This is a genomic window from Kitasatospora sp. NA04385 (genome assembly GCF_013364235.1).
GTDB lineage: Bacteria > Actinomycetota > Actinomycetes > Streptomycetales > Streptomycetaceae > Kitasatospora.
In genome coordinates this window covers 2120109-2235451 of record NZ_CP054919.1, presented here as the reverse complement: position 1 = coordinate 2235451, position 115343 = coordinate 2120109, and the positions used below count along the sequence as shown (strand labels likewise).

98 protein-coding genes, 4 pseudogenes and 3 riboswitches (2 of these 105 cut by a window edge) are annotated in these 115343 nt (G+C 74.0%); of the genes and pseudogenes, 48 read left to right on the top strand and 54 right to left on the bottom strand.

The features are described 5' to 3' along the window. Window positions 1-335 carry the 5' portion of an FBP domain-containing protein gene (locus tag HUT16_RS09695; protein WP_176187391.1) on the bottom strand. Its footprint begins 172 nt before the window's first position, so 335 of the gene's 507 nt are visible here — the first part of the coding sequence; its start codon is at window positions 333-335; its stop codon lies off the left edge, out of view. A 736-nt stretch (window positions 336-1071) separates the two neighbouring features. On the opposite strand from HUT16_RS09695, the gene HUT16_RS09690 reads away from it, so the two are divergent. Further along, complete coding sequence (locus HUT16_RS09690) at window positions 1072-2349, top strand: hypothetical protein (RefSeq protein ID WP_217712046.1); 1278 nt, start codon at window positions 1072-1074, stop codon at window positions 2347-2349. Window positions 2350-2479: 130 nt separating this feature from the next. Continuing rightward, window positions 2480-4693 carry a tetratricopeptide repeat protein gene (locus tag HUT16_RS09685; protein WP_176187389.1) on the top strand — a complete coding sequence of 738 codons (2214 nt, stop codon included), beginning with the start codon at window positions 2480-2482 and terminating at the stop codon, window positions 4691-4693. Between the two features lie 94 nt (window positions 4694-4787). Here the strand turns inward: HUT16_RS09685 and HUT16_RS09680 are convergent, their stop codons facing one another. Next, window positions 4788-4979, bottom strand: a complete 192-nt coding sequence (locus HUT16_RS09680) for a hypothetical protein (protein ID WP_217712045.1) — start codon at window positions 4977-4979, stop codon at window positions 4788-4790. A gap of 39 nt (window positions 4980-5018) precedes the next feature. Continuing rightward, on the bottom strand, window positions 5019-6206 hold the full coding sequence (locus tag HUT16_RS09675; protein WP_254897734.1) for a hypothetical protein: 1188 nt from the start codon (window positions 6204-6206) through the stop codon (window positions 5019-5021). Between the two features lie 424 nt (window positions 6207-6630). Between HUT16_RS09675 and HUT16_RS09670 the strand changes: the two genes are divergently transcribed. Beyond that, entirely contained in the window at window positions 6631-7593 is a 963-nt protein-coding gene (locus tag HUT16_RS09670) for a hypothetical protein (protein WP_176187383.1), read from the top strand. A 51-nt stretch (window positions 7594-7644) separates the two neighbouring features. Here HUT16_RS09670 and HUT16_RS09665 read toward each other — a convergent pair whose 3' ends face one another. After that, window positions 7645-9843: an MMPL family transporter gene (locus HUT16_RS09665; protein ID WP_176187381.1), complete on the bottom strand. Its 2199-nt coding sequence runs from the start codon at window positions 9841-9843 to the stop codon at window positions 7645-7647. Window positions 9844-10137: 294 nt separating this feature from the next. On the opposite strand from HUT16_RS09665, the gene HUT16_RS09660 reads away from it, so the two are divergent. From HUT16_RS09660 to HUT16_RS09650, 3 genes are all read left to right on the top strand, one after another. Then, complete coding sequence (locus HUT16_RS09660) at window positions 10138-11679, top strand: histidine kinase (protein ID WP_176187379.1); 1542 nt, start codon at window positions 10138-10140, stop codon at window positions 11677-11679. Next, entirely contained in the window at window positions 11676-12356 is a 681-nt protein-coding gene (locus HUT16_RS09655; RefSeq protein WP_176187377.1) for a response regulator transcription factor, read from the top strand. Before HUT16_RS09660 ends, HUT16_RS09655 begins: the two co-directional genes overlap by 4 nt. A gap of 146 nt (window positions 12357-12502) precedes the next feature. After that, window positions 12503-12961: a DoxX family protein gene (locus HUT16_RS09650; protein WP_176187375.1), complete on the top strand. Its 459-nt coding sequence runs from the start codon at window positions 12503-12505 to the stop codon at window positions 12959-12961. Between the two features lie 307 nt (window positions 12962-13268). On the opposite strand, the gene HUT16_RS09645 is transcribed toward HUT16_RS09650, so the two are convergent. Both HUT16_RS09645 and HUT16_RS09640 read right to left on the bottom strand, forming a co-directional pair. Next, window positions 13269-13946: a response regulator transcription factor gene (locus HUT16_RS09645; protein WP_176187373.1), complete on the bottom strand. Its 678-nt coding sequence runs from the start codon at window positions 13944-13946 to the stop codon at window positions 13269-13271. A 45-nt stretch (window positions 13947-13991) separates the two neighbouring features. Further along, window positions 13992-15233 (bottom strand): sensor histidine kinase, encoded by a 1242-nt coding sequence (locus HUT16_RS09640; RefSeq protein ID WP_176187371.1) that lies wholly within the window; start codon window positions 15231-15233, stop codon window positions 13992-13994. A gap of 202 nt (window positions 15234-15435) precedes the next feature. Here HUT16_RS09640 and HUT16_RS09635 point away from each other — a divergent pair, with 202 nt between their 5' ends. Together HUT16_RS09635 and HUT16_RS09630 are read left to right on the top strand one after the other, a co-directional pair. Next, window positions 15436-15735, top strand: coding sequence for a hypothetical protein (locus tag HUT16_RS09635; RefSeq protein WP_176187369.1), 300 nt, complete (start codon window positions 15436-15438; stop codon window positions 15733-15735). A 31-nt stretch (window positions 15736-15766) separates the two neighbouring features. Continuing rightward, on the top strand, window positions 15767-16888 hold the full coding sequence (locus tag HUT16_RS09630; RefSeq protein WP_176187367.1) for a hypothetical protein: 1122 nt from the start codon (window positions 15767-15769) through the stop codon (window positions 16886-16888). A 72-nt stretch (window positions 16889-16960) separates the two neighbouring features. Here the strand turns inward: HUT16_RS09630 and glnA are convergent, their stop codons facing one another. Beyond that, complete coding sequence (gene glnA, locus HUT16_RS09625; RefSeq protein WP_176187365.1) at window positions 16961-18373, bottom strand: type I glutamate--ammonia ligase; 1413 nt, start codon at window positions 18371-18373, stop codon at window positions 16961-16963. Window positions 18374-18696: 323 nt separating this feature from the next. On the opposite strand from glnA, the gene HUT16_RS09620 reads away from it, so the two are divergent. Next, window positions 18697-19164 carry an RDD family protein gene (locus HUT16_RS09620; protein WP_176187363.1) on the top strand — a complete coding sequence of 156 codons (468 nt, stop codon included), beginning with the start codon at window positions 18697-18699 and terminating at the stop codon, window positions 19162-19164. Between the two features lie 173 nt (window positions 19165-19337). Here the strand turns inward: HUT16_RS09620 and HUT16_RS09615 are convergent, their stop codons facing one another. The 7 genes and pseudogenes from HUT16_RS09615 to HUT16_RS09585 all read right to left on the bottom strand — a co-directional run bounded on the left by HUT16_RS09615 (window position 19338) and on the right by HUT16_RS09585 (window position 26687). Further along, entirely contained in the window at window positions 19338-20024 is a 687-nt protein-coding gene (locus HUT16_RS09615) for a DUF4191 domain-containing protein (protein ID WP_176187361.1), read from the bottom strand. Window positions 20025-20133: 109 nt separating this feature from the next. Continuing rightward, a complete protein-coding gene (locus HUT16_RS09610; protein WP_176187359.1) occupies window positions 20134-20286 on the bottom strand; it encodes a hypothetical protein in 153 nt (50 codons plus the stop codon). 269 nt (window positions 20287-20555) lie between these two features. Continuing rightward, complete coding sequence (lipA, locus tag HUT16_RS09605) at window positions 20556-21512, bottom strand: lipoyl synthase (protein WP_176187357.1); 957 nt, start codon at window positions 21510-21512, stop codon at window positions 20556-20558. Window positions 21513-21630: 118 nt separating this feature from the next. Further along, a complete protein-coding gene (lipB, locus tag HUT16_RS09600; RefSeq protein ID WP_176187355.1) occupies window positions 21631-22434 on the bottom strand; it encodes a lipoyl(octanoyl) transferase LipB in 804 nt (267 codons plus the stop codon). A 73-nt stretch (window positions 22435-22507) separates the two neighbouring features. Beyond that, window positions 22508-24399: pseudogene (locus HUT16_RS09595) on the bottom strand (helix-turn-helix domain-containing protein). A 115-nt stretch (window positions 24400-24514) separates the two neighbouring features. Next, window positions 24515-25870, bottom strand: coding sequence for an MFS transporter (locus HUT16_RS09590; RefSeq protein WP_176187353.1), 1356 nt, complete (start codon window positions 25868-25870; stop codon window positions 24515-24517). A gap of 43 nt (window positions 25871-25913) precedes the next feature. Then, on the bottom strand, window positions 25914-26687 hold the full coding sequence (locus tag HUT16_RS09585; protein WP_176187351.1) for a 3-hydroxybutyrate dehydrogenase: 774 nt from the start codon (window positions 26685-26687) through the stop codon (window positions 25914-25916). 297 nt (window positions 26688-26984) lie between these two features. On the opposite strand from HUT16_RS09585, the gene HUT16_RS09580 reads away from it, so the two are divergent. Further along, window positions 26985-28589 carry a regulator gene (locus tag HUT16_RS09580; RefSeq protein ID WP_254897733.1) on the top strand — a complete coding sequence of 535 codons (1605 nt, stop codon included), beginning with the start codon at window positions 26985-26987 and terminating at the stop codon, window positions 28587-28589. Between the two features lie 73 nt (window positions 28590-28662). On the opposite strand, the gene HUT16_RS09575 is transcribed toward HUT16_RS09580, so the two are convergent. Next, window positions 28663-32715, bottom strand: coding sequence for a VCBS repeat-containing protein (locus HUT16_RS09575; protein WP_176187349.1), 4053 nt, complete (start codon window positions 32713-32715; stop codon window positions 28663-28665). A 317-nt stretch (window positions 32716-33032) separates the two neighbouring features. Between HUT16_RS09575 and HUT16_RS09570 the strand changes: the two genes are divergently transcribed. Beyond that, a complete protein-coding gene (locus HUT16_RS09570; protein WP_176187347.1) occupies window positions 33033-39389 on the top strand; it encodes an RHS repeat-associated core domain-containing protein in 6357 nt (2118 codons plus the stop codon). A gap of 69 nt (window positions 39390-39458) precedes the next feature. Here HUT16_RS09570 and HUT16_RS09565 read toward each other — a convergent pair whose 3' ends face one another. Next, window positions 39459-40781: an FAD-dependent oxidoreductase gene (locus HUT16_RS09565; RefSeq protein ID WP_176187345.1), complete on the bottom strand. Its 1323-nt coding sequence runs from the start codon at window positions 40779-40781 to the stop codon at window positions 39459-39461. Between the two features lie 433 nt (window positions 40782-41214). Beyond that, entirely contained in the window at window positions 41215-42129 is a 915-nt protein-coding gene (locus HUT16_RS09560) for a TIGR01777 family oxidoreductase (RefSeq protein ID WP_176187343.1), read from the bottom strand. Window positions 42130-42205: 76 nt separating this feature from the next. Between HUT16_RS09560 and HUT16_RS09555 the strand changes: the two genes are divergently transcribed. Then, window positions 42206-42709, top strand: a complete 504-nt coding sequence (locus HUT16_RS09555) for a GNAT family N-acetyltransferase (RefSeq protein WP_176187341.1) — start codon at window positions 42206-42208, stop codon at window positions 42707-42709. Window positions 42710-42776: 67 nt separating this feature from the next. Here HUT16_RS09555 and HUT16_RS09550 read toward each other — a convergent pair whose 3' ends face one another. The 7 genes and pseudogenes from HUT16_RS09550 to cobU form a co-directional block, all read right to left on the bottom strand. Continuing rightward, the gene (locus HUT16_RS09550; protein ID WP_176187339.1) at window positions 42777-43292 is read right to left on the bottom strand and encodes a DUF4240 domain-containing protein; all 516 of its coding nucleotides are present in this window, start codon (window positions 43290-43292) and stop codon (window positions 42777-42779) included. Window positions 43293-43428: 136 nt separating this feature from the next. After that, window positions 43429-45217, bottom strand: a pseudogene (sucB, locus tag HUT16_RS09545) (2-oxoglutarate dehydrogenase, E2 component, dihydrolipoamide succinyltransferase). A 58-nt stretch (window positions 45218-45275) separates the two neighbouring features. Then, on the bottom strand, window positions 45276-46664 hold the full coding sequence (lpdA, locus tag HUT16_RS09540; protein WP_176187337.1) for a dihydrolipoyl dehydrogenase: 1389 nt from the start codon (window positions 46662-46664) through the stop codon (window positions 45276-45278). 385 nt (window positions 46665-47049) lie between these two features. Continuing rightward, window positions 47050-48546 (bottom strand): leucyl aminopeptidase, encoded by a 1497-nt coding sequence (locus tag HUT16_RS09535; RefSeq protein WP_176187335.1) that lies wholly within the window; start codon window positions 48544-48546, stop codon window positions 47050-47052. Between the two features lie 224 nt (window positions 48547-48770). Further along, window positions 48771-49552, bottom strand: a pseudogene (locus HUT16_RS09530) (adenosylcobinamide-GDP ribazoletransferase). A 119-nt stretch (window positions 49553-49671) separates the two neighbouring features. After that, window positions 49672-50790: a nicotinate-nucleotide--dimethylbenzimidazole phosphoribosyltransferase gene (locus HUT16_RS09525; protein WP_176187333.1), complete on the bottom strand. Its 1119-nt coding sequence runs from the start codon at window positions 50788-50790 to the stop codon at window positions 49672-49674. Between the two features lie 11 nt (window positions 50791-50801). Next, window positions 50802-51350, bottom strand: a pseudogene (gene cobU, locus HUT16_RS09520) (bifunctional adenosylcobinamide kinase/adenosylcobinamide-phosphate guanylyltransferase); the annotation flags it as partial. Between the two features lie 104 nt (window positions 51351-51454). On the opposite strand from cobU, the gene HUT16_RS09515 reads away from it, so the two are divergent. Beyond that, window positions 51455-51655: a hypothetical protein gene (locus tag HUT16_RS09515; RefSeq protein ID WP_176192588.1), complete on the top strand. Its 201-nt coding sequence runs from the start codon at window positions 51455-51457 to the stop codon at window positions 51653-51655. A 21-nt stretch (window positions 51656-51676) separates the two neighbouring features. Here HUT16_RS09515 and HUT16_RS09510 read toward each other — a convergent pair whose 3' ends face one another. Both HUT16_RS09510 and HUT16_RS09505 read right to left on the bottom strand, forming a co-directional pair. Beyond that, a complete protein-coding gene (locus HUT16_RS09510; RefSeq protein WP_176192587.1) occupies window positions 51677-52372 on the bottom strand; it encodes a bifunctional 2-polyprenyl-6-hydroxyphenol methylase/3-demethylubiquinol 3-O-methyltransferase UbiG in 696 nt (231 codons plus the stop codon). Window positions 52373-52587: 215 nt separating this feature from the next. Continuing rightward, window positions 52588-53139, bottom strand: coding sequence for a DUF3043 domain-containing protein (locus tag HUT16_RS09505; protein ID WP_254897731.1), 552 nt, complete (start codon window positions 53137-53139; stop codon window positions 52588-52590). A 255-nt stretch (window positions 53140-53394) separates the two neighbouring features. Here HUT16_RS09505 and HUT16_RS09500 point away from each other — a divergent pair, with 255 nt between their 5' ends. Continuing rightward, window positions 53395-54186 (top strand): PspA/IM30 family protein, encoded by a 792-nt coding sequence (locus HUT16_RS09500; RefSeq protein WP_176187327.1) that lies wholly within the window; start codon window positions 53395-53397, stop codon window positions 54184-54186. A gap of 25 nt (window positions 54187-54211) precedes the next feature. Beyond that, window positions 54212-54505 (top strand): hypothetical protein, encoded by a 294-nt coding sequence (locus HUT16_RS09495; protein ID WP_176187325.1) that lies wholly within the window; start codon window positions 54212-54214, stop codon window positions 54503-54505. A gap of 74 nt (window positions 54506-54579) precedes the next feature. Here HUT16_RS09495 and nadA read toward each other — a convergent pair whose 3' ends face one another. Then, window positions 54580-55761 (bottom strand): quinolinate synthase NadA, encoded by a 1182-nt coding sequence (nadA, locus tag HUT16_RS09490; protein WP_176187323.1) that lies wholly within the window; start codon window positions 55759-55761, stop codon window positions 54580-54582. Between the two features lie 181 nt (window positions 55762-55942). On the opposite strand from nadA, the gene HUT16_RS09485 reads away from it, so the two are divergent. From HUT16_RS09485 to HUT16_RS09475, 3 genes are all read left to right on the top strand, one after another. Then, window positions 55943-56869: an NADP-dependent oxidoreductase gene (locus HUT16_RS09485; protein ID WP_176187321.1), complete on the top strand. Its 927-nt coding sequence runs from the start codon at window positions 55943-55945 to the stop codon at window positions 56867-56869. A gap of 90 nt (window positions 56870-56959) precedes the next feature. After that, a complete protein-coding gene (locus HUT16_RS09480; protein ID WP_176187319.1) occupies window positions 56960-57436 on the top strand; it encodes an Lrp/AsnC family transcriptional regulator in 477 nt (158 codons plus the stop codon). Between the two features lie 136 nt (window positions 57437-57572). Beyond that, a complete protein-coding gene (locus HUT16_RS09475) occupies window positions 57573-58955 on the top strand; it encodes a pyridoxal-dependent decarboxylase (protein WP_254897729.1) in 1383 nt (460 codons plus the stop codon). A 16-nt stretch (window positions 58956-58971) separates the two neighbouring features. Here HUT16_RS09475 and HUT16_RS09470 read toward each other — a convergent pair whose 3' ends face one another. After that, on the bottom strand, window positions 58972-59853 hold the full coding sequence (locus HUT16_RS09470) for a GNAT family N-acetyltransferase (RefSeq protein ID WP_176187317.1): 882 nt from the start codon (window positions 59851-59853) through the stop codon (window positions 58972-58974). 205 nt (window positions 59854-60058) lie between these two features. Here HUT16_RS09470 and erpA point away from each other — a divergent pair, with 205 nt between their 5' ends. Then, entirely contained in the window at window positions 60059-60412 is a 354-nt protein-coding gene (gene erpA / locus HUT16_RS09465) for an iron-sulfur cluster insertion protein ErpA (protein WP_111553090.1), read from the top strand. Window positions 60413-60476: 64 nt separating this feature from the next. Here the strand turns inward: erpA and HUT16_RS09460 are convergent, their stop codons facing one another. Together HUT16_RS09460 and HUT16_RS09455 are read right to left on the bottom strand one after the other, a co-directional pair. Further along, the gene (locus HUT16_RS09460) at window positions 60477-61094 is read right to left on the bottom strand and encodes a hypothetical protein (RefSeq protein ID WP_176187315.1); all 618 of its coding nucleotides are present in this window, start codon (window positions 61092-61094) and stop codon (window positions 60477-60479) included. An 85-nt stretch (window positions 61095-61179) separates the two neighbouring features. Beyond that, window positions 61180-61398 (bottom strand): hypothetical protein, encoded by a 219-nt coding sequence (locus HUT16_RS09455; RefSeq protein WP_176187313.1) that lies wholly within the window; start codon window positions 61396-61398, stop codon window positions 61180-61182. A gap of 205 nt (window positions 61399-61603) precedes the next feature. On the opposite strand from HUT16_RS09455, the gene HUT16_RS09450 reads away from it, so the two are divergent. After that, window positions 61604-62581 carry a carbohydrate kinase family protein gene (locus tag HUT16_RS09450; protein WP_176187311.1) on the top strand — a complete coding sequence of 326 codons (978 nt, stop codon included), beginning with the start codon at window positions 61604-61606 and terminating at the stop codon, window positions 62579-62581. Between the two features lie 66 nt (window positions 62582-62647). Here the strand turns inward: HUT16_RS09450 and HUT16_RS09445 are convergent, their stop codons facing one another. Next, window positions 62648-64045, bottom strand: a complete 1398-nt coding sequence (locus tag HUT16_RS09445; protein ID WP_176187309.1) for a cysteine desulfurase/sulfurtransferase TusA family protein — start codon at window positions 64043-64045, stop codon at window positions 62648-62650. 362 nt (window positions 64046-64407) lie between these two features. On the opposite strand from HUT16_RS09445, the gene coxB reads away from it, so the two are divergent. The 4 genes from coxB (at window position 64408) to HUT16_RS09425 (ending at window position 68920) form a co-directional block, all read left to right on the top strand. Next, on the top strand, window positions 64408-65268 hold the full coding sequence (gene coxB / locus HUT16_RS09440; RefSeq protein WP_176187307.1) for a cytochrome c oxidase subunit II: 861 nt from the start codon (window positions 64408-64410) through the stop codon (window positions 65266-65268). Window positions 65269-65333: 65 nt separating this feature from the next. Then, window positions 65334-67043, top strand: coding sequence for a cytochrome c oxidase subunit I (ctaD, locus tag HUT16_RS09435; protein ID WP_254898275.1), 1710 nt, complete (start codon window positions 65334-65336; stop codon window positions 67041-67043). Beyond that, window positions 67040-67456, top strand: a complete 417-nt coding sequence (locus HUT16_RS09430; RefSeq protein WP_176187303.1) for a cytochrome c oxidase subunit 4 — start codon at window positions 67040-67042, stop codon at window positions 67454-67456. Before ctaD ends, HUT16_RS09430 begins: the two co-directional genes overlap by 4 nt. Before the next feature lie 222 nt (window positions 67457-67678). Further along, window positions 67679-68920, top strand: coding sequence for an Ig-like domain-containing protein (locus HUT16_RS09425; RefSeq protein WP_176187301.1), 1242 nt, complete (start codon window positions 67679-67681; stop codon window positions 68918-68920). Between the two features lie 87 nt (window positions 68921-69007). On the opposite strand, the gene HUT16_RS09420 is transcribed toward HUT16_RS09425, so the two are convergent. The 5 genes from HUT16_RS09420 to HUT16_RS09400 form a co-directional block, all read right to left on the bottom strand. Then, window positions 69008-69373 carry a GntR family transcriptional regulator gene (locus HUT16_RS09420; RefSeq protein ID WP_176187299.1) on the bottom strand — a complete coding sequence of 122 codons (366 nt, stop codon included), beginning with the start codon at window positions 69371-69373 and terminating at the stop codon, window positions 69008-69010. 105 nt (window positions 69374-69478) lie between these two features. Beyond that, window positions 69479-71140, bottom strand: coding sequence for a cytochrome bc complex cytochrome b subunit (locus HUT16_RS09415; RefSeq protein ID WP_176187297.1), 1662 nt, complete (start codon window positions 71138-71140; stop codon window positions 69479-69481). Then, window positions 71137-72192, bottom strand: coding sequence for a ubiquinol-cytochrome c reductase iron-sulfur subunit (locus HUT16_RS09410; protein WP_254897728.1), 1056 nt, complete (start codon window positions 72190-72192; stop codon window positions 71137-71139). Before HUT16_RS09410 ends, HUT16_RS09415 begins: the two co-directional genes overlap by 4 nt. 8 nt (window positions 72193-72200) lie before the next feature. Beyond that, a complete protein-coding gene (locus HUT16_RS09405) occupies window positions 72201-73022 on the bottom strand; it encodes a c-type cytochrome (protein ID WP_176187293.1) in 822 nt (273 codons plus the stop codon). 91 nt (window positions 73023-73113) lie between these two features. Then, window positions 73114-73734, bottom strand: a complete 621-nt coding sequence (locus HUT16_RS09400) for a heme-copper oxidase subunit III (RefSeq protein ID WP_030460978.1) — start codon at window positions 73732-73734, stop codon at window positions 73114-73116. 304 nt (window positions 73735-74038) lie between these two features. Here HUT16_RS09400 and HUT16_RS09395 point away from each other — a divergent pair, with 304 nt between their 5' ends. The 3 genes from HUT16_RS09395 (at window position 74039) to HUT16_RS09385 (ending at window position 77306) form a co-directional block, all read left to right on the top strand. Continuing rightward, window positions 74039-74464, top strand: a complete 426-nt coding sequence (locus HUT16_RS09395) for a hypothetical protein (protein ID WP_176187291.1) — start codon at window positions 74039-74041, stop codon at window positions 74462-74464. 130 nt (window positions 74465-74594) lie between these two features. Beyond that, entirely contained in the window at window positions 74595-75668 is a 1074-nt protein-coding gene (gene trpD, locus HUT16_RS09390; RefSeq protein ID WP_176187289.1) for an anthranilate phosphoribosyltransferase, read from the top strand. A 108-nt stretch (window positions 75669-75776) separates the two neighbouring features. Then, window positions 75777-75894: riboswitch (SAM riboswitch) on the top strand. Window positions 75895-75941: 47 nt separating this feature from the next. Then, complete coding sequence (locus HUT16_RS09385; RefSeq protein ID WP_176187287.1) at window positions 75942-77306, top strand: aminotransferase class V-fold PLP-dependent enzyme; 1365 nt, start codon at window positions 75942-75944, stop codon at window positions 77304-77306. 24 nt (window positions 77307-77330) lie between these two features. On the opposite strand, the gene HUT16_RS09380 is transcribed toward HUT16_RS09385, so the two are convergent. Beyond that, complete coding sequence (locus tag HUT16_RS09380) at window positions 77331-77612, bottom strand: Lrp/AsnC ligand binding domain-containing protein (protein WP_176187285.1); 282 nt, start codon at window positions 77610-77612, stop codon at window positions 77331-77333. Further along, window positions 77609-78412, bottom strand: coding sequence for a rhomboid family intramembrane serine protease (locus tag HUT16_RS09375; protein ID WP_254897727.1), 804 nt, complete (start codon window positions 78410-78412; stop codon window positions 77609-77611). Before HUT16_RS09375 ends, HUT16_RS09380 begins: the two co-directional genes overlap by 4 nt. Before the next feature lie 149 nt (window positions 78413-78561). On the opposite strand from HUT16_RS09375, the gene HUT16_RS09370 reads away from it, so the two are divergent. The 6 genes from HUT16_RS09370 (at window position 78562) to HUT16_RS09345 (ending at window position 85783) form a co-directional block, all read left to right on the top strand. Continuing rightward, window positions 78562-78828: a hypothetical protein gene (locus HUT16_RS09370; protein WP_176187283.1), complete on the top strand. Its 267-nt coding sequence runs from the start codon at window positions 78562-78564 to the stop codon at window positions 78826-78828. Between the two features lie 181 nt (window positions 78829-79009). After that, window positions 79010-80395, top strand: coding sequence for an NYN domain-containing protein (locus HUT16_RS09365; protein ID WP_176187281.1), 1386 nt, complete (start codon window positions 79010-79012; stop codon window positions 80393-80395). 185 nt (window positions 80396-80580) lie between these two features. Then, window positions 80581-81618, top strand: coding sequence for a C40 family peptidase (locus HUT16_RS09360; protein WP_176187279.1), 1038 nt, complete (start codon window positions 80581-80583; stop codon window positions 81616-81618). Between the two features lie 362 nt (window positions 81619-81980). Then, window positions 81981-82137: riboswitch (cyclic di-AMP (ydaO/yuaA leader) on the top strand. Window positions 82138-82147: 10 nt separating this feature from the next. Next, the gene (locus HUT16_RS09355) at window positions 82148-83224 is read left to right on the top strand and encodes a C40 family peptidase (RefSeq protein WP_176187277.1); all 1077 of its coding nucleotides are present in this window, start codon (window positions 82148-82150) and stop codon (window positions 83222-83224) included. 208 nt (window positions 83225-83432) lie between these two features. Beyond that, entirely contained in the window at window positions 83433-84494 is a 1062-nt protein-coding gene (locus HUT16_RS09350) for a C40 family peptidase (protein WP_176187275.1), read from the top strand. Window positions 84495-84688: 194 nt separating this feature from the next. Continuing rightward, the gene (locus HUT16_RS09345) at window positions 84689-85783 is read left to right on the top strand and encodes a hypothetical protein (RefSeq protein WP_176187273.1); all 1095 of its coding nucleotides are present in this window, start codon (window positions 84689-84691) and stop codon (window positions 85781-85783) included. Window positions 85784-85861: 78 nt separating this feature from the next. On the opposite strand, the gene HUT16_RS09340 is transcribed toward HUT16_RS09345, so the two are convergent. Continuing rightward, window positions 85862-86764 carry a carbohydrate kinase family protein gene (locus HUT16_RS09340; protein ID WP_176187271.1) on the bottom strand — a complete coding sequence of 301 codons (903 nt, stop codon included), beginning with the start codon at window positions 86762-86764 and terminating at the stop codon, window positions 85862-85864. 82 nt (window positions 86765-86846) lie between these two features. Then, window positions 86847-88205: a glycosyltransferase 87 family protein gene (locus HUT16_RS09335; protein ID WP_176187269.1), complete on the bottom strand. Its 1359-nt coding sequence runs from the start codon at window positions 88203-88205 to the stop codon at window positions 86847-86849. Window positions 88206-88464: 259 nt separating this feature from the next. Here HUT16_RS09335 and HUT16_RS09330 point away from each other — a divergent pair, with 259 nt between their 5' ends. Beyond that, window positions 88465-89607: a glycosyltransferase family 4 protein gene (locus HUT16_RS09330; RefSeq protein WP_176187267.1), complete on the top strand. Its 1143-nt coding sequence runs from the start codon at window positions 88465-88467 to the stop codon at window positions 89605-89607. A gap of 50 nt (window positions 89608-89657) precedes the next feature. On the opposite strand, the gene HUT16_RS09325 is transcribed toward HUT16_RS09330, so the two are convergent. Beyond that, window positions 89658-91454, bottom strand: coding sequence for a long-chain fatty acid--CoA ligase (locus HUT16_RS09325; RefSeq protein ID WP_176187265.1), 1797 nt, complete (start codon window positions 91452-91454; stop codon window positions 89658-89660). Window positions 91455-91702: 248 nt separating this feature from the next. On the opposite strand from HUT16_RS09325, the gene HUT16_RS09320 reads away from it, so the two are divergent. The 5 genes from HUT16_RS09320 (at window position 91703) to HUT16_RS09300 (ending at window position 95824) form a co-directional block, all read left to right on the top strand. After that, entirely contained in the window at window positions 91703-92134 is a 432-nt protein-coding gene (locus tag HUT16_RS09320) for an SRPBCC family protein (RefSeq protein ID WP_176187263.1), read from the top strand. Between the two features lie 8 nt (window positions 92135-92142). Next, window positions 92143-93309 carry an ArsA family ATPase gene (locus tag HUT16_RS09315; RefSeq protein WP_176187261.1) on the top strand — a complete coding sequence of 389 codons (1167 nt, stop codon included), beginning with the start codon at window positions 92143-92145 and terminating at the stop codon, window positions 93307-93309. Window positions 93310-93382: 73 nt separating this feature from the next. Continuing rightward, window positions 93383-93739, top strand: a complete 357-nt coding sequence (locus HUT16_RS39700) for a DUF5304 family protein (RefSeq protein ID WP_368662677.1) — start codon at window positions 93383-93385, stop codon at window positions 93737-93739. 196 nt (window positions 93740-93935) lie between these two features. After that, window positions 93936-94877: an ROK family glucokinase gene (locus tag HUT16_RS09305; RefSeq protein ID WP_176187256.1), complete on the top strand. Its 942-nt coding sequence runs from the start codon at window positions 93936-93938 to the stop codon at window positions 94875-94877. Between the two features lie 170 nt (window positions 94878-95047). Then, entirely contained in the window at window positions 95048-95824 is a 777-nt protein-coding gene (locus HUT16_RS09300; RefSeq protein WP_176187254.1) for an endonuclease/exonuclease/phosphatase family protein, read from the top strand. A gap of 61 nt (window positions 95825-95885) precedes the next feature. On the opposite strand, the gene HUT16_RS09295 is transcribed toward HUT16_RS09300, so the two are convergent. Both HUT16_RS09295 and HUT16_RS09290 read right to left on the bottom strand, forming a co-directional pair. After that, entirely contained in the window at window positions 95886-96512 is a 627-nt protein-coding gene (locus tag HUT16_RS09295) for a hypothetical protein (RefSeq protein ID WP_254897726.1), read from the bottom strand. A 10-nt stretch (window positions 96513-96522) separates the two neighbouring features. Then, on the bottom strand, window positions 96523-97302 hold the full coding sequence (locus tag HUT16_RS09290) for a carboxylesterase (RefSeq protein ID WP_176187252.1): 780 nt from the start codon (window positions 97300-97302) through the stop codon (window positions 96523-96525). A gap of 176 nt (window positions 97303-97478) precedes the next feature. On the opposite strand from HUT16_RS09290, the gene HUT16_RS09285 reads away from it, so the two are divergent. The 3 genes from HUT16_RS09285 (at window position 97479) to HUT16_RS09275 (ending at window position 100250) form a co-directional block, all read left to right on the top strand. After that, on the top strand, window positions 97479-98324 hold the full coding sequence (locus HUT16_RS09285) for a 1-acyl-sn-glycerol-3-phosphate acyltransferase (RefSeq protein ID WP_176192583.1): 846 nt from the start codon (window positions 97479-97481) through the stop codon (window positions 98322-98324). Window positions 98325-98476: 152 nt separating this feature from the next. Continuing rightward, window positions 98477-99589: a MacS family sensor histidine kinase gene (gene macS, locus HUT16_RS09280; protein ID WP_176192582.1), complete on the top strand. Its 1113-nt coding sequence runs from the start codon at window positions 98477-98479 to the stop codon at window positions 99587-99589. Continuing rightward, on the top strand, window positions 99579-100250 hold the full coding sequence (locus HUT16_RS09275; protein ID WP_176187250.1) for a response regulator transcription factor: 672 nt from the start codon (window positions 99579-99581) through the stop codon (window positions 100248-100250). Before macS ends, HUT16_RS09275 begins: the two co-directional genes overlap by 11 nt. Before the next feature lie 13 nt (window positions 100251-100263). Here HUT16_RS09275 and HUT16_RS09270 read toward each other — a convergent pair whose 3' ends face one another. The 6 genes from HUT16_RS09270 to HUT16_RS09245 all read right to left on the bottom strand — a co-directional run bounded on the left by HUT16_RS09270 (window position 100264) and on the right by HUT16_RS09245 (window position 105458). After that, window positions 100264-101145, bottom strand: coding sequence for a transporter substrate-binding domain-containing protein (locus HUT16_RS09270; RefSeq protein ID WP_176187248.1), 882 nt, complete (start codon window positions 101143-101145; stop codon window positions 100264-100266). 9 nt (window positions 101146-101154) lie between these two features. Next, window positions 101155-102147 (bottom strand): hypothetical protein, encoded by a 993-nt coding sequence (locus tag HUT16_RS09265; RefSeq protein ID WP_176187246.1) that lies wholly within the window; start codon window positions 102145-102147, stop codon window positions 101155-101157. A gap of 2 nt (window positions 102148-102149) precedes the next feature. Beyond that, window positions 102150-102734, bottom strand: coding sequence for a hypothetical protein (locus tag HUT16_RS09260; protein WP_176187244.1), 585 nt, complete (start codon window positions 102732-102734; stop codon window positions 102150-102152). Beyond that, a complete protein-coding gene (locus tag HUT16_RS09255; RefSeq protein ID WP_176187242.1) occupies window positions 102731-103057 on the bottom strand; it encodes a hypothetical protein in 327 nt (108 codons plus the stop codon). The genes HUT16_RS09260 and HUT16_RS09255 overlap by 4 nt, the downstream gene beginning before the upstream one ends. Then, complete coding sequence (locus HUT16_RS09250) at window positions 103054-103404, bottom strand: CU044_2847 family protein (RefSeq protein ID WP_176187240.1); 351 nt, start codon at window positions 103402-103404, stop codon at window positions 103054-103056. Before HUT16_RS09250 ends, HUT16_RS09255 begins: the two co-directional genes overlap by 4 nt. Before the next feature lie 116 nt (window positions 103405-103520). After that, entirely contained in the window at window positions 103521-105458 is a 1938-nt protein-coding gene (locus HUT16_RS09245; RefSeq protein ID WP_176187238.1) for an anthranilate synthase family protein, read from the bottom strand. Window positions 105459-105763: 305 nt separating this feature from the next. Here HUT16_RS09245 and HUT16_RS09240 point away from each other — a divergent pair, with 305 nt between their 5' ends. Further along, complete coding sequence (locus HUT16_RS09240; protein WP_176187236.1) at window positions 105764-107095, top strand: class II 3-deoxy-7-phosphoheptulonate synthase; 1332 nt, start codon at window positions 105764-105766, stop codon at window positions 107093-107095. A gap of 141 nt (window positions 107096-107236) precedes the next feature. Then, on the top strand, window positions 107237-107485 hold the full coding sequence (locus tag HUT16_RS09235) for a bacterioferritin-associated ferredoxin (RefSeq protein WP_176187234.1): 249 nt from the start codon (window positions 107237-107239) through the stop codon (window positions 107483-107485). 40 nt (window positions 107486-107525) lie between these two features. On the opposite strand, the gene bfr is transcribed toward HUT16_RS09235, so the two are convergent. Then, window positions 107526-108005 carry a bacterioferritin gene (gene bfr, locus HUT16_RS09230; RefSeq protein WP_176187232.1) on the bottom strand — a complete coding sequence of 160 codons (480 nt, stop codon included), beginning with the start codon at window positions 108003-108005 and terminating at the stop codon, window positions 107526-107528. 290 nt (window positions 108006-108295) lie between these two features. On the opposite strand from bfr, the gene HUT16_RS09225 reads away from it, so the two are divergent. Then, complete coding sequence (locus HUT16_RS09225; RefSeq protein ID WP_176187230.1) at window positions 108296-108934, top strand: sulfite oxidase-like oxidoreductase; 639 nt, start codon at window positions 108296-108298, stop codon at window positions 108932-108934. Window positions 108935-108951: 17 nt separating this feature from the next. Here HUT16_RS09225 and pknB read toward each other — a convergent pair whose 3' ends face one another. The 4 genes from pknB to thiO all read right to left on the bottom strand — a co-directional run bounded on the left by pknB (window position 108952) and on the right by thiO (window position 112977). Continuing rightward, window positions 108952-110688, bottom strand: coding sequence for a Stk1 family PASTA domain-containing Ser/Thr kinase (pknB, locus tag HUT16_RS09220; RefSeq protein ID WP_254898274.1), 1737 nt, complete (start codon window positions 110686-110688; stop codon window positions 108952-108954). 133 nt (window positions 110689-110821) lie between these two features. Further along, window positions 110822-111613, bottom strand: a complete 792-nt coding sequence (locus HUT16_RS09215; RefSeq protein WP_176187226.1) for a thiazole synthase — start codon at window positions 111611-111613, stop codon at window positions 110822-110824. A 3-nt stretch (window positions 111614-111616) separates the two neighbouring features. Continuing rightward, window positions 111617-111826, bottom strand: a complete 210-nt coding sequence (thiS, locus tag HUT16_RS09210) for a sulfur carrier protein ThiS (protein WP_014135290.1) — start codon at window positions 111824-111826, stop codon at window positions 111617-111619. Further along, on the bottom strand, window positions 111823-112977 hold the full coding sequence (gene thiO, locus HUT16_RS09205) for a glycine oxidase ThiO (protein ID WP_254897725.1): 1155 nt from the start codon (window positions 112975-112977) through the stop codon (window positions 111823-111825). The genes thiS and thiO overlap by 4 nt, the downstream gene beginning before the upstream one ends. Continuing rightward, window positions 112972-113085, bottom strand: a riboswitch (TPP riboswitch). It overlaps the preceding gene by 6 nt. Before the next feature lie 76 nt (window positions 113086-113161). Here thiO and HUT16_RS09200 point away from each other — a divergent pair. The 3 genes in view from HUT16_RS09200 to thiE are tightly spaced (at most 16 nt apart) and all read left to right on the top strand, a layout consistent with a single transcriptional unit that may run on beyond the window. Further along, window positions 113162-114367 (top strand): NAD(P)/FAD-dependent oxidoreductase, encoded by a 1206-nt coding sequence (locus HUT16_RS09200; RefSeq protein ID WP_176187222.1) that lies wholly within the window; start codon window positions 113162-113164, stop codon window positions 114365-114367. 16 nt (window positions 114368-114383) lie between these two features. After that, window positions 114384-114749: an Rv2175c family DNA-binding protein gene (locus HUT16_RS09195; protein ID WP_033216844.1), complete on the top strand. Its 366-nt coding sequence runs from the start codon at window positions 114384-114386 to the stop codon at window positions 114747-114749. Further along, on the top strand, window positions 114746-115343 hold the 5' portion of the coding sequence (gene thiE / locus HUT16_RS09190; RefSeq protein ID WP_176187220.1) for a thiamine phosphate synthase. It continues 50 nt past the right edge of the window; 598 of the gene's 648 nt are visible here — the first part of the coding sequence; it begins with the start codon at window positions 114746-114748; its stop codon lies beyond the right edge, outside the window. Before HUT16_RS09195 ends, thiE begins: the two co-directional genes overlap by 4 nt.

Here is a 115343-nt window from a genome sequence, read left to right as displayed (position 1 = left end):
GCGTACTCCTCGCCGGAGCCCCGCCCCGCCTTGCGCGCCGTCAGCAGCGCCACCCCGGACGCCGCGTGCACCGTCAGGCAGATCGAGCACATCGCCCCCTGCCGCGCCCCCGCCCCGGCCCGCTGCGCCCGCCGCAGCGCGACCCCGACCAGCCGCCCCCCGTGCTCGGCCACCAGGTAGCCCCGGTCGGGCGCGCCCTGGTCCCGCCAGCCGAGGAAGTCCAGCTCCTCCCACGGCAGTTCGGCCAGGTGTCGGGGCAGCGCGAGCCGGTTCGCCTCGCCCTTGGTGCAGTTGACGAACGATGCCCGGATCGCCGGTTCGGTCAACGCCTTCATGGTCCCTCTCGCCTCCACTCCAGCCTAGGGCTCCTAGGCTTTGGCCAAGATAGCCTAGGCGCCCTGCCCGGCCAAGCCGGTTTCCGGCTCCCACCCGCCCCGGGAGTCGCCGCGGAACCACCGGATTCGCACCCGTCACTCCCCTTCCGGCCGGGCGCCGCACAATCCCCGGGAAAGCGTATTGACGCGCTCGCGACACGGGTGGGAATCTTCGATGGCCCGCGTTCCGGTGAATGCGCGGAGTCTGCGCTCCCGGCGTTTTTCGGGCCGTTTCGAGAGTGACGCGGCCGAGTCGGTCGAGCCGACCTCGCCACACCCTGCCGTCGCCATTTCGGCGGACGGAGCCTCGTGCTGCCCTTTTCTCGGAGTCGCCACATCCTTGCAGCTCAGAGCCTTTTCCATTGATCGAAAAGGTCGATTTCGGCGATCCTGAAAGTGTCGTTTCATCCTGTTGACACGCCTGTAACACGCAATTCATGATGGGACCGCCGCGAGCGGACGGAAGCGATTCCTCCGCTCCGGTCGGGGCATCCGCCGGATTTCCCGAACGAATCGAAGGAGGGACAGATCATGAAGAAGATCGTCATCCGCAAGGCCGGCTCGGTTCGTCTGACCAGCGCGGCCCAGACCATGTACGGCTGTAACTGTGCCGCTGCCTGAGGTCTGACCGCCTGGTAGCGGGGCCGGCCGCCGTAGCGCGGCCGGCCCCGTCCCCGCTTCCACCCTGGGAGGACAGATGCACCCCTCGTCCGGCGGCAGCCCGGCCCCCGTCGGCACGGACCCGGACCGCCCCGTCGCACTGCACCCCCTGGTCTACCTGGAGGAGGGCGACGAGGTGACGGTGGGCCGGGTCGACACGGACTCGTACGCGGTCCTCCCCGCCGACGGCGCCCGGCTGGTCCGCTGGCTCGCCGACGGGCTGACGCCGCGCCAGGCCGCCCGGGCGTACGAGCGGGAGTACGGCGAGGGCGTCGACGTCGCCGACCTGCTCGCCGGGCTCGACGAACTCGGCTTCGTCCGCACCGCCGCCGAACCCGAGCCCCCGCGGCCGCCCGTGCGCTGGCAGCGGCTCGGCCGGCTCGCCTTCGGCCCGCCCGCCTGGGCCTGCTACCTGCTGGTCGTCGCACTCGCCGTGGCCGCGACGGTCCGCACGCCGGACCTCGCGCCCCGCCCGGCCAACGTGTTCTTCAGCCCGTACTTCACCGTGGTCGCCCTGGTGCTGTTCGTCGGCCAGTTCCCGCTGATCCTGGTCCACGAGGGCTTCCACGCCCTCGCCGGCCGCCGGCTCGGACTGCCCACCCGGCTGCGGATCGGCCACCGCCTGATCTTCATCGTGCTGGAGACCTCGCTGGACGGCCTGGTCGCCGTCCCCCGCCGCCGCCGCTACCTGCCGATCCTCGCCGGGATGCTCGCCGACACCGTGCTGATCGCCGCCCTCACCCTGGTCGCCGCCGCCACCCGGCAGCCCGACGGGGCCCTCGGCGGCGCCGGGAAGCTCTGCCTCGCCTTCGCCTACGCCACCCTGCTGCGCCTCGCCTGGCAGGCGTTCCTGCACCTGCGCACCGACCTGTACGTGCTGCTCGGCACCGTCCTCGGCTGCCAGGACCTGCACGCCACCGCCCAGGGCGTGCTGCGCAACGCGCTGCGCCGCCGCACCGGGCGCCCGCTGCTCGACGAGTCCGGCCGGCACCCCGCCGACCGCCGGGCGGCCCGCTGGTACGCCTGGCTGATCGTCGGCGGCTACGCGTTCTCGCTGGCCGTCTTCGCCGCCGGCGTGCTCCCGGCCGCCTCCCGCTTCGTCACCGGCACCCTGGACCGGCTCGACGGCCGGGCCCCGACCGGCGAGTTCCTCGACTCCGCGGTCTTCTTCGGCCTGACGGTCCTCCAACTCGGCGCCGTCGCCCACCTGGCCCTCCGCGACCGGCGCCGCCGCCGGGCGGCCTCGACCGCTGCCGACACCGCCACCGCCGACACCGCCACCGACGGCGGCACCCGGACCCCGGCCCTCGGCTGAGCCCCGTCGCCCCGTCGCCCCCGTCGCCCTCGCCGCTCCGCCGCCACTCCCGCCGCCCCGCCGCACGCCCGCACCCGGACCACCCGCACCCGGACCACCCGCCCGCACCCGGACGAAAGGCACCACCGCCATGGCCGACCACCGCCACCACTGGGTGCGGGCACCGCACCGCGCCGCCCGCACCCAGGCCCGCGCCGAGCTGCCGCTGCCCCCCGTCCTGGCCGTCGTCGGCGCGGACCGGCGCCTGCGCGGCCCGTACACCGCCGTCGGCACGCTGCTGCGCGCACTCGTGCCGGACGCGCTGACCCGCTGCCCCGAGGCCGTCCGCCGGCACGACGTGGAGATCCTGACCACCGCGCCGGAACTGCGCGGCGTCGTCCCCGCCACCCGGGAGACGCTGACCTCGCTCGCCGTCCCCAAGGAGCGCACCCGCTACTACTCGCGGCTGCGCACCCTGCGGATCGCGCACGGCCTGGCCGAGTTCCTCACCGAGTACGTCCGCGCCCTCGGCCCGGGCCCGCGCACCCTGGTCGTCGAGGACGCGCACCGCGCCGACCCGACCGACGGCGAGTTCGTCGCCGTCCTGCTGCGCCGGATGGACCCGGCCCTGCTGACCGTCGTGGTCGGCACCGACGACGGGCCGCTGGACGCCGCGAGCAGCCCCGCCGAACCGCTCGGACCCGCCCTCGCCGCGCACTGCGCCCGGACCGACGCCGGCGGCCCGCCCGAGCCCGCCCCCGAACGCGGCGCCGACCTCGCCGCCCGCTACGTCCGCGAGGACGGCACCACCGACGACCCGCGCGCGGCCCTCGCGCACGCCGAACTCCCCGCCCCGCAGCGCCGGGCCCTGCACGACGCCCGGCGCCGCGAACTGGAGGCCCTGGACGAGCCGTCCCTGCGGCTCGGCGCCCTGATCTGGCACGCCGAACGGGGCAGCGACCCGGCCGGCCCCGCCGCGGACCTGCTGCGCGAGGCCGCCAACCTCTGCTGCGACCTGGGCTTCTACCACGCCGTGCTGGACTACGGGGAGCGCGGCGCCGCCCTGGTCGACCACGAGACCCACCCCGTCCACTGGTGGACGTTCATCGCCAAGCCGACCACCGCGCTCGCCGCCCTCGAACGCACCGACGGGATCCTCCCGTACTACGAGGAGGCCCGCGCCACCAGCACCGACCCCGACATCCACCTGCAGTGCGCGTACGGCACGGCGATGCTCTACACCCGCTTCCTGACCGGCGAGCGCCGCGACTACCGGCTCGCCCGCGGCTGGATCAACACCGCGATCGCCCTCGCCGGCCAGCACCCCGACCCCGCGGAACGGGCCTTCCGCACCGCCTTCAACCGCAACGGCCTGGCCCTGATCGAGGTCCGCGAGGGCCGCCCCGAGGCCGCTCTCGCCCTGCTGGACGCCTGCATCGCCCACCTCGACGAGGTCCTCGCCCCGGGCAGCCACGCCCTGCACCGCTCGGTCCTGGTCCACAACCGGGCCCAGGTGCACGCCGGACTCGGCCGCCACGAGGACGCCGTCGCCGACTACAGCGCCGTGATCGCCGTCGACCCCAACTACGCCGAGTACCACTTCGACCGGGGCATCGTGCTGCGCCGCACCGGCCGCCTGGACGAGGCGCTGGCCGACTTCGAGGCGGCCGTCCGGCTCTCCCCGCCGTTCCCCGAGGCCTACTACAACCGGGCCGACGTGCGGGCCGAACTCGGCGACGTGAAGGGCGCGGTGGACGACTTCGGGTACGTGCTCGAACTCGACCCGGCGTTCGTCGACGCCCGGCTCAACCGGGCCAGCCTGCTCGCCGAACTGGACGAGACCGCCGCCGCCCGGCAGGACGTCGAAGCGGGCCTCGCGGTCGCCCCCGACCACCCCGAACTGCTCGCCCTGAAGGCCCAGTTGCTCGCCGCCGAAGGAGAGGACGAACAGGCCGCGGCCGCCTGCTCGGCGGCCCTGACGGCCGACCCGGAGTTCGCCCCCGCCTGGGCCCTGCGCGGCCAACTCTCCTACGCGGCGGGCGACCCGGCCGCCGCCGCGGCCGACCTGGAACGGGCCGTCGCCCTCGACGACGACCCCGGCATGCGCTTCAACCTGGCCGTCGCCTACCAGGACTGCGACCGCGACGCCGAGGCTGTCACCCTGCTCGACGCCGTGATCGCCGAGACCGGCGACCACGCCGCCCACCTCCAGCGCGCCAAGTCGCTGTCCCGCCTGGCCCGGGCCGCCAACGCCGAGACCGGCCTGCTCCTCGCCGCCGTCACCGACCTGGTCCTCGCCGCCGGCGCGGAGGACCCCGAACTCGCCGACGAGGCCGGCCGGTTGCTCGCCGACCTGCGCAACTGACCCCCGAACGGCCCGGGCCCGGACCGCACGGCCCGGGCCCGGACCGCACGGCGCGGTCCGGGCCCTGGTCCAGTCGCCGCGGCGCGGCTTCCGGTCAGTCCCCGGCCTCTCCCGGCGCCGCCGGTGCGGGCGGGTCGTCAGCCGGGCGGCCGGGACCGCCCCGGCGCAACTCGTTCCGCACCCGCCGCCAGGCGCGGATGATCGGCGGCACCTTCGAGAGCACCTCGCCGATCTGCGTCAGCAGCAAGGTCAGGCAGCCGAAGAAGGCGAGGACGAACAGGGTCACCCGGTCCCAACTCACCGTGCCACCCCCGTCCGCGGGCCGTCAGCCGAGCAGGGCACGGCGGGCCAGCCATCCGAGTGCGTCCGTCCCCAGTCGGTCCGGCGCCCGGAGCAGCGCGGCCTCCACCGCGGGGAGGTCGGCGAGTTCCGGCGGCAGGGCGGACCGGTCCATCGCGGCGAGGCGTTCCACCGCGGTGCCGACCAGGGCGGGCCAGCCGGGCATGCCGAAGTGGTGGGACGCTTTGAAGACGGCGGTGAACGCCCGGTGCAGGAGCGCGTCGCGCCAGCCCTGCCTGCGCATCAACTCCTGTGTGATCCACACCTGTCGGTCGATGTGCTCGACGAGGTCGGCCACCGGCCCGGACGCGGTCCGCAGGGTGAAGCGGGAGCCGCCGGCCCAGGGGAGGTCCAGGTCCGAGGCGACGATCGTGAACGCGCGCAGGCGTTCGGGCCCGCCCTCCCGGGCGGCGAGGAGGGCCTTGCGGGACCGGCGGTACAGGTCGACGCCCTGGGCGAGGACCTCACCGGCGTCCGGTCCGCCGGACGCCGCGCGGACCGCGTCGAACGGTTCGTTCTGCAGGACTTCGGCGGCCAGCCCCGCGGCCGCCGCGCTCAGCAGGACCTCCGGGTCGTCGGGATCGACGCCGAGGTGGAGGAGCGCGGCCGCGGCCTGCTCCGGCAGTTCCGGGAACGAGGGGGACGGTTCCTCGGGCCGCGACCCGAAGAGCGCGGCGAGCTCCGGTGACAGGGGAGCCGGACCGGGCTCCTCGATGGTGACGCCGTGCTCCAGGAGGTCCTCGAAGACGGTGTCCGGCCCGCAGTCGATGTGCGAGGAGTCGTGCCGCCCGGAGCAGCCCTCGGGGCACTCGAACTCCTCGCACATCTCCGGTTCTTCGGGCTGCGCCTCGTTGATCAGGTGGTAGGCGAGCCGGTCGGCCACGGCTTCGCGGGCCGTGATCATGGCGCTGCCCGTCATCAGCTTCGCCTCCATCAGCCCGTGGTCGCCCGGGTCGACCGAAGCGGGGGGCACCGGGGTTTCGGGGAGCCAGTCGTGGGCCGACTCCAACGACACCGAGAGCCAGGCGACCCGCAGCGGCGGGATCTCGTCGTTCCCGGCGAGTTCGGCCACCTTCTCCGCGGCCCGCCGAACGGCGTCGAGTCGAGCCGCGTAGTGGTCACGGACCGACTCCCACCGCTCGGAGTCCCGGCGGACCTGCTCAGCCGTCCGCACCAGTGCGGTGTCCCTGCTCTCCCGAGCCAGGGTGATCAGTCGCCGCAGGCACGGACCGCACCCGGACAGGCCCTCTTCCGGAGTGGGACCGAGCGGCATCGCACCGAGTTCCGGGCCGAACGGGGCGCCACACACACAGCAGTCCAGGCTCGCCATCTGCCGGCCCGTCGGTACGCCGGGTAGGGCGGCACGGATCGCGCCGTACGCGTAGACAGGGATGTGCACGGGTGAACTCCTCGGGGTCGTGCTCCGCCGGTGTTCCCACCATGCTCACCGGGGTGCGCGGCCGTTAGTCACCAACCGGAGGCCCGGAAGCCAGACTTGACGAAACTTGACGAAAGCCACCTGTCCAGCGTGCCGCGGCGGTAGAACTTGACACCCGGCCGGAGCCCGTTTCCCGGCCCCGACGCACAGGAGGATCGAAGTGGCGGACGCCCCGGGTGGGTCCCGGCCGGAGAGCCGGCCCCAGGAACTGGTCGACGCGCTCCACGAGTTGCACCGGGCGGCGGGCCGGTTGAGCCCCCGCAAACTGAGCACGCTGATCCGCGAGCGGGAGGACGCGCTGTCCGCCGCCAGCCACGAGACCGTGCGGTCCGCGCTCAACGGGAAGCGGATGCCGCGCTGGGAGACGCTGCACGACCTCGTCCGGGTGCTGGCGAGCCTGTGCAGTCCCCCCAGGGACGAGGAAGCCGAGTCCGGGAGGTTCCTCCTGCTGTGGCGGGCTGCCCGCGAGGGCGAGAAGGGCGGCCGGAAGTCCTTCCAGGAACTGGCCAACAGCGGCTGGGGCGGAGAGGACGGCAAGTGGACGCCCGAGATGGTCATGGGCATCCTGGTCAACCCGTTCAGCGCGATCCAGATCGCTCCCGGGCTCGCGGTCCCGCACGAACCCATCATCTCCGAGGACACCTGGATCCGGGCGATGGAGAAGCTCATCGAGGAGGACGGGGCCGAGCACGCGCTCCGGGTCCTGCTGCACACGCTCAAGGGCGACTACATCGGAGCCGTCGAAGGTTCGCCGTACGGCTACCAGAACATGGACCGGGAGGCGGCGGACGCGTTCGCGGCCTTCCGGTACGGCTGCCGGGAAGTGCGCCGCCGCCTGCGGACGGAGCCCAACCTCCTCGCGGAGTCGATCCGCGCGATGCGGGCCGACGGGACGATGGACCGGGACGACCGGGCCGAGATGCTGGAGAACGAGTCGGACCTGAGCCTGATGCGCGAGGTCATGACCGTGACCCCGGACACCTGGGACGAGGTGTCCGAGGACGCGCACCACATGGTCTTCGGCTACCTGATCAAGCAGATCGGTCCGCCCGGCCCGCCCGGCCTGCCGGACGCGGAGCGCTTCCCGATCCTCTGGCGCGTTCCCGAACCCGGCACGGACTGACCCCGGACATCCGGGGGCCCGGCCCACGGGCCGGCCGGGCCCCCGGTTCGCTCACCGGGCCGACTCCCGGGCCCGGACGTCCGCGGTCCCGGCCGAAGCCGAAGGCACCCGCTCCGGCGCCGGCCGCAGCGGCCACCACAGGGCGCGGCCGAGCAGTGCGGCCACCGCCGGGACCACCACCAGCGACAGCAGCAGCGCGGAGAGCAGGATGCCGAGCGCCAGCGCGAAGGCGGTCTGCTCGCCGCCCGGCGTGGTCGCCAGGGTGGCGAACGAACCGCCCAGCACCAGGCCGGCGGTGGCGACGGCGGGCGCGGTGTGCCGGACGGCGCGGGCCACGGCGGCCCGGGCCGGGCCGGGGCGGCGCATCTCCTCGCGGATCCGGTCGGTGATCAGGATGTTGTAGTCGGTGCCGAGCGCCACCACGAACAGGAACAGCACCAGCGGCAGGGTGAAGGCCACGCCGGGCCGGTCCAGCAGGTGCTGGAACACCAGGGCGGCGCTGCCCAGGGTGGCGGCGAACCCCAGCCCGACCGAGAGCAGCAGCGCCGCCGGGGCGAGCAGGCTGCGCAGGAGCAGCAGCAGGATCAGTGCGATCAGCGCCGCCGCGACCGGGAACACCACCAGCAGGTCGTGGTCGACCGCGTCCGACACGTCGGCGTACACCGCCGCGGTGCCGCCGACGTGGGCGCTCGTCCCGGCGGGGGAGTGGGCGGCGACGGCGGCCCGCAGCGGTCCGGACACCAGGGCCCGGGCCTGCGCGCCCTGCGGGTCGGCCACGGGGTAGACGTCGATCCGGACGGCCCGGCCGTCCGGGCTGCCCACCGGGTCGGCGACCTGCCCGACGCCCGCGACCCCGCCGAGCGCGCGGGCCAGGTCGGCGAAGGCCGCCGGGTCGACGGCGCCGCCCCCGTCGGCGGTGGCGTACACGCTGGCCGGGTCGGACACCCCGGCCGGGAGCGAGCGGGAGATCTCGGCGGCGGTGGCGGACGCGGGCGTCCCCGAACCACCGCCGAGGCCGTAGTCCATCCGGATCCCGACCGTGCCCGCGGCCAGCGCGCTCAGCAGCGCGACGGAGGCCAGCAGCGCCGTCCCGGGCCGGCGGGCCACCAGGTCGCCCAGCCGGGCGGCGACGCCCGGACGCGGCTCCCGGCGCAGCGCGCGCGACGGCCAGAACATGCCGCGCCCGCAGGCGGCGAGCAGCGCGGGCATCAGGGTCAGGCTGCCCAGCAGCATCACCAGCACGGCGACGGCGATCGCCGGGCCGAGCGAGCGGAACTGGCCGAACTCCGCCACGCCCAGGGTGGCGAACGCGGCGATGATGGTCAGCGCGGCCGAGGTGATCGCGGTGCCGACCCGGCCGGACACCTCGGCGGCGACCAGGCGGGCGGGCGCGTCCGGCCTGGCCCGCAGCACCTCGCGGTAGCGGAACAGCAGGAACAGCAGGTAGTCGACGCCGATGCCGAGCAGGACCACCGAGATCAGGCCCGGGGTGGAGGCGTCCAGCCGCAGGCCGGTGAGCCAGGCCGCGCCCGCCACCGCGCCGCCCGCCACGCCGCCGACCAGCGCCACCGCGAGCAGCGGCAGTACGGCGGCCAGCACGCTGCGGAACACCAGCACGTTGAGCAGCACGATCAGCCCGAGGACCAGGGCGTTGCCGACGGCGGCCGCCGTCCGGTTCGCGTCGGCGCCGTCGGCGGTCTCGGCCAGGTTGCCGGTGAAGCCGGTGCGCAGCCCGGCCGCGGCGAACCGCTCCCGGGCCGCGTCCCGGAACGCCCGGTAGACGCCCTGCACGCCCTCGTCGGCGGCGTTGCCGGCCAGTTCGACGGCCAGCAGTTCGAAGCCGCCGTCCGGGGCGACCATCGCGGGCGCCACCTTCGGCGTCTGCGAGCGGTCGGTCACCAGGAAGGCCGGCATGTCGTCCTCGCGCGGCATCACCACCCGCCGTCGGCCGAGTTCGGCCGCCTCGGCGTCGATCCGCCGCCGGTCGGCGTCGGTCAGCGCGCCGCCGTCGGTGCGGGCCACCAGCACCGTGACGGTGGTGGCGTCGGGCCGCAGCCCGAAGTGCTCCTCGGCGACCCGCAGCGCCGCCGCCGAGTCGTAGCGGGCCGGCAGGAAGTCCGCGGTGCTGCTCCCGGTGACCCGGGCGAACAGCACCGGCGCCACCCCGGCCAGCGCGACCCCGAGGACCGCCCACACGGCGATCACCTTCCAGGCGTGTCTGGTGGAGAATCCGGTCAGTGCGCGGATCACGTCGCCCTCCGTCTGCGTGGCTGCTGGTCGGGCGGCGGTCGCCGCCCGATGACAGACCATCAGCCGGAGCACCCCCGCGGCGTCGGGGCGGCGGACGATCCGCACCGGGGCCCGCGGGCCCCCACCGCCCCCGCGCCTGGGAGCCGGCTCCCAGGACCGCCCGCCCTCCAAGGCGACGTCCACCCCGTCGGGCCGGTGCCAGAATGAGGGCATCGGGCCTGGTCAGCGGCAACGCGACCGGGAACGGACGCGAACGGGACGCCGGTGGGACGCCGGTGGGACAGGGGGACGGACATGGCACGACCGCAGCAGCACCCGGACACCGCGGCGGCGCGGGACGGCGCGGCGGCGCGGGACGGCGTGCCGTGGACCCGGACCGACGCCCTGGTGGCGGTGGCGGCGGGCCTGGCCGACGCGGTCTCCACCCTGCTGTTCACCGCGGCGGACGGTCGACAGGGGTCCGGCCTGCCCGGGTTCCTGCTCGGACTGCTGGCCGCCCTGCCGCTGCTCTTCCGGCACAGCCGCCCGCTCCCGGCGCTCGCCGTGTCGACGGTGCTGGTCGCCGCCGCCGACCTGTGCGGCCCCGGGCAGCCGCACTTCGGGGTGGTCCTGGCGATCGCGGTGTACTCGGTGGCCCGGGTGAGCAGCCCCGCCAGGACCGCCGCGGCCGTCCTGGCCACCTCGGTGACCATCGTCCTCGGCCAGGGCCACTTCCGGGTGCCGCCCTGGGACGTGGCGGTGTCCGCCCCGGCCTCCGCGCTGCTGGTCGCCGTCGGCGGTCTCGCGGTGGCCCGCTGGCAGCGCGAGGTGACGGCCAACCGGCAGCTGCTCGCCGACCGCGCGGTGGCCGAGGAGCGCCGCCGGATCGCCCGGGAGCTGCACGACGTGGTCGCCCACCACATCACCACCATGCAGCTGATGGCCGGTGGCGCCCGCGCCAACCTCGCCGACCCCGAGGTGGTCCGGGACGCCCTGGTCACCCTGGAGTCCTCCGGCCGCCTCGCGCTGCGCGAGATGCGCCAACTCCTGGACGTGCTGCGGGCCGGCGACGAACCGGACGCCGTCCCGCCCGCCCCGCAGCCCGGCACCGACGACCTGCCCCGACTGCTCGCGGAGTCCCGGCTGGCCGGCCTGCCCGCCGAACTCACCGTGCACGGCGAGGTCCGCCCGCTGCCGCCCGCCCTCGGCCTGACGGTGTTCCGGATCGTCCAGGAAGCCCTGACCAACACCCGCAAGCACGCCGGCCCGACCCGCGCCACCGTCCGCCTGACCTACCGCCCCGACCTGCTCACCGTCCACGTCCGCGACCACGGCCCCACCGCCGCCCACCCCCCGGCCGAACGCGGCGGACACGGCCTGATCGGCATGCGCGAACGCACCGCCCTCCACGGCGGCACCCTCACCGCCACCCCCCACCCCGACGGCGGCTTCGCCGTCCACGCCGAACTGCCCCTGCCCACCGAGGAACCGCCCACCGCACCCGCCGAACTCCCTTCCCTCACAGGCGGATCCGCCGATTCGGTCGCCGAACTCCCTTCTGCCGCCAGCGAGTCCGCTGCCCCTCCCACCGAATTCCCCTCTCCCCTCGGTGAGTCCACCGCTCCACCCACCGAACTCGCTTCCTCCACCGGCGAGTCGGCCGCTCTTGTCGCCGAACTCCCCTTCTCTGCCAGTGGATTTGAATCCCTTCTCGCCGATCCACCCCATGGGAGCGGTGAGCCGCTTGCCCGGCCCGCCGAACTCCCTTTCCCGGCGGCCGAATCCGCTGCTCTGCCCATCGAACTCCCTTCCCCCGCCCGCGAGTCCGCCACACTCCCCACGGAGGCCCTCCGATGACCCCGATCCGGATTCTGGTCGCCGACGACCAGCCGCTGGTGCGCCGCGGGCTCTGCCTCATCCTCTCGCCCGACCCGGCCTTCGAGGTGGTCGGCGAGGCCGAGAACGGCGCCGACGCGGTCGAGCTCGCCCGCCGGCTGCGCCCCGACGTGGTGGTGATGGACATCCGGATGCCCGTCCTCGACGGCGTCGACGCGACCCGCGAGCTGGCCCGGGTGCTCCCCGACTGCCGGGTCCTCGCGCTCAGCACCTTCGACCTCGACGAGTACGTGGTCGCCGCGCTCCGGGCCGGGGCCTGCGGCTTCCTCCCCAAGGACGTCTCGCCGGAGGAGCTCGCCGCCGCGATCCGCACCGTCCGCACCGGCGAGGCGGTGGTCGCCCCGCGCCTGCTCACCCGCCTGATCTCGGCCTACGTCCGCACCCCCACCGCTCCGGCCCCCGCCGTCGCGCGTCCCGCCGGGGCCGAGCTGACCCCCCGGGAGACCGAGGTGTGGCGGCTGATCGCCACCGGTCTCGACAACGACGTCATCGCCGGGGCCCTCGACCTCAGCCGTTCCACCGTCAAGAACCACATCACCTCGCTCTTCGCGAAGCTCGACGTCCGCGACCGGGCCCAGGCCGTCATCGCCGCCTACGAATCCGGCCTGGTGGCCGCCGGGAGCCCGGGTGGTGCGTGAACGTCGCGTGCGCAGCGCGTGAGCGGCGGATCGCCGTCCGCTTGCGGAGACTCCGTGATGAAGGTTGCATCTTCAACGAAAGGTAGGTGAGGCTAACCTCAGTTTCTGTTGTGAACGCGCCGACTTCGCTGCCCTGGAGGCCTTCCATGTCCCCGTCCGCCGCCCACCGCACGGTCGAAACGGCCCGCCCCTACCTCCTCGGCCTGACCCGGGCGGTCACCGGCCTGCTCTTCGCCTGCCACGGCGCGGCCTCGCTGTTCGGGGTGCTCGGCGGCGCCAAGGGCGGCGGCACGGTGGAGGCCCTGTCCTGGCCGGGCTGGTACGCGGCCGTCATCCAGCTGGTCGGCGGCACCCTGGTCCTGCTCGGCCTCGGCACCCGCACCGCGGCCGTGGTCTGCTCCGGCTCGATGGCCTACGCGTACTTCTCCGTCCACCAGGAGGGCGGCCTGCTCCCGATCCAGAACGGCGGTGAGAGCGCCGCCCTCTTCGCCTGGACCTTCCTCCTGCTCGCCGTCACCGGCCCCGGCGCCCTCGCCCTCGACGCCCTCCTCCCGGCCCGTCGCCGCCCGGCCCCGGCCCCGGCCCCCGCCACCGCCACCGCCTGACCCTCCCACCGCCTAGCCCGGCGCCTCCCCGCCCGAAGCCCCGTCAGACTCGCGCCCGGCCTCCCGCCCGGCCGGCCACCGCTACCGCGGCGGGATGACCCGGCGGCCGCCCCCTCCACCCCGTGAGGTAGCGCGGATCAACCCGCCGCGGGTCGAGCGGGCGGCGGTCCGGGGCCTAGGTTCGTTGCACAGCCGTAGCGCCGGCCTGACGGCGCGGCGGCCCGGCGGTGGTCGTCGCGCCCGCGCCCGCACGGGGGCGAGAACGGGGGAGGGCGCGGCGCGGCGACCGCGGCGTCCCCGGGGGCTGCTACCCGGGGGCGTCGCCGCGTCCGGGGACGACCAGGCCGTTCTCGTAGCCGAAGACCACGGCCTGGGCGCGGCTGGAGAGCCCCAACTTGGCCATCGCCCGGTTGAGGTGGGTCTTGACGGTGGCCTCGCTCAGGAACAGCCCGGCGGCGATCTCGGCGTTGGACAGCCCCCGGGCGACCTGCCGCAGCACCTCCCGCTCCCGGTTGGTGACGTTCGGCAGGGCCGCCGGGTCCTCCCGTTCGGGCCGCGGCGCGGGCACGTACGCCTCGACCAGGCGCCGGGTGACGGACGGGGCGAACAGCATGTCCCCGGCGGCCACCGTGTGGATCGCGGCGATCAGCCGCTCGGGCGGGGTCTCCTTCAGCAGGAAGCCGCTCGCGCCCGCCCGCAGCGCCCCGTAGACGTACTCGTCGAGGTCGAAGGTGGTGAGCACGATGATCCGCGGCGGCGGGACGTTCGGCAGGGCGAGGATCCGCTCGGTGGCGCGGATGCCGTCGGTGCCGGGCATCCGGATGTCCATCAGCACCACGTCGGGGCGGGCGGCCGCGGCCTGCGCGACGGCGTCCTCCCCGTCGCAGGCCTCGCCCACCACCTCCAGCCCGGGGGCCGCCCGCAGCAGCGCCCCCAGTCCGGCGCGCACGAGCACGTGGTCGTCCGCGATCAGCACTGCGGGCATCGGCATCCTCACCGGGTACGGCCGCGGCCGGACGACGGCTCGCGGCTACGGGTGCGGGCGGCCGACCGGCTCGCCACCCGCGGCGTGCGGGGCCGGCAGGCGCAGCTCCACCTCGAAGCCGCCCCCGGCCCGGGGCCCGGCGCTCACCGTCCCCCGGTAGATCTTGGCGCGCTCATGCATACCGATCAAGCCGTGTCCGCCGGTTGACGGCGAGTCAGCCGGGGCGGAGCGGTTGCCGTCGTCGGTGATCCGTACCGTCAGCGTCCGCGCCGCGTAGCGGACCAGGACCACGGCGGCGGCGGGCCCGGCGTGCCGCAGCACGTTGGTCAGCGCCTCCTGGACCACCCGGTACGCGCACAGGTCCATCCCCGGCGGGAGCCGGAACGGGGTTCCCTCCCGGCGCAGTTCGGTCGGCACGCCCGCCGCCCGGACCCGCCGCACCAGCTCCTCCAGCCGGTCCAGCCCGGGGGCGGGCGCGTACGGGGCCGCCTCCCCGGCCCCCTCCGGTTCTCCCTCCGGGCCCACCCGCAGCAGGGCCAGCAGCCGCCGCAGCTCCTCCAGCGCCTCCCGGCTGGTGGTCGCGATCGCCTCCAGCGCGCCCTTCGCGGTGACCGGGTCGACCTCCACCACGTAGGACGCCATCCCCGCCTGCAGCGAGACCACCGACATGTGGTGCGCCACCACGTCGTGCAACTCCCGTGCGATCCGGACGCGTTCCTCGGTCACCGCGCGCTCCGCCCGCAGCTCCTGCTCGGCCCGCAGCCGGTCCGTCAGCACCGCCAGCCGGCGGCTGCGCTCGGCGGAGACCCCGGCGCCCCGTCCGAGGAAGGCGACCACCCCGGGGAAGGCCACCGCCTGCACGGCCACCGCCGGGAGCGGGGTGTACCGCCCGCCCAGCAGCCCGGCCACCACCCAGGTCACGCCGACCGCCGCCGCGCACACCGCGGCGGTCCGGGTCCGGTGCGCGGCGGCGACGGTGTACAGCGCCAGCAGCACGGCGGGGGAGTTGACCACCGGCCAGTAGCCGCAGCCGATGTAGCCGAGCCACAGCGCGATCACCGCCGCCAGCACCGGCACCGGGGCGACCCGCCGCACCGTCAGCGCCGCGCTCACCAGCAGGATCAGCACCCGGCCGAGCGCGTCCATCGGCTGCCAGGGGGCGGCCGGCGTCTCCTGGCCGAGGACCAGGCTGCCCGCCGCGTAGAGCGCCGCGAGCGACGAGTCCACCACCAGCGGCCGGCGCCCGCCCTCCGCCAGTCGGCCGAGCAGCCCCTCTCCCGTTCGCATCGGCGCAGCCTACGCCTCGCGCGGACGCCTTCCAACAGCCTTCCGCGGTAGTCCGGGTACCGCGGAAGTCGCAGTTCCGGGGGTTTCGGCGGGGCCGGGTTCAAACCCCCGGTTGACGCGGCACCGGACCGGCGCCTGGGAGTCTCGACCCCACCCGCCGGACGTCCGGCGCGGGCAGCGGATCCGACCCAGGAGCGACCCCATGACCGTTTCGGTGACCCCCGACTGGCTCCGGCAGCGGGGCGGCGACTGCGACCGGCTGACCGAGCGGTGGACCGCGCAGCGCTCCCCGGGCCTGGCGGCCTGCGACGCGCTCGAATCGGCGTCCCAGGGCTGGGAGTTCCGCGGCAGCCTGGACCAACTCGCCGACCGGTGGCGGGCGCTGAGCGAGCTGGTGGAGCGGCGGACCTCCGAGGTGGGCGACAAGTTCCGTGACACCGCCGGGAACTGGGACCACCACGAGCACGGGATCAGGGACTTCTTCCACGGCCTGTTCAACTGACACGACGCGATCCGACGGGGGAGAGCCGTACATGGTGGACTTCGACACGTTGGCCCGGTTCGACGCGGGCTGCCTGGACCGGTTCCTGGACGCGTGGACGCGGGTGCTGGCCGAACTCACCGCGGTCGACCAGGACTTCGAGGCGGGCGTCAACGTCCCGCTCAGGTCCGGCGAGTGGACCGGCAAGGACGCGGACGCCGCGCGCGGCCACTGCGGCCGGGTCTCCGTCGACCTGGGGGCGGTGGGCAAGGAGGTCGCGGGGCTGGTCGAGTTCGCGGGCAAGATGGCCGGCGGCGGCGAGGAAGGCTTCCGGGGGCTCCGGGCCCTCTCCGACCGGGCCAGGGAGCTCCGGGCCCGGGCCGCCGAACTCCAGACGGCCATCGGGCCGGACGGCTCGGTGGACTCGACGGACCCGCGACCGGCCGACCCCCACCCCGACGCGGCGGAGAACGCGCGCCTGAACGACCGGCTGCGCGAGGTCTCCGCGATCCAGGCCGAGGCCCAGCAGCTCCTGCAGGAGGCCCGGAAGAGCGACCGGTGGTTCGCCGACGGCCTGAAGGTGGCCTTCGGCACCGAGGACAACTTCGAGACCGAGGACCGCGACTTCCGCGGCGTCGGCCCCGACCTCGGCGACCGCAAGACCGAACTGACGCTCAAGGCCGCCGAGGAGTGGCTGCGCCACAAGAACGGCTACCCGGACGCCGCCGACCTGCTCAAGCACTGGCTCGGCGCCAGCGGCACCCCGTACCAGGTCGACCCGGCCAAGATGCTGAAGGACATGCCCAGCACCTTCGGCAAGGACGTCGACCTCACCCTCGACGAACTCCGCAAGCACCCGGACGGCCCGATCAGCACCGAGTGGAAGTCCTCGGAGCCGGACGCCGCCAAGGACCCGCGCGCGGCCAACTGGTACTTCGGCCTCAACCACTTCCAGTACCGGCTGGTCGGCCGGAAGCACGGCGGCACCATCGACTACCAGGTCGAAGTCCGCAAGCGCTACGACTGGGGCGTCCCCAGCGAACACCGCAGCAACCTGCACCAGACCAGATTCGTCAACCTCGAACAGGCCGACATCGCCCACCTCAACACCACCGGCCAGGCCCGCGACTTCGACGTCACCGGCTCCACCGGCCCCCTCACCTCCCCGACCTGACCACCCCACCCCGAAGGCCGCCGCCCCGACCCCGGGAACGGCGGCCTCCGCGTACAACCAGGACCGGCGGGCCTACAGGTCGTAGTAGAGCTCGAACTCGTGCGGGTGCGGGCGCAGGGCGATCGGGGCGATCTCGTGGGTGCGCTTGTAGTCGATCCAGGTCTCGATCAGGTCGGCGGTGAAGACGCCGCCGGCCAGCAGGTACTCGTGGTCGGCCTCCAGGGCGTCGAGGACGGCGCCGAGGGAGGCGGGGACCTGGGGGACGGCGGCGTGCTCGTCGGGGGCGAGCTCGTAGAGGTCCTTGTCGACGGGCTCCAGCGGCTCGATCTTGTTCTTGATGCCGTCGAGGCCGGCCATCAGCATGGCGGAGAAGGCCAGGTAGGGGTTGGAGGCCGGGTCGGGGGCGCGGAACTCGATGCGCTTGGCCTTGGCGTTGGAGCCGGTGATCGGGATGCGGATCGCGGCCGAGCGGTTGCGCTGCGAGTAGACCAGGTTGACCGGGGCCTCGAAGCCGGGCACCAGGCGGTGGTAGGAGTTCACCGAGGGGTTGGTGAAGGCCAGCAGCGAGGGGGCGTGCTTGAGGATGCCGCCGATGTAGTAGCGGGCGGTGTCGGACAGGCCCGCGTAGCCCTGCTCGTCGTAGAAGAGCGGGGAGCCGCCGGTCCACAGCGACTGGTGGACGTGCATGCCGGAGCCGTTGTCGCCGAAGATCGGCTTGGGCATGAAGGTGGCGGTCTTGCCGGCCCGCCAGGCGACGTTCTTGATGATGTACTTGAACAGCATCAGGTCGTCGGCGGCGTGCAGCAGGGTGTTGAACTTGTAGTTGATCTCGGCCTGCCCGGCGGTGCCCACCTCGTGGTGCTGGCGCTCGACCTCCAGCCCGGCCTTGGCGAGTTCGAGGGACATCTCGGCGCGCAGGTCGGCGAAGTGGTCGACCGGCGGGACGGGGAAGTAGCCGCCCTTGTACTTGACCTTGTAGCCGCGCGCGTCGCCCTCGGCGGAGCCGCTGTTCCAGGCGCCCGCGACCGAGTCGATGTGGTAGTAGGAGGCGTTCGCGGAGGTCTCGAAGCGCACCGAGTCGAAGACGTAGAACTCGGCCTCGGGCCCGAAGTAGGCGGTCTCGGCGATGCCGGAGGAGGCCAGGTACGCCTCGGCCTTGCGGGCGACGTTGCGCGGGTCGCGGCTGTAGGCCTCGCCGGTGATCGGGTCCTGGATGAAGAAGTTGATGTTGAGGTGCTTCTCGGTGCGGAACGGGTCCAGCCGGGCGGTGGCCAGGTCGGGCACCAGGGCCATGTCGGACTCGTGGATGGCCTGGAAGCCGCGGATCGAGGAGCCGTCGAACATCAGGGTCTCGGACGGGTCGAAGGTGGCGGCCGGGACCGAGAAGTGCTGCAGCACGCCCGGCAGGTCGCAGAACCGGACATCGACGAACTTGACGTCGTTGTCCGCGATGTACTGCTTCACCTCGTCGGCGTTGGTGAACATCCGTACTCCTCCTCGGCGTGCACGGTCTGAGTCTCCGTCAGGGACGACAGGAGCCCCGGTGCAGGGGGCTCACGATAGGAACGGCCCGTTTCCGGTTCGTGACTCGCTTGTTTCCCACATGTTAACCAGGCCGTTCGAGCGGCTGGCAAAGCGGGACGGTTCCGGGCAAACTCCCTTCCCCGTCGCGCCACTGTTCATTCATAGGTCTAGACCATTCGTGGCAGTCGGGCGAACCGGGTTCACCCCGACGGGAAACCCCCGTGGCGCGCCGCCCCCCGGGGGCCGCCCCCGGCCCGGGCCGTAAGCCCGGTTAGGGTGGATTCGTGGACACCAGAGAAGCACTCGGATCGTGGATCGACGGCCCGAAGGCGGCCGCCGAGAAGATGGGCGCCGACTTCGGCCACCGCGGCGAGCGCCTCGGCCTCCCGCCGACCGGCCCCGGTTCGATGGCCGGCCCCGGCCGCCGGATCGGCGCGCTGCTCGTGGACGGCTGGCTGGTCAGCCTGGTCGCCTACGGCCTGATCGCGCACGGTGACCGCGGCGTCGCCAACCTGTGGACCACCCCGCTGTTCTACGTCGTGACGGTGCTGCTCATGGCCACCACCGGCACCACCGTCGGCAAGCGTCTGTTCGGCCTGCGGGTGGTCCGGCTGGACGGTACCCGGGCCGGCATCCCGCAGGTGCTGCTGCGCACCCTGCTGCTGTGCCTGATCGTCCCGGCCGCCGTCTGGGACCGCGACACCCGCGGCCTGCACGACAAGGCCGTCGGCACCGTCGAGGTCCGGATCTGATCCGCGGGCCCGGCCCGCGCACGCCGACCCCGCAGGCACGGGCCCCGCAGTCACCGGCCCCGCAGACGCAGAACCGGGAACGTCGAACGGCCCCGCAACGTCGAACGGCCCCGCTCGCCGAGGGAGGAACCTCGGGAGCGGGGCCGTGGTGTTGAACGGGGGAGTGGGGCCGGTCAGCGCATGCCGCCCTTGGGCATCCGGGCGCCCTTCGGCATCGGGCCCTTGGGGATCGGCGCCTTGGAGAGCAGGTCGCCGAGCGCGCGCAGCCGGTCGTTGGTCTCGGTGACCTGGGCGCCGCTGATCGCCCGGGGCAGGCGCATCAGGTGGATCTGCAGCTTCTTGAGCGGGATCTCGCCCTCGCCGTTGCCGACCATGATGTCGTGCACCGGGATGTCGCCGACCACCCGGGCCATCTTCTTCTTCTCGGACGCCAGCAGCGGCCGGACCCGGTTCGGGTTGCCCTCGCCGATCAGCGCGATGCCGGCCCGGCCGACCGCCCGGTAGACCGCGTCCTGGTTGCGGGTGACCGCCACCGGGGTCTGGTTCGAGCTCCAGCCGCGCCGGATGTTGCCCAGCACCGCCGCGACCGCGCCCGGCTGGCCCTCCATCTGCCCGAACGCGGCCCGCTCGGCCCGCCGGCCGAACACGATCGCGACCGCCAGCACCGCCACCACGAAACCGAGGATGCCCAGGTAGATCGGGTGGTCCAGTGCGAAGCCGATGGCGAGGAACACGCCGAAGGTCAGCAGGCCGACGCCGGCGATGATCAGGCCGATCTTGGTGTCGACCTGCTTGGTCATGACATATGCCTGGCGGATCTGTGCGAGCCGCCCAGGGGTATCGGATTTTTGCCTCGCCATACCGCTCATGGTACGTGGCGGCACACGCGATCATCCAAGGCGGTGCCGGTTCGTGACCCTGGTCTTCCCCTGAGCGGACCCCGCCGCGGCCCCGGTCCCCACCAGGGGTTCAGGCGCTGCGCCCGAACACCCCCACGGCCTGCTCGCGTTCGCCCGCCAGCCGCCGGTTCTCGCACACCGCCGCCCACGCGTTGCGGCGCGCGCCGCGGATCAACAGCAACTGCTCGGCCCGCCGCAGCGCGGTCCGGATTCCGGTACGCATCAACACCCACTCCTCGACCCGGGTACCGCTCCAGCATCCCGGACGCCCGTTACCGTACGGTGACCCGGCCGTCAATGCCACGTGAAACGTCGGCGATTCGTCCGGACGGCCCCAAGGCCCGCCAGCCCGCCAAGGCCCCCCAAGGCCCGCCAGCCCCCCCAAGGCCCTCAAGGCCCCCAAGGCTGCCAGGCCGCCCCCGGACGTACCGGAGGGGCGGGCCCGGACGGGTCCGCCCCTCGGTGGGGACGACGGCGGCGGCCGCCGCGGTTTCAGACCGCGGCCGCCCGCTCGCGGTGCTCCAGCGCCTGCCGGTACAGCCGCCCGGCCCGGTACGAGGAGCGGACCAGCGGGCCGGACATCACCCCGGCGAAGCCCAGTTCCTCGGCCTCCTGCTGGAGCTCGACGAACTCCTGCGGCTTCACCCAGCGCTCCACCGGGTGGTGGCGCAGCGAGGGCCGCAGGTACTGGGTGATGGTGATCAGCTCGCAGCCGGCGTCCACCAGGTCGGACAGCGCCTCGCTGACCTCCTCGCGGGTCTCGCCCATGCCCAGGATCAGGTTGGACTTGGTGACCAGCCCGGCCGCCCGGGCCTGGGTGATCACGTCCAGCGAGCGCTCGTAGCGGAACGCGGGGCGGATCCGCTTGAAGATCCGCGGCACCGTCTCCACGTTGTGCGCCAGCACCTCGGGGCGGGAGGAGAAGACCTCGGCCAGCTGCTCCGGGACGGCGTTGAAGTCCGGGATCAGCAGCTCGACGCCCGTCCGCCCGGCCTCGCGGGCGGCGGTCATCGCGTGCACCTGCCGGACGGTCTCGGCGTACAGCCACGCGCCGCCGTCCGCCAGGTCGTCACGGGCGACACCGGTGATGGTGGCGTAGTTCAGGTCCATCGTGACGATGGACTCGGCGACCCGGCGCGGCTCGTCCCGGTCGAACTCGGCGGGCTTGCCGGTGTCGATCTGGCAGAAGTCGCAGCGGCGGGTGCACTGGTCGCCGCCGATCAGGAAGGTCGCCTCGCGGTCCTCCCAGCACTCGAAGATGTTGGGACAGCCGGCCTCCTGGCAGACCGTGTGCAGCCCCTCCTTCTTCACCAGGGACTGCAGGGCGTTGTACTCCGGCCCCATCTTCGCCCTGGTCTTGATCCACTCGGGCTTCCGCTCGATGGGGGTCTCGCTGTTGCGGACCTCCAGCCGGAGGAGCTTCCTGCCGTCGGGTGCGACAGCGGACACGTGCGACTCCTAGAACTAGACGGGGTACCCCTCAGGGTACGCCTGCACTTCGATGGCCTGCGCCCGGCCCCGGGCCTGCCTTCGAAAGGCAACGTCCGGCGTGGCGCAACGAATTCCGTCAGCCGCCCGCGACCGCCGGTTCGGGCAGCTCGGCGAACACCTCGGCCAGCTTCCGTTCCACCACGTCCACCGCGGCCCCCACCGGGAACGGCCGGGCCAGCTCGCCGCTCAGCGAGGCCACCCCGGCGTCCCGGATGCCGCACGGGACGATCTTGTCGAAGTACGTCATGTCCGGGTCGCAGTTCAGCGCGAAGCCGTGCATGGTCACGCCGCGGGCCACCCGCACGCCGATCGCCGCCAGCTTGCGGTCGTCGCCGCGCTGGCCCGCGTTGGACGGCGCGTACTCGGGGCCGGCCAGCCGCGGGTCGATGCCCAGCGGCAGGCCCATCCGCAGGGTCAGCTTGCCGATCTCCACCACCTGCGCGGGGTCGACCACCGCGCCGGGGATCTCCGCGCCCAGCTTCCACACCCCGCTGCGGCCCTCGATCCGGGTGGTCCCCACCCCGAACTCGGTGCAGGCCCGGATCAGCGCCTCCTCCAGCCGCCGCACGTACGCCACCACGTCGATCGGGTCCGGCAGCTTCACGATCGGGTAGCCGACCAGCTGGCCGGGGCCGTGCCAGGTGATCTCGCCGCCCCGGTTGACCTCCACCACGGGGGTGCCGTCCAGCGGCAGGTCCTCCGGGTTGGTGCGCTTGCCCATCGTGTACACCGGGTCGTGCTCCAGCAGCAGCACGGTGTCCGGGATCTCGTCCGCGACCCGCAGCGCGTGCAGCCGCTGCTGCTCCGCCCATGCCTCCTGGTAGGGGACGGTCCGCTCGCCGATCCCCATCCGCACGAACCGCACGTTCTCGCTCACCACAGCACTCCCAGCCGGCCGACCAGCCCAACCTCGCCACTGTACGCCGACCGGCCGGAGCACCCGGAACCCCGCCTCAGCCCCCCGCCAACAGCTGGAGCCGCAGGGCCAGTTGGAGTTCCAGCGCCCGCTCCGGCTGGTTCCAGTCCCGGCCCAGCAGCACCTCCACCCGGTCCAGGCGCTGCACCACCGTGTTCACGTGCACGTGCAGCAGGTCCTTGGCCCGGGTCAGGCCGCCGCCGCAGTCGAAGTAGGCGCGCAGGGTCCGCACCAGCTCGGTGCCGCGCTTGGCGTCGTAGTCGAGCAGCGGGCCGAGCGTGGCCCGGACGAAGCCGTCCACGTCGTGCCCGTCGCCCAGCAGGACGCCCAGGAAGCCCAGGTCGGCGGCGCACGCCCCGTCCCCCTCCCGGCCCAGCACCCGCAGCGCCCGCACGCAGCGCACCCCCTCCGCGTACGCGGCGGCCAGCGCGACCGGGCCGGCCGCGGGGCGCCCGGCGCCGACCGTGACGGGGAGCCCGCCAGCCGGGCCAGCCGCTCCGCCGCGAGCGCGGCCACCGCGCCGTCGCCGCCGCCCTCGTGCGGCACCAGCAGCACCACGCCCGCGCCGAACTCGGCGCTGATCCCGCGCGAGCCGAACAGGTAGCGGGCCGCCGCACCGGCCAGCCGGCCCTGAGCCGCGGCGTCCTCGGCGACCGCGACCAGCGCCAGGTGCGGCCGGTTCAGGTCGACGCCCAGGCGGCGGCCGCGCGCGGTCAGCCCGGCCGGGTCGCGGCCGGGCGCGGTCAGCAGGTCGGCCAGCAGCTCGCCGCGGACCCGGTTCTCGGTCTCGGCGACCGAGCGGCGCAGCAGGAGCAGCAGCGCCGTGACGATGCTCGCCCGTTCGAACACCCGCCGGTCGGCGTCGTCCAGCTCGGGCCGCCCGTGCAGCACCAGCGCGCCCAGCAGCTCCTGCCCGGCGAGCACCGCGCACACCCACTCGGTGCCGTGCCGCACCGCGTGGCCCCCGCTGCGGGAGGCGGCGACCGCCTCGGCCAGGCCGTCGGGGGCGGCGCCGGGGCCGGTCAGCGGGGCGCCCTCGGCGTCGTGCACGGAGGCCCCGCCGTCCAGCAGCGCGGCCACCTCGGCGGCCACGTCGGCGACCTCCGCGCCGCGCAGCACCAGGTCGGTGAGCCGGTCGTGGGCCTGCTCGGCGCGCTGCACGGCGGCCGCGTGCGCGCCGATCACGGCGTTGGCGCCGGCCAGCTCGGCCAGCGCGGCCCGGGTGTCGGCCAGCGACTTGGCGGTGTCCAGGGCGATCGCGGCGTGCGCGGCCAGCGTGCACAGCAGCGCGACCTCGTCGGGGGAGAAGGCGCGCGGCGAGCGGTCGGCGGCGAACAGCACCCCGATCACGCTGCCGCCCAGCAGCAGCGGCACCCCGATGATCGCCACCAGGCCCTCGTCCAGCACGCCCGCGTCGATCTGCCCGGTGTGCCGGAACCGCTCGTCGACCCGGTAGTCGTGGGTGGCGTAGGGCCGGGCGGTCTGCGCGACCAGGCCGCCCAGGCCGTCGCCCAGGCTGAGCCGCAGGGTCTGGAAGAGCGGCGAGACCGAGCCGTCGGTGACCCGCATGTACGTGTCCCCGGCCCGCTCGTCCGGCAGCGTCAGGTACGCGGTGTCGGTGCCCAGCAGCATCCGGGCCCGCCGGACGATGGCCTGCAGCACCGCGTCCAGGTCCCGGGAGGCGGCCAGGTCGCCCGCGGTGTCGAACAGCGCGGTCAGCTCGGCCTCGCGCCGGCGGTGCTGGCGCATCGTCCGGTGCACCCGCAGCGCCTGCCAGGTGGCGTCGTCGATCTCGGTCAGCACCTCGGCGGGCGCGCCCCGGCGGCGGGCCTCGGCGAGCACCTCGCCGAAGTCCTCGGTGGCGGCGCCGGTGGCCAGCAGGTCGAGGAGTCTGCGCAGCGCCGGCGCGGCGGTGGTGTGGCGGTCCATTCGGTCTTCCCTGTCGCTAGTGCCCCCGTGCCCCCGGCCCGCCGCACGAACGGGCCGGGGCCGCGCCGCCGGGGAGAACGCCCCGGTGACGCGGCCCTGATCCTGCCGGAAGTGCTCAGGCGGTGGTGGCGGCCTTCACCGAGTCCACCCGAGCGGCGGCCCCGGCGTCCTCCAGATCGGTGCCGCGGGTCTCCCGGGCGCACAGGACGGCCACCACGGTGACCGCGGCGGCGATCGCCACGTACACGGCGATCGGGGTGGCGCTGCCGTAGTCCTTCAGCAGCGCGGTGGCGATCAGCGGGGCGGGCGCCCCGGCCGCGACGGAGGAGAACTGGGCGCCGATCGAGGCCCCCGAGTAGCGGGTGCGGGTGGCGAACAGCTCGGAGAAGAACGCGGCCTGCGGGGCGTACATCATGCTGTGGAAGAACAGGCCGACGGTGACGGCGGCGGTCAGTTGGACGAAGCTCCCGGTGTCGGCCATCGGGAAGAACACGAACGCCCAGACGCCGACCCCGACCGCGCCGACCAGGTAGACCGGCTTGCGGCCGACCCGGTCGGAGAGCGCCCCGAAGGCCGGGATCAGCGCGAACTGCACCGCCGAGCCGATCAGCACCGCGTTCAGCGCGGTCTGCTTGGGCAGGTGGGTCTGGGTGACGGCGTACGCCAGCACGAAGGTGGTCAGCACGTAGTACGAGATGTTCTCCGCCATCCGGGCGCCCATCGCGACCAGCACGTCCCGCCAGTGGTCGCGCAGCACCGCCACCAGCGGCGGCTTCTCCCGCTCGGTGCTCCGCTCGGCGGCCGCCAGCGCGGCCTTGAACAGCGGCGACTCGTCCACCGCGAGCCGGATCCACAGGCCGACCATCACCAGCACCGCGGAGAGCAGGAACGGCACCCGCCAGCCCCAGGACAGGAACGCCGCGTCCGACTGGACGGCCGTCATCAGCGACAGCACGCCCGCGGCCAGCAGGTTCCCGGCCGGGGCGCCGCCCTGCGGCCAGGACGCCCAGAAGCCGCGCCGCCCGCGGTCGCCGTGCTCGGAGACCAGCAGCACCGCCCCGCCCCACTCGCCGCCCAGCGCGAAGCCCTGCACCAGCCGCAGGCCGGTCAGCATCACCGGCGCCGCGACGCCGACCTGGTCGTAGGTCGGCAGGCAGCCGATCAGCGTGGTCGCGCCGCCCATCAGCAGCAGGCTCAGCACCAGCAGCTTCTTGCGGCCGATCCGGTCGCCGAAGTGCCCGAACACCAGGGCGCCCAGCGGCCGGGCGGCGAAGCCGATCGCGTAGGTCAGGAAGGACAGCAGGGTGCCGGTCAGCGGGTCGGCCTTCGGGAAGAACACGTGCCCGAAGACCAGCGCCGCCGCCGATCCGTACAGGAAGTAGTCGTACCACTCGATGGTGGTGCCGATCAGCGAGGCGGCGACCACCCTGGGCAGGGAGGCGGGTCTCGCGGCGTCGGGAGAGGCAGCCATGGGGGATTCCCTTGCAGGTGAGGAGGGTTGTGGGAGGAGAGTCTCAGTGCGCGGTCCAGCCGCCGTCCACCGGCAGGCTCGCGCCGGTGACGTACGAGGCGCCCGGCGAGCACAGCCACACCGCCAGCTGCGCCACCTCGTCCGGTTCGATCAGCCGCTTCACGGCGGTGCGGTCGAGCATGATCCGCTCCACCACCTCGTCCTCGTGGATGCCGTGCGCCAGCGCCTGCGCGGCGATCTGCTGCTCCACCAGCGCGGTGCGCACGTACGCCGGGTTCACGCAGTTGCTGGTCACCCCGTACGGGGCGCCCTCCAGGGCGACGGTCTTGCTCAGGCCCTCCAGGGCGTGCTTGGCCGTCACGTACGCCGACTTGAAGGCGCTGGCGCGCAGGCCGTGCACCGAGGAGATGTTGACCACCCGGCCCCACTCGCGCTCGTACATGTGCGGCAGGGTGCGGCGCAGGATCCGGAACGGGGCCTCCACCATGACCCGCTGGATCAGGGTGAACCGCTCCACCGGGAACTCGTGCACCGGGGCGACGTGCTGCAGGCCCGCGTTGTTGACCACGATGTCCGCGTCCGTCGGCAGCGCCTCCACCGCGTCCGGGTCCGACAGGTCCGCGACGTGCGCGGTCCCGCCGATCGCGGCCGCCAGCTCCTCGGCGGGGGCGGCGGCCAGGTCGACGACGTACACGTGCGCGCCCGCCGCGGCGAACGCCTCCGCGCAGGCCCGGCCGATGCCGGAGGCGGCCCCGGTGACCAGCGCGGTGCGGCCGAGCAGCGGGCGGTCGGCGGGCGGGGCAGAAGTGGTGTCCATGGCCGAGAACGGTAGGAATCCGCGCGCCCCGCAACGATGTGGACGGACACCACAGCGGTGCCGGTTCCCGTGGTGTCCGGCACCATGCGCCCGGAGCGCGGGCAGCGGCTCTCGAACTCAAACACGCGGCGCCCGCGCTTCCTCACAACGGGCGGGGCTGGTTCACCCGTTCGGAGGACGGGTGGCCCGAATCCACCCATAGCGTCCCAATGCTCGCTACATTCGCGCCGATTCCCGATCAGGGGGCGCCGTCCGGGCAGGAGGGGCCGGAACGGTGCCTGAGAGGTGTGGACTGCTATGCCCCAACGGCCAGTGATCGACAGCCCCGCGTACCGACCGCTCGACCCGCTCGACCCGCGCCCGACCGGAGCGGCCGAGACCCCTCCGCGCGCCGCCGAGCCGGCCGAACCACCGGCCCCCGCGGCCGGGCGCGCCCAGAACCCCCAACTCGCCGCGCTCATCGAGGAGTCCGGCTTCTCGCACGCCGGACTCGCCCGCCGGGTCGACCAACTCGGCCTGGAGCACGGCCTCGACCTGCGCTACGACAAGACCTCCGTCACCCGCTGGCTGCGCGGCCAGCAGCCCCGCGGCGCGACCCCCGCGCTGATCGCCGAGGTCTTCACCCGCCGCCTCGGCCGCCGCCTCACCGCCCAGGACGTCGGCCTCGACGCCTGCGCCCCGGTCTACGCCGGCCTGGAGTTCGCCGAGACCCCGCAGGAGGCCGTCGACATCGTCGCCTCCATGTGGCGCAAGGACAACGGCCCCTACGCCGAACTCCGCAAGATCGCCTTCACCCCCGCCGGGCTCGTCGTCCCCAGCCGCGACTGGCTGATCGGCCGCACCGACGAACGCGTCGCCCGCGACGGCACCACCCTCACCCCCGAGGAACTGCGCTCCCCGCCGGGCGCCCGCGTCCCCCCGCAGGGCCCGCGCCGCCCCGCGAACGCCGCCGGCGCCGAACCGGGCACCGAGCACCGGGAGACCAGGCCGCCCGTCCGGGTCGGCCGCGGCGACATCGCCGCCATCCGCGCCGTCGGGGACCTGTTCCGCGCCCTCGACCACGCCTACGGCGGCGGCCACGCCCGGCAGGCCCTGGTCCGCTACCTGGAGAGCGAGGCCGAACCCATGCTCCGCGGCCGGTACGGCGAACAGATCGGACGCGCCCTGTTCGGCGCCGTCTCCGACCTCACCCGGCTGGCCGGCTGGACCTCCTTCGACATCGCCGCGCACGGCCTCGCCCAGCGCTACTTCGTCCAGGCCCTGCGGCTCTCCCAGGCCGCCGGCGACCGCGTCCTGGGCGGCTTCGTCCTCACCACCATGAGCCAGCAGGCCGTCCACCTCGGCCACGCCCGCGAGGCCATCCAGCTCGCCCGGGTCGCCCAGCAGGGCGTCGGCACCGCCGCCGCCCCCGTCGTCCAGGCGCTCATGCACGCCGCCGAGGCCCGCGGCCACGCCCTGGCCGGCGACGTCCGGGCCTGCACCACCGCGCTGGTCCGCTGCGAACGCGCCCTCGCCACCGCCCGCAGCGCCGACGAAGTCCCGTCCTGGGCCCGCTACTTCGACGACGCGCAGCTCGCCGACGAGTTCGCCCACTGCTACCGCGACCTCCAGCAGTGGCGCCCGGCCGCCCAGCACGCCGAGAAGTCGCTGCGCCTGCGCGCCCCCGCCTACGCCCGCAGCCGCATCCTGTGCCGCCTCGTCCTCGCCTCCGCGAGACTGGGCATGGGAGACGTCGACGAAGCCTGCTCGATGGCCACCGACTCCCTGCGCGCCGCGGGCGAGATGCGCTCCGCGCGCACCGTCGAGTACCTCCGCGACTTCCACCGCCGCCTCAGCCCCTACCGCACCACCCCCGCCGCCCGGGCCTTCGAGGAGGCGACCCGCCAGGCGGGGGTGGTCTGAGGGCCCGGAAGGCCGCGTGCCCGGGAGCCGGGAGCCACCTGCCTCCGCCCCGGCCCCGGACACGCGTCCCGCACTACAGGTACGTCTCGTAGCCCTGCCAGCCCCAGCCGAGCAGGCTGCGGTCGCCGAACGCCGAGGTGCCGGTCCGCCCGGTGCCCGGGTAGAGCCAGAGGTTGCCGTCGGAGTCGCGGTCGAGGATGTCCGTGAGCCCGTCGTTGTTGACGTCGCCGAGCTGCGGCCGGTGCACGCCCGGCCACCAGCCGGTGCCGACCAGCGTGGCGTCGCCCAGCAGTTGGAGACCGCTGCCGCCGGTGTTGCGGTAGGCGTACATCTCGCCCGTGCCCTGGACGACGGCGAGCACGTCGGTGCGCCCGTCGTCGTCCACGTCGCCGAGCAGGACGTCCCGGCCGCCCCACCCGGTGCCGATCTTGACGGGGGAGCCGAGCTGGCCGTCGGCCGTGCTCCGGCCGGTGCCGGGGTAGAGCCACAGGTCGCCGTTGGCGTCGGTGCCGACCGCGTCGACCTTCCCGTCGCCGTTCAGGTCGGCGAAGTCGAGCTGGGAGAGCCCGTTCCAGCCCACGCCGATCCTGGTCGGGCCGACCCAGTTGGTGCCGTCCCCGGGGGTGCCGTTGCCGCGCCACAGGCTGAGCGTGCCGCCGCCGTCGCGCATCACCAGGTCGGCGGTGCGGTCCCCGTCCAGGTCGGTGGCCCGGACGACGGGGTAGCCGCCGCAACCGCTGCACACCAGCTTGCGGGTGCCGTAGGTGCCGACGCCGCTGCCGCCGCTGCCGGGGTAGACCCACAGGGCGCCGGCGGAGTCGCGGGCGAGCAGGTCGGTCCAGCCGTCCCGGTCGTAGTCGGTGCGGTCGCGCATCAGCCGGTCGCCGAGCGCGGACGGGCCCTCCAGCCACTCGCCGCCCCAGCTGCCGCCGCCGGCCAGCCGGGGCAGCGCGCCTGGGCCCGAGGTGTCGGCGGAGTACGCGAGCAGGCAGCCGCCGGGGCAGCCGGCGCTCTTCGCGGTGCTGCCGTCCTCGGTGTACGTGACGGTGCCGCCCGCCGGAGTGGCGACCAGCAGATCGGGCGCGCCCTGGCCGGCGGCCGGGGTGGAGCGCCGGTAGGGGACCCGCTCGCCCGGCTCCTCGACGCCGTTGTCGTTGGCGTCGTACCACTCCGTCTCGGTGGTGACGGCGGACTGGATGTTGCCGAGCGAGAGCAGCCCGGCCCGCCCGGCGACCGGGGAGCCGTACGGGGTGCCCGCGCCCAGGGTGTACGCGGTGGCGCCGCCGCCCCTGCCCGGGTAGCGGGTGAGCGCGCCGGTGCGGTTGTCGCGGGCGACCAGGTCGGCGGTGCCGTCGCCGTTCAGGTCGCCGGGGGCGGCCAGGGTGACGGCGGACCAGTCGGTGCCCGCGCCGAGCTCGGTGCGCCCGGCCAGGTCGAACGGGGCGGTGGTGTCGGTCGTGCCGCCGGCCTTGGTCCGGCCGCTGTACAGGTAGAGCCGGCCGCCCTCCACGGTCAGCAGGTCGTTGCCGGGCCTGCCGTCCAGGTCGCCGGTGGCGAGCACCTGCGTGGTGGCGGACCAGTCGGCGGCGGTGGGGTGGACGAGCTGGCGGCGGGCGGCCGGGTTGGGCCGGCCGAGGCCGTCGTTCGGGTAGACGAACAGCTTCCCGGCGTCGGGGCCGGACGCGCCGCGCACCACGTAGTCCTCGTAGCCGTCGACGTCGGCGGTGGTGGCGCGGTTGCCCGCCAGGTCGCCCCGGTGGGTGACCAGCGCGCCCGCCCAGCCGCCGCCCAGGTCGACGGGGGTGCCCGCGACGCCGCTGCCGGTGCCCGGGTACAGCCGCAGCACGCCCTGCGGGGAGACGGCCACCACGTCCGGGTAGCCGTCACCGTTGAGGTCGCCGGGCAGGTCGTGGCCGGCCGGGGTGGTGGTGGCGCTCGCGGGCCGGACGAAGTCGGCGGGCCGGGTGGCGATCAGCTGCACGCCGTCGGCCGGGTCGGAGCTCCGGTTGCCGGCCTTGTCGTAGGCCACCACGTGCAGCCGGGCGTTCGGCCAGGAGGTGGGGGTCACCGTGACGTTCGCCGCGCCGTTCACCGCGTCCGCCCAGGTGCCGTTCTGGCAGCGGGTGTTGGAGACCGACACGGGCTGCTCCAGCGTCCAGCAGAAGCCCGCCAGGTTGCTGTCGGAGGCGGTCAGCCGCAGCGTGCGGGCGACCCGCGCGGGCACCTCGGCGACGTCGATCCGCTTGCCGTCGGCCGGGGCGACGCCCACGGCGGTCGGCGCGGAGCGGTCGACGGTGAAGCCGCACTGGGTGGTGGTCGCGGACTGCGCGATGCCGTCCCTGGCCTGGGCCGCCCAGCGGTACTTCACCCCGTCCTGGAACAGGTTCGCCGGTACCGTGTCGGTGGCCCAACTGCCGCTGCCCACCACGGTGTCGAAGCTCTGGACGTCCCCGCCGGCGTCCTTCCAGACGCCGAAGTGCGCGGTGGTGTTGGTGCCGTCCGGGTCGGAGACCTTCGCGGTCAGCACGAGGTCGTTGTTGCCGACCACCGGCCAGCTCGCCGGGTCGGTGACGCAGGGCACCGGCTTGCTGCCGCTGCCGCCCGGCGTCCACGGGCCCTCGTAGGCGGCGGACTCGTCGACCACGGGCGCCCGGTTGTAGGTCACCTCCAGGTAGGGGTTGTTCTTGAACCGCTTGTAGCTGTTGACGTTGCCCTCCATCGAGGACTCCGCCGCCAGGTTCAGGGTCAGCGCCGCGCCGTCGTTGTCGGCCACCTGCTGCACCCAGGACCGCAGGCCGTCACCGGAGAAGTCGTGGCCGAGGTCGTTGGGGCAGTAGGTGTCGTTGCCGCCCGCGAAGCTGTCGTGGTTCACCCGGGCCGCCCGGGGCAGGCCCCAGTTCCAGGTCGGGTCGTGGTCCCAGGCGCCGACCACCCACAGGTCGGTGTACCCGGCGGCGGAGGCGGAGCAGCCCCAGGAGTGGGTCTCCACGGTGTGCAGGGTGGCGCCGAGGATCTGCGCCCCCTTCAGCCCGCCGGTGCCGACGGTGAAGTAGGTCTGGTGCTTCGCGTCCCCGGAGTAGCCGGCCCGGAACTCGTCGGTCGGGTTGTCGGACGTCCAGCCGGCTCCGGCGACGAAGGAGCTGTTCGGGTACGAGGAGGCGGTGAAGGCCCACTTCTGGCGCGAGCCGCCGGTGAACACCGGGTCGATGACCAGCGGGAACCGGGCGTCGGGGGAGGTCAGCAGGGCGTGGTCGGGGGTGATCCGGATCGCGCCCGGCTCCACCTGCACGCCCATCCGGGCGGAGTGGACGTCGCGCTCGGGCTCGGGCCCGGCCGGGTCCGCCGCCAGGGCGGCCCGGGCCGCCCTGGGCGGGTCCTTCGGCGCCGGGGTGTCCCACATGGTGGGGGCCGGGGCCTGGAAGACGGTGCGCCCGTCGCGGTCCCGGGCCCGGATGCCGCCGTCGTCGGCGGTGGACAGGTCGAGGCCGTCGGCCGTGGTGAGCAGCCGCAGTTCGGCCAGCGCCGGATCGGCCGCCGCCTGCCGGGTCTTGACGACGAGCTGCTCGGAGAAGCCGTCGACGTCGGCCCGCACCTCCAGGTCGACGCCGGGCAGCACCTCCGGGTAGCGGGCGGTGCTGCCGTCCACCACGGGCGTCGGCAGCGCGGTGGGCCAGCCGATCGCGAGGGTGTGGCCCTCCCGGGTGAGGCTGGCCAGCGGGGCGGTGCCGCCGCCGGAGAAGACGATCGGGAAGGTCGGCGCGGCGGGCGCCAGGGTGCCGTCGGGCCGGGCGCGCAGCGTCGCGTCGGGCGTGCGCCAGGCGCCGTCGACCTTGGCCCGGACGGGTTCGACGTGGCTGCGCCGGGTGAACGTGCCGTCGGGGTTGGCCAGCGTCTCGTCGTACTCGTCGAGGAGTTCGGGGATCTCGACGGGTCGGCCGGTGCGCTCGGCCTCGGCCAGCGCCCGGTCCTGCGGCGACTGCGCGGCGGGTGCGGGAGCGGTGAGCGGTGCGTTCGGTTCTGCGGCCGCGGCGGTGCCGACCGCCAGGGGCGCGGCCAGCAGGGTGCCGGTGGCGAGGACCGCCAGCAGACTTCGGCGTCTGGAAGCGGATCCCCGGGATGTGTACATGCGGAATTACCCCCCTCGGAGCGTGTGGTGGTGCCGGGGGATGGTAGCCGGGTCGGATCGCTTCCGAACGACTGGTAGGACGTCAAATCACCTTGTAGGTCTGGGGAGTTGAGCGAACGATTCGGACGATCGGGGGCGAAGTGTCGGTAAGCGAACTCATCGCATGGTGTCCTATGTCACACCTTCTTGTCGGTGGACGAAGCATGAGGGGAGGATCACGCACGTCTTTGTGGCGGCGTTGGTTCACCATGGGGGGAACTTTGCTCGAACACCGATTCAGATCCGTTGGCCGACGAGGCCGTTCGGCGGCCGGGGGAGTGCTCTCCGGAGCCCTGCTGCTCGGCCTGCTGGCCGCCCCGGCGGCACAGGCACTGCCCGGCCTGCCCGGGTTCAAGGTCCGTCCGGTGCAGCAGCCGGTCTCGGTCGACGTCCACGACCTGGCGGTAGCGGCCGCGGCCCGGGCCGCCGCGCGCACCGACGCCAACTGGCAGCCCGCCGAGGCGGACTGGCCCGCCGCGGCCGACTCCCGGGTCGACCTTGCGGCCGCGTCCGGCGCCGGGGCCGGCAGCGGCGCCGCCCGCCGGGCCGAGGGCACCCCGGTCAAGGTCGGCGCGGCCCCCGGCAAGGCCGCGCCGGGCGCGGTCGCGGTCCGCGTCGCCGACCGCACGGCGGCCCGACGCGCCGGCCTGGACGGCCCGTTGCTCGGCATCCGGCGGGACGACGCGGCCACCGCCGGCGCCCCCGTCACGGTCTCGGTGGACTACGCGTCCTTCAAGGGCGCGTACGGCGCCGACGCCGCCACCCGGCTGACCCTGGTCGCGCTGCCCGCCTGCGCGCTGACCACCCCGGAGCGCGCCGAGTGCCGCACCCGGACGCCGCTGCCCACCGCCAACGACCCGGTGGCGGGCACGTTGACCGCGCAGGTCGACGCCGCCCCCGCGGCGGCGGCGCCCGAGCGGCCGGCCACCGGCACCACCGGCCGGGCGCCGTCCGCCGAGCAGGCGTCGTTCACCCAGCAGGACGGCGCCGCCCAGCCGATGACGGTCCTGGGCGTGACCGCCGAGTCCTCGCCGTCCGGCCCGATGGGCGACTACCGGGCGACCTCGCTGGCCGCCACCGGCTCCTGGGCCCAGAGCGGCAACACCGGCGCCTTCACCTGGAATTACCCGATCGACCTGCCCCAGGCCCCCGGCGGCTTCGTCCCCAAGGTGGCGCTCGGCTACAATTCGGCCGCCACCGACGGCCGGACGGCCTCCACCAACAACCAGACCTCCTGGATCGGCGAGGGCTGGGACTACGACCCGGGCTTCATCGAGCGCAGCTACACCGGCTGCGCGGGCGACCAGTACCAGGGCAACAACGCGGCCAAGACCGGCGACCTGTGCTGGAAGTCCGACAACGCCACCATGTCGCTGAACGGCAAGTCCACCGCCCTGGTCAAGGTCGACGACCGGACGTGGCGCCCGGCCGCCGACGACGGCTCGCGGATCGAGCGGATCCGGGGCGAGGCGATCGGCAACGGCGACGACGACAACGAGTACTGGAAGGTCACCGACACCTCCGGCAACCAGTGGTGGTTCGGCCGCAACAAGCTGCCCATCGCCACCAAGTCCGGCGAGGACACCAACTCGGCCTGGACGGTGCCGGTCTACGGCAACCAGAGCGGCGAGCCCGGCCACGCCGCGGCGTTCGCCGACTCCGCGAAGACCCAGGCGTGGCGCTGGAACCTGGACTACGCCGTCGACGCGCACGGCAACGCGATGGCGTTCTACTACGAGCGCGAGACCAACGCCTACGCGCAGAACCTCAAGACCACCACCGGTGCCACCGCCTACACCCGCGGCGGCTACCTCAAGCGGATCGACTACGGCCTGCGCGGCGACCTCGGCGCCCCCGCCGAGCCGGTCGGCCAGGTCGTCTTCGGCACCGGCGAACGCTGCCTGACCACCTGCACCGCCTTCGACAAGGCGCACGCCACCGACTGGCCGGACGTCCCCGTCGACCAGGACTGCGCGGCGGGCTCCGCCTGCGCCAACGTCTCGCCGACCTTCTGGACCCGCAAGCGGCTGACCACCATCAGCACCTTCGCCCGGCTCGGCGGCGCGCTCACCCCCGTCGACCAGTGGACGCTCACCCACTCCCTGCCGCCCACCGGCGACGTCTCCACCCCCTCGCTGTGGCTCACCTCGATCGCCCGCACCTACCAGGCCGGCGCCCTGCCGGACGTGACGCTCCCGCAACCGGTGAAGTTCACCGGGGAGCCGTACGACAACCGGGTCGACGGCGCCGAGGGCCGCCCGCCGATGCACAAGTACCGCCTCACCAAGGTCACCAACGAGACCGGCGGCGACACCCTGATCGCCTACCGGCCCAACGAGTGCACCTACGGCGCGACCCCGGCCCCGGAGTCCGACGACAAGGCCTGCTACCCGTCGTACTGGACGCCGCCGAACCAGGCCCAGGTGCTCGACTGGTTCCACAAGTACCTGGTCGCCTCCGTCACCGAGGACGACACCACCGCCGGCTCCGGCTCCGAGTCCAAGGTCACCAGCTACGAGTACCTGGGCGGCGCCGCCTGGCACCGCGACGACTCCGAGTTCACCCCGGACACCGACCGCACCTACAACCAGTTCCGCGGCTACGCCAAGGTCCGGGTCCGGGTCGGGACCACCGCCCCCACGCTCACCGAGACCGAGTACTACCGGGGCATGGACGGCGACCTGCTGCCCGGCGGCGGCAAGCGCTCGGTGAGCGTCAACGGCACCGCCGACCAGGACGGCTACGCCGGGCAGACCGCCCGCACCTCCGTCTTCGACAAGGACGGCGGCACGGTCACCTCCGAGACGCTCACCACCCCGTGGCTCGGCGACCCCACCGCCACCTACACCCCGAAGAGCATCCCCGGCAAGGACGGCAAGCCCGGCACCGACCTGCCCCCCGTCCGGGCCCGGTTCTCCGGCACCGCGACCGAGCAGACCCGCACCCTGCTGAGCGGCACCACCTGGCGCACCACCCGGCTGACCCGCAGCTACGACTCCGACTTCGGCCGGGTCACCGCCGTCAGCGACGAGGGCGACACCGCCGTCACCGGCGACGAGTCCTGCACCCGCACCGCCTACACCGCCACCGACCGGACCAACTGGCTCAACGACTACCCGGCGGCGACCACCGTCGACTCCACCACCTGCGCCACCCCGCCCGCCCCGGCCACCGCCGTCAGCGCGAACCGCACCACCTACGACGGCCAGGCCCAGGGCGCCGCCCCGCTGCCCGGCCAGGCGTACGCCACCGGGCAGGAGGAACTCCAGCGCTACGACGGCACCACCGCCGTCTGGAACACCACGCTGCGCGCCGCCGCCCACGACCGCTACGGCCGCACCACCTCCAGCACCGGCGAGGACGGCCGCGCCACCACCACCGCCTACACCCCCGCCGACGGGCAGCAGCCCACCACGGTGACCGTCACCGACCCGGCCGGGCACACCACCTCCACCGGCTACGACGGCCTGCGCGGCCTCCCCCTCACCAGCACCGACACGGCCGGCCGCACCGCGAGCAACGGCTACGACGCCGCCGGCCGGCTCACCGCCGCCTGGAGCGCCGGCCGGGCCACCACCCAGCCCGCCAGCGCCACCTTCAACTACGCGCTCGCCAAGGACGCGCCCACCGCCGTCACCGCCAAGGTGCTGCTGGAGAACGGCACCTACCGCACCGCGACCACCCTGTTCGACTCCTTCCTGCGGGCCAGGCAGACCCAGACCGAGGCCACCACCGGCGGCCGCACCCTCACCGACACCTTCTACGACACCCACGGCCGGGACTGGAAGACCAACGCCGACTACTGGAACAGCCAGCCGGTCTCCACCACCCTCCAGTCCGTCGCCGACAACCAGGTCCCCGCCCAGACCGTCACCGAGTACGACGGCCAGGGCCGCACCACCGCCAGCGTCCTGAAGTCCTTCAACACCGAGAAGTGGCGCACCACCACCGCCTACGGCGGCGACTGGACCTCCGTCCTGCCGCCCGACGGCGGCACCGCGACCCTCACCCGCACCGACGCCCGGGGCCGCATCGTCGAACTGCGCCGCTACAAGGACCGCACCCCGGTGCCCGGCGCCGCCGCGAGCCAGTACGAGGCGCTCACCTACACCTGGAACACCGCCGGCAAGCTGACCGGGGCCACCGACGCCACCGGCCGCAACAGCTGGACGTACGCCTACGACCTGCGCGGCCGGGAGACCCGCAGCACCGACCCCGACAAGGGCGCCACCGACTCCGGCTACGGGGCCGACGGCCGCCTCGCCACCACCACGACCAGCGCCGGGACCCTCGCCTACACCTACGACGAGCTCGGCCGCACCCGCACCACCCGCTCCGGTTCGGTCACCGGCCCGGTGCTCACCGAACTGACCTACGACACCGCCCCCGGCGGCACCGGCCTGCCGGCCGGCTCCACCCGCTACCGCACCGTCAACGGCACCACCTACGCCTACCGCACCGCCGTCACCGGCTACGACGCCGCCGGCCACGCGAAGGGCACCACCACCACCGTCCCCGCCGTTCCCGGCGAGGAGGAGCTGGCCGGCGACTACACCGTCGCCCGGACGTACACCCCCGCCACCGGCCTGGAGGAGACCACCGACCTCTCCACCACCAACTCCAGGGCCACCGCGGCGCTGCCCGCCGAGACCCTGACCGACCGCTACGACGCCTACGGCCAACTCGCCTCGGTCTCCAGCTCGCTGGGCACCAGCTACCTCGGCGGCACCCAGTACTCCGCCTACGGCCGGCTGCTCCAGGCCCAACTCGGCACCACCGGCGGCCGGGTGGTCCGCACCCTGACCTACGACGACCCCACCCGCCGGCTGGTGAACGTCACCGACGACCGCGAGGCCGCCGGACCGCAGACCCTCACCAACGCCACCTACACCTACAACCCGGCCGGCGACATCACCCGGATCGCCGACCGGCAGGACGACACGGCCGTCACCGACGACCAGTGCTTCCGCACCGACTGGGCCCGCCGCCTCACCGAGGCCTGGACCTCCGGCGACGGCTGCACCACCGACCCGTCCAGCACCGGCGGCCCCAACCTCGGCGCCACCGACCCCTACTGGTCCAGCTGGACCTTCGACGCGGCCGGCAACCGCGCCACCGAGACGCTCCACAAGACCGGCACCGCCACCGCCGACACCCGCTCCACCTACACCTACCCGACCGCCACCGGCGCGGCCCGGCCGCACGCCGCCACCCAGGTGGCCACCACCGGACCGGTCGGCTCCACCACCGCGTACGGCTACGACGGCCGGGGCAACCTGACCAGCACCACCACCGGCCCCACCGTCAAGCAGACCCTCGGCTGGGACCAGGAGGGCCACCTGGCCACCTCCACCCCCGGCCCGACCCCCGGCACCACCACCAGCTCCGACGTCTACGACGCCGACGGCACCCGCATCCTGCGCCGCGACCCCGGCAGGACCACCCTCTACCTGCCCGGCGGCCAGGAACTCGCCCTGGACACCGCCACCCGCGCCGTCACCGGCACCCGCTACTACACGCTGCCCGAGGGCAGCGCCGTCCGCACCAGCGGCGACGGCAAGGTCCGCTACCTGCTCGACGACCACCACGGCACCGACAGCCTGTCCGTCAACGCCGCCACCATGGCCTACAACCGCAAGAAGTCCCTGCCCTACGGCGGCCGGCGCGGCGCCGCCCCCGCCGGCTGGCCGGGCGAACGCGGCTTCGTCGGCGGCACCACCGACCCCGCCGACGGCTACACCCACCTCGGCGCCCGCGAGTACGACCCGGCCACCGGCCGCTTCATCAGCCCCGACCCGCTGACCGACCTCACCGACCCCGACCAGATGGGCGGCTACGGCTACAGCAACCAGAACCCGGTCAGCAACAGCGACCCGACCGGCAAGATGCGGATGCTCCCCTACACCGACGACTCCCCGGTCCGGCCGGGCACGCCCCCGTCCCCGTCCTCGACCACGCCCTCGACCTCGGCCAAGACCCCCACCTCGTCCCCGGGCGCGCCCCCGCCCGGCTACACCGGCCACAGCGTGGTCACCGGTCCCTGCGTGACCGAGTACCTCTCCATCGGGGGTTGCAGGAACGTGGCGGACGTCCTGAACCACATGAGCTTCACCCCGTGGGGCCGCAACAACGAGCTCAACGGCGCCGACGCCCTGGCCCGGCTCGTCGTGGGGTACGACGCCTGCGAGCAGGGCGAGCTGCAAGTGATCTGCTACGGCGCGACCCCCGCGATGACCGATCAGCCGATGACGGTCGGAGACGTGTTCTTCTACCCGGGCAGCAAAACCCAGCTCGACCAGAGGCTCACCTACGAGAAGAAGGTCCGCGACGCGATGACCGCGAAGAAGGGAGCGGACTACACCGAGACCTACGGTCCCAACCTGCTCAAGCACGAAGCGGTCCACTCCGAGCAGTGGTCGCGCGGCAGTGCGCCGGGCTTCATCAGCAACTACTCGGGAGACTCCCTGCTGTCCTCCCTCCTGACCTTCAGGCTCCACCCCCCGAAGGGCGAGCGGATGTCCAGCCCCGCGACGAAGAACCAGTTGGAGATAGAGGCGAACCTCTACGCGGGCGGGTACCTGCCACTGCCGAAGGACCCGGCCTGGAGCTTCATTCCGAGGCCCGACGTCCCCTGACGGAGGCAGCAGGAAGCGGCGGGCCGCCGCCCCGGAACGACTCCGGGGCGGCGGCCCGCCGCCTTTCCGTCAGGCCGCCTCCCGCGCGGCCTCCGGCTCCGCCCGCACGCCCAGGTCGCGCAGCACCGCCTCGGCGGCCCGCCGGCCGGAGACCAGCGCGCCCTGCACCGTCCCGGTGTCCCGGTGGTCGCCGCACACGTACAGCCCGGCCAGCAGCCGCACCGAGCGGCGGAAGTGGTGCGGCGGGGGCATCGCGACCACCGCGTCGGCGACGTGCCGCACGGTCAGGAACTCCCACCCCCCGGTGGCCGTCCCGTACAGCTCGGCCAGCCGCCGCCGGACCACCGGCTCGTCCCCGGCCGGGCCGCCGGAGTCGAAGGCGCGGCGGCCGAGCACCGTGGTGGCGATCAGCGCCCGCCCGTCGGCGGCGTACGAGGGGTCGGCGTCGCTGAGCACCAGCGAGTGCGAGATCCCGGAGCGCTCGGCGTCCAGCAGCAGGACGGCCTCGCCCAGCGGCGAGCGCTCCGCCGCGTGGTAGTAGGTGGTGACGGGGTGGAACCCGGGCTGCCGCAGGCCCGGCAGCAGGTTGGCCGCCGTCGCCGCGTCGGTGGCGACGACCACCGCGCGCGAGCGGATCCGGCCGTGCGCGGCGGTCTCCACGCCGTCGGTGCCGACCGCGGTCACCTCGACGCCCAGCCGCAGGCTCCGCTCCGGGAGCCGGGCGGCGAGCTGCGCCGGGACGGCCCCGACGCCCGCCGCCGGCACGCACAGCCGACCGCGGGCGTACGCGCGCAGCACCAGGTCGGCGACCCGGCTGGAGGTGCCGAGCGCGGGGTCGGACAGCAGGGCGCCGAGCAGCGGGCGCAGGAAGGCGTCGACGGTGCGGGCGGGCAGGCCGCGGTCGGCCAGCGCCCGGGCGGCGGTGGCCTCGGGGCGGGCGAGCAGCCGCTCGGTGGGCGTCGCGGCCAGCCGGGCCAGCGCGGCGGCCAGCCGGGCCTTGTCGAGCGGGGTGCCGAGCGGCCCGCGGGTGGCGGCCTGCCGGGCGGGGGTCAGCCGCGGGTCGCCGACCCGGTAGCCGCGGCCGCCGCTGTGCACCAGGACGCCGGGGGAGAGCGGGCGCAGCTCCAGCCGGTCGAGGTCGAGGCGGCGGGCCAGCTCCGGGTAGGCGGTGTTGAGCAGGTGACCGCCGTGGTCGAGGCGGAAGCCGTCGAGTTCGCGGGTGGCCATCCGGCCGCCGACGCGTTCGGTGGCCTCCAGGACCTGGACGTCCAGGCCCTGGGCGGCGAGCGCGGTCGCCGCGGTCAGTCCGGCGACGCCGGCGCCGACGACGATCGCGTCGGGGTCGCCGGACGGGCCGCGCTGGGCGCGGCCGGTGAAGTCCTGTGCGGGCACGAGTGGGTGCTCCCTCCCTGGCGGAGCCCCTCCGCGGCCGCCGCGCGCGGCGGTGCCCGCGAGCGGGTGGGTGCCGGGGCGGGCAGCGGGGGGACGGACGTGGTCCGCACTGGTGATGCCCCGTCATCCGCCGGTCCAGACAGCCGGTCGGCGCCGAATCGGGCCGTCGCACCGGTGCGGCGACGCAGCGGCACCGGACGGTCACCCACCGTGCGCCAAACGGGGCGCGCGGGGCGGAGCCGGGAGCGCACCGTCACCGCCCGCGCCCCGCGCGCCGCCCGGTTGCACCCGTGCGCCCCCTGCTGACGCCCCGTCAACCCCCGCCAGGCTGCGGCTCCACCACGGCCCCGCCCCGACCCGAGCCGCCGACCCGAGCCGCCGACCGAGCCGCCGACCGAGCCGCCGCCGCCCGGGCGCTACCGCTCCGCAGTCGCTACCGCTCCCCGAGCGCCGCCGCGACGATCGTCCCCACGTCGGGGTCGCGGAACACGAACCCCGCGTCCGACAGCGCCTTCGGCACCACCCGGTGACTGCCCACCACCTCGACGGCCATCTCCCCGAGCGCGGCGCGCAGCGCCCACTCCGGCACCGCGAACACCGCCGGGCGCCCGAGCTGCCGGGACAGCTCCTCGGTCAGCTCGCGGTTGGTGACGGGCGCCGGCCCGGTCAGGTTGACCGGCCCCGACAGCTCCCGGCGCTCGATCAGGAAGCGCAGCGCGGCCACCTCGTCGGCCAGCGAGATCAGCGACCAGTACTGCCCGCCGTCCCCGAGCCGCCCGCCCAGCGCCAGCCGGAACAGCGGCAGCAGCCGGGCCCCGGCCCCGCCCCCCGCGTCCAGCACCAGCCCGGTGCGCGGGTGCACCACCCGGATCCCGGCGTCCTCGGCGGGCCGCGCGGCCCGCTCCCACTCCCGGCAGACCTCGGCGAGGAAGTCGCTGCCGGCCGGCGCGCCCTCGTCGATCAGCTGGTCGCCGGTCTGCCCGTAGTAGCCGACGGCGGAGGCGCTGACCAGCACCCCCGGCGGCTCCTTCAGCCGGGACAGCGCGGCGGCCAGCGTCTCGGTGCCCAGCACCCGGCTGTCCCGGATCTCCCGCCGGTACGCGTCCGTCCAGCGCCGGTCGCCGACGCCCGCCCCGGCCAGGTGGACCACCGCGTCCACGCCCTCCAGCGCGGCCGCGTCGATCTGCATCAGCAGCGGGTTCCAGCCGACCCCGACCGTCCCGTCCGGCTGCGGCCCGGTGCGCGAGCGCCGCCGCACCAGCCGCAGCACCTCGTGCCCGTCCGCCAGCAGGGAGTCCACCAGCGCGGACCCGATCAACCCCGTGGAACCTGTCACCGCGATTCGCATGCCCGCCATCCTCCCAGCCCGCCCCGGCCCGCCCGCTCAGAAACCCCGTACGGGGCCGCACCGGGCCGCGTCTACCATGGCCCGCATGCCCTCCCACGATGTGATCATCCGTCCGGCGCGGGACGAGGACGAGCCTGCGATCCGCGCCGTCGACCACGCCGTCTGGTCCCCGCTCAGCGAGGTCGCCCCGCGCCCCCCGCAGGACGCCCCGGTGTTCGACGAGGCGCACCGCCCCGGGCAGTACCTGCTGGCCGAACTCGACGGCCGGGTGGTCGGTTACGTCCGCCTGGTCCGGGAGATCCCGCTGCCCTCCAACGCGCACGTCCGCCAGATCCAGGGCCTGGGCGTGCTCCCCGAGGCCCGCGGCCGCCGGATCGGCGACGCGCTGCTCGCCGCCGCCTGCGCGACGGCCCGAGCCGACGGCGCCCGCCGGATGACCCTCCGGGTGCTCGCCCACAACACCCCGGCCCGTCGGCTGTACGAACGGGCCGGCTTCCGCGTCCTCGGCGTGCTGCCCGAGCACTTCCTGCTGGACGGCGGCTACGCGGACGACGTCTGGATGGGCCGCGAGCTGGACTGAGCCGCCCGCCGGGCCCGGGCCGTCCCACCCGGACGGCCGCCACCCGGACGGGCACCCCGCCGCCCGGTCAGTCCCCGTACAGCTCCCACAGCCGCGGGTAGCGGGCGGCCATCACCGCCTTGTCCGAGAAGTCGAAGGACACCCCGTACGCGGCCGCCGGCTGACGCACCCCCAGGTCCGGCAGCGGCAGCCCGGTGAGCCGCTCGTACGCCTCGTCGGCGGCGTAGCCCAGCTCCTCCCCGTCGCCGTCCTCGTCCTCGTCGAAGTCCGGCACCAGCTCGGCCAGTGCGTCCGGCTCGTGCACCGCGCCCTCGAAGACCTCCCGGCCCTGGCCGATCAGCCAGCACCGGAAGTAGTCGAACGCGTCCTCCGAGGCCCCGTCGAGCAGCAGGTACGCGGCGCCCCACAGCTCCACCGTGTACGCCCGCTGGAACCGCGCCTCGAACTGCCGGGCGAAGTCCAGCACCTCGTCCGGGGTGAGCCGCAGCAGCTGCTCGACCAGCGCCTCGGCCTGCTCGTCCGGATCGCCCGCGGCCGCTTCCCGGGCGCCGTCGACCAGTTGCCAGAATCCCGTCTCGTCCATCACCGCTCCAGCCTCCACGATCGCCGCCCGGCCCGCACCCGTTCGACACCGCCGGGCGGGTCGGAACGCGCGGGAGCCCCGCACCGTCCGGGGACGGTGCGGGGCTCCCGGCGGGGTGCCACGGGCGGGCTGCGCCTTACAGGCCGAGCTCGACCTCGAACTCGCCGGCCTCCAGGATCTCCTTGACCGCGACCAGGTAGCGGGCGGCGTCCGCGCCGTCCACCAGGCGGTGGTCGTAGGAGAGCGACAGGTAGGTCATGTCGCGGATGCCGATGGCGGTGCCGCCGTCGGCCTCGATGACCACCGGGCGCTTCACGGTCGCGCCGATGCCCAGGATCGCGACCTGGTTCGGCGGGACGATGACGGTGTCGAACAGCGCACCGCGCGAACCGGTGTTGGAGATGGTGAAGGTCGCGCCGGACAGCTCGTCCGGGGTGATCTTGCTGTCGCGGACCTTCGAGGCCAGCTCCGCGGTCTTCTTCGAGATGCCGGCGATGTTGAGGTCGCCCGCACCCTTGATGACCGGGGTCATCAGACCCTTCTCGGAGTCCACCGCGATGCCGATGTTCTCGGTGTCGAAGTAGCTGACGGTGCCCTCGGCCTCGTTGATCCGGGCGTTGATGACCGCGTGGGCCTTCAGCGCCTGGGCGGCCGCCTTCACGAAGAACGGCATCGGGGACAGCTTCACGCCCTCGCGGGCCAGGAAGGAGTCCTTCGCCTTCGCGCGCAGCGACATGATCCGGGTGACGTCCACCTCGACCACGCTGGTCAGCTGGGCCTGCTCGTGCAGGGCCTTCAGCATGTTGTCGCCGATGACCTTGCGCATGCGGGTCATCTTGACGGTCTGGCCGCGCAGCGCGGACGGCGCGGCGGCGGCCTTCGCCGGGGCGGCGGCAGCGGGGGCGGCGGCCGGGGCCGGAGCGGCCTTGGCGGCCTCGGCGGCGGCGATCACGTCCTGCTTGCGGATGCGGCCGCCGACGCCGGTGCCGGCGACGGAGGCGAGCGCGACACCGTGCTCGGCGGCGAGCTTGCGCACCAGCGGGGTGACGTAGGCGTCACCGGCGTCCGCAGCCGGAGCGGCGGCGGCCGGAGCGGCCGGGCGGCCACCGGGGCCGGGGCGGCCGGAGCCGGAGCCGGCGGCAGCCGGGGCGGCGGGAGCCGGAGCAGGGCAGCGGCGGCCGGGGCCGGGGCCGGGGCCGGAGCAGCCGGGGCCGCGGGGCAGCCGGGGCCGCGGGGCAGCCGGGGCCGGGGCGGCCGGAGCAGCAGCCGGGGCCGGGGCGGCGGCCGGCGCCGGGGCGGCCGGAGCCGAGCCCGCGGCACCGATCAGCGCGAGCTGGGCGCCGACCTCGGCGGTCTCGTCCTCGCCGACCAGGATCTTCACCAGGGTGCCCGCCACGGGGGAGGGGATCTCGGTGTCGACCTTGTCGGTGGAGACCTCCAGCAGCGGCTCGTCGACCTCGACGGTGTCGCCCTCGGCCTTCAGCCAGCGGGTGACGGTGCCCTCGGTGACCGACTCGCCCAGCGCGGGCAGCAGCACCGGGGTGGCGTCGCCGGACGGCGCGGCGGCGGCCGGGGCCTCGGCGGCCGGGGCGGGGGCCGCGGGGCCTCCTCGGCGGCGGGGCGGCCTCGGCGGCCGGAGCCGGAGCGGCCTCGGCGGCGGGCGCCGGGGCTGCGGCCGGGGCGCCGGAGCCGTCGTCGATGACCGCCAGTTCGGCGCCCACCTCGACGGTCTCGTCCTCGCCGACCTTGATCGAGGCCAGGACGCCGGAGGCCGGCGCCGGGATCTCGGTGTCGACCTTGTCGGTGGAGACCTCGAGCAGCGGCTCGTCGATCTCCACGCGCTCACCCTCGGCCTTCAGCCAGCGGGTGACGGTGCCTTCGGTCACGCTCTCGCCCAGCGCGGGCAGTGTTACTGAGACCGCCATGGTTCCAGCGACTCCTATCAAGTCTTGCGTACAGGAATGAACGGGGACGGGGGCGCGATCAGTCGTGCGCGTGCAGCGGCTTGCCGGCCAGCGCGAGGTGGGCCTCGCCGAGCGCCTCGGACTGGCTCGGGTGCGCGTGGATGAGCTGCGCGACCTCGGCGGGCAGGGCCTCCCAGTTGTAGATCAGCTGGGCCTCGCCGACCTGCTCGCCCATGCGGGCGCCGACCATGTGGACACCCACGACGGCGCCGTCCTTGACCTGGACCAGCTTGATCTCGCCGGCGGTCTTGAGGATCTTGCTCTTGCCGTTGCCGGCGAGGTTGTACTTGAGGGTGACGACCTTCTCCTTGCCGTACTGCTCGACGGCCTTGGCCTCGGTCAGGCCGACGGAGGCGACCTCCGGGTTGGAGTAGGTCACCCGCGGGATGCCGTCGTAGTCGATCGGGACGACCTTGAGGCCGGCGATCCGCTCGGCGACCAGGATGCCCTCGGCGAAGCCGACGTGGGCCAGCTGCAGGGTCGGGACCAGGTCGCCGACGGCGGAGATGGTCGGCACGTTGGTGCGCAGGTACTCGTCGACCAGGACGTAGCCGCGGTCCATCGCGACGCCCTGCTCCTCGTAGCCCAGGCCGGCCGAGACCGGGCCGCGGCCGATCGCGACCAGCAGCACGTCGGCCTCGATGGACTTGCCGTTCTCGGTGGAGACCCGGACGCCGTCGGCGGTGTACTCCACGCCGGAGAAGCGGGACTTCAGCTCGAACTTGATGCCGCGCTTGCGGAAGGCGCGCTCCAGCAGCTTGGAGGAGTTCTCGTCCTCCAGCGGCACCAGGTGGGGCAGGCCCTCGACGATGGTGACGTCGACGCCGAAGGACTTCCAGACCGAGGCGAACTCGCAGCCGATGACGCCGCCGCCCAGGATGATCGCCGACTTCGGGATGTAGTCGAGCTTCAGCGCGTGGTCGGAGGAGATGATCCGGTTGCCGTCGATGTCCAGGCCCGGGATCGAGCGCGGCACGGAGCCGGTGGCCAGCACGATGTGACGGCCCTCGATGCGCTGGCCGTTGACGTCCACCGAGGTCTGCGAGGAGAGCTTGCCCTCGCCCTGGACGAAGGTGACCTTGCGGGAGGCGACCAGGCCCTGCAGGCCCTTGTACAGGCCGGCGACGACGTCGTCCTTGTACTTGTGGACGCCGTTGATGTCGATGCCCTGGAAGGTGGCGAGCACGCCGAACTCGGCGGCTTCCTTCGTCTCGTCGGCGACCTCGGCGGCGTGCAGCAGCGCCTTGGTCGGGATGCAGCCGCGGTGGAGGCAGGTGCCGCCCAGCTCGCCCTTCTCGATCAGTGCGACGCTCAGGCCGAGCTGGGCGCCACGGAGCGCCGCGGCGTAACCGCCGCTTCCGCCTCCGAGAATGACTACGTCGAAAACGGTGCTGGCGTCGTTCGCCACGTCACGTCCTCCATGCAAAAGGTGCGGATCGCCGGGCCGGTCGCGGTCCGGTGGGTGAGTGCCCTTGTAAGGGCGCCCAGTCGTGCCGGAAATACATCTTTGCACTTGTTGGTGGCAGGTGGCGTCGGCGGGTGCCCCGAGGCGCCCCCGGTGCGGCCCGCGCGGCGGCGGTATGACCCGTTCTCGGAGGTATCGTCGCAGCTCACGGCCGGGAAAACGGCAAGCGGAGGTACTCCGTCCGGGGGTCTTCACCGGCTCTGTTCCGCCCTGCGGAATCAATTTTCGCCGGAGGCGAACACGTCCTCGAATTGGCGCCGGGTGCTACCGGCTGGTAAGGCGCGAGGGGCCCGGCACCCACCGGTGCCGGGCCCCTCGCGTCAGCGGGTCACTCGCCCGCGGCGGTGTCCTCCGCGAAGCGGACCAGGGTGCGCACCGCGCTCGCGGTGCCGCCCTTGGGGGTGTAGCCGTGCGGGCCGCCCTCGTTGAACGCCGGACCGGCGATGTCCAGGTGCGCCCAGGGGGTGCCCTCGGTGACGAACTCCTGCAGGAACAGGCCGGCCACCAGGCCGCCGCCCATCCGCTCGCCCATGTTCGCCAGGTCCGCCACGGTCGACTCGACCATGCCCTTGCGCAGGTCGGCCGGCAGCGGCATCGGCCAGGACGCCTCGCCCACCGCGCCCGCGGTCTCGTGCAGGCGGGTGCGCAGCGCCTCGTCGTTGGCCATCACGCCGAAGGTGCGGGTGCCCAGCGCCAGCACCATCGCGCCGGTCAGGGTCGCCACGTCGACGATCACGTCCGGCTGCTCCTCGCCGGCCCGGACGATCGCGTCGGCCAGCACCAGCCGGCCCTCGGCGTCGGTGTTCAGCACCTCGACGGTCTTGCCGCCGTACATCCGCAGCACGTCGCCCGGACGGGTCGCCGAGCCGGACGGCATGTTCTCCGCCAGCGCCAGCCACGCCGTCACGTTGACCTGCAGGCCCAGCCGCTTGGCGGCGACCACGGCGGCGAACACCGCGGCGGCGCCCGACATGTCGCACTTCATGGTCTCGTTGTGGCCGGCCGGCTTCAGCGAGATGCCGCCCGAGTCGTAGGTGATGCCCTTGCCGACGAACGCCAGCGAGGCCCTCGCCTTCGGGTGGGTGTACGCCACCTTCACCAGCCGGGGCGGGTTCGCCGAACCGACGCCCACGCCCAGGATGCCGCCGAAGCCGCCCTTGGCCAGCGCCTTCTCGTCCAGCACCTCGACCTTCAGACCGTGCTCCTTGCCCGCCGCCTGCGCGATCGCGGCGAAGGACTTCGGGTTCAGGTCGTTCGGGGCGGTGTTGACCAGGTCACGGGCCCGGTTCATCTCCTCGCCGATCGCGGTGGCGCGCTCCACGGCGGCCTTGGCGTCCTTCGAGCCCTTGCGCTCCACCAGCAGCACCAGTTCGGCCACCGGGGCCTTGGCCACCTCGGCCTTGTAGCTGCCGAAGGAGTACGAGCCGAGCAGGCCGCCCAGCGCGACCGCCTCGACCTCCTCGGCGGAGGCGGCCGGCAGCGCCAGCGCGACCTTCTTCGAACCGGCCAGCGTGCGGGCGGCCACACCGGCGGCCCGGCGCAGCTCCTCGGCGCCGAACGCGCCCTCGGGGGCCGCGCCCAGGCCCACGGCCAGCACCAGCGGCGCCTTGGCCCCGGCCGGAGCGGGGAGCTTGACCGCCTCACCCTCGGCACCGGTGGCGCCCAGGGTGGTGAGGACCTCGGCCAGCTTGCCCTCGAACGCCTCGGCGACCGCCTCGGCGCCCGGAGCGACGACCAGGCCCTTCGGTCCCTTCGCCACACCGACCACCAGGGCGTCCGCCCGCAGGCTCACGGCGGAGGAGGTGCTCACAGACAGTGCAGTCACGACAAATGCGTCCTGTTCTTTCGCGGTCAACAGCCGGTGGCGGCTCCGTTGCCGACCGGCGAAACACCAGGCGGACTCCGCGGCGAAACGGGGCGCAGGGCCAGGGTGCTCACCGCATGGTAGTCCGCATGCTGGGATCGCGCCGCCCCGCCTGCCCCGTGCACGAACCGCCGCGACCCGTGACGGTGCGTGAGTTCGCGTACGGGGGCGGAACCGACGCCAGGTCACAGCACGGCGGCCGCCACCAGCACCGCCGTCGCCGAAGTCTCCACCAGCGCGCCCAGCACGTCCCCGGTCACGCCGCCGAACCGGTGCACGCACCGTCGCAGCAGCGCGCCCGCGACGAGCGGCCCGAGCACCGCCGCGACGCCCCACCGCCAGTGCAGCGCCGCCGCCGCGCCGGCCACCGCCAGCGTCACCGCCGCCGCCGCCGCCGGCCGCACGGTCGCGGCCACCACCGCCCCAGCCCGCCCGGCCGGGCCGCCGGCACCGACCGCAGGCAGCCCCAGGCCAGCGCCGCCCGCCCCGCCGTCGCGGCCACCACCGCGGCCAGCGCCCCGCGGCCCGGCGACACCGCGAACTGCCCGGCCAGCGCCGCGACCTGAGCCAGCAGCAGCAGCACCAGCGTCAGCACGCCGAACGGGCCGATGTCCGACTGCTTCATGATCCGTAGCGCGTCCTCGGCGGGCTTCCCGCTGCCCAGCCCGTCCGCGACGTCCGCCACCCCGTCCAGGTGCAGCCCCCGGGTCAGCAGCGCGCCGACCGCCACCGCGGCCACGGCGCCCAGCAGCGCCCCGCCCCGCCAGGCCGCCAGCGCGCCCGCGCCACCGGCCAGCGCGCCCACCACCAGCCCCACCACCGGCGCCAGCACCATCGCGGCCCCGCCCGCGGCCCGGTCCCACCGGTGCACCCGCACCCGCAGCACCGTCAGCGTCCCGAACGCGAACCGCAGCCCGTCCCCGACCGGGCCCCCGCCCCGCCCGCCGTCCGCCCGATGCCCCGTCAGGGGCGCGGAGGGCGGCGCGGGTTCGGGAGGCGGCGTCGCGGAGCCCGGTGCCGACGGACTCCCCGGCTGCGCGTGCCCCGGCCGGGCCTGCTCGTCGTTCATCCCGCGCCCCGACGGAGTCAGTAGCGGTCCAGCAGGTCCGCCGCCGTCGGCAGCTTGGCCGGGGCCCGCGGCGGGAGCGGCTTGGCGCTCGGCACGGCGGTCGGCTCGGCCAGGGTGTCGCCGGCGGCCTGGAGCAGCGGCAGCGCCAGCACCGCGCCGACGCCCTCGCCCATGGTGACGCCCGCGTCCTGCAACGGCGTCAGGGTCAGCCGGTCGTACGCCTTGGCCTGCGCGGGCTCGCCGGTCAGCGAGCCCGCCCGCCACCACTCGGGGGCCCGGAAGGCGATCCGCTGGGCGACCAGCGCGCAGGCCGCCGAGACCACCCCGTCCAGGACGACCGGGAGCTTGCGGACGGCGGCCTGCAGCAGGAAGCCGGTGATCGCGGCGAAGTCGGCGCCGCCGGTCGCGGCGAGCAGCGCCAACTGGTCGCCGAGCACCGGGCGGGCCCGGCGCAGCGCGTCCCGGACGGTGGCGCACTTGACCATCCAGGTGCGGTCGTCGACGCCCGAGCCGCGGCCGGTGACGGCGGCGGCGTCGGTGCCGCACAGCGCGCCGATCAGCACGGCGGCCACCGTGGTGGAGCCGACCCCGAGGTCGCCGAGCAGCACCAGGTCGGTGCCGGCGTCGGCCTCCTCGTCGGCCACCGCCACGCCGGCCCGGAACGCCCGGACGGCGTCCTCGGCGCTCAGCGCGTCCTCGACGTCGATCCGCCCGGAGCCGCGGCGCACCCGGTGGCGGACGACCTCCTCGGGGAACTCGTTCGGATCGGCGTCGACCGCGATGTCGACCACCCGGACGTCCGCGCCGTAGCGGCGGGCCAGCACCGCGACCGGCGCGGTGCCGTCCAGCACGGCGCGGACCCGGTCGGCGGTGCCACCGCGGGAGTCCAGGGTGGAGACGCCCAGCGAGGCGACGCCGTGGTCGGCGGCGAACAGCAGCACCCGGGCGGCGGTCAGCGGGCGGACCTGCTCCTCGCCGCGGGTGGACGCCAGCCAGGCACCCAGCTCCTGGAGCCGGCCCAGGCCGCCGCGCGGCACGGGCAGTTGCTGCCAACGCTCCTCGGCGCCGCGCCGCGCACCCTCGTCGGGCCGTTCGACGAGCGAGGAGAAAGTGTCGAGATCCACGGTGGTGTCCATCGCTCGGCAATCTACACGGCCGCCGCTTTGATGGTCAGCACCTGTCCGGCCACCACCAGCAGCACCTGCTCGGAGGCGTCGGCCACCGCCATGTTGAGCCGCCCGAGGGTGTCCCGGAAGCGCCGTCCGGCCGCGGTGGCGGGGACGACGCCCATCCCGACCTCGTTGGAGACCGCGACCACCTCCCGCCGCGTCCCGCCCCAGGCCGCGGCCAGCGCCGCGCAGCGCGCCTCCACCGCCTCCTGGCCGCCGGCCGGCCAGCGCGCGTCGTCCCAGGCGCCGCACTCGTCCATGACGGCGGTCAGCCACAGCGCCAGGCAGTCGATCAGCACCGGGGCGGGGTCGGAGCCGTCCGCCAGCACCTCCTCCAGCGCGCAGGTCTCCGCGGTCCGCCAGGAGGACGGCCGCCGGGCCCGGTGCAGGTCGACCCGGCGGGCCCAGTCGGCGTCGCCCTCCCGGCTGCCGGAGGTGGCCACGTACAGCACGTCGGGGCGGTCGGCGAGCAGCAGCTCGGCCCGGGTGGACTTGCCGGAGCGGGCGCCGCCGAGGATCAGGGTGCGGGGGAGTGCCATGCGATCATCCTGCCGGACGGAGCTTCGCCCCCCGACCGGGTGGGCACGCTACCGTCACAACCCCAGTGGCACGACTCGCGGAGGAGCCCGGCATGGTGTGGACCTGGCGGTACGAGAAGAGCGACGGCACCGTGGTGGAGCCGGCGAACGGCGCCGAGGAGTTCTCCAGCCAGGGAGACGCGGAGACCTGGATCGGCGAGGAGTGGCAGGCGCTGCTGGAGGGCGGGGCGGACCGGGTCGTCCTGGTCGAGGACGGGCGGGACGTCTACCCGATGAGCCTGCACGAGGACTGAGGCCCGGGGCCGCCCCGGCGGCTACTTCTCGGCGACGACGTGCAGCAGCGCGGCGACGTGCCGGTAGGGGTCCTGCCGGCCGGCCCGCTCCTCGGAGTCCAGCAGCTGGGCGAGCTGCCGGCCGTCGACCGGGGCGGCCTCGTCCGGCATGGTGTCGGTGAAGACCCGCACCCCGTACCAGTGGCGGACCGGGACGGCGAAGCCGGCCAGCGTGCCGGAGAGTTCGGCGAGGCGGTCCGCGCGGGCGGGCAGGCCGAGCCGGTTGGTGTAGCGGGTGGAGTCGAAGGACTCCTGACAGGCCCGCCAGTCCCCGGTCAGCCCGGGCCGCATGGCCAGCGCGTCCCCGTTGCGGACCAGCAGCGAGAGCAGGCCGCCGGGGGCCAGGATGCGCGCCACCGAGGCGAGCATCGGCTCCGGGTCCGGCAGGTACATCAGGGGGCCGTGGCAGAGCACCAGGTCGAAGCTGCGCGGCCCGAACCAGCGGCCGACCTGGTGGCCGTCGCCGGTGAGCAGCTGGACGCGCTCGCGGACCTCCGGCGACTCGGCGGCCAGCGCCTGGTGCGCGATGCCCAGGGTGACCGGATCCGGGTCGATGCCGGTGACGAAGTGGCCGGCCCGGGCCAGCCGCAGCGCCTGCACGCCCTCGGCGCAGCCGACGTCCAGCACCCGCAGCGCGACGCCGCGGGTGAGCTGCTCGGCCAGCTGCCGGGTGACCAGCTCCTGGCGGACCAGGTTGTGCAGCCCGCCGTGCCGCTCCAGCCACTCGCCGGCCCCGCTGTGGTACGGCCCCCCGCGGGCCGGGAGCCGCCCGTGCCGGCCCTGCGGCAGGTACCCGTACGCGGGCCCGTGCTGCGCGGGGACGCCCGGTGCGCCGAAGGCCCCGACCGGCTGCTGCGCCGGCGGGGCCCAGTACGGCGGGACCGCTTCCGCGGTCAGGGCCGCTCGCCCCGCTTGACCATCGGCTTGGGCAGCCGCAGCCGGCGCATCTGCAGGGTGCGCATCAGGCCGTACATCACCGCGCCGCGGGTGTCCTGGCCGGGGAAGCGTTGAGCGAGGCCCTTGCGCAGCTGGAAGCCGATCCGGACGAAGTCCAGGATGACGACCACGAAGAAGACCATGAACAGCAGCGTGGAGAGCAGCTGCAGGTAGTTGACCTTGGTGATGCTGAGCACCAGCACCACGACCGCGTACGGCAGGAAGAACTCGGCCGCGGCCCACCGGGAGTCGATGAAGTCGCGGACGTAGCGCCGCACCGGCCCCTTGTCGCGCGGCGGCAGGGCGCGCTCGTCGCCCTCCAGCAGCGCGGTGCGCTGCTTCTCGCGCTCCACCCGGACCCGCTGGCGCGCCTGCTTGGCGGCCTCCTTGCGGTCCTTGGGGACGGTGACCCGGGTCTTCCGGTGGGCCTCGGCCTCACTGCGCTTGGGCGTGGGCCGACCCTTGGGAGCCTGCGGGTCGCGGGGCGGCTTCTCGTCCTCCTTCGTCATGGTGACGGTGGAGGAGGAGGCGGCGGATTCATCAGAGCGGCGTCGAAACACACTCCCAGCGTACGGGTTGACCGGCGGGTTTCCGGCCCTGCCCCGGACGCGAAGCGATATCGATCGTGAGGACGATGCCGAACGCCCGCCCGCTGTAGCAGCATTGTTGCAGGCCGGTGGACTGCGCCGGGGGCCGCACCGCGCATACACTCGACCTGTCACGAGACGCAAACCCAGGCCCGAAGAAGGGGGCTATCGAGGCCCATGAGCGACGGAATCATGAAGCGTATGGGGCTGATCTTCCGCTCCAAGGCGAACAAGGCCTTGGACCGGGCGGAGGACCCGCGCGAAACGCTCGACTACTCCTACCAGAAGCAGCTGGAACTGCTGCAGAAGGTGCGCAGGGGCGTCGCCGACGTGGCCACCTCCCGCAAGCGCCTGGAACTCCAGCTGACCCAGCTCCAGCAGCAGTCCTCGAAGTACGAGGACCAGGGCCGCAAGGCGCTGTCCCTCGGCCGCGAGGACCTGGCCCGCGAGGCGCTCAGCCGCAAGGCCAACCTGCAGACCCAGATCACCGACCTGGAGACGCAGTACCAGGCCCTGCAGGGCGAGGAGGAGAAGCTCACGCTGGCCTCCCAGCGCCTGCAGGCCAAGGTGGACGCCTTCCGCACCAAGAAGGAGACCATCAAGGCCACCTACACGGCCGCCCAGGCGCAGACCCGGATCGCGGAGTCCTTCTCCGGCATCTCCGAGGAGATGGGCGACGTCGGCCTGGCGATCCAGCGCGCGGAGGACAAGACCGCGCAGATGCAGGCCCGCGCGGGCGCGATCGACGAGCTGCTGGCCTCCGGAGCGCTCGACGACGCCAGCGGCCTCGGCCGCAAGGACGACATCGAGGCCGAGCTGGAGCGGGTGGCCGGCGGCAGCGACGTCGAGCTGGAGCTGGCCCGGATGAAGGCCGAGCTGACCGGCGGCAGCCCCGCCTCCCAGCCGCAGGCGATCGAGCAGGGGAAGAACGACACCCCGCCGCCGCCCACCATCAACTACCAGAAGTAAGCGGAGCCAGGGGAGACGCACCAGCATGATCATGCGGGTCTTGGGTGAGGGGCAGTTCGAGGTCGCCGAGGGCGACCTGAACCGGCTGAACCAGCTGGACGACGAACTGCTCCAGGCCGTCGAGGCGGGCGACGAGGAGGCCTTCCGGGCCGCGCTCGGCAGCCTCCTCGCGGCCGTCCGTGAGGTCGGAACGCCGCTTCCGCCGGAGTCGCTGGAGCCGTCGGACCTGATCCTGCCGGACGCCGAGGCGTCCCTGGAGCAGGTCCGCGAGCTGCTGCGGGACGAGGGCGACGGCCTGATCCCCGGCCTCCCGGAGTAGTTCGGGCGCGGTACGTGACGAAGGGCGGGCACCCCCACCGGGGGGTGCCCGCCCTTCCCACGTGCGGCGAATCGTTACGGCAGGGCCAGCATCCGGTCCAGCGCGGCCTTGGCGTGCTTCTCGGTCTCGGCGTCCACCGTGATCACGTTCGGCACCCGGCCCTCGACCAGCGACTCCAGCGCCCACACCAGGTGCGGCAGGTCGATCCGGTTCATGGTCGAGCAGAAGCACACGGTGCGGTCGAGGAAGACGACCTCCTTGTCCGGGTGCGCCTTGGCCAGCCGGCGCACCAGGTTCAGCTCGGTGCCGATCGCCCACTTCGAGCCGGGCTCGGCGGCGTCCAGCGCCTTGATGATGTACTCGGTCGAGCCCACCATGTCGGCCGCGGTGACCACCTCGTGCCGGCACTCCGGGTGCACCAGCACCGTCACGCCCGGGATGCGCTCGCGGACCTCGTTCACCGACTCCACGCTGAAGCGGCCGTGCACCGAGCAGTGCCCGCGCCACAGGATCATCTTCGCGTCCCGCAGCTGCTCGGCGGTCAGGCCGCCGTTCGGCTTGTGCGGGTTGTAGAGCACGCACTCGTCCAGCGGGATGCCCATCTCCAGCACCGCGGTGTTGCGCCCCAGGTGCTGGTCCGGCAGGAACAGCACCTTCTCGCCCTGCTCGAAGGCCCACTCCAGCGCCCGCTCGGCGTTGGAGGAGGTGCAGATGGTGCCGCCGTGCTTGCCGGTGAACGCCTTGATGTCGGCCGAGGAGTTCATGTACGACACCGGCACGGTGACGTCCGCGACGCCCGCCTCGGTCAGCACGTCCCAGCACTCGGCGACCTGCTCGGCGGTGGCCATGTCGGCCATCGAGCAGCCGGCCGCCAGGTCCGGCAGGACGACCTGCTGGCGCTCGGAGGTGAGGATGTCGGCGGACTCGGCCATGAAGTGCACGCCGCAGAAGACGATGTACTCGGCCTCCGGGCGGGCCGCCGCGTCCCGGGCCAGCTTGAAGGAGTCGCCGGTGACGTCGGCGAACTCGATGACCTCGTCGCGCTGGTAGTGGTGGCCCAGGATGAAGACCCGGTCGCCGAGCTTCTCCTTCGCGGCGCGGGCGCGCGCCACCAGGTCGGGGTCGGAGGCGGCGGGCAGGTCGCCGGGGCACTCGACGCCGCGCTCGCTGTTCGGGTCGGCCTCGCGGCCGAGCAGCAGCAGGGCGAGCGGCGAGGGGGTGGGGTCGACGCCGTAGGTCTCGGTGGTGGTGGTCACGGGCGGCTGCCCTCCTGGTGCGGCCGGATTGACACCAGCCTTCTCGTCTATCTGACGCTATCTATGATAACCGGTTGTCGTCAGCCTGACGATGGCCGCTTCGTCGATGTGACGAGAACCGCTCACCAGGATGGATGCTTCCGGCGCGAGGACCCGCCGCACCGTCCGGTTGGCTGGAGGCATGAAGGCAATCGCGATCAACCGCTACGGCGGCCCCGACGTGGTCGAGTACACCGAGCTCCCCGACCCGAAGGTCGGCCCCGACACCGTACTCGTCCGCACCCGCGCGGTCGGCGTCAACCCCGTCGACTGGAAGATCCGCGAGGGACACCTCGACGGCGTCCTCGACGCGCACTTCCCCCTGGTCGTGGGCTTCGACCTGGCCGGCACCGTCCAGGCCGTCGGCGGCGCCGTCACCGAGTACGCCCCCGGCGACGAGGTGATCGGCTACGTCCGCAAGGACGTCATCGAGCACGGCACCTACGCCGAACTCGTCGCCGCCCCCGTCCGCACCCTGGCCCGCAAACCCGCGGCCCTCGACTGGGCCGAGGCCGGCGGACTCCCCACCGCCGGGCTCACCGCCCAGCAGACCCTGGTCGGGGCGCTCGGGCTGCGCCGCGGCGAGACCGTGCTGATCCACGCGGCGGCCGGCGGCGTCGGCTCGATCGCCTGCCAGGTCGCCACCGCGCTCGGCGCCCGGGTCATCGGCACCGCCGGGGAGCACAACCACACCTTCCTGCGCGGCCTGGGCGTCGACCCCGTCACCTACGGCCCCGGCCTCGCCGAACGCGTCCGCGCCCTGGCCCCCGAGGGCGTCGACGCCGCGCTCGACCTGATCGGCGGCGACGCCGTCGAGACCTCCGCCGGCCTGCTCAAGGACCCCACCCGGATCGCCTCCGTGGTCGACTACACCGTCACCGCCCGCGGCGGCCGCTACGTCTTCACCCGCCCCGACCCCGAGGACCTCGCCGCCGTCGCCCGGCTCGCCGACGAGGGCCTGCTCACCGTCCCCGTCGCCTCCACCTTCCCGCTCAGCCAGGCCGCCTCCGCCCAGGCCCTCAACGCCGAGGGCCGCACCCGCGGCAAGATCGTCCTGCTGGTGGACTGACCCGGTTCCGGCCGTCCGCGACAATGGGCTCCGCAGAGTCGTTCCTCCCACGGCTCACCACCCTCACCCGCACCACCGTGGAGCCCCGCCATGAGCACCCACCGGCCGCCCGACCTCGGGCCCGTCCGGCCGGACGGGCCCGGCCTCGACGACACCGACCGCCTGCTGCTCGAACACCTCAGCCGCGACGGCCGCGCCTCCTACGCCGAGATCGGCCTGCTCACCAACCTCTCCGCCACCGCCGTCCGCCGCCGGATCGACCGGCTGCGGGCGCGCGGCGCGGTCCGCGGCTTCACCGTCGTCCTCGACCCCGACCTGCTCGGCTGGCGCACCGAGGCCTTCGTCGAGGTCTACTGCCGCCCCCGCACCTCGCCCGAGGAACTGCTCGCCTCGCTGCGCCAGTTCCCCGAGGTCGCCGCCGCCTGGACGGTCACCGGCGACCCCGACGCCCTGGTCCACCTGCGCGCCGCCGACACCCGCCACCTGGAAGCGGTCATCGAGCGCATCCGCAAGGAGCCCGGCGTCCAGCGCAGCCGCTCCTCGGTCGTCCTCTCCCAGCTCATCTGACGCAGCTTTCCTGCGCGCCCCCGCCCGAACACGCAGGAAACCGGCCCCGGACGGCCGCGTTCCGACGCGCGCCCGCACACCCCCGCTGCCTACGCTGATCATGACCCCAGCACCGCCCGCAGCGAAGAGGACACCCGTGTACGCAGCCCCCGACCGCATGCACAAGCCGGACAACCAGCTGGTCGACCTCGTCTTCGACTACATGCGCGAACGCCTGCAGTACGACCCCGTCCCGCTCGACCACCCCGGCGACGGCGCCCACCTGCGCGAGGCGCTCGCCGGGCTGCTGAACGACCACGGCAACCACCCCGCCGACGTGCTCAAGCTCTACGACCACGAGCTCTCCCGCGCCGTCATCTCCGCCGACAGCCCCCGCTACCTCTCCTTCATCCCCTGCGCCCCCACCAAGGCCGCCCTGCTCTTCGACATGGTCGTCTCCTGCGCCTCCCTGCAGGGCATCTCCTGGCTGGAGGCGGCCGGCGCGATCGCCGCCGAGAACCAGGTGCTGCGCCTGATAGCGGACCGGGCCGGCCTGCCCGCGAGCGCCGGCGGCACCTTCGTCTCCGGCGGCTCGGCCGGCAACCTCTCCGCGCTGGTCGTCGCCCGCGACACCGCCCGCCGCCGGCTGGCCCAAAAGAATGAGCACGGTGGCCCCGAGGCCCGGCTCCGGATCGCCGTCGCCGACCAGGTGCACTCCTCGGTCAAGAACACCTTCAACATCATCGGCGTCGAGCCCTTCCTCGTCCCCGCCGTCGACCGCCGCCTCACCGGGGACGCCCTGCGCGCCACCCTCGCCGCCGACCCGCACCCCGAGACCGTCATCGCCGTCGTCGGCACCGCCGGCACCACCAACGAGGGCATCGTCGACGACCTGGCCGGCATCGCCGAGGTCGCCCGCGAGCACGACCTCTGGTTCCACGTCGACGGCGCCTACGGCGGCGCCGGGCTGTTCGCCCCCTCGGTCCGCGCGCGCTACGACGGCATCGAGCACGCCGACAGCTTCGTCGTCGACCCGCACAAGTGGCTGTTCGCCCCGTTCGACTGCGCCGCCCTGCTCTACCGCGAACCGCGCCTGGCCCGCGCCGTCCACACCCAGGACGCCTCCTACCTCGACGTCCTGCACACCGAGGGCGACGAGTGGAACCCCACCGACTACGCCTACCACCTCACCCGGCGGGCCCGCGGCCTCCCGCTCTGGTTCTCGCTCGCCGTCCACGGCGTCCAGGCCTACACCGACGCCGTCGAGGCCGGCCTGCGCCTCGCCCGCGCCACCGCGCAGCTCATCCGCGACACCGAGCACCTCGAACTCCTCCACGACCCGCAGCTCTCCGCCGTCTGCTTCCGCCGCAAGGGCTGGACCCACGACGACTACTACCGCTGGTCCCGGCAGCTCCTCGCCGACCAGGTCGGCTTCGTCACCCCCACCGGCTGGGACGGCGAGACGGTCGCCCGCTTCGCCTTCCTGCACCCGGGCACCACGATGGAGATGGTCCAGGAGATCCTCGACACGATGCAGTGAGCGGGCCCGCGGGCGCCTACAGGTAGCCCCCGTTGGGGACGTACGGCATCGGCGGGCGCATCCCGCGCAGGCCGAGGTAGCCGCGGGTGGACAGCGACAGGCCCAGGTCCAGGCCCACGTCGACGGCCCACTCCTGCTCGGCGGTCAGGAAGGAGACGTTCGCCTCCGTCCCCGCCGGGACGCGGGCCAGCGCCTCGCGCAGCAGCCGGACGGCGATCCGCTTGGAGGTCGCCGCGACCAACTGCACGTCGCCGCCGTCCCGGTAGCAGTAGCCCGTCCCGGCCAGGGTGTCCGCGACCAGCAGCTCCTCGAAGTGCGCCAGCATGAACGGGTGGTCCGGGCCGTGCGCCGCGCCGCGCACCCGGCGGTCGACCGAGTCCAGCAGGTGCAGGTGCGTCGGGTTGCCCGCGTGCACCGGGATGTCGCCCGGGTCCAGCAGCCGCTCCCGGTCCACCTGCCCGGTCAGCCGCATCGTCGGGTGCAGGGTGAACCCGGCCCGCCGGTAGCGCCGGGCCGCCGCCGGGGACGGCGAGGCGCACAGCATGCCGCGCAGGCAGCCCCGCCCGTACGCGGTGGCCCGCTCCAGCAGCAGCCGGCCCACCCCCCGCCCCTGCGCGGCGGGGAGCACCACGAACAGCACCAGCACCCACACCCCCTCCCGGCGCAGCGACAGCGCCGCCCCGACCGCCTCGCCGTCCTGCTCGGCGATCCAGCACCCCTCCGGGTCGGTGACCGCCAGGTGCCGGGTGCGGGCCGGGCCGCGGACCCGGCGGCGCCCGTCCGCCGGTGTGTCCGGATCGTCGGGCGGCCGGTTGTCCAGGTCACGGAAGGCCGCCCGGGCGATCCGGTCCACGGCCTCGGCGTCCTGCGCGGTGTCCTTGAGCTGACGAATGATCACCTGTCACATCCTGCTGCGCCCGCTGCGCGGACGGTAGCGCTTTGCGGAAGTGGGCGGTGACCCGTCCGGCCCGGTGTGCGAGCATGGGGTACGTGGGGGAGTGGGCGACGAAAACGTCCCCCGAACGCACCACCTCCCGGAAATGAATCCGGGAGGCCGCTGGTTGGCACTGGCGGATCACAGTCGTCACAGACCGGGAGTAAGCATGACCGTCCAGGACGAGACCACCGTCGAGAGTGGCATCCTCCTCACCGACGCCGCCGCGGGCAAGGTCAAGGGCCTGCTGGAGCAGGAAGGCCGCGACGACCTCGCGCTGCGCGTCGCCGTGCAGCCCGGCGGCTGCTCGGGCCTGCGCTACCAGCTGTTCTTCGACGAGCGTTCGCTCGACGGCGACGTCGTCAAGGACTTCAACGGCGTCAAGGTCGTCACCGACCGGATGAGCGCCCCCTACCTGGGCGGTGCCACCGTCGACTTCGTGGACACCATCGAGAAGCAGGGCTTCACCATCGACAACCCGAACGCCACCGGCTCCTGCGCCTGCGGCGACTCGTTCAGCTAAGCCCTGAACACCGGCCGCCGAGGGCGGCTCCCCCGGGCCGGGGGAGCCGCCCTCGCGGCGTTCGTCAGCGCGGGTCGCCGCCCGCGACCCCGCTCTGCACCGGCAGCTGCTCGCCCGTCGCGGTGTCCACCACGCCGCCGCCGGTCATCGGCTTCGACAGCGTGACGCTCGCCTGCTGCTCCTTCATCAGCTGCGGACACGCCTTGCCCGGCTCCGCGGTCTGCGTGATCACCACCCGCAGCTTCACCACCGGCGGGGTGTCCTCCTCGACCCGGACCCCGTACTTGTCGCAGACCCCGGCGGTGAAGAACACCGTCAGCGTGGTCGGCCCGTCCTGCCGGTAGCCGGACGCCGGGATCTTCACCGCGGTCGGCGGGCGCTCGCCCACGGCTATCCCGGGCGTGGTCGGCTGCGCCGCCGAGGGCTGCGGGCTCGCGTCCGGGGCCGGGCTCGACGCGGCCGGCTGCGAGGGCGACGCGGAGGGGGTGGCGGACGGCGAGGCGGCGGGGCTGCCCGGCACCGGGCTGGTGGTCGCGCTCGGCGAGCCGGTGGCCGCGGTGGTCGGGCCCGAGCTGCCGCACGCGGTGAGCAGGCCGACCGCGAGGGCCGCGCCGGCCAGTGCGGCGGCCGCCCGGCGGGCGCGGGGGGCCTGGGCGGAGACGGCTGCGGTGCTGTCGTCCATGATCTGTGTTCCTCCCGAGGGTCGTGCGGCGCCGTGAGCGACATCGCGCCGATTTGACGTGCCCCGGAGGAAACCGGTTCCGCCGCTACCCGCCGTACTCCGGCATGCCCGCCACCACCCGGCGCGCCGCCACCGGCACCCGAACGACCGCCGCGTTCGGGGCGGAGACCGTCGGGAGCGGCCCGGAGACCGGCCAGAACCGGCCCAATCGGCGCGAGGAATCCAGCAGCTCGGCCAGCGTCTCGGGTTCGGCGTCCGCACGGCGGCGACCCGCGGCCCGCCCGGAGGAGTGATCGATCACCATGTGCTAACCAGCTCCGATCGCCGTGCCGCGGCCACGGCGCCGCGGACTGGACGGGGGCCGCGTCCGGCCCCCGTACTGGCGACCCTAGGCCGCCGCGCGTCCGGAAGACAGCCTTACCGATCGGTAGCACCCCCCGGGTCCGGGTACCGTAGGCGCGTTGCTGCCCCCAAGCTCCGGCCAACGCCGGGCCGCCAGAGGAGACCTCGTGCGCATCGCCGTCGCCGGCTCGATCGCCACCGACCACCTGACGACCTTCCCCGGACGCTTCTCCGACCAGCTGGTGCCCGAGCAGCTGCACACGGTGTCGCTGTCCTTCCTGGTCGACACCCTGGACATCCGCCGCGGCGGGGTCGGCCCGAACATCGCCTTCGGCATGGGCGTCCTGGGCCTGAACCCGGTCCTGGTCGGCGCGGCCGGCGGCGACTTCGCCGAGTACCGCAGCTGGCTCGACCGGCACGGCGTCGACACCGACTCCGTGCACATCTCGGAGACCCGGCACACCGCCCGCTTCATGTGCACCACCGACCAGGACCACAACCAGATCGCGTCCTTCTACACCGGCGCGATGGCCGAGGCCCGCAACATCGAGCTCCAGCCGATCGCCGAGCGGGTCGGCGGCCTCGACCTGGTCCTGATCGGCGCGGACGACCCGGCCGCGATGGTGCGGCACACCCAGGAGTGCCGCACCCGCGGCTACGCCTTCGCCGCCGACCCCTCCCAGCAGCTGGCCCGCCTGGAGGGCGAGGACATCCGGCAGATCGTCGACGGCGCGGCCTATCTCTTCACCAACGAGTACGAGGCCGCCCTGATCGAGTCCAAGACCGGCTGGTCCTCGGACGAGATCCTGGACCGCGTCGGCACCCGCGTCACCACCCTCGGCCCCAAGGGCGTGCGCATCCAGCGCCGCGGCGAGCCCGACGTCGTGGTCGGCTGCCCGGCCGAGGAGCGCAAGGCCGACCCCACCGGCGTCGGCGACGCCTTCCGCGCCGGCTTCCTGGCCGGCCTCTCCTGGGACCTCGGCCTGGAGCGCGCCGCCCAGGTCGGCTGCATGCTCGCCACCCTGGTCATCGAGACCGTCGGCACCCAGGAGTACGAGCTGCGCGGCGGCCACTTCCTGGAGCGCTTCGAGACCGCCTACGGCGCGGAGGCCGCCAAGGAGATCAGCACCCGCATCGCCCTCTGAGCGAACGGGCATGCGCCACCGGGGGCTCGGGGAACGTCGAGCCCCCGGCGGTGCGCTCCCGCCGTTCTAATCGAGCCCCCGGATCACCAGGTACGCCGTGCCGCGGGTGCCCCCGTACTCCGTGGCGGAGGCCTCGCCCGCGTAGGTGTGGCCGCACATCCCGCACCAGGCGGGGATGTCGTGGCGGGCCGCCTCGTCGTCGGAGAGGACGGCGACGAGGCCGCCGGGGTCGACCTCGCCGATGTGCTTGGCGAGTTCGATGACCGGGATCGGGCAGCGCCGGCCGAGGGTGTCGAGGACCAGCGCCCCGGCCGGGCCGGTCGCGGAGCCGGGCGCGGGGAGGTCGAGCCCGAGCGGGGCGCGGACGTCGGCGACCACCCGGGGGAGGACGTCGAGGAAGGCGTCCACCTCGGCGCGGGTGGTGCCGGCGGGCAGCGAGACGCGCAGGTTGCCCTCGGTGAGGACGCCCATCGCGGCCAGCACGTGGCTGGGGGTCAGCGTGCTGGAGGTGCAGGAGGAGCCGGAGCTGACCGCGAAGCCGGCCCGGTCGAGCTCGGTCAGCAGCACCTCGCCGTCCACGTACAGGCAGGAGAAGGTCACCAGGTGCGGCAGCCGCCGCTCCGGGTCGCCGACCACCTCGACGGCGGGGACCAGCTCCGGGACGCGGTGGCGGATCAGGTCGACGAGTGCGCGCAGGCGGGCGTTCTCGGCCTCGGCCCCGGCCCGGACGGCGCGCAGCGAGGCCGCGGCGGCGACGATCGCCGGGACGTTGGGGAAGCCGGGCACCCGCCCGCCCTCGCGGTCGTCGGCGGGCAGCGGCGAGGAGTACCGGACGCCCTTGCGGACGGCGAGCACCCCGACCCCGGCCGGGCCGCCCCACTTGTGGGCGCTGGCGGCCAGCAGCGACCAGCCGGCCGGGACGGGCAGCCGGCCGGCGCTCTGCGCGGCGTCCACCAGCAGCGGGACGTCGCCGAGCAGCGCGGCGGTCTCGGTGACCGGCTGCAGGGTGCCGACCTCGTGGTTGGCGGACTGCAGCACGGCGAGCGCGGTGTCGGGCCGCAGCGCGGCGGCGAACTCCCCGGCGGACACCCGGCCGTGGCGGTCGACCGGGACGGCGGTGACGGCGCCGCCGTCGGCCTCCCAGCGCTCGGCGGTGTGCAGCACGGCGGAGTGCTCGACCGCGGAGTGCACCAGGTGGGCGCCGCGGCGGCGGTGGCCGCGCAGGGCGCCGAGCAGGCCCAACTGGAGGGCCTGGGTGCCGGAGGAGGTGAAGGAGACCTCGTCGGCCCGGGCGCCGAGCACCTCGGCGACGGTCTCCCGGGCGGCGTCCAGCAGCATCCGGGCCTGCCGGGCGGAGCGGTGCAGCCGGGCGGGGTCGGCCCAGCCCTCGTCGAGGGCGGCGAGCAGGGCCTGCCGGGCGACGGGGTGCAGCGGGGCGGTGGAGGCGGCGTCGAAGTAGGGCACCCGGTCACCGTAGACGACGCGGGCGGCGCCCCTTACGGGGTGATTCCTCCCGCCCGGCGGGGGAGCCGACGGCCCGTCACCCGCGTGTCGCAGTACGGTCGCCCGTTCGGCCGTGGGAGGCTCGGATGTCCGCCATGACCTGCGACTCCGTCCGCCCTCCGGAGGCGGTTCACCCCTCGGGGGCTGATCGGGTAGCCGGGCGGCGCGTTACCGGGGGCTGCCCGTGAGCGCCGCATAAGGATGGAGTAGCGTTTGGCCCGCATAAGCATTCAAACCGTGCCCGTGGCCGGACCGCCGAGGAGACCCGACAACAGTCTCCTCCCGGTGGTGCGTTCGCGGGCGAGACTTCGGGAAGGCGCTACGTGAGTCCCAACGGCTCCGACCGCTCGCCGCGGCGCACGATGCGGCGGAAGCTGCCTCAGGCGCTGGCACTGGGCCTCGTCATCGCGACCGCCACCGGCTGCTCGGCCAACGACCTGCCCAGGCTTGGCCTCCCCAGTCCCGTCACCAAGGAAGGCCCGCTGGTCCTTCACATGTGGCAGGGCTCGTGGATCGCGGCTCTGGTTGTTGGCGCACTGATGTGGGGTCTGATCCTCTGGAGCGTGTTCTTCCACCGGCGCAGCCGCACCAAGGTGGAGATCCCCGCTCAGACCCGGTACAACGTGCCCATCGAGGCGCTGTACACCGCGGTCCCCCTCGTCATCGTCTCGGTGCTCTTCTACTTCGTCGCCCGCGACGAGGCCACCCTGACGAAGGTCGACGCGAAGCCCCAGCACACCATCAACGTGGTGGGCTTCCAGTGGAGTTGGGCGTTCAACTACGAGAACTCCGAGATCCCGGACCCGGCGAGCACCACCGCCGCGTACGAGGTCGGCAGCACCAAGGAGCCTCCGACGCTCTACCTGCCGATCAACGAGACCGTGAAGTTCCGGCTGACCTCCAACGACGTCATCCACGACTTCTGGCCCGTCAACTTCATGATGAAGATGGACGTCGTGCCCGGTGTGGTCAACGAGTTCCAGGTCACCCCGACCGCGCTCGGCACCTACCGCGGCAAGTGCGCCGAGCTCTGCGGCACCGACCACTCGCGGATGCTGTTCAACGTGAAGGTCGTGTCGGCCGCCGACTACGAGCAGCACCTCAAGGACCTCCGCGACAAGGGCCAGGCCGGTGCGGTTCCCGCAGGCATCCTCCCCACCACGGGAAGTAGTGAAGAGAAGTGACCATCCTCAACGAGCCCGCCGCGGCCGGTGGGGGAGCCGGGGCCGTCACCTCGGGGACTCCGCGGGTGCGCAAGCCGGGCAACGCGATCATCAAGTGGCTCACCACCACTGACCACAAGACGATCGGCACGATGTACCTGGCGACCTCGTTCGCCTTCTTCCTGATCGGTGGCGTGCTCGCCCTGGTCATGCGTGCCGAGCTGGCCCGCCCGGGTACCCAGATCCTGTCGAACGAGCAGTTCAACCAGGCGTTCACCATGCACGGCACGATCATGCTGCTGATGTTCGCCACGCCGCTGTTCGCCGGTTTCGCCAACTGGATCATGCCGCTCCAGATCGGCGCCCCCGACGTCGCCTTCCCGCGCCTGAACATGTTCGCCTACTGGCTGTACCTGTTCGGCTCGATCATCGCGGTGGCGGGCTTCCTGACCCCGCAGGGCGCGGCCGACTTCGGCTGGTTCGCCTACTCGCCGCTGTCGGACGCGGTCCGCTCGCCGGGCATCGGCGCCGACATGTGGATCATGGGTCTGGCCTTCTCCGGCTTCGGCACCATCCTCGGCGCGGTCAACTTCATCACCACGATCATCTGCATGCGCGCGCCCGGCATGACGATGTTCCGGATGTCGATCTTCGTCTGGAACGTCCTGCTGACCGCCGTGCTGGTCCTGCTGGCCTTCCCGGTCCTCGCGGCCGCGCTGTTCGCCCTGGAGGCGGACCGGAAGTTCGGGGCGCACGTCTTCGACCCGACGAACGGCGGAGCGCTGCTCTGGCAGCACCTGTTCTGGTTCTTCGGCCACCCCGAGGTGTACATCATCGCGCTGCCGTTCTTCGGCATCGTGTCCGAGATCATCCCGGTGTTCAGCCGCAAGCCGATGTTCGGCTACTCCGGCCTGATCGCCGCGACCATCGCCATCGCCGGCCTCTCGGTGACGGTGTGGGCGCACCACATGTACGTGACCGGACAGGTCCTGCTGCCGTTCTTCTCGTTCATGACCTTCCTGATCGCGGTCCCGACCGGTGTGAAGTTCTTCAACTGGGTCGGCACCATGTGGAAGGGCTCGCTGAGCTTCGAGACCCCGATGCTCTGGACGGTCGGCTTCCTGGTCACCTTCCTGTTCGGCGGTCTGACGGGCGTCCTGCTCGCCTCCCCGCCGATCGACTTCCACGTCTCCGACTCGTACTTCGTGGTCGCGCACTTCCACTACGTGGTGTTCGGCACCGTCGTCTTCGCGATGTTCGCCGGCTTCCACTTCTGGTGGCCGAAGATGACCGGCAAGATGCTGGACGAGCGCCTGGGCAAGATCACCTTCTGGACGCTGTTCATCGGCTTCCACGCGACCTTCCTGGTGCAGCACTGGCTGGGCGCCGAGGGCATGCCGCGCCGGTACGCCGACTACCTGGCCTCGGACGGCTTCACCACGCTGAACACCGTCTCGACCATCGGCTCGTTCCTGCTCGGCCTGTCGATCCTGCCGTTCCTCTACAACGTCTGGAAGACGGCCAAGTACGGCGAGAAGGTCGAGGTCGACGACCCGTGGGGCTACGGCCGCTCGCTGGAGTGGGCGACCTCCTGCCCGCCGCCGCGGCACAACTTCACCACCCTGCCGCGGATCCGCTCCGAATCCCCGGCGTTCGACCTGCACCACCCGGAGATCGCCGCGCTGGACTACCTGGAGAACCACGGTGAGCCGGCCAAGCACTTCGAGGGTGTGACCCCCGCGCAGTACGACCGTCCGTCGCTGGGCAAGGGCAAGAATGAGGGTGACGCCCGATGAAGGAACAGGGAAAGATCTTCGCCGGTCTGGCCGTGTTCGTGCTGGCGATCGCGATCACCTACATGATCTGGACCGGTAAGTCGGACCACGGCCTGGAGGCCGCCGGCACCACCGCGCTGTTCCTGGCCTTCGGCCTGTGCGCCTTCATCGGCTTCTACCTGGCGTTCACCGCCAAGCGGGTGGACACCGGCGCGGGCGACAACCCCGAGGCCCAGGTCTCGGACGACGCCGGCGAGGTGGGCTTCTTCGCCCCGCACAGCTGGCAGCCGCTCTCCCTGGCGATCGGTGGCGCGCTGGCCTTCCTGGGCGTCATCTTCGGCTGGTGGCTGCTGTACTGGTCGATCCCGATCATCCTGATCGGCCTGTTCGGCTGGGTCTTCGAGTTCTACCGCGGCGAGAACCAGAACCAGTAGGTTCCGGATCGCGTCGGCCGCACGGCGGGCCGGGTACTCCCCTCGGGGGGTGCCCGGCCCCCGTCGTTCCCGGGGACCACCGGGCGGCCGTCCCCCGCCCGGGTTACCCGGAGTGCCGACCGGGTGACGCCTTCCTACGCTCTGAGGCAGGTTCGTACCCCCTGGGAGGTTCCGTTGAAGGGCTCTCGGATAGCCAGCAGTAGCCGCACCGCACTGGCCGCCATGCTCGTCCTGGCACCGGCCGCGGCCTGTTCCTCCGGCGGCGGGTCCGCGGAGAAGGACTCGCCCCACCAGATCGACGTCGCCCCGCTGATCCACACCTCGGCCGCCGGGGAGGAGGCCGACCCGGCGAAGGCGTTCAGCGTCACCACGGACGGCAGCGCGAAGCTCGGCACCGTCACCGTCACCGGTCCCGACGGGAAGCCGGTGGCCGGTGAGCTCGCCGCCGACCAGCAGCACTGGCAGACCACCGATCCGCTCCGGGCCGGCGCCGCGTACACCGTCAAGGTCGCGGCCGAGGACGGCACGGGCGGCCACGGCGAGGCCGACTCCACCTTCACCACCGCCGACGCGCAGCACGTCGTCACCGCCGAACTCGGCCCCGACAGCTCGGGCAGCGGCGTCTACGGCGTCGGCCAGCCGCTCACCGTCAAGCTCTCCGAGGCGGTCACCGACCCGGCCGCCCGGCAGCAGATCGAACGCGGCCTCACCGTCACCTCGCAGCCCGCCGTCACCGGCGCCTGGTACTGGGTCGACGACGAGAACCTGCACTTCCGGCCGCAGGAGTACTGGCCCGCCAACACCACCGTCAAGCTCGCCTACGACCTGCCGGGCATCCGGATATCCGACGGCGTCTACGGGGGCGGGGAGCAGACCCTCGCGCTGCGCACCGGCGACCGGGTCGAGGCGCTGGTCGACGCGGGCACCGACCAGCTGACGTACAAGCGCAACGGCGAGGTGGTGAAGACCATCCCGGTCACCACCGGCAAGCCCGGCTTCGACACCCGCAACGGCGTCAAGGTGGTGCTCGGCCAGGAGTCCGACGTCCGGATGAGCAGCGAGACGATCGGCATCGCGGCCGGCAGCAGCGAGGCCTACGACCTGGACGTGAAGTGGGCCACCCGGGTCACCTGGAGCGGCGAGTACGTCCACGCCGCGCCCTGGTCGACGTGGGCGCAGGGCAAGGAGAACGTCAGCCACGGCTGCACCGGGATGAGCACCGACGAGGCGAAGTGGTTCTTCGACAACACCCGGGTCGGCGACATCGTGCAGGTGGTCAACAGCAAGGGCCACGACATGGAGCCGTTCGGCAACGGCTTCGGTGACTGGAACATCGGCTTCGACGAGTACGTGAAGCACAGCGCGCTGGGCAAGCCGGTCAGCACGGCGGCCCCGGAGGGGACGGTGAACGCGACGCCGGGCCCGGGCACGGGCCCGAGCGCGTCGGCGAGCGCGAGCCGGTGACGCGCGGCAGGGTCCGCCCGGGGAGCAGCTGCTCCCCGGGCGGACCTCGCCGTCGTCGGCGTCCTGCCGCCGGGCCGGCCCGGCGGGTCAGCGGTAGGCCACGCCGAGGGCGGTGACCACGGCGGCCAGCGCCTCGTCGCGGGTGAGGCCGAGGCGGGCGGCCCGGGCCGCGTACTCGGCGGCGGCGCCGGCGGCCAGGCGGTGCGCGGCGTCACCGGCGGGGGCGACGGTGGTGCCGGCCCGGCCGTGGGTCTCGACCACGCCGTCGGCCTCCAGCTCGCGGTAGGCGCGGGCCACCGTGTTCGCGGCGAGGCCGAGCCGCTCGGCGAGGGCCCGGACGGTGGGGAGCTTCAGGCCCACCGGGAGCTCGCCGGTCCGGGCCAGGGCCGCGATCTGCGCGCGGATCTGCTCGTAGGGCGGGGTGGGGGACTGGGAGTCGATCACCAGGTGCACCCGGCCAACATAACAGGGCGCCGCGGCCGGACCGCCCCGGTATGCCAGAACCCCCACCGGCCGGAGCCGGTGGGGGTTCTGACGTGGCGTGACAGCTACGCGGGATCAGTGGTGGCCGTGGCCGCTGGTGATCTCGTGGTACTCCTCGGTGGTGGGCTTGGCGATCTGGTTGCCCTCGCCGTAGAAGCCCTCGGAGAGCTTCACCCGGGTCTTGGTGATCACGCCGGCCTTGCGGGCCACCCCGTTCTCGTCCGTCTCGGCGGGCAGCTCCAGCGGCTGGGGCTGCTCGTGGGCGGTGAGGCTGTGCAGGTCCTTCTGCGACAGCGGGGTGTGCACCTCGACGAACTCGCCGTGCGGCAGGCGCTTGATGACGCCGGACTCGCGCCCGTGCAGCACCTTGTCCTTGTCGCGGCGCTGGAGGCCGAGGCACCAGCGCTTGGTGACGATGAAGGTCAGGACCGGCACCACGAAGAAGCCGACGCGGACCGCGTAGGTGATCGTGTTGATCGACAGGTGCAGGTGGGTGGCGAACAGGTCGTTGCCACCGCCGACCAGCAGGATCAGGTACAGCGAGATCCAGGCCGCGCCGAACGCGGTGCGGACCGGGGCGTTGCGCGGGCGGTCCAGGATGTGGTGCTCGCGCTTGTCGCCGGTGACCCAGGACTCGATGAACGGCCAGACCGCGATGGCGACCAGCACCAGCGGGAAGACCGCCAGCGGGACCATCACGCCGAGGTTCAGCGTGTGGCCGCCCCAGACCGAGATCTCCCAGCCCGGCATGATGCGGATCAGGCCCTCGGAGAAGCCCATGTACCAGTCGGGCTGGGCGTCGGTGGACACCTGGTCCGGACGGTACGGGCCGACGGCCCAGATCGGGTTGATCGTGGCGATCGCGGAGATCGCCGCGATGATGCCGAACACCAGGAAGAAGAAGCCACCGGCCTTGGCCATGTAGACCGGCATCAGCGGCATGCCGACGACGTTCTTCTCGGTCTTGCCCGGGCCCGCCCACTGGGTGTGCTTGTGGTAGAAGACCAGGATCAGGTGCGCGACCAGCAGGCCCAGCATGATGCCCGGGATGAGCAGCACGTGGATGGTGAAGAAGCGCGGGATGATGTCGGTGCCCGGGAACTCGCCGCCGAACAGGAACATCTGGATGTAGGTGCCGACCAGCGGCACCGCCAGGATCGCGCCCTCCATGAAGCGGATGCCGGTGCCCGACAGCAGGTCGTCCGGCAGCGAGTAGCCGAAGAAGCCGTCGAACATGCCCAGGACCAGCAGCAGGAAGCCGAAGACCCAGTTGATCTCACGGGGCTTGCGGAACGCGCCGGTGAAGAACACGCGCATCATGTGCACGAGCATCGCGGCGACGAAGACCAGCGCGGCCCAGTGGTGGATCTGGCGGATCAGCAGACCGCCGCGGACCTCGAAGCTGATGTCCAGCGTCGAGGCGTAGGCCTCCGACATCCGGATGCCGTTCAGCGGCAGGTAGCTGCCGTGGTAGACGGTCTCCGCCATGCTCGGGGTGAAGAACAGCGTCAGGTACACACCCGTGAGGATGATGATGATGAAGCTGTAGAGGCAGATCTCGCCGAGCATGAAGGACCAGTGGTCCGGGAAGATCTTGCGCAGGTTGGCCTTGGCCAGGGAGTAGATCCCGACCCGTCCGTCGACCCAGTCGGCGGCCGCCTCGGCCTTGTTCGCCGGGTTGCCCCGGGTACTGGCCGGCTTGGAGGCACTGTTCTTGGTGCCGCTTGCGGAACTCATCGCGGACGCTCCCAGTAGCTCGGGCCGACGGGCTCGTCGAAGTCGCCGGTGGCGATCAGGAAGCCCTGCTCATCGGTGGTGATCTTCAGCTGCGGCAGCGGGTGGCCGGCCGGGCCGAAGATGACGCGAGCGCCGTCCGCCAGGTCGAAGGTCGACTGGTGGCAGGGGCAGAGCGCGTGGTGGGTCTGCTGCTCGTACAGCGAGATCGGGCAGCCGACGTGGGTGCAGATCTTCGAGTAGGCGAGGATGCCCTCGAAGCCCTTGTCGCGGGACTCGGCGTCCTTGATGTCGCCCGGGGCGATCCGGACGATCATCAGCGCGTCCTTGGCGATCTGCTGCTGGAAGTCCTCGGCCGACTCCTCCAGGCCCTCCGGCTTCGCGAAGGTCAGCGAGCCCTGGACGATGTCCTCGGGCTTCATCGGCTCGTCGGTGTTCATGTTGACGAGCTTGATCGGGCTGCTCTGCGTCGCCTTGTCCCAGCCGGTGTGCAGCAGCTTCTTCTCCGGCAGCGGGCCGAGGTCGCGCAGCAGCACCACGCCGGACAGCGGCACCAGGGCCATCGAGCCGATCAGGGTGTTGCGGATCATCTTGCGGCGGCCGAAGCCGGACTCCGCGGCACCGGTCTTGAACTGCTCGATGACGTCGTTGCGGACGTCGTCGTCGGCCTCGATCGGGTGGCGCTCGGCCGGCAGCTCGTGGTCCGACATCAGGGTGCGGGCCCAGTGGACCGCGCCCGCGCCGATGCAGAACAGCGCCACGCCCAGGGTCATGCCCAGGGCGAAGTTGAGGGCGCTGACGTGACCCAGCGGGAAGATGTAGACGATCTTGTCGGCATCGATCGACGCGTAGGACGCGATGAAGCCGATGGTCGCCAGCATCGAGACCACGAACATCAGCGACACCTGGCGCTCGGCCCGCTTGGCGGCCCGCTCGTCGATGTCGGTCCGACGCGGTTCGTGGGCCGGCAGGCCCGGGTCGGCGAACGGGTCGTCGTGGGAGACGAGGGCCGTGCCGTGGGAGGCGTCGTGGGCCTCCGGCAGGTTCTCTGACATGTCGTGGCTCATGACTTCTTGGCCTTGGTGGTGTGGGCGGCGACCCAGATCGCGATCAGGATCAGCGTGCCGAGACCGAAGATCCAGCCGAACAGGCCCTCGGTCACCGGACCGAGGCTGCCCAGGGTGAGGCCACCGGGGCTGGCTTCGTCGTTCGTGTGGCGGACGAACGCCACGATCTCGCGCTTCTGCTCCTCCGGCATGGTGGTGTCGGGGAAGGAGGGCATGTTCTGCGGGCCGGTCTGCATGGCCTCGTAGATGTGCTTCGCGTCCACGCCTTCGAGCGACGGGGCGTACTTGCCGTTGGTCAGCGCACCGCCCTTGCCGTTGAAGTTGTGGCACTGGGCGCAGTTGGTGCGGAACAGCTCGCCGCCCTTGGCGACCTGCTCGGCGTTGGTCACGTCGTTGCTGGACGGCTCGTACTGCTCGGGGGTCGGGGTGACCGGGCCGGGGCCCAGCGAGGCCACGTAGGCGGCCAGCTGGTCGATCTCGGCCTGCGAGTAGATGTTCTTCTTGCGCGGCACCTGGGCGCCCGGCTGCTGGGCCGGCATGCGGCCGGTGCCGACCTGGAAGTCGACCGCGGCCGAGCCGACGCCGACCAGCGACGGGCCGTCGGAGGTGCCCTGGCCGTTCAGGCCGTGGCAGGAGGAGCAGCCGACGGCGAAGAGCTTCTTGCCCTCGTCGATGGCGAGCGACTGCGCGGAGCTGTCGGCCTGCGCCTTCTCGGCGGGCGCGAAAGCGGCGTACAGCCCCCCGGTGGCCGCCAGGGCGAGAAGTAGGACGACGACCGCCGCCAGTGGGTGGCGCCGTCGTGCGGAGAGCTTTTTCACGGAATAACCCCGGTGTCAGGATCTGGTCGGCAGCAGCCTGCCCCCGACTCCCACGCGTCGACGTGACGCGGGGTCAGGGGCGGGGCGGCTGCTACTTGATCAGGTAGATGGTCGCGAACAGGCCGATCCACACGACGTCGACGAAGTGCCAGTAGTACGACACCACGATCGCCGCGGTTGCCTGCTCGTGGGTGAACCGCCGCGCCGCGTAGGTCCGTCCGAGGACCAGCAGGAAGGCGATCAGACCACCCGTCACGTGGAGTCCGTGGAACCCGGTGGTCAGGTAGAACACCGTGCCGTACGGGTCCGAGGACAGCGAGAGGCCGTCCTTCTTGACCAGCTCGGTGTACTCGAAGATCTGGCCGCCGATGAAGATGGCGCCCATCACGAAGGTGATCGTGAACCACGAGCGGAGCTTCTTCACGTCACCGCGCTCGGCGGCGAACACGCCGAGCTGGCAGGTGAGCGAGGAGAGCACCAGGATCGTGGTGTTGACCGAGGAGAACGGCACGTTGAGGGCATGGGCCTTCTCGTGCCAGAACTCGGCGCCCTTGACCGAGCGGAGGGTGAAGTACATCGCGAACAGGGCCGCGAAGAACATCAGCTCCGAGCTCAGCCAGACAATGGTTCCGACGCTGACCAGGTTCGGCCTGTTGACCGCTCCGTGCGCGTGTCCGGTTTCTGTTGCTGTTGCTGTCGCCACGACGGACATTATGTCGGTCCCTTATTCCGTCTTCACGCCGGGGGGTCTCCCTCGGAGTGTCCGGTGCGTGAGGTATGCCCGCCTCGCGCACCGCCCGTTTTCTGACGGTTGTTCGACCGGGTGAGCGCACTGCGCCGGGGGAGTGAGTCCCGGGCGCGGCGGCTTGAGCGAGATCGCGTCGGGGTCTCCGCAGGAAGCGCGCGCGGGAGTAGCATCCGTCCAAGGACGTGGCCCGGGTCACACTGGGCCGTTCGGTCGGGGCCGCCCGGCACGGGCACACATATAAGAGGACGAGCACCAGGAAGCAGGGGCCATGGCGCAGCACTCCGACGAGACGCTCACCGTTCTCGTCTACAGCGACGACCGCAACACCCGTGAGCAGGTGACCCTCGCCCTCGGCCGGCGGCCCGCCGCGGACGTCCCCGCCCTCGAGTACCTGGAGTGCGCCACCGCCCCCGCGGTGCTGCGCGCGCTGGAGAAGGGCGGCATCGACCTCTGCGTGCTGGACGGCGAGGCCGTCCCGGCGGGCGGGCTGGGCCTCACCCGGCAGCTGAAGGACGAGATCTACGGCTGCCCGCCGGTCCTGGTCGTCATCGGTCGGCCGCAGGACTCCTGGCTCGCCGCCTGGAGCCGGGCCGACGCCGCGATCTCGCACCCCGTCGACCCGGTCGCCCTGGCCGACGCCGCGGTCACCCTGCTGCGGGCCCGGCTGGCCCGGCGGGCGCCCGCCGGGCGCTGACCGTCCCGCCGGTGCGTCTCAACTGGAGAGAAGGGGACGGCAACCCCGGGCGGCCGTCCCCGCTCGCTCGATAGGCTGACGTCGTTTCTTCGGGATTCCTCCGGGACGATGACGAGAGCTGGAGTCAGCCATGGTGAACGCGCACTCTGCGAACGGCGGTAGCGACCCCGCGCAGGTGGTCCGCACCTGGCCGGACCTGCTGAGCTCGCTGCTGGGGGGCAACGACCTGTCCCAGGCCGACACCGCGTGGGCGATGGACCGCATCATGAGCGGCGAGGCCAGCCCCGTGCAGGTGGCCGGCTTCCTGATCGCCATGCGCGGCAAGGGCGAGACGGTCGAGGAGATCGCCGGCCTGGTCGAGGCGATGTACGCGCACGCGCTCCCGCTGGACGTCCCCGGCCCCGCGGTGGACATCGTCGGCACCGGCGGCGACCGGGCCAAGACGGTCAACATCTCCACCATGTCCGCGGTGGTGGCGGCCGCCGCCGGCGCGAAGGTCGTCAAGCACGGCAACCGGGCCTCCTCCTCCGCCTCCGGCTCCTCCGACGTGCTCGGGCGGCTCGGCGTCAACCTGGAGCTCTCCGCGGAGCGGGTCGCGGCGGTGGCCGAGGAGGTCGGCCTGACCTTCTGCTTCGCCGCGAAGTTCCACCCCTCGATGCGGCACACCGCGCAGGCGCGCGCCGAACTGGCCGTCCCCACGGTCTTCAACATCCTCGGCCCGCTCACCAACCCGGCCCGGGTCACCTCGCACGCCGTCGGCTGCTTCGACACCCGGCTGGCCGGGCTGATCGCCGGCGTGCTGGCCCGGCGCGGCGCGCAGGGCCTGGTCTTCCGCGGCGACGACGGGCTCGACGAGCTGACCGTCACCACGACCTCGCACGTGTGGGTGATCCGCGGCGGCGAGGTGACGGAGACCGCGTTCGACCCGCGGGACGTCGGGATCGAGCTGGTCGGCATCGAGGCGCTGCGCGGCGCCGACCCCGAGTACAACGCGGACGTCGCCCGCCGGGTGCTGAACGGCGAGCGCGGGCCGGTGCGGGACGCCGTCGTGCTGAACGGCGCGGCCGCGCTGGTCGCGCTGGAGCTGGGGGAGGCCCCGCTCACCGAGCAGATCGCGGCGGCGATGGTGCGGACGGCGGCGGCGATCGACTCCGGGGCGGCGGGGGAACTGCTCAAGCGCTGGGCGGAGGCGACGCAGGCGTAGGGAAGCACTGCCGGGGGGGCCGGGCGGCGCCTCCCGCGCCGCCCGGATTCCGTCTCGGGATGCGGACGGGTGTTGAGACGGGGACGGTGTCGTGTAGTGTCTTCGCCAGGTCATGAGTGACAGCGCGAAGCCCCAGCTGGCTGTCCGGCAACCCTCCGTCCGTGGCGGGGTGCCCTGGGTGAGGACCGGGCTGCGCGGCGACAGGTCCGCGTGGCAAGCGCGGACTTCCGGTGTCGCTCCTCCGGGGTCCTTACCCCGTGGAGGAGTGCACCCATGTCTGTGAACACCGAGATCTGCGAGCCGCTGGCCGTGCTGGGCGCGGACGTCGAGGTTCCGCTCGCCTCCGGGGACAAGGTCGGCTACGCGGCGCTGGACTACGCGGCGAGCGCCCCGGCGCTGAAGCGGGTGTGGGACGACGTCGCGGCGTACGCGCCGTACTACGGGTCGGTGCACCGGGGGGCCGGGTACCTGTCGCAGCTGTCGACGGACCTGTTCGAGCAGAGCCGCCGGACCGTCGCCGGGTTCCTGGACCTGCGGGACGGGGACCAGGTGGTCTTCACCCGGGCGACCACCGACTCGCTGAACCTGCTGGCGGGCGCGGTGCCGGCCGGCACCGAGGTGTTCGCGTTCGAGACCGAGCACCACGCCTCGCTGCTGCCGTGGCGGCGCGAGGGCCTGTCGGTGCGCTACCTGCGGGCGCCGCGTTCGCACGCGGAGGCGGTGGCGGCGCTGGAGGAGGCGCTGCTGGGCGCGGCCGAGGGCCCGAAGCTGTTCTGCGTGACCGGCGCGTCGAACGTCACCGGCGAGCTGTGGCCGATCAGGGAGCTGACCGCGGTCGCGCACCGGTACGGCGCCCGGGTGGTGCTGGACGCCGCCCAACTGGCGCCCCACCACCGGGTCTCGGTGCGGGAGTTGGACGTCGACTGGGTGGCGTTCTCCGGGCACAAGCTGTACGCGCCGTTCGGCGCCGGCGTGCTGGCGGGCCGCGCGGACTGGCTGGACGCGGCCGAGCCGTACCTGGCGGGCGGCGGCGCCAGCCGGACGGTGGCCCGCGAGCTGGACGGCTCGGTCGCGGTGCAGTGGCACACCGGCCCGGCGCGGCACGAGGCCGGTTCGCCGAACGTGATCGGCGCGTACGCCATCGCCTCGGCCTGCCGGGCGCTGGACGAGGCGGGCTTCGAGGCGCTGGAGGCCCGGGAGCGGGCACTGGTGGCCAAGCTGACCGAGGGCCTGGCGCGGATCCCCGAGGTGCGGGTGCTCAGCCTGTTCGGCGAGGGCTCCGACCGGGTCGGCGTGGTGTCGTTCGTGGTGCGCGGTTGGAACAGCTCGCACTTCTCGGCCGCGCTGTCCGCCGAGTACGGCATCGGCGTCCGGGACGGGCTGTTCTGCGCGCACCCGCTGGTGCGCACCCTGCTCGGCGGTGACGAGGAGGCGGCTCCGGGCGAGTGCGGGGCGCCGGAGTCCTCGCTGCCGGGGGAGCGCAGCCTGAACGCGATCCGGGTCAGCTTCGGCGCCGGGACCCCGGTCGAGCACCTCGACCGGTTCCTGGCCGCCGTCCGCGAGCTGGTCAGCGACGGTGCGAAGTGGAGCTACCGCAACGAGGGCGGCCGCTGCGTCGTCGACACCGAGCAGCGCTGAGGCCCAGCCGGGCAGCGTTGAGGCTCAGCCGTCCAGGCCGAGCGAGAACGCGGCCTCCAGGTCGTGCTGGGAGTAGGTGCGGAAGGCGATGTGGGTCTCGGTGTTCGTCACGCCCGGGACCTTGTTGAGGCGGCCGGGGATCACCTCGGCCAGGTCCTCGTGGCCGCGCACCCGGACCATCGCGACCAGGTCGTAGGTGCCGGTGACCGAGTAGACCTCGCTGACGCCCTCGATGGCGGCGATGGCCTCCGCGATCTCGGGGATCCGGTCGACGTCGGTGTTGATGAGGACGATCGCGGTGATCACTGAGCAACTCCTGTTCGAGAAGGTGCGCCCAGGGTATCGCCCGCCGGACGGGCGGCCCAGGCGAACAACCAGCCCGTCACGAAGCCGATCACGTGCACCAGGTAGGCCACCCCGTCGCCGCCGGAGGTGACCGACCAGAACTGCAGGACGAACCACAGGCCGAGCACCAGCCAGGCCGGGAAGCGCAGCGGCAGGAACAGCAGCAGCGGCACCAGCGCGGTCACCCGGGCCCGCGGGTGCAGCCGCAGGAACGCCCCCAGCACCCCGGCGATCGCGCCGGACGCGCCGACCAGCGCCCGCACCGCGTCCGGGGTGCCCGACTCGGCCAGCGCGTAGCCGTAGGTGGCCAGGACGCCGATCGCCAGGTAGCCGACCAGGAAGCGCACCCGGCCCAGCCGGGCCTCCACCGCCGGGCCGAAGACGAACAGGAACAGCAGGTTGCCGATCAGGTGCAGCCAGCCCGCGTGGACGAACAGCGCCGTCACCGCCGACAGCTCGGGGATCTTGCCGGGGGTGGCCGGCAGCACGCAGCCGGGCGCGGCCGGGGGCAGCGCGGAGAGCTGGGCGGCCGTCAGGGGGCGGCCGTCCAGCAGCTCGGCGGGGACGGCGCCCCAGCGGTGCTCGTAGCGCTGCTCGGCGCAGGCGCGCGCGTCGCCGCTGCCGTACAGCGGGTTCAGGCCGGCCGGGCCGACCAGCATGACCAGGGCGGCCAGCGCGATCAGCAGGTACGTGGCGGCCGGGGTGCGGGCGGCCCGCTCGGCCGCCGGCGAACCGGCCCGGGCGGGGGCGGAGAGCACCATGCCGGTCAGCATTCCTCGGGGGCGCACCCGCGACACCGGGCGCTGCTCCGGCCGGGTGAGCGTCCGGGCTGTGGACCGGTGATCCGCCCGCCCGGCCCCAGGCAATAGGCTGGAGGCCCGGAACCGGGACCAGCCGAGAGGGACCACTCATGAGCATTGCCGCGCCGACCGCCGAGACCCGCTGGCGCTGCACCCTGTGCGGCAACCTGACCCGCTTCGACGTCACCCGTTCGTCCCGGGTGACCGACTTCCTGCACTTCGACCTCTCCGGCGAGTCCAAGGTCGAGGAGACCCAGGTGCTGGCCGAGACCATCGAGTCGGTGCGCTGCCGCTGGTGCAACGCCGTGGACCAGGTCGAGCTGGTGGCCCGTCCGGGCGCCGAGGAGGCCCCGGAGGGCGACGCCCAGCAGGGCTGACGCGACTTCGACCGCCCCGCGTTCCCGTCCGCCCCGGACGGGGGCGCGGGGCGGACTCGTCGGCGGGGTGCTGTCGGTGCGGCACGGTAGACGGGACAATTGGCAGCAGCGGCGGACACCAACGCCCCGCCCGGCACCCGCCGGAGGGGCCCGCCCGGGATCAGGATCGGAGCCGAGGACAGTGGCGGAGGCAGCGAACGCGCCCGCGGACACGGACGGGACCGCGCCCGCCCCGGCCCCGGAGCCGCACGGCGGCACGGAGACGGCCGGACGCCCCCTGCCGGAGGGCGTGCGCCGACGGGTGGTCGGCATCGCCTCGGACGCGCTCGGCGGCATCGCGGCCGGCGAACTGCCCGCCTCGCTGCGCCCGTACGCCAAGTTCACCCCGGCCCGGCGGGCCAAGTACGCGGCGACCGCGCTGGCCGCCGCGCTGGAGTCGGACCCGGCCTTCCGGGTCCGGATAGCCGAGCGGCTGCGGCTGGGCCAGCCCGACCTGGTGCAGGCGCTGGAGGCGGGCACCGCCCCGGCCGCCGCCGACCCGATGGACGTCGCGGCCGCCGCCTACCTGGTGCGCCCGTCCGGCTGGGCCCGGCTGGTGGAGGAGGCCGGCGAGGAGGCCGAGCGGGTCGACGCCGAGGGCGCGGCCGCCGAGGCGGCCCGGCTGGCCGAGCGGCTCCAGGGGGAGCTGGCGGAGGCCCGGGCGGGCGCCCGGGCCGAGCTGGAGCGGCACCGGGCCGAGGCCGAGGGGGTGCGCAAGGAGGCGGAGTCGCTGCGCAAGAAGGTCCGCTCGCTGGAGGCGGACACCCGCCGGGCGCAGGCCGAGAGCCGACGGCTGGCCGGGGAGCTGGAGGCGGCCCGGGCCGCCGCGGCCGTCGAGCGCAGCGCCGCCGAGGGCGAGGCCAGGCGGCTGCGGCACCGGGTCGCCGAGCTGGAGGCCGCGGTGGAGAGCGGGCGGCGCACCGCCCGCGAGGGCCGCAGCGTCGAGGACATGCGGCTGCGGCTGCTGCTGGACACCGTGCTGCAGTCCGCCCAGGGCCTGCAGCGGGAGCTGGCGCTGCCGGTGACGGCGCTGCGCCCGGCCGACCTGGTGGAGGCGGTGGAGCCCGGTTCGGCCTCGCCGCACGACGTGGCCCGGCGCGGCCTGGCCGAGGACGACCCGGCGCTGCTGGACCAGCTGCTGGCCATCCCGCAGGTGCACCTGGTGGTGGACGGCTACAACGTGACCAAGACCGGCTACCCCCAACTGCCGCTGGAGCAGCAGCGATTGCGGCTGCTGGGCGGGCTGGCCATGCTGGCCCAGCGCACCCAGGCCGAGGTGACCTGCGTCTTCGACGGCCAGGACCTGGACGTGCCGGTGATCATGGCCCCGCCGCGCGGGGTGCGGGTGCGCTTCAGCCGCACCGGGGAGACCGCGGACGAGCTGATCCGCCGGCTGGTGCGGGCCGAGCCGCAGGGCCGCCCGGTGGTGGTGGTCTCCGCGGACCGGGAGGTCGCCGACGGGGTGCGCAAGGCCGGTGCCCGGCCGGTGGCCTCGGTGCTGCTGCTGAACCGGCTGGCCCGCAGCTGAGACGGGGTCAGGGGGCCGCCGGGCGGCCGGAGTGTGACGGTCCGGTGAAAGGGGGCGGGTGGTCGAGACCGGAAGCCCCCCGGGAGTGGACGCGGAGGTGGGGACTTCACTAGGGTCTGGCGTCAAACCTATATTCCGGACCATCACTCGTTGGGGTGAGTCCAGCAGGAAGAAGGAGCACCCCCTTGGCCTCCCACCGCCGTCCCAAGCAGCCGAGCCGTGCGCGGATCTCCGTGTTCACCGCCGCCGCCGCGACCGCGGTCGCCCTGACGGCCCAGGCCAGTGCGCACGCCGCCCCGGCCCAGCCGAACAAGGACGAGGTCAAGGCGCAGGTCGACAAGCTGCTGGAGGAGCAGGAGCAGGCCGCCGAGAAGTACAACGGCGCCAAGGAGCGGGCCGACCAGCTGCGCAAGCAGGCCACCGACCTGCAGGACCAGGTGGCCCGCGGCCAGGAGCAGCTGACCGAGCTGGCCTCCGGCCTCGCGGCGGTCGCCGGGGACCAGTACCGGCAGGGCGGCGTCGACCCGTCGATGCAGCTGATGCTCTCCTCCGACCCGGACCAGTACCTGACCAAGGCGTCCTCCTTCGACCAGGCCGCCAGCACCCAGGCCGAGACGCTCAAGTCCCTCAAGGACCAGCAGCGCCGCCTGGACCAGCAGAAGCAGGAGGCCGCCCAGGTCCTGCAGGAGCTGGACAGCCAGACCCAGGCGCTCAACGACGCCAAGAACGACGTCAACGCCAAGCTGGCCGAGGCGCAGAAGCTGCTCTCCAAGCTCAACGCGGCCGACCGGGCCGCGATCCTCCAGGGCGGCAGCGGCACCGCCTCGCGCAGCGCCTCCCGGGTCGACCCGTCCACCCTGCCGGCGGCCAGCGGCTACGCGGCGGTCGCGGTGAGCGCGGCGCTCGGCAAGCAGGGCTCGCCGTACGTGTGGGGCGCCACCGGTTCGAGCACCTTCGACTGCTCGGGCCTGATGGTCTGGGCGTACAAGCAGGCCGGCGTCTCGCTGCCGCGCACCTCGCAGTCGCAGGGCAGCTACGGCGTGAACGTGGGCACCGACTGGCACAACGCGCAGCCCGGTGACCTGGTCATCTACTACGGCGACCGGCACCACGTCGGCATGTACATCGGCAACGGCCTGGTGGTGCACGCGCCGCGCACCGGCGACGTGGTGAAGACGATGAAGGTCGACACCCTGCCGATCTCCACCATCCGCCGGGTCTGACGGACCGACGAACCGGACAAACGCCCCACGGGGCGACAACTGACGCATCGTGACACGCCCGGACGGGTCGGGATCCCGCTGTGATCCGCAACACGTCCGGGTGTGGCGTTTCTCGACCACATCGTGAGAATTACTACGCTGAGTGTAATGAATCGGTCACCTTCGGTCATATTTGGCAAGGTATTTGATTCAGAATCAGATTTTTTTCCGACAAGGATTTGAACGGATCACGGATCGGTTACTAGGGTCGTGCCTCGACCACCGCAGTGTCGATCGCCCAAGGGGGGCGGCGGCGGAGGTCGCCGCCGAGTCCGTGAAGCAGCGGGCAGACCGTCACCACCGGGTCTGCCGACGGGGATACCCCTGCGGGGGTGCTGTCGAACGGAGCCGGGGAACCACGTTCCCCCGGGGTGAATCGGCGCCGGGTCGGCCGCGGTGCGCGGGCGGTGAGGCGTCGTAGGGCATGTCTTCCGGCCCGAACCCGTCAGCTCACCCGGTAGGCGGTGTGAGGAAGAAGGAGTCCGCCTTCGTGGCGTCCCATCGCCGTCCCAAGCCCGTCGGCCGTGCCCGGGTCTCGATTCTCACTGCCACCGCCGCCGCTGCCGTGGCGCTGTCCGCCCAGGGCGGGGCGCACGCCGACCCCGCGCCGACCAAGGACCAGGTCAAGCAGCAGGTCGACCAGCTCAACGAAGAGGCCGAGGTCAAGACGGAGGCGCTCAACGCCTCCGTCGAGAAGCAGCAGGAGCTGCAGAAGCAGGTCGGCCAACTGCAGGACCAGCTCGCCCGGCAGCAGGAGCAGGTGACCACCGCCCAGGAGGGCCTGGCCGGCATCGCCGCCGAGCAGTACCGCACCGGGAGCATGCCGCAGACCATGCAGCTGATGCTCTCCAGCAGCCCGGACGCCTTCCTCGGCAAGGCCGGCACCATGAACGCGGTCGGCTCCACCCAGGCCGACCTGCTCAAGACCTTCAAGGGCGAGCAGGCCAAGCTGGACGCCCAGCGCAAGGAGGCGGAGGCCAAGCTCGCCGAGCTGGACGCCACCACCAAGTCCCTCCAGGCGGACAAGGAGGAGGTCCGGGGCAAGCTGGCCAAGGCCCAGGACCTGCTCAACACGCTGACCCAGCAGGAGCGCGAGCAGCTCGCCGCGGCCGAGGCCAAGGCCGCCGAGGACGCCAAGGCGAAGGCCGACGCCGCCGCCCCGGAGCGGGCCTCCCGGGACACCTCCCGGCAGGAGCTGAACGCCCCGGCGTCCTCCAGCTTCTCGGGCAACGCGGTCGGCGCGGCCGTCTCCAAGCTGGGCAGCTGGTACTCGTACGGCGCGGCCGGCCCGAGCACCTTCGACTGCTCCGGCCTGATGCAGTGGGCCTACAAGCAGGCCGGGGTGTCCATCCCGCGCACCTCGCAGGCGCAGGCCTCGGCCGGCACCAGCCTGGGCACCAACATCGCCAACGCCCGGCCCGGCGACCTGATCATCTACTACGGCGACCAGCACCACGTCGGCATGTACGTCGGCAACGGGCAGATCATCCACGCCCCGCACACCGGCGCGCAGGTCCGCTACGAGTCGGCGACCGTCATGCCGATCAACAAGATCGTCCGGATCTGACGGCCCCCCGCGACCCGCGGCCCGGTACCCCGCACGGGGTGCCGGGCCGTTCTCGTGCTGGTGTCCGATTCGCGGTCAAATATTCGTGACTGTCGGGGTTTGGACTGGATCGATCCGACTCGCTAACCTCTGCCCCCGGGCCCCCGCGAGGACGGCCGTCCGACGGCGGGCGGCGGCGGAGGCCGGCCGCAGATCGGAGCCGTCGCGCGTGTCCGTGCACCGTCGCACCCCACTGCCCGGCGTCCAGCGCCTCGCCCGCGCCCTGGCGCTCACCGCCGCCGCCACCGGCGCGCTCGGGCTCACCGTGAGCGGGGCCGCCGCCGCGCCGCTCAGCCCGGCCGATCCGGTGGGCCGCAGCGAGGTCAAGGCCCGGGTCGACCAGCTCTACGAGGAGGCCGAGCAGGCCTCGGAGAAGTACAACGCGGCCCAGGAGCAGCAGAAGCGGCTGCAGACCGAGGCCGCCGGCCTGCAGGACCAGGTCGCCGCCGGGCAGGAGGAGCTCAACCGGATGCGCGGCGACCTGGCCGCCGTCGCCGCCGCCCAGTACCGCTCGCAGGGCATGGACCCCGCGGTCCGCCTGATGCTCGACCAGGACCCGGCCGGCTACCTCACCGGCGCCCGCTCGCTGGAACAGGCCACCGCCCGGCAGGCCGACAGCCTGCGCGAGCTGGCCGAGCGGCAGCGCCGGCTGGACGAGCGGCGGCACGAGGCCGGTGCCAAGCTCGCCGAACTGGAGCAGGCCCGGCAACTGCTGGCCGCCGCCAAGGACGACGTCCGCGACCGGCTGGCCAAGGCCCAGCGGCTGCTGAACGGCCTCGCCCCCGCCGAGCGGGCCAGGATGGCCGCCGACGACGCCCGGGAGGCCCGGCAGCGCGCCACCCGGGGCACCGACCGGCTCGACCTCGGCGACCAGCCGCCCTCCTCCGACCGGGCCGCCGCCGCGCTGGCCGCCGCGATCTCCAAGATCGGTTCCCCCTACGTCTACGGATCGACCGGGCCGGGCACCTTCGACTGCTCCGGTCTGATGTACTGGTCGTGGCGGCAGGCCGGAGTGACCCTGCCGCGGACCTCGCAGGCACAGGCCTCGGCCGGCCGGCGGGTGAGCCTCGCCGACGCCCGGCCCGGAGACCTGGTGATCTTCTACAACGACAGGCACCACGTCGGCATGTACGCCGGCGGGGGCGTCGTCGTGCACGCGCCCTACCCGGGCGCCCGGGTCCGCTACGAGAGCGTGAGCGCGATGCCGGTCAACACGGTGGTGCGGGTCTGAGCCTCGTCGACGAACCCCTGGTCACCGACCTGCCGCCGGACGCCGGGCCGCCGCGGGCCGGCGCCCCGCTGTCCCGGCGCGCCGCCCTGCTGCTGGCCGCCGCCGGGGCCGCCCAGCTGTCGCTGCCCCGGGCGCTGCCCGCCCCGGCNCGCCCGGCCGCGCCCCGGCCGGACGGGGACCGGCCGCCCGCCGGGGTGCGGGAGGTCGTCGTCCGGCTGCTGTCGCTGCGCGGCCGGGCGGTCGCCGACCGGGACACCGCGGCGCTGCTGGCGCTCGGCGCGGCGGGCGCCGAGGAGGCCGACCGGGACCTGCTGACCCGCACCGCCGCCCTGCGCTTCACCGAGTACGCGCTGCGGCTGACCTCGTTCGCCGAGCCGCCGCCGGGAGCGGACCGGTTCACCGTCGGCGCCGAGCTCGGCTACCGGCTGGGCGGCGTGGACGACTACCCGGCGCTGCTGGAGCGGCAGGTCGAGCTGGTGCGGGAGGCGGACGGCTGGCGGGTGGCCCGGGAGACGCCGACCGGCGCGGCCGCGCCCTGGGACCTGGGCACCGTCCGGGCGGTGGAGGGCCGGCGCAGCCTGGTGCTGGGCCTGGGCGAGGGCGCCGAGCTGACCGCCCTGGCCGGGCTCGCGGACCGGGCGGTGCCCGCGGTGGAGGCGGTCTGGGGCCCGTCCGGGGCCCGGCTGCTGCTCGAACTGCCGCTCACCGAGCAGCAGTTCGCCCGCCGGATGGACGTCTCCGCGGACGCCTACCAGGGCATAGCCGCGGTCACCCTGGCGGTCGGCGGCGCCCCCCTGCACACCCCCGCCGACCGGATCGTGGTCAACCCCGAGGCCTACCGGCAGCTCAGCGACCTCGGCCGCCGGGTGGTGGTCACCCACGAGGCCACCCACGTCGCCACCCGGGCCGACACCAAGGCCTGGACGCCGCTGTGGCTCTCCGAGGGCGTCGCCGACTACACCGGCTATCTGGACTCCGGGCGCACCGCCCGGCAGATCGCCCCGGAGCTGGCCAAGGACGTCCGGGCCGGCCGGGTGCCGACCGCGCTGCCCGCCGACGCGGCGTTCACGGCCGGGTCGGCGGGCATCGCCCAGGCCTACGAGCTGGCCTGGCTGGCCTGCGAGCTGATCGCCCGCACCTTCGGGCAGGACCGGCTGGTGGCGCTCTACCGCACCGTCGGGGCCTTCGGCGAGGGCGGCCTGGAGCGCGCGATGAAGGCCCAACTGGGGATCGGCGTCGCGGAGTTCACCAAGTCCTGGACGGCCGAGGTGGCCCGGCTCCGGGAGTGATCCGGCGCCCCGGCGCGGCCCGCGCGCTGAGCCGGCCCGCACACTCGACCGGCCCGCACGCTCGACCGGCCCGCGCCCTCAGCCGGCCAGCGCCCGCTCCAGGCCGGCCGCGTCCAGGAACGCGGTGTGGGTGCCCGCGACGGTGCAGGTGTACGCCCCGGCCGCCGCGCCGGCCCGCATGCACTCCTCCACCGGGCGGCCCGCCAGCCGGTGGTGCAGGAAGCCGGAGACGAAGGCGTCGCCCGCGCCGTTGCTGTCCACCACCGGCGCGCCCGGGTCGACCGCCGGGAAGTGCCGGGGCGCGGCGTCCGCGCGGGTCAGCAGGAAGGCGCCGGCCGCGCCCGCGGTGGCCACCACCAGCTCGGCCCGGCCGCGCTCCAGCACCGCGCGCATCGCCGCCTCCGGGCGGCCGTCCAGCCCCGCGGCGGAGAGGAACACCACGTCCGAGCGCAGGGCGTAGTGCAGGTGGTGCCCGTCGGCGCCGTCCCAGGCGTGCAGGTCGGTGGAGCTGCTGCGGCCCAGGCGCTCGATGTCCGGGTACATGTCCCGGTTGACGTTCGTGATCGACAGGTGGACGTGCGCCGAGCGCTCCAGCAGCGGCAGCCAGAACGCGCGCGGCAGCCGGGCGTCCGCCGGGTGCCGGGCGTCGTAGAAGGAGAACCGCAGGCCGTCCCGGTCGACCAGGTTGACGCTGCGCGGGGTGCCGGCCGGGGCGGGCAGGTGGCTGAAGTCCAGGCCGCGGCGGGCGTACTCGGCCAGCACCAGGGCGCCCTGCGGGTCGTCGCCGAGGAAGTCGGCGAACTTGGTGCGCAGACCGAGCGCCAGGCAGGCCAGGGCGACGCCGTTGCCGGTGTGCGCGGGGTAGTCCAGCACCGCGGGGACGCCCACCGAGTCCCGGCCCGGCGGGACCTCCAGCCGGTCCACCCGCACGATGGTGTCCACGCCGACGCCGCCGACGATGAGGATGTCGTAGTCGATCATCCGGCGATGGTGGCAGCACGCCGCCCGGTCCTGCAAGGAGTTTCAGAAACTTGCAGAACCGGGCGGCGGGAGGTCGGCGGCGTCAGCCCCGGTCGGCCGGGGTCAGGTCGTCCAGCAGGTCCTGCTCGTAGGCGATGCCCGGGCGCACCGGGTACTGCGGGGCCACCTGCTCGGCCGGCAGCACCACCGTGGTCAGCGCCTCCCGGCGCCGGGTGGAGCGCCACAGCCGGTACGCCGAGAGCACCGTGCACACCACCAGCAGCAGGTTGCGGGCGGTCAGCACCAGCACCCCGCCCAGCTCGCTGTGGTTCACCGCGCCGAACATCACCGGGAACTCCACCGTGGTCAGCACCGACGCCGCCAGCACCGGCAGCGCCACCGGCCGCTGGCTGCTGCCGCGCACCGTCAGGCAGACCGCGACCAGGCCGACCACCCAGATCATGTACTGCGGGGAGATCACCCGGCTGGTCGTGACGAAGATCAGCAGCGCGCACAGCGCCGCGTCGAAGGTGGTCGCCGACGTCCAGCGGGCCGCCCGCAGCCGCCACACCAGCAGCCAGCCGAAGCCCGCCACCGACAGCCCGACCATCACCTTGGAGATCACCGGCACCCACGGCCCCAGGAACTCCGTCGAGCCGTAGTTCATCGTCACGGTGCCCTGCCAGGACCCGGCCAGCCGGGCGAAGTGCAGCGGCAGCGCGCCCACCGACTCGATCTCGATGCCGCGCTCCGACTGGAACTTCAGGAACTCGAACGCCCCGTTCATGCCCGCCGTCAGCAGGAAGCCCAGCGCGGCCGCGAACGCCAGCGCCGAGGTCCACACCCGCCTGGTCCGCCGCCCGCGCGGCGAGCCGATCAGCGCCAGCAGCGGCCACACCTTCAGCAGCCCGCCCAGGCCCAGCAGCACCCCGCTCAGCGCCGGGCGCCGCAGCATCACCAGCAGGCCCGCGACGGCCAGCGCCGTCACGATGATGTCGTAGCGGCAGTACGCGGTCGGCCCGAGCAGCGGCACGCCCACCACCCAGTACCAGCCGCCCAGGTAGCTGCGGCCCCGGCGGACCCCGGCCCGCATCAGCAGCGCCATCGCGGCCGCGTCCACCACGCCGCAGATCACGAAGAACGACACCAGGTACGACCAGGGCAGCAGCCCCGGCGCCAGGATCACCAGCGCCGCGCCCGGCGGGTACTGCCAGGTCACGTCGTCCAGCGGGAAGGTGCCGGTGCGCAGCACCTCGTACCAGCTGTGGTAGATCACCGAGATGTCGGAGCTGACGTCGCCGATCCGCACCACGTTGACGACCATCAGGACGATCAGCGTCCGGGTCGCGACCCAGCCGGCCGCCAGCGCCCACAGCGGACGGCGGCTCGGCGCGGCACCGGCGGGGGACGCCGGAGCCACCGGCTCCGCGCCGCCGGCCTCCTCGGCCTGGGCTGACTCCACTGCGCTCCTTCAGGTCGTCGCGTGCGCGTCGGGACACCGGGCGCGTCGGGGTCCCACCGGTATGAAGGACCGACGCCCCGCCCGAAAGGTTGCGACGGCGGTCCCAACCTTCACCGAACCGTGTCCGAGCCCTCCTTGCGGGGCCCGGGCCGGACCCCGCCGCGCTGCGGGGCCGTGTTCCCGGTGGACGGACACGGTGACCTATCGTACGGACCGTGCACAGGTAGTCCGAGCACCCCCCGACCGAGCGAGCCGAGGCATGCACAAGACACTCATCGTCACGAACGACTTCCCGCCCCGGCCGGGCGGCATCCAGACGTTCGTCCACAGCATGGCCGTCCGGCAGCCCGCCGGCTCGGTCGTGGTGTACGCCTCCACGTGGAGGGACGGCCGCGAGGTCGCCGAGTTCGACGCCCGCCAGCCCTTCCCGGTCGTCCGCGACCGCACCCGGATGATGCTCCCCACCCCGCGGGTCACCCGCCGGGCCGCCGAGATCCTGCGCGCCGAGGGCTGCACCTCGGTCTGGTTCGGCGCCGCCGCCCCGCTCGGACTGGCGGCCCCCGCGCTGCGCCGGGCCGGCGCCGAGCGGCTGCTCGGCATGACCCACGGGCACGAGGCGGCCTGGGCCGGGCTGCCGGTCTCCGCCCAACTGCTGCGCCGGATCGGGGCCGGCACCGACGTGCTGACCTACCTCGGCGAGTACACCCGCGCGCGGATCGCCCGGGCGGTCGGGCCGGCCGCCGCCCGGCGGATGGTCCAACTGCCGCCCGGCGTCGACGAGTCGACCTTCCGGCCGGACTCCGGCGGCGACGCGGTGCGGGCCCGGCTCGGGCTCAGCGGGCGGCCGGTGGTGGTGTGCGTCTCCCGGCTGGTGCCGCGCAAGGGGCAGGACACCCTGATCCGGGCGCTGCCGCAGGTGCTGGCGGTCCAGCCCGATGCGGTGCTGCTGATCGTCGGCGGCGGGCCGTACCGGGCCGACCTGGAGAAGCTGGTCGACGCGGTGGGCGTGCGCTCCTCGGTGGTCTTCACCGGCGCGGTGCCCTGGGAGGAGCTCCCGGCCCACTACGGGGCCGGCGACGTCTTCGCGATGCCCTGCCGCACCCGCCGCGGCGGCCTGGACGTCGAGGGCCTGGGCATCGTCTACCTGGAGGCCTCCGCGACCGGCCTCCCGGTCGTCGCCGGGGACTCCGGCGGGGCGCCGGACGCGGTCCGCGAGGGCGAGACCGGATACGTGGTGCCGGGCCGGGGCGGGGAGTCGCTGCTCGCCCAGCGGCTGGTGCGGCTGCTCGGCGACGGGGACCTGCGCCGCGAGATGGGCGAGGCCGGGCGGAAGTGGGTGCACGGGGCCTGGCGCTGGGACATGCTCGCGGAGCGGCTCACGGGGTTGCTGCAGGAGCGCTGACGCACCCCCGCCGCAGCCCCGCGGGCCGGTCCTACCGGGTGTACTCGGTCCTACCGGGTGTAGAGGCCCTCGATCTCGGCGGCGAAGTCCTTGAGGACGACGTTGCGCTTGAGCTTGAGGGAGGGCGTCAGGTGGCCGCCGGCCTCGGTGAAGGTGGTGGTGAGGAGGCGGAACTTCTTGACGGCCTCGGCGTGCGAGACGGCCTGGTTGCCGTCGTCCACCGCGGCCTGGACGGCCGCGAGCAGGTCCGGGTCCTCGCGCAGCTGCTCGACGGTGGCGTCGGCGGGCTTGCCGTTGAGCGCCTTCCAGCGCGGGAAGAACTCGTCGTCGACGGTGACCAGGCAGGCGATGAAGGGCTTGCGGTCGCCGACCACCATGACCTCGCCGACGATCGCGTGGGCCCGGATGCGGTCCTCGATCACGGCGGGGGCGACGTTCTTGCCGCCGGCGGTGACGATGATCTCCTTCTTGCGGCCGGTGATGGTCAGGTAGCCCTCGTCGTCGAGGGTGCCCAGGTCCCCGGTGGCGAACCAGCCGTCGCGCAGGGCGTCGGCGGTGGCGGCGGGGTTGTTCCAGTAGCCGGTGAACACCTGCGGGCCCTTGAGCAGGACCTCGCCGTCCGCGGCGATCCGGATCGCCGAGCCGGGCAGCGGCTGGCCGACGGTGCCGATCTTGGGCTTGTCGTGGGGGTTGAAGGCGGTCGCGGCGCAGGACTCGGTGAGGCCGTAGCCCTCCAGGACGACGAACCCGATGCCCCGGTAGAAGTGGCCGAGCCGCTCGCCGAGCGGGGCGCCGCCGGAGATGGCGTAGCGGCAGCGGCCGCCGAGCGCGGCCCGCAGCTTGCCGTAGACCAGCCGGTCGAAGACCGCGTGCCGGATCCGCAGGCCGAGCGAGGGGCGGCCGGCGTCCAGGGCGCGGCTGTAGGCGACGGCGGTGTCGGCGGCGCGGTCGAAGATGCCGCCCTTGCCGTCGGCCTGGGCCTTGGCGCGGGCGGTGTTGTAGACCTTCTCGAACACCCGGGGGACGCCGAGGATCAGGGTCGGCTTGAACGAGCCGAGCTCCTCGGTGACGTTCTTGATGTCGGAGACGTGGCCGAGCCTGACCGGGGCGATGGCGGCGGCGATCTCGGCGATCCGGCCGAGCACGTGGGCCAGCGGCAGGAACAGCAGGACGGAGGACTCGCCGGTGCGGAACAGCTCGGGCATCCGGGCGGTGACGTTGCCCAGTTCGGCGAGGAAGTTGCCGTGGGTGAGCTGACAGCCCTTGGGGCGGCCGGTGGTGCCGGAGGTGTAGACGATGGTGGCGATCGAGTCCGGCCCGGCCAGGGTGCGGCGCTCGGCGATCGTCGCGTCGTCGACGCCCGCGCCGGCCCGGGTGAGGGCGGCGATGCCGTCCCGCTCGATCTGCCAGGCGTGCTTCAGCTCCGGCAGCCCGTCGCGGACCTCCTCGACCACGGCGGCGTGGGCGTCGGTCTCGGTGACGACGGCGAGCGCGCCGGAGTCGCCGAGGATCCACCGCACCTGCTCGGCGGAGGAGGTCTCGTACACCGGGACGGTGATCGCGCCGGCGGTCCAGATCGCGAAGTCGAGCAGCGTCCACTCGTAGCGGGTGCGGGACATCACGGCGACCCGGTCGCCGGGGCCGATGCCGGAGGCGGCCAGGCCCTTGGCGACGGCGTGCACCTCGGCGAGGAACTGGGCGGCGGTGAGGTCCTGCCACTGCCCGGCGGACTTGCGGCTGAGCACAGCGACGCCCGGGTGCCGCTCCGCGTTCTGGTGGACCAGGTCGGCGAGGTTGCCGTCGCTCGGTACCTGGTAGCGGGCCGGAAGGCTGAACTCGTCGAGCAAGACTGCTCCTCGTCTGCGACGCTGCGGGACGACTGGACGTTACTGCCGGGTAGGCGCGTTCGGCCAGGGGGGTCGGCCCCGGTGTTCCGATCGTCACACCGCAGGTCGGAAGTGCGGGGGGACCGGATCGAACCCTACGGCAGTGCGGAGGTGACCCGCCGGTAGGTGCCCGCGCGGGAAGCGTGCGGCCCCGCCCGCGATAGCCTCTGCTGGGCGCACAGCAGCACAGGGAGATCGCGGAGGCCGCAATGGCGGAGCACACCAGGTCGAGCATTGTCATCGACGCCACCCCGGCCGAGGTCATGGCGGTGATCGCCGACTTCGCCGCCTACCCGCAGTGGACCGGCGAGGTCAAGGAGATCGACGTCCTGGAGTCCGGCCCCGACGGCCGCGCCGCCAAGGTGCGGCTGCTGCTGGACGCCGGCGCCATCCGCGACGAGCACACCCTCGCCTACACCTGGGACGGCGACCGCGAGGTCAGCTGGACCCTGGTCAGCAGCCAGATGCTGCGCGCCCTGGACGGCTCGTACGCGCTCGCCCCCGCCGGCAAGGGCACCGAGGTCACCTACCAGCTTGCCGTGGACGTCAAGATCCCGATGCTCGGCATGATCAAGCGCAAGGCCGAGAAGGTCATCATCGACCGGGCGCTGGCCGGACTGAAGAAGCGCGTGGAGGGCTGACCGGGCCCGTGGCCACCCGCACCGTACTGGTCAGCGGCCCGGAATCCGGCCGGATCGCCGCCGCCACCGCCCTGCACCACGCCCGCCGGGGCAGCGACACCCTGCTGCTGGCCGCCGACGACCCGCACCGCGCCGTCGACGACCTGCTCGGCGTCCGGCTCGGCCCCGAACCCGTCGACCTGGAAGCGCACCTGGCCGCCGTCCGGCTCGACGAGCAGGCCGCCTTCCGGGCCGCCCTCGACGGCTACCGCGACCGGCTCGCCCCCGCCCTCGACCTGATCGGCGCCCAGCCGCTCGACCCCGAGGAGCTCGCCCCGCTGCCCGGCACCCGCGCCCTCGCCCTGCTGCGCGCGCTGCCCCGGGCCAAGGCCGAGGTGCTGGTGGTCGCCGCCCCGCCGCCCGCCGAACTGATCGGCACCCTCGCGCTGCCCGCCCAACTGGAGCGCTACCTCGCCCGGCTGCTGCCCGAGCAGCGCCAGGCCGCCCGCGCGCTGCGCCCGCTGCTGGCGGGCCTGGCCGGCGTCCCGATGCCCACCGACCGGCTGTTCGAGGCCCGGGCCGCCGCCTCCGCCGCGCTCGCCGAGGCCGCCGCCGCGATCGCCGCCCCCGGCACCACCGTCCGCCTGGTGCTGGACGCCGCCCGCCCCGCGCCCCGCGCGCTGGCCCGGATCCGGGCCGGACTCGCCCTGCACGGGCTCCCCCTGGACGCGGTGGTCGCGCACGGCGCGCTGCCCGCCGCCGCGGCCGGCTCCGCCGACCCCTGGCTGGCCGCGACGGCCGCCCGGCAGGACGAGCAACTCGACGCCGTCGCCGAACAGTTGGGCGACGTCCCGGTGCTGGTCGCCCGGCAGCCCGACGGCGGCCTGGAGGCGCTGGCCGAACGGCTCTACGCCGCCGGGGCCCCGCACCCGCCCGCGCCCGCCGACCCCCGGGTCGAGGACCTGCTCGCCGCCGAGAACCGGCTGGTCTGGCACCTGCCGCTGCCCGGCGCCGACCGGGGCGAACTGGAACTGCTGCGCCGCGGCGACGAGTTGGTGGTCGGCGTCGGAGGTTACCGGCGAGTCCTGGCACTCCCGTCCGGTCTGCGCCGTTGCACGGTCAGCGGGGCCGGACTGGCGGACGGGGTGCTGTCGGTGCGGTTCGCGCCCGACCCCGCGCTCTGGCCGCGCGGGTAGCCGGGGCGCACGGCAGCAGGGGCGCACGGGCAGCCGGCACGGCCGGACGGACGGACGGATGAGGAGTGGCGCGGTGAGCACCGAGCAGCAGCAGGAACAGCGGCGGGAACGGCAGCAGGGGCAGCAGCAGGACGGGGAGCAGGGGTCCGGGCAGGGCGCCGAACGGCCGGACGGGGCGGGGGAGTTCGCGCCGCTGGTCGAGGAGGTGCGCCGGTTCGCCACCGCGCTGGGCGCCAAGGCCGTGGAGGTCGGCGGCCGGCTGCGCGAGTCCAACCCCGAGGTGTACGGCCACCTCGCCGCCGCCGGCGGCGAACTGCTGGCCGCCTACCGGGCCGCCGTCGCCGGGCACGAGCGGAACTGGTCCGCGCCCCAACACGCCGAGACCGAGCGGGTGGACCTGGACGGACCTGCCGAGGCGTCCGACAAGTAATCAATCCGGCCGAACGGCGCGGTCGCGCTGCGCTTCCGGCCAACTACTCACCGGTACCGTTGGTATGACTTCTGAAGGCACCATGACCAATGGGTCTGGAATTGCCTTCGAATAATGTACGCCAGGCTGTATACGTGGGTGCCCCTCAGCGGGTACGGTTCCGCTGAGCGGGAACGAGTGAATAGCTGAGGGACACATGGCTCTGACCATCGGCGTGGACGTCGGCGGTACCAAGATCGCAGCAGGCGTGGTCGACGAGTCCGGCGAGATTCTGGCCAAGACCCGGGTGCCGACCCCGGCCGACCCCCAGTGGGCGGTCGACGCCATCGCCCAGGGCGTACGGGAGTTGAAGGAGCAGTACCCCGACGTCACCGCGGTCGGCGTCGGCGCGCCCGGGTTCGTCAGCCGGGACCGCTCCACCGTCCTGATGGCGCCCAACATCGCCTGGGAGAACGAGCCCCTCAAGCAGCGGGTCGAGGAACTCACCGGCCTGGAGACCGTCGTCGAGAACGACGCCAACTGCGCCGCCTGGGCCGAGTTCCGGTTCGGCGCCGCCGCCGCGTACGAGGACATGGTCCTGATCACCGTCGGCACCGGCCTCGGCGGCGGCATCGTCCTCGACGGCCGGCTGCACCGCGGCCGGTTCGGCGTGGCCGGCGAGATCGGCCACCTGAACATGGTCCCCGACGGCCTGGAGTGCGGCTGCGGCGGCCACGGCTGCTGGGAGCAGTACGGCTCCGGCCGCGCGCTGCGCCGCTACGGCCGCGAGCGCGCCGCCGCCGACCCGATCGCCGGCAAGCGGATGCTCGAACTCAACGACGGCGTCGCCGAGACGATCCGCGGCATCCACATCACCGAGGCCGCCGAGGAGGGCGACGCGCTGGCGCTGTCCTGCTACGCGGAACTCGCCGACTGGCTCGGCCGCGGCATGGCCGACCTCGCCGCCCTGTTCGACCCGGGCGTCTTCGTCCTCGGCGGCGGCGTCTCCGACTCCGGCCACCTGCTGCTCGACCCGGTCACGGCGAGCTTCCAGCAGTACCTGACCGGCGGCCCGGCCCGGCCCCGCGCCAACGTGGTGCTGGCGTCGATGGGTTCGGCCGCGGGCATCGCGGGCGCGGCCGACCTGGCCCGCATCTAGCCCCCGGCACCGGAACGCGCGGCAGGGCCGCGGCGGGAGGGCGGACCACCGCCCCCGCCGCGGCCCTGCGGCGTCCGCCGCCGGGCCGCGGTGCCGGGTGCACGCTTCGCGCCCGGTGTCCGCACGTTTCCGCAACCATCCACCCGGCGCCGCCTGTTACTGTCGGTCAGGTGACGGACACTGAGGTTGCGCCGGCGTCGTCCGGGGCGGAGCCGGACGGCGCACGGCGGGTGCGGGTGCTGAGCTACAACGTGCGGTCGCTGCGGGACGACCGGGCCGCGGTGGCCCGGGTGATCCGGGCCTGCGAGCCGGACGTGGTCTGCGTGCAGGAGTCGCCCCGGTACTGGAAGACCGAGAAGGCGGCGGCCTGGCTGGCGCACCGGACGGGCCTGGTGATCCTGGCCGGGGGCGGGCGGGTGGCGGCGGGGCCGCTGCTGCTGGGCAACCTGCGGGTGGACCTGCTGGAGCTGCGGGACGTGCTGCTGCCGAAGACCCGCGGGCTGCACGCGCGCGGGTTCGCGAGCGCCCTGCTGCGGATCGGCGGGAGCCGGCCGTTCTCGGTGACCAGCTGCCACCTGAGCCTCGAACCGGCCGAGCGGCTGAGGCAGTTCGACCTGCTGCGGGGCCAACTGCGGCCGGGGGAGCTGGGCGTGATCGCCGGAGACTTCAACGAGCCGCCCGAGGGCCCGGGTTGGCGCGCGCTCGCGGCCGAGCTGACCGACGCGCACGCCAAGGCGCCCTGGGGCGGGACGTACACCTCGGTGCCGAAGCAGCCCTACCAGCGGATCGACGGGGTGTTCGTCACGCCGGACGTCGAGGTGCTGGGCTGCGGCGTGCCCTACCCGCTGCCGGGCGTCAGCGAGGCGGACCTGCACGCCGCCACCGACCACCTGCCGGTGCTGGCGACGCTGCGGATCCCCGCGCCGGAGCGCACCGCGGCGGAGTGAACCGAGCCCGGCCGGGCCGGGGGCGGGGCGGACGGCCGACCCCCGGCCGGGGCCCGGTCGTTCAGACGACGGCGCCGCCGTTCGGGTCCTCCGGCTCGTCCTCGTCGCGGTCCTTCATCCGGGCGACCAGGGTGCCGAAGCCGCCGAGGAAGGACAGCAGCCCGACCCAGGCCGGCCAGCCGGAGACCTCGTGCCAGACCACGGCGTCGAACAGCAGCAGCGCGGGACCGCCCAGCACGGCCAGCCAGGCGAACTTGGCGGTGGTGTCGGCGGCGGGCAGCGGCGGGGGCTCCGGCGGCACGAAGTGGCCCTCGTCCGGGTCCTCGGCGGGAGCGTAGTCGCGCGGCCCGTCGCCCGGACGGGGGACCGGACGCGGGGTGAAGTCGCCCAGGCCGCCGTTGGTCGTGGTGGGCGCGGTCGGGCGGGGGTGCTGCTCCCGCTCGGTGCGCGCCCGCAGGTTCTCCACCTCGGGCCAGGCCGGATCGGTGAGGTCGACGGGGTCGTCGAACTGGGCGACCAGCGCGGCGAAGATCGCGTCCTGCTCGGCCTGGCTGCCCGCGGCGGGACGGCGCGGCGCGGCCGCGGGCGCGGAGTCGGCCCCGGCGGTCTCGGCGGCCGCCGGCCCGGGCGCCCCGGCGTCCTCGCGGGGCAGGTCCTCGTCGTCGTTCGCCTTGCTGGTCTCGTTCACATTCGGCCTTTCAGCCCGAGTTGTTCCCGGCGTCGACCGCCGCTGCCGGGGCCAGCCGCCGGACGAAGTCGAGGCTCGCCCCGAAGACCAGACCGGCGTCGTGGTCCAGCGTGGCCACGTGGAAGCTGCGCTCCAGCGGCAGCTCCGTCACATCGGTCGAGGATATCCGGGCGAGCACCATGGCCGAGTTGCGCGGCGAGACCACGTGGTCCTGCGGACTGTGCATCAGCAGAACCGGCTGGGTGACCGCCGGCATTCCCGCCTGGACGTCCCTCCACAGCCGGGCCAGCGACCAGGCGGCGTGCAGCGGGACGCGGTCGTAGCCGACCTCGCCGGCGCCGGGCAGGGCGATGTCGCCCGCCACGCCGGGGAGGGACGGGAGCAGGTGGCGCACCAGTGGGAGAAACACCGTCGCGGGGTTGTCGGAACGCACCGACGGGTTGACGAGCACCAGTCCGCGGACGCGGCCGCCGTGCCGCGCGGCGAGCCGCAGGGCCAGCGAGCCGCCCATCGAGAGCGCGCAGACGAAGACCTGCTCGCACTCGGCGGCGAGCTCCTCGAAGGCGGTCTCGACGGTGGCGTACCAGTCCTCCCAGCGGGTGGGCTGGAGGTCCTGCCAGCGGGTGCCGTGGCCGGGCAGCAGCGGGACGGAGACGGCCAGGCCGGCCTCGGCGAGGTGTTCGGCCCACGGGCGCATGGACTGGGGCGAACCGGTGAAACCGTGAATCAGCAGCACACCGACCGGACCGCCCGCTCGGCGGTACGGCTCGGCTCCCGGCAGCAGCGGCATGCGGCACTCCTGGAGGTGCGGGCAGGGTGAGGGTGGCTCGATGGTCCCACGGGCGGGATGCCCCGTACAGGGGCCCGGTGCGCGGACGGACGGTTCGCCGGTGCACCGGGCGGCAGACGGGGGCATTAGGATCGTCCGGTCCGCACCACAGGAGGCTCCGGTTGTTCTACCGACTGATGAAGATGATCGTCGCGCCGCTGCTGCGGATCTTCTTCCGGCCGTGGATGGAGGGCGAGGAGAACATTCCGGACGAGGGTCCGGCCATCCTCGCCAGCAACCACCTTTCGTTCTCCGACTCGTTCTTCCTGCCGGCGCTGCTCAAGCGCCGGGTGACCTTCATCGCGAAGGCCGAGTACTTCACCACGCCCGGCATCAAGGGCCGGCTGACCGCCGCGTTCTTCAAGGGCGTCGGCCAGCTGCCGGTGGACCGCTCGGGCGCCCGCGGCGCCGGTGAGGCGGCGATCCGCAGCGGCATCGCGGTGGTCGAGCGGGGCGAGATCTTCGGCGTCTACCCGGAGGGCACCCGCTCGCCCGACGGCAAGTTGTACCGCGGCAAGGTCGGCGGCCTGGCCCGGGTCGCGCTGGCCACCGGCGCGCCGGTGATCCCGGTCGCGATGATCGACACCGAGAAGGTGCAGCCGCCCGGCCAGGTGATGCCCAACTTCGGCGTCCGGCCCGGCATCCGGATCGGCCGCCCGCTGGACTTCTCCCGCTACCAGGGCATGGAGAACGACAGGTTCATCCTGCGCTCGGTCACCGACGAGGTGATGTACGAGATCATGCGGCTGTCCGGCCAGGAGTACGTGGACATCTACGCGACCGCCGCCAAGCGGCAGCTCGCCGAGGAGAAGAAGGCCGCGGACGCCGACCGCAAGGCCCAGCAGAAGGCCGAGAAGGCCGAGGCGGAGGCCGCCAAGGCGGAGGCCGGGGCCGAGGAGAAGAAGGCCGAGGAGCAGACGGCCGACGAGAAGAAGGCCGAGGAGAAGAAGGCTGCGGACGGGCCGAAGGACGCCGGGGCCTGACGGCCCGTCACAGGGGGGCTTGGCTGGTGGAGGACCACAGACCCGTCGGGGTGGCGGAGGACCGCGGACCCGCCGCGGCCGCGCGCCGCGCGCCGCAGGGGGCCGGCCGGCCGGCGCCGGCCGGGCTGGCGGCGTCCGTGGTGGCCGGCGGGATGTCGGTGGAGCTGCCGCTGTGGCGCGCCATCGGGTACTTCCGGGTGCTCGCCCTGGCGTACGCGGTGCTGCGCTACCTCACCGCGTACCGGGAGTTCCTGCACCCGGTCTCCGGCTGGATCTTCCTGGGCGCGCTGAGCCTGTGGACGCTGGCCTCCACCCGGGCGTTCGCCGGGCCGCAGCGGTGCACCTGGCCGGTGCTGGGCACCGACCTGACGGTCGCGGTGACCGGCATCGTGATGAGCGGGATCATCGACACCCCGGCCCGGATCCACGCGGGCGCGCCCACCCTGCCGACCATCTGGGCGGCCGGCACCGTGCTGGGCTTCGCCGGCCGGGGCGGCTGGCGGGCGGCCGCGTTCGCCGGGGCGGTGATCGGCGCGGCCAACATCCTCGGGCACGGCGGGGTCAGCCCCGACAACCTGCACAACATCGTGCTGCTGCTGGTGGCCGGCTGCGCCATCGGCTACGTGATCGAACTGGCCCGGGCCAGCGAGGCGGTGCTCACCCGGGCGCTCCAGGTGGAGGCCGCCACCCGGGAGCGCGAACGCCTCTCCCGGGACATCCACGACGGGGTGCTCCAGGTGCTCGCCCTGGTGCACCGCCAGCAGGGCGACACCGCCGAACTCGGCCGCCTGGCGGGCGAGCAGGAGCGCGCGCTGCGGGCCCTGATGACCGGCGGCCGGCTGCCCGAGCCGGCCGAGCCGGACGGCGAGCAGGACCTGCGTCCGCTGGTCTCCCGGCACGCCGACGAGCGGATCACCGTCGCCGCGCCCGCCACGCCCGTCCTGCTGCCCGCCGCGGCCGCCGCCGAACTGGCCGCCGCGGTCGCCGCCGCGCTCGACAACGTCCGCCGGCACGCGGGGGAGTCGGCCCGGGCCTGGATCCTGGTCGAGGACGAGCCGGAGGCGGTCACCGTGTCGGTGCGCGACGACGGCCCCGGCTTCCCGGCCGGGCGGCTCGCCGAGGCGCAGCGGGACGGCCGGCTCGGGGTCGCCCAGTCGATCCGCGGCCGGATGCTCGACCTCGGCGGCAGCGCCGAGCTGTACTCGGCGCCCGGGGAGGGCGTCGAGGTGGAACTGCGGTGGCCGAGGAGTGGGCATGACGACTGAGCAGCCGGTGCGCGTGATGGTGGTGGACGACCACCCGATGTGGCGCGACGGGGTGGCCCGGGACTTGGCGGAGGCCGGGTTCGCCGTGGTCGCCACCGCGGGGGACGGCGAGGAGGCGGTGCGCCGGGCCCGGGCCAGCACCCCCCAGGTGGTGGTGCTGGACCTCAACCTGCCCGCGCTGTCCGGTGCCGAGGTGTGCCGCCGGGTGGTGGCCGCCGACCCGGCGGTGCGGGTGCTGGTGCTCTCCGCCAGCGGCGAGCACGCCGACGTGCTGGAGGCGGTGAAGTCCGGGGCGACCGGCTACCTGGTGAAGTCGGCCGGCCGGGAGGAACTGCTCGACGCGGTGCGCCGCACCGCCGTCGGCGACCCGGTGTTCACCCCCGGCCTGGCCGGCCTGGTGCTGGGCGAGTTCCGCCGGCTGGCCTCCGAGCCGGGCACCCCCGCCGAGCCCGCCGCCCCGCAGCTGACCCCGCGGGAGACCGAGGTGCTGCGGCTGGTCGCCAAGGGCCTGTCCTACCGGCAGATCGCCGACCGCCTGGTGCTCTCGCACCGCACCGTGCAGAACCACGTCCAGAACACCCTGGGCAAGCTGCAGCTGCACAACCGGGTCGAGCTGGTCCGGTACGCGATCGAACGGGGGCTGGACGAGGAACTGGGCTGAGCGCCACCGGGGTTCAGGCCGAGCAGCGGTCCCCGGCGGAGGTGGTGACCGGCTTGAAGGTGTCGCGCAGCTCCTTGTCGGTGAAGTCCGGGCCGAAGCCGAAGGACGTGCGCAGGGCGTTCATCCAGTCCGGGTCCTGCAGGTAGTCGTTGATGGCCCCGCGCAGCAGCTCGCAGGCCTTCCGGTGCCCCTTCGGCAGCACCATCATCAGGAACTGGGTCTTGCCGATGTGGGCGTCCCGGGCCACCCGGTAGGCGCGCTGCCCGCCACCGCCCGAGTTGGCGGCCACGCCCTGCAGCACCAGGTAGTCGGAGAGCACGGCGTCCGCGGTGTCGTCGTCGACCCGGGCCAGGCACTCCCGCAGGTCGGTGCCGGTGACGGTCACCCGGGGACCGATGTCCTTGAGCTGCGCCTCGGCGGTGGTGCCGCCGGTGACGCACACCCGCAGCGGCTTCAGGTCCTCGGACTTGGCGACCGCCCGGGTGTCGCCGGCCTTCAGCAGCACGCCCAGCGGGGTCTGCAGGTAGGGGCCGGCCAGGTCGTAGTCCCGCTTGAGGCTGTCGCGCTCGGAGACGTCGGCGACCACCAGGTCGACCTTGTTGTGGTTGGCCTTGCCGTCGGTGAGGGCGTCCTCCCAGTTGGCGGTGGTCACCGTCAGCGAGGTGTAGTCGAGCTTGCGGGAGCCGAGCACCTTCATGGTCAGGTGCGGCTCGAAGCCGTCGTACACGCCCTTGTCGGTGAACTCGGACATGCCGGGCCGGTCGGTCTTGAAGCCGACCTTGACCGGCAGGCTGTCGAACGGCGGATCGTCGCCGCCGCCGGAGCAGCCGGACGCGGCGGTGCCGAGCAGGAGCAGTCCGGCCGCCAGGTGGACGGCGGGGCGCGGGACGTGCACGGGGGTCTCCTAGCGGGTGAAGCGGATGCTCGGGATGTCGATGGTCTGGGTGCAGTTGGCCATGCCCGCCAGCCGCAGCGTCAGGCGCACGGCGGACCGGCCGGAGGGCACCGGGACGGAGGCCTTCGCGCCGAGGGGCCGCGGGCCGCTGCTGCCGCCCTGGTCGGTGCTGAGCTCGGCGGTCAGGTCGTTGCAGGCGCCGGTGTCCGGGTTCGCGTCCCGCAGCGTCAGCTCGGCCTCCAGCCGCTTCGCGCCCGCCGGGACGTCGACCGTGGCGAAGGCCGTGCCGCCCGGGTCGACGGTGTGCGCGGTCCAGATCGCCTTCTGGTCGGGCAGCGGCGCCGGGCCGCCGGGCCAGGACACCGCCGTCACCAGGCCGGCCGTCACCAGCAGGGCCAGGCCGACGGCGGCCGCCACCACCCGGCGGCGCTCCCGGGGCGGCGGGAGGACCGGCGGGTCCGTCTCCCGCAGCGGCGGCGGGCCGCTGCGGGACTTCTCCACCTCCTGCCGGGCGTGCCACGCCAACTGCTGCTCCTGCCGGGCCGACAGGTCCTCCAGCAGCAGGGACGGGCTGCCGATCACCAGGGCGTGGGTGGCCATCTCGACCAGCCGCCGCCCGTCGGCCCGCACCGGCGTCACCGGTGGGAAGCACAGCACGCCCGCGATCACCACCAGGTCGGCCCGCTCGTGGACGGTCAGCCCCGGCGCGCCCTGCACCCGGGCCAGGAAGGCCACCCAGTCGCCGCGCAGTTGCGCCCCGGCGACGCCGACCAGCCAGTCGTGCAGGTGGCCGATCGCGGCGGACGGCTGCCCGTGCTCCTCGGCCAGGAACTTGGCGATCCGGGCGGCGGACACCGACAGCTCGTGGTGCTGCACCTGGACGGGGTAGTTGGTGGTCTCGGCCAGGTGCCGCTCCAAGTCCGGCAGCACCGGGGCGAGTTCGTGCCAGCCCGCCAGGATGCGCTGCAGCATGCGCCGGGTCTCCCAGGTGCAGCGGTCCATCGTCACTCCTCCGGGTCGGGGTCCGGGTCGAGGTGCGGGCCGGGCGCCAGCAGGGCGCCGAGCCCGTCCAGGGCCCGGTGCGGGCCGCACAGTTCGCGGGCCCCGGCGAGCAGGGCGCGCAGCGCGGCGGCGGGGCTGCGGTGCTCCAGGCAGGCCGCGGCGAGCGCGCGCAGGTGCACGGGGGCGAGCGCGTGGTAGGGGACCCGGAGTTCCTGGCCGGGGCCGAGCCGCTCGTTCACCGCCCGCACCAGCTCCAGCCGCACCGCCGGGTCCTGCAGCGGGAACGGCTCGCCCAGCAGCCGGGCGACCGCGCCCGCGGTCACCGCCGGAGGCGCCGGCGGGGCGGGCGGCCGCGGGGGCAGCAGCGGCAGCAGCGCGGACAGCGGGGTCAGCCAGCCGCCCACCGGGTCGTCGCCGTCCGCGGTGGCCTTCACCACGCCGACCACCCGGCCCCGCCCGTCCAGCGCCATGCTGCCGCTCAACCCGCGCTGGATCCAGCCGTGTTGGACGCGCAGCCCGAGCCCGGAGGGCCCCGCCACGGTCAGCCGGGCGGACTCCGGGCCGACCTCGCCGGTCACCGGGTTCACCGCGAAGCCGTGCACCAGGACGGCCGCGCCGCCCGCCGGGTCGCGCTCGGCGAGCGCGACGGCGGGGCGCCGGCCAGGCCGGGCGCGGTGAGCAGCGCGAGGTCCGGCGGCGGGTAGGCGGCGGCGCCGGGCGCCGGGTCGGGCGGGAACAGCCGGGCGGTGCGCACCGGGTGGGCGGCCGCGCCGTGTCGGACGGTCAGCTCCGGGTGGCCGTGCACCACGTGCGCGCAGCTGACCAGCAGGCCCGCGCCGAGGTGGAAGCCGCTGCCCAGGAAGGTGCCGGCCGGGTCGGAGAAGCGGACCGCCGCGCTGTCCGGGCTCACGCGGCGGGGCGGTCGTCCGGCCGCTGCCAGCTCAGCCGGACCACCAGGCTGGCCTCGCCGGAGGCTTCCGCGAGCACGCCGATCAGGCGGCCGGACTTCACCGCCAGGGTGAGGCCGAACTCCACCTCGAAGCCGTCCGGTTCGCCCGCCTCGCGCGCCGTCTCGCGCGCCCAGCGCCCGACCGCGCGCACCGTGCGCCGCACCTCGCCGAGGCCGTGCGTGACGGCCGAGGCGGCCGCCCCCGCGTCCCCCGCCGGGCGGCCCGGGCCCGGGCGGACCGCGGCGTGCAGGACGGTGCCGTCCTCCAGGGCGATCTCCACGGTGCCGGGCACCGGTGCGTTCGTCATGCATCCCCCAATTCATGACCGGCGAGCACGATATGAATACCAGTCGGGTAGGGAGAGATCCAGGCCTTTCCGGAAGCCCGGGCGCAGCGGCGGGGGAGCGGCCCGGGCGGCGGGTTTCAGCCGCGCACGGCCGCGGCGGCGCCCAGCAGTTCGGCGACGATCTCCACGCCCTCCCGGGTGAGCACCGACTCGGGGTGGAACTGCAGGCCGGCGAAGCCGGGGCCGCGCAGCGCGTGCACGTCGCCGGTGCGGGCGTCCCGGGAGACCTCGATCCCCTCGGCGGCCAGCCGCCGGGCCGCTGCGTCGTCGCAGCGGGCGGTGAAGGTGTTGTAGAAGCCGATGGTGCGGCGGGTGCCGAACAGGTCGACCGCCTCCTGGGCGCCCTGGTACGGCACCGCCTTGCGGGCCAGCGGCAGCCCGAGCCGCGCGGAGAGCAGCTGGTGGCCGAGGCAGACCGCGAGCAGCGGCGCGGTGCGCTCCCCGGAGCGGACGGCGGCCAGCGCGTCGGCGACCACCGGGCGCAGCAGCGCCATCTTCGGGTCGGCCGGGTCGGCCGGGTCGCCGGGGCCGGGGCCGAGCACCAGCGGCCCGCGGTGCGCGGCGGCCCGTTCGCGCAGCCCGGGGGCGTCGTAGCGGACCACGGTGACGGTGTGGCCGAGCGAGCGCAGCAGGTGGGCGAGCATCGCGGTGAAGGTGTCCTCGCCGTCCACCACCAGGGTGTCGGCGCCGGGCAGCGGCGCGGCGGGCTGCTGCATCCGCAGCCAGAACGGGGCCAGGCCGGCCCGGCGGGAGTCCAGCGCGGCCTGCACCCGGTGGTCCTCGGCGAGCCGGGGCCGGGCGGCGGCCTCCCGGGCGGGCCGGGCCGGGCGGGCGCCGATCGCGGAGAGCACCCCGGCGGCCTTGGCGTGCGTCTCGGCGACCTCGGAGTACGGGTCGGAGTGCCGCACCAGGGTGGCGCCGACCCGCACCACCAGCGAGCCGTCGGCGGGGTCGATGTCGGCGGCCCGGATGCAGATCGGCGAGTCCAGCTGCTGGCCGCCGCTGGCCGAGCGGCCGATCAGGGCGAGCGCGCCGGAGTAGTAGCCGCGCCCGCCGCGCTCGTACCGGTCGATCACCCGGGTGGCGTTCTGCACGGGGCTGCCGGTGACGGTGGCGGCGAACATGGTCTCCCGCAGCACCTCGCGGACGTCCAGCGAGGTGCGGCCGCGCAGTTCGTACTCGGTGTGCGCCAGGTGCGACATCTCCTTCAGCCGCGGGCCGAGCACCTGCCCGCCGAGGTCGCCGACCGCGCACATCATCTTCAGCTCCTCGTCGACCACCATGGTGAGCTCCTCCAGCTCCTTGGGGTCGCGCAGGAACTCCAGCAGCGAGTCGGCGTCCGGGCCGCCGGCCGGGTAGCGGTAGGTGCCGGAGATCGGGTTCATCACCACGGTGCCGCCGGACTGCCGGACGTGGACCTCGGGCGAGGCGCCGACCAGCACCCGGTCGCCGGTGTGCACCAGGAAGGTCCAGTACGCGCCGCGCTCGTGCTCCAGCAGCCGGCGCAGCAGGGTCAGCGCGGTGGGGGTGGAGTATCCGGCCAACTCGGCCCGGAAATCGCGCCGGATCACGAAGTTGGCGCCCGCGCCGCGCCCGATCTCGTCCTCGATCACCCGGCGGACGATCTCCGCGTACTCCTCGTCGTCGATGTCGAACTCCCCGCCGCGCAGCTCCACCGGGGCGTCGGGCAGCGCGGCCAGCACCTCGGCCAGCGGCAGCGCGTACTGCTCCCGGACGGACAGCGCCCGCAGCGGGGTGCCGTCCTGGCGGGCCGCGAAGCCGCGTTCGCGGATCTGCGCGTACGGGACGAGGGCCAGCAGGTCGTGCCGCGGGCCGCCGTCCGGGGCGCCCGCCGGGACGGGCAGGTCGGCCAGCGCCGCGTGCTCGGAGACCTCGCCGACCAGCAGTTCGACGGTGTCGGGGGCGAGCCGGGGCGCGCGCCGGTGCAGCAGGGCGAAGGCCGGGGCGCCGGGGGCGGCGAGTCGGGCGAGCAGGGCGGTGGCGGTGGTGGTCACGGCTGCGGTGTTCCTTCCGGGAGGGGGCGCTGCGGGGGTTCCGCCGCCTCCGGGAGGCCGTGACGCTGCACACACACGCCGACGGCCGCCCCGGAGGGCGGCCGTCGTTCGTCGCTAGGGACGCGCGATCAGTGGGCCGCCCAACGGGCTGGCCCACCACCAGGAGAAGGTGTGCGTCGCGGTCACGGAGCCGACCATAGCCCACCGGCGGGCGGTGCGGGGAGGGATCACCGGGATGTCCATTTCCCGTCTCACCCAGCGGGCGGAACCCCCGCACCGCCGGTGCCACCCCGTAGCCTTGCCCCGTGACCGTGACTAACCACTCCTGGCAGTCCCTGCCCGCGGCGCAGCAGCCTGAATGGCCGGACCAAGAGGCTCTGCGCAAGACCCTTGCCGAGCTCGCCTCCTATCCGCCCCTCGTCTTCGCGGGCGAGTGCGACCAGCTGCGCGCCCGGCTCGCGGCCGTCGCGCGTGGTGAGGCGTTCCTGCTCCAGGGCGGCGACTGCGCCGAGGCGTTCGACGCCGTGTCGGCCGACCAGATCCGGAACAAGCTGAAGACGCTGCTGCAGATGGCGGCGGTCCTCACCTACGCGGCCTCGGTGCCGGTGGTGAAGGTCGGCCGGATCGCCGGCCAGTACTCCAAGCCCCGTTCCAAGAGCACCGAGACCCGCGACGGCGTGACGCTGCCGACCTACCGCGGCGACTCGGTCAACGGCTTCGAGTTCACCGCCGAGGCCCGCATCCCGGACCCGGAGCGCCTGAAGCGGATGTACAACGCCTCCGCCGCGACGCTCAACCTGGTGCGCGCCTTCACCACCGGCGGCTACGCCGACCTGCGCCAGGTGCACGCCTGGAACCAGGACTTCGTGCGCAACTCCCCGGCCGGCCAGCGCTACGAGCAGCTGGCCCGGGAGATCGACCAGGCGCTGGCCTTCATGAACGCCTGCGGGGTGGCCCCGGAGGAGTTCAAGACGGTCGAGTTCTTCTCCTCGCACGAGGCGCTGATCCTGGACTACGAGACGGCGCTGACCCGCACCGACTCGCGCACCGGCGAGCTGTACGACGTCTCCGGCCACATGGTGTGGATCGGCGAGCGCACCCGGCAGCTGGACCACGCGCACATCGAGTTCGCGTCGAAGATCCGCAACCCGATCGGCGTCAAGCTCGGCCCCACCACCACGGTGGACGACGCGCTGACCCTGATCGACCGCCTCGACCCGGAGCGCGAGCCCGGCCGGCTCACCTTCATCACCCGGATGGGCGCGGGCAAGATCCGCGACCACCTGCCGACCCTGGTGGAGAAGGTCACCGCGTCCGGCGCCCAGGTGGTGTGGATCACCGACCCGATGCACGGCAACACCTTCGAGGCCTCCAGCGGCCACAAGACCCGCAAGTTCGACGACGTGCTGGACGAGGTCCGGGGCTTCTTCGAGGTGCACCGCGCGCTGGGCACCCACCCGGGCGGCATCCACGTGGAGCTGACCGGCGACGACGTCACCGAGTGCGTCGGCGGCGGCGACGAGGTGCTGGTCGACGACCTGCACCAGCGCTACGAGACGGCCTGCGACCCGCGGCTCAACCGCAGCCAGTCGCTGGACCTGGCGTTCCTGGTCGCCGAGATGTACCGCGGCCAGTGAGCGGCCGGTGACCCGAGGGTCCCGATGTGACGAAGGCCCCTCCGCTTCCGGGTGATTCCGGGCGGAGGGGCCTTTTTCGTACCCGGAGCGCCAGGTAAGGTAAGGCTCAGTAAACCGCACCAATCGTGGAAGGGGCCGCACATGTACGTGTGCATGTGCCACGCGGTCACCGAGGCCCAGGTCAAGCAGAAGATCGACGAGGGGGCCAACACCCCGCGCCAGATAGCCCAGGGCTGCAAGGCCGGCACCGACTGCGGTTCCTGCGTGCGGCGCATCCAGGCGCTGCTCGGCGAGCACGGCGCCCGCCCCTGCCCGACCGCCCGGCTGGCCGAACGGCTCGGCCTGGCCGACCCGGCCACCGCTCCCGCCGTCGCCCCGAAGGCCGCCTGACCCCCCCGTTCGGCCCAGCCCTCCGGCCCGGTTCTCCGGCTCAGCTCTCCGGCTGCTCGATCAGCTGCGCGATGTAGAGCGCCTCGCCGAGCTTGTCCAGCAGTTCCAGCTGGGTGTCCAGGTAGTCGATGTGGTGCTCCTCGTCCTCCAGGATGGCCTCGAAGATGTTCGCCGAGGTGACGTCGTTCTTGGCGCGCATCACCACGATCCCGCGCCGCAGCCGGTCGATCGCCTCGACCTCGACCTGCCGGTCGGCCTCGAACATCTCCTTGACGGTCTGCCCGATCCGGACGTGGAACAGCCGCTGGTAGTTCGGCAGGCCGTCCAGGAAGAGGATCCGGTCGGTCAGGATCTCGGCGTGCTTCATCTCGTCGAAGGACTCGTGCCGGGTGTACTTGGCGAGCTTGGTCCAGCCGAAGTTCTCCTGCATCTTCGCGTGCAGGAAGTACTGGTTGATGGCGGTGAGTTCGGCGGTCAACTGCTCGTTGAGGAACTCGATGACCTCGGGGTCGCCCTGCATGGCCTGCCTTCCTGTCCGCATTCCGGTCGGTGTCCGGATGCCCCGAATCGTGGCAGTTGAACGGGTGCGCTTCCAGTAAGTTCACGCTTACAGCCGCCCCGGAGATCGCCCTTTCCGGCCCGTCGGAACCGCTCTGAGCTGCGGTGACGTCGAAAGCATTGGGCCGTTCGGGGGTATCTCGCCCGAACGCCCGCGCGGATTCGCCCCGTGTTCCCCCCCTCCGCCGCGGCGGATTTCCCCGGGGGCGCGCAACGGGGGCGCCCGTGGTGCGGCGCCCGCCGTCTGTCACCATGGGGACCATGGGTCAGCGCGAACCGGAACAGCAGCCGACGACTGACCCGAGGCTCCCCCCGGGGCAGCGGCCGCAGCGCGGCTGGCCGGTCCTGCACTACGGGCCGGTGCCCCGGTTCAAGCCGCAGAGCTGGGACTTCCAGGTGTTCGGGGCCACCGCCGACGCGGAGAAGGCCAGGTGGGACTTCGCCGGCTTCCACGCCCTGCCCAAGACCACCGTCCGCGGCGATCTGCACTGCGTCACCAAGTTCTCGATGCTCGGCAACGAGTGGACCGGCGTCGCCGCCAAGACCGTCCTCGACCTCGTCCCGCCCGACCCGTCGGTCACCCACGTGATGGTCTGGGCCGAGTACGGCTACAGCGCCAACCTGCGGCTGGCCGACTTCGCCGACCCGTCCACCGTCCTCGCCACCCACCACGACGGCCGCACCCTCACCCTGGAGCACGGCTTCCCGGTCCGCCTGGTGGTGCCCCACCTGTACGCCTGGAAGGGCCCCAAGTGGGTGCGCGCCGTCGAGTACATGCGGGCCGACCGGCGCGGCTTCTGGGAGGAGCGCGGCTACCACAACCTCGCCGACCCCTGGCGCGAGCAGCGCTACTCCTACCAGGAGCAGCCCGGGGACGGCCCGCTGCGCTGAACCCCCGGGGCCGGGCGTCAGAACAGGCTGATGGTGATCGTCACGGTGCTGCCCTGCTTCGCCGGGGTGTTCGCCGCGGGGGACTGGCCGGTGACCTTGCCGAGCGGGATCAGACCGGCGATCTCCGGCACGAACCCGGCGTCCTGCAGGGCCTTCGAGGCGTCCTCCTTGCCCATCCCCTTGACGTCCGGCACCACGTGCATGCCCTTGGAGACGGTCAGCGCCACCGGCGAGCCGGGCGACTGGCTGCTGCCGGCCGCCGGGTCGGTGGAGATCACCGAGCCCTTCGGCACGGTGTCGCTGTACTCCTCGCGGCTGGTGCCCGCCGTCAGCCGGGCGTCGCCCAGCGCCTTGGCGGCGTCCGCCTGCGGACGGCCGGTCACGTCCGGCACCGCCACCCGCTCCGGGCCGCGCGAGAGCAGCACCTTCACCCCGTCGCTCTTGCGGACCTTGGCGCCCACCCCCGGGTCGGTGGAGATCACCGAGCCGTTCGGCACCGACTCGCTGAACTGCTCGCTGAACGAGCCGTGCAGGCCCTGCCGGTCCAGCGTCGCCGCCGCCTGCTCCCGGTTCTGCCCCAGCACGCTGGGCACCGTCGCGTACACCGCGCTGGACAGCGCGTACGTCACGCCGCCCACCACCAGCAGCAGCGCGACCAGCACCGCCGACCAGGCCGCCGGGTGGCGGCCGAAGGCCGAGCGGGGGGAGCGGCGCGGCCGGCCGCGCGGCGGGTCGTCGTTCACCACCGGGCGCACCGGCGGCAGCAGCTCCGGCGGGACCTCCAGCACGCTGGTGCGCTCCAGCGGCGGGAGCTGCTCGAGCACCGCGGTGGCCTCGCCCGGGCTGTAGCGCGGGGTGGGCCGGGTCGAGGCGGGCGGCTCCGCGTCCAACTGCTCGACGGGCAGCGAGCGGCGGGCCCGCTGCACCGCGGCCAGCAGCTCCACCGCGTCCCACGGCCGGGCCTGCGGGTCCCGGGAGGTCGCCGCCGCCACTATCGCGTCCAGCTCCGGGCCCACCGCGGGCGCGGTCAGCGACGGCGCCGGGACGTCCTCGTGCAGGTGCCGGTACATCACCTGGGCGGCGTGCTCCCCGGTGTGCGGCTTGGCGCCGGTCAGCATCTCGTACAGCAGGATGCCCGCCGCGTAGACGTCCACCCGCTGGTCGGTGGGCTCCTGGCGGATCTGCTCCGGCGCCAGGTAGGAGACGGTGCCCAGCAGCTGGCCGGTCTCGGTGGCCGAGGCGCCCGTCGCGTCGCCGCCCTCCAGCACCCGGACCAGGCCGAAGTCGGCGACCTTCACCATGCCGTTGTCGGTGATCAGCACGTTCTCCGGCTTGACGTCCCGGTGCACCAGGCCGGCCCGGTGCGCCGCGCCGAGCGCCGCCAGCACCGGCTCCAGCACGTCCAGCGCGGCCCGCACCGACAGCGCCCCGCGGTCGCGCAGCACGTCGCGCAGGTTGCGGCCGGGCACGTACTCCATCGCCATGAACACGGCCCGCGGGTCGGCGCCCTGGTCCAGCACGTTCACCACGTTCGGGTGGGCAAGCCGGGCCACCGCCTTCGCCTCCCGGATGAAGCGGGCCGTGAAGTCGGCGTCCCCGATCAGCGAGGGGTGCATCAGCTTCAGCGCCACCGTCCGGTCCAGCCGGGTGTCGGTGCCCCGGTAGACGGTCGCCATGCCGCCGACCGCGATCCGCTGCTCAATCCGGTAGCGGCCGTCGAGCAGCACGCCGTGCAGGGGGTCGTCGAGGGTCATGTCCACCAGAGGAGTGTAGGGGTCGGACCGGTCGCCCACCGGGAGCGGCCGGATGTCGGGGCGGACCGGCGACCGGCCCGTGCCCGCAGGGACGCCCCCGGGGCGGTGGTCGGTTCGCCCCGGCGGGCGCGGCTCAGAACGCCGGACGCTCGCGGGTGTCGGCCAGGCCCGCGGTGGGGGAGGACGCCTCGGCGTAGTAGCGGCGCGGGATCCGCCCGGCCCGGTGCGCCAGCCGTCCCGCCTCGACCGCCTTGCGCATCGCCTCCGCCATCAGCACCGGGTCCTGCGCGCGGGTCACCGCGGAGGCCAGCATGACCGCCGAGCAGCCCAGCTCCATCGCCAGCGCGACGTCGCTCGCGGTGCCCGCGCCCGCGTCCAGCACCACCGGGACGTTCGCGGCCTCCACGATCAGCTGGAAGTTGTGCGGGTTGCGGATGCCCAGGCCGGAGCCGATCGGCGAGCCCAGCGGCATGATCGCCGCGCAGCCGACGTCCTCCAGCTTGCGGGCCAGCACCGGGTCGTCGTTGGTGTACGGCAGCACGGTGAAGCCGTCGTCGACCAGCGTCTCGGCGGCGTCCAGCAGTTCGATCGGGTCGGGCAGCAGGGTCCGCTCGTCGGCGATCACCTCCAGCTTCACCCAGTCGGTTTCGAGCGCCTCCCGGGCCAGCCGGGCGGTCAGCACCGCCTCGCCCGCGGTGTAGCAGCCCGCGGTGTTGGGCAGCACCCGGATGCCGTTGCGGGAGAGCACCTCCAGAACCGAGCCCTGGGTGGCGGTGTCGACCCGGCGCATCGCCACCGTGGTCAGCTCGGTTCCGGAGACCTTCAGCGCCTGCTCCAGCACCTCCAGGCTGGGAGCGCCGCCGGTGCCCATGATCAGGCGGGAGGAGAAGGTGGTGCCGGCGATGACCAGCGCGTCGTCAGCCATGGTTCAGCCTCCCTGGACGGCGGTGAGGATCTCGACCCGGTCGCCCTCGCCGAGCGCCGTGGCGGGCCACGAACTGCGGGGCACCACGGCCTCGTTGACGGCGGCGGCGACGCCGGTGTTGGCGGCCGACACCTCGGCGACCACCACGTCCAGCGTGGTGGCGGCGGGCAGGGTGCGCGGCTCGCCGTTGACGGTCAGGGCGATGGTGTTCATGCGGGGACCTTGGGGGTGAAGCGGTCAGGGGTGAAGTCGGCGGCCAGCGGCGGGAGTTCACCGGTGGCCAGGTAGTCGGCGAGCAGGTCCGCGGTGACCGGGGTGAGCAGCACCCCGTTGCGGTAGTGCCCGGTGGCGGCGGCCAGGCCGTCCAGCGCGGTCGGCCCGAGCAGCGGCGCGTTGTCCGGGGAGCCCGGACGCAGCCCCGCGCCGATCTCCAGCAGCGGCAACTCGGTGATGCCGGGCACCAGTTCGTGCGCGTCCCGGAGCAGCTCGTAGACGCCGCCCGCGGTGACGGTGGTGTCGTGGCCCAGCTCCTCGGTGGTCGCGCCGACCACCAGCTCGCCGTCGGCCCGCGGCACCAGGTACAGGTGCTGCCCGCGCACCACCGCCCGCACGTTGCGGGACAGGAACGGGCCGTGCGCGGTGGGCATCCGCAGCCGCAGCACCTGGCCCTTGACCGGGCGCACCGCCGGCAGCACCCCCGCCGGCAGGCCCGGCAGCAGGTGGCTGCGCGACCCGGCGGCCAGCACCGTGCGCCCGGCCGCCACCCGCTCGCCGGTCGACAGCCGCACGCCCGCCGCCCGGCCGTCCTCGACCAGCAGCTCGGCGGCCTCCGCCCGGTGGAACACCACGCCCGCGCGCTCGCAGGCGACGACCAGCGCGGCGGCCAGCCGGCGGCCGTCCACCTGGTGGTCCCCGGCGACGTGCAGGCCGCCGCGCACCCCCGGGGCCAGCATCGGCTCCAGCCGGCGGCACTCGCGGCCGGTCAGCCACTGGGACGCCAGGCCCAGCCGGCCGTGGAAGGCGTGCAGTTCGCGCAGCTCCTCGCGGTCGTCGGAGTCCAGCGCCACCGCCAGCGTGCCGGTGGCCCGGTAGCCGGTGTCCAGCCCGGTCAGCTCGGTCAGCTCGGCGGCGAACGCGGCGTACCGCTCGTTCGACGCCATCCCCAGGCGCAGCAACGGCTCCTCGCCGTACTGCAGTTCGGTCACCGGGGCGAGCATGCCCGCGGCGACCCGCGCCGCGCCCCCGCCCGGCCACGGATCGACCAGCGCGACCGCCAGGCCGCGCTGCGCCGAGCGCCAGGCGACGCCCAGCCCGATGATGCCCCCGCCGACCACCAGCACGTCCAACGCGCGGGAATGTGCCACAGCGGCTCGATCTCCCTTCGCCGGCATGACCCGGATCAGGTTCGGACGGTCGCGGGCCGCCACAGCCCGCCTCTCAGCCCGGTGCACCGGGCTCCCGTGTGAAGTGAAGTCACCCCCACCTTAACGCCGGGCCGCCGCGCACCCGAAGGCGCGGGCCCGGGGCGGACACCCGGCGGTGGGTAGGGTGGACGGCGTGGCTGAGCTGAGGGCAACGGACCGGGTCGTCGTGGTCGGAGCGGGCATAGCGGGCGCCCAGGCCGCCCTGAACCTGCGGCAGGGGGGCTGGCGGGGCCCGCTCGCCCTGGTCGGCGAGGAACCGCACCTCCCCTACGACCGCCCGCCGCTCTCCAAGGACGTCCTGCTCGGCAAGGCCGACGCCACCGCCTTCGAGATCGACTGGCACGGCCTCGACGTCGAGCTGCTCACCGGCCGCCGCGCCACCGGCCTCGACGACGGCGTCCTGCGCACCGACCGCGGCGAACTGCGCTACGACGCCCTGGTGATCGCCACCGGCGCCGCCCCGCGCACCCTGCCCCACCTGCCCGGCGCCCGCACCCTGCGCACCGTCGACGACGCCCGCGCGCTGCGCGCCGCCCTCACCCCCGGCCGCCGGACCGTGCTGGTCGGCGCGGGCTGGATCGGCGCCGAGACCGCCACCGTCGCCCGCGGGCTCGGCTGCGAGGTCACGGTGGTGGAGGCCGCCGCCACCCCGCTGGCCGGCGCGCTGCCCGCCGAACTCGGCGCCCTGATGGCCGACTGGTACGCCGCCGCCGGCGTCGAGCTGCGCTGCTCCGCCGCGGTGGCCGGCGCCGCCGCCGGCGGGGTGCTGCTCACCGACGGCACCCACCTGCCCGCCGACGAGGTCGTGGTCGGCATCGGCGCCCGCCCCGCCACCGACTGGCTGGCCGACGGCCCGCTCGCCCTCGACCCCGACGGCACGATCCCGGTCGACGACCGGCTGCGCACCGCCCTGCCCGGCGTCCTCGCCGCCGGGGACTGCACCTCCTACCCCTCCGCCCGCTCCGGCACCCGGCTCGCCGTCCAGCACTGGGACCACGCCCTGCACTCCGGCGCCGCCGTCGCCGCCTCCCTGCTCGGCACCCTCGACGCCCCGTACGACCCCGTCCCGTACTTCTGGTCCGAGCAGTTCGGCCGGACGGTCCAGTACGCCGGCCGGCACGCCGGGGCCGACCACCTGCTGTGGCGCGGCTCCCCGTCCGACCCCGACTGGACGGTGCTGTGGCTGCGCGACGGCGTCCCGGTCGCGCTGCTCGCCGTCGACCGCCCGCGCGACCTGGCCCAGGGCCGCCGCCTGATCGAACGCGGCACCGCGCTGGACCCGGCGCGCGCCGCCGACCCCGCCGTCCAGTTGAAGGCCGCCGCCCGATAGCGCCTAGGCTGGGGGAGTGAGCGAGATTGATCCGAAGATTGACGCCCTGGTCCCCGCCTGGCTGTACCTGCCCGACATCTCGGAGCGGTGGGGCGTGGTGATCACCGAGGTCCGCGACATGGTGCGCAACCGCACCCTGCTGGCCGTCCGCCGCGGCCCCAACAAGTCCCTCCAGGTCCCCGCCGACTTCATCGAGGACGACGGCCCGGTCAAGCACCTGGTCGGCACCCTCACCGTGCTGCGCGACTGCGGCTTCTCCGACCAGGAGATCCTCGAGTGGATGTTCACCGAGGACGACTCCCTGCCCGGCAGCCCGATCCAGGCCCTGCGCGAGAACCGCGGCACCGAGGTGAAGCGCCGCGCCCAGGCCATGGCCCTGTGACGGCCGCGCCCACCGCCCGGCAGCGGCTGGCCGACGCCCGGCTCTACCTCTGCACCGACGCCCGCCGGGCCCAGGGCGACCTGCCCGAGTTCCTGGACGCGGTGCTCGCGGGCGGCGTCGACGTCGTCCAGCTCCGCGACAAGGCCCTGGAGGCCAAGCAGGAGCTGGAGCACCTGGAGGTCTTCGCCGACGCGGCCCGCCGCCACGGCAAGCTGCTGGCCGTCAACGACCGCGCCGACGTCGCGTACGGCGCCCGGCCCGACGTGCTGCACCTCGGCCAGGACGACCTGCCGGTCGCCGTCGCCCGGCGCATCCTCGGCGAGGACGTGCTGATCGGCCGCTCCTGCCACGCCGAGGACGAGGTCGACACCGCGTTCACCGAGCCCGGCGTCGACTACTTCTGCACCGGCCCGGTCTGGCCCACGCCCACCAAGCCCGGCCGGCCCGCCCCCGGCCTCGACCTGGTCCGCCACGCCGCCGCGCGCCGCCCCGAGCGCCCCTGGTTCGCCATCGGCGGCATCGACCAGGACAACCTCCAGCAGGTCCTGGACGCCGGTGCCACCCGGATCGTCGTGGTCCGCGCCCTCACCGCCG

What these genes read in the sequence shown, in the direction of transcription:
- HUT16_RS09690 (WP_217712046.1), top strand. Translation starts at nt 1,072, where the DNA reads ATGCACCCCTCGTCCGGCGGCAGCCCGGCCCCCGTCGGCACGGACCCG.
- HUT16_RS09685 (WP_176187389.1), top strand. Translation starts at nt 2,480, where the DNA reads ATGGCCGACCACCGCCACCACTGGGTGCGGGCACCGCACCGCGCCGCC.
- HUT16_RS09660 (WP_176187379.1), top strand. Translation starts at nt 10,138, where the DNA reads ATGGCACGACCGCAGCAGCACCCGGACACCGCGGCGGCGCGGGACGGC.
- HUT16_RS09655 (WP_176187377.1), top strand. Translation starts at nt 11,676, where the DNA reads ATGACCCCGATCCGGATTCTGGTCGCCGACGACCAGCCGCTGGTGCGC.
- HUT16_RS09650 (WP_176187375.1), top strand. Translation starts at nt 12,503, where the DNA reads ATGTCCCCGTCCGCCGCCCACCGCACGGTCGAAACGGCCCGCCCCTAC.
- HUT16_RS09645 (WP_176187373.1), bottom strand. Translation starts at nt 13,946, where the DNA reads ATGCCCGCAGTGCTGATCGCGGACGACCACGTGCTCGTGCGCGCCGGA.
- HUT16_RS09640 (WP_176187371.1), bottom strand. Translation starts at nt 15,233, where the DNA reads ATGCGAACGGGAGAGGGGCTGCTCGGCCGACTGGCGGAGGGCGGGCGC.
- HUT16_RS09635 (WP_176187369.1), top strand. Translation starts at nt 15,436, where the DNA reads ATGACCGTTTCGGTGACCCCCGACTGGCTCCGGCAGCGGGGCGGCGAC.
- HUT16_RS09630 (WP_176187367.1), top strand. Translation starts at nt 15,767, where the DNA reads ATGGTGGACTTCGACACGTTGGCCCGGTTCGACGCGGGCTGCCTGGAC.
- glnA (WP_176187365.1), bottom strand. Translation starts at nt 18,373, where the DNA reads ATGTTCACCAACGCCGACGAGGTGAAGCAGTACATCGCGGACAACGAC.
- HUT16_RS09615 (WP_176187361.1), bottom strand. Translation starts at nt 20,024, where the DNA reads ATGGCGAGGCAAAAATCCGATACCCCTGGGCGGCTCGCACAGATCCGC.
- HUT16_RS09610 (WP_176187359.1), bottom strand. Translation starts at nt 20,286, where the DNA reads ATGCGTACCGGAATCCGGACCGCGCTGCGGCGGGCCGAGCAGTTGCTG.
- HUT16_RS09590 (WP_176187353.1), bottom strand. Translation starts at nt 25,870, where the DNA reads ATGGCTGCCTCTCCCGACGCCGCGAGACCCGCCTCCCTGCCCAGGGTG.
- HUT16_RS09585 (WP_176187351.1), bottom strand. Translation starts at nt 26,687, where the DNA reads ATGGACACCACTTCTGCCCCGCCCGCCGACCGCCCGCTGCTCGGCCGC.
- HUT16_RS09580 (WP_254897733.1), top strand. Translation starts at nt 26,985, where the DNA reads ATGCCCCAACGGCCAGTGATCGACAGCCCCGCGTACCGACCGCTCGAC.
- HUT16_RS09575 (WP_176187349.1), bottom strand. Translation starts at nt 32,715, where the DNA reads ATGTACACATCCCGGGGATCCGCTTCCAGACGCCGAAGTCTGCTGGCG.
- HUT16_RS09560 (WP_176187343.1), bottom strand. Translation starts at nt 42,129, where the DNA reads ATGCGAATCGCGGTGACAGGTTCCACGGGGTTGATCGGGTCCGCGCTG.
- HUT16_RS09555 (WP_176187341.1), top strand. Translation starts at nt 42,206, where the DNA reads ATGGCCCGCATGCCCTCCCACGATGTGATCATCCGTCCGGCGCGGGAC.
- HUT16_RS09550 (WP_176187339.1), bottom strand. Translation starts at nt 43,292, where the DNA reads ATGGACGAGACGGGATTCTGGCAACTGGTCGACGGCGCCCGGGAAGCG.
- HUT16_RS09525 (WP_176187333.1), bottom strand. Translation starts at nt 50,790, where the DNA reads ATGGACACCACCGTGGATCTCGACACTTTCTCCTCGCTCGTCGAACGG.
- HUT16_RS09515 (WP_176192588.1), top strand. Translation starts at nt 51,455, where the DNA reads ATGGTGTGGACCTGGCGGTACGAGAAGAGCGACGGCACCGTGGTGGAG.
- HUT16_RS09505 (WP_254897731.1), bottom strand. Translation starts at nt 53,139, where the DNA reads ATGACGAAGGAGGACGAGAAGCCGCCCCGCGACCCGCAGGCTCCCAAG.
- HUT16_RS09500 (WP_176187327.1), top strand. Translation starts at nt 53,395, where the DNA reads ATGAGCGACGGAATCATGAAGCGTATGGGGCTGATCTTCCGCTCCAAG.
- HUT16_RS09495 (WP_176187325.1), top strand. Translation starts at nt 54,212, where the DNA reads ATGATCATGCGGGTCTTGGGTGAGGGGCAGTTCGAGGTCGCCGAGGGC.
- HUT16_RS09485 (WP_176187321.1), top strand. Translation starts at nt 55,943, where the DNA reads ATGAAGGCAATCGCGATCAACCGCTACGGCGGCCCCGACGTGGTCGAG.
- HUT16_RS09480 (WP_176187319.1), top strand. Translation starts at nt 56,960, where the DNA reads ATGAGCACCCACCGGCCGCCCGACCTCGGGCCCGTCCGGCCGGACGGG.
- erpA (WP_111553090.1), top strand. Translation starts at nt 60,059, where the DNA reads ATGACCGTCCAGGACGAGACCACCGTCGAGAGTGGCATCCTCCTCACC.
- HUT16_RS09460 (WP_176187315.1), bottom strand. Translation starts at nt 61,094, where the DNA reads ATGGACGACAGCACCGCAGCCGTCTCCGCCCAGGCCCCCCGCGCCCGC.
- HUT16_RS09455 (WP_176187313.1), bottom strand. Translation starts at nt 61,398, where the DNA reads ATGGTGATCGATCACTCCTCCGGGCGGGCCGCGGGTCGCCGCCGTGCG.
- HUT16_RS09430 (WP_176187303.1), top strand. Translation starts at nt 67,040, where the DNA reads ATGAAGGAACAGGGAAAGATCTTCGCCGGTCTGGCCGTGTTCGTGCTG.
- HUT16_RS09425 (WP_176187301.1), top strand. Translation starts at nt 67,679, where the DNA reads ATGCTCGTCCTGGCACCGGCCGCGGCCTGTTCCTCCGGCGGCGGGTCC.
- HUT16_RS09415 (WP_176187297.1), bottom strand. Translation starts at nt 71,140, where the DNA reads ATGAGTTCCGCAAGCGGCACCAAGAACAGTGCCTCCAAGCCGGCCAGT.
- HUT16_RS09410 (WP_254897728.1), bottom strand. Translation starts at nt 72,192, where the DNA reads ATGTCAGAGAACCTGCCGGAGGCCCACGACGCCTCCCACGGCACGGCC.
- HUT16_RS09400 (WP_030460978.1), bottom strand. Translation starts at nt 73,734, where the DNA reads ATGTCCGTCGTGGCGACAGCAACAGCAACAGAAACCGGACACGCGCAC.
- HUT16_RS09395 (WP_176187291.1), top strand. Translation starts at nt 74,039, where the DNA reads ATGGCGCAGCACTCCGACGAGACGCTCACCGTTCTCGTCTACAGCGAC.
- trpD (WP_176187289.1), top strand. Translation starts at nt 74,595, where the DNA reads ATGGTGAACGCGCACTCTGCGAACGGCGGTAGCGACCCCGCGCAGGTG.
- HUT16_RS09385 (WP_176187287.1), top strand. Translation starts at nt 75,942, where the DNA reads ATGTCTGTGAACACCGAGATCTGCGAGCCGCTGGCCGTGCTGGGCGCG.
- HUT16_RS09375 (WP_254897727.1), bottom strand. Translation starts at nt 78,412, where the DNA reads ATGGTGCTCTCCGCCCCCGCCCGGGCCGGTTCGCCGGCGGCCGAGCGG.
- HUT16_RS09370 (WP_176187283.1), top strand. Translation starts at nt 78,562, where the DNA reads ATGAGCATTGCCGCGCCGACCGCCGAGACCCGCTGGCGCTGCACCCTG.
- HUT16_RS09340 (WP_176187271.1), bottom strand. Translation starts at nt 86,764, where the DNA reads ATGATCGACTACGACATCCTCATCGTCGGCGGCGTCGGCGTGGACACC.
- HUT16_RS09330 (WP_176187267.1), top strand. Translation starts at nt 88,465, where the DNA reads ATGCACAAGACACTCATCGTCACGAACGACTTCCCGCCCCGGCCGGGC.
- HUT16_RS09320 (WP_176187263.1), top strand. Translation starts at nt 91,703, where the DNA reads ATGGCGGAGCACACCAGGTCGAGCATTGTCATCGACGCCACCCCGGCC.
- HUT16_RS09305 (WP_176187256.1), top strand. Translation starts at nt 93,936, where the DNA reads ATGGCTCTGACCATCGGCGTGGACGTCGGCGGTACCAAGATCGCAGCA.
- HUT16_RS09290 (WP_176187252.1), bottom strand. Translation starts at nt 97,302, where the DNA reads ATGCCGCTGCTGCCGGGAGCCGAGCCGTACCGCCGAGCGGGCGGTCCG.
- HUT16_RS09285 (WP_176192583.1), top strand. Translation starts at nt 97,479, where the DNA reads ATGAAGATGATCGTCGCGCCGCTGCTGCGGATCTTCTTCCGGCCGTGG.
- macS (WP_176192582.1), top strand. Translation starts at nt 98,477, where the DNA reads ATGTCGGTGGAGCTGCCGCTGTGGCGCGCCATCGGGTACTTCCGGGTG.
- HUT16_RS09275 (WP_176187250.1), top strand. Translation starts at nt 99,579, where the DNA reads ATGACGACTGAGCAGCCGGTGCGCGTGATGGTGGTGGACGACCACCCG.
- HUT16_RS09265 (WP_176187246.1), bottom strand. Translation starts at nt 102,147, where the DNA reads ATGGACCGCTGCACCTGGGAGACCCGGCGCATGCTGCAGCGCATCCTG.
- HUT16_RS09250 (WP_176187240.1), bottom strand. Translation starts at nt 103,404, where the DNA reads ATGACGAACGCACCGGTGCCCGGCACCGTGGAGATCGCCCTGGAGGAC.
- HUT16_RS09235 (WP_176187234.1), top strand. Translation starts at nt 107,237, where the DNA reads ATGTACGTGTGCATGTGCCACGCGGTCACCGAGGCCCAGGTCAAGCAG.
- bfr (WP_176187232.1), bottom strand. Translation starts at nt 108,005, where the DNA reads ATGCAGGGCGACCCCGAGGTCATCGAGTTCCTCAACGAGCAGTTGACC.
- HUT16_RS09225 (WP_176187230.1), top strand. Translation starts at nt 108,296, where the DNA reads ATGGGGACCATGGGTCAGCGCGAACCGGAACAGCAGCCGACGACTGAC.
- pknB (WP_254898274.1), bottom strand. Translation starts at nt 110,688, where the DNA reads ATGACCCTCGACGACCCCCTGCACGGCGTGCTGCTCGACGGCCGCTAC.
- HUT16_RS09215 (WP_176187226.1), bottom strand. Translation starts at nt 111,613, where the DNA reads ATGGCTGACGACGCGCTGGTCATCGCCGGCACCACCTTCTCCTCCCGC.
- thiS (WP_014135290.1), bottom strand. Translation starts at nt 111,826, where the DNA reads ATGAACACCATCGCCCTGACCGTCAACGGCGAGCCGCGCACCCTGCCC.